The organism is Bradyrhizobium sp. PUT101 (assembly GCF_052043945.1).
In the GTDB taxonomy this organism is placed as follows: Bacteria; Pseudomonadota; Alphaproteobacteria; order Rhizobiales; family Xanthobacteraceae; genus Bradyrhizobium.
In genome coordinates this window covers 113,710-225,754 of the sequence record NZ_CP197207.1, presented here as the reverse complement: position 1 = coordinate 225,754, position 112,045 = coordinate 113,710, and the positions used below count along the sequence as shown (strand labels likewise).

The following is a 112,045-nucleotide window of genomic DNA, read 5'->3' as shown; positions in this document are numbered from 1 at the left end:
TCGTCCGCGATCGGCTCGAACATGCGATCGTTCAGGATGATCGCCGACAGCGGGAAATAGCTCGAGGTAATCTGCTTGGAGACCACGATCGCGTCGGGCTTGATGCCATAGGTCTCGCAGCCGAACATCTTGCCGGTGCGCCCGAAGCCGCAGATCACCTCGTCGGCGACCAGCAGGATGTCGTACTTCTTCAGGACCTTCTGGATCTTGTCCCAATAGGTCGCCGGCGGCACAATGACACCGCCTGCTCCCATCACCGGCTCACCGAAAAAGGCGGCGATCGTATCAGGCCCCTCCTTCTGGATCAGCGCATCGAGCTCCTCGGCGCGGCGCGTCGCGAAGGCTTCCTCGCTCTCGCCGGGGGCGCCGTCCTTGTAGAAATGCGGCGAGCCCGTGTGCAGGATATTCGGCAGCGGCAGGTCGAATGAGCGGTGGTTGTTCGGAAGGCCTGTGAGGCTCGCGGAGGCGATGGTGACGCCGTGATAGGCGCGCAGGCGGCTGATCACCTTCTTGCGCTGGGGCTGGCCGAGCGCGTTGGAGCGATAGGCGATCAGCTTCAAGACCGTGTCGTTCGCCTCCGAGCCGGAATTGGTGAAGAACACCTTGCTCATCGGCACCGGCGCGAGCGCGACCAGCTTCTCGGCGAGGTCGATCGAGGGCCCATGCGATTTGGCGGAGAACGTGTGGTAGAACGGCAGCGCCTGCATCTGCTTGTGCGCCGCCTCGACCAGCCGCTTCTCGTTGAAGCCGAGCCCGACGCTCCATAGGCCGGCCATCGCTTCGAAATAGCGCTTGCCCGTCGCGTCAAAGACATAAGGCCCCTCGCCGCGCTCGATCACCAGGGGACCGGCCTGCTGATGCGTGCGCGCGTTGGTGTAGGGATGGAGCTGATAGGCCACATCCCGGGCCTCTTGCGAATTGGGCAGCATGGACATTTGCGAAGATCCTTGAAAGCGTCACGTCGCCGGCGCAGCCGGCATCATCACTCGATGGCAAGTCCCTTGGCTATTGCGACAGCGCAAAACATGCAACGCCAATTCGTCGGCAGCGAACGCTCAGCAGCGATGCACAAAGCCGCATATCAAAGCCGCATGTGACAGAACCGCACATGACAGAACCGCGCTGGGCAGCCCTCACGCCGCGCCGTCGTCGCCACCATCGTCGGCGGCGGCACCGGCTTCCCTCACCTCCACCAGCGCCATCGAGAGCAAGTAGAGCGTCGTGGGCAGACCAAGTCTGCGCGCCCTCTCGGCGGCACGCGACAGATCGCGCGCCAGCTCCTTGAGCTCGTCTCCCCGTGACAATCTCTCACCCCATCCGCCGGTTGCGGCCGCCTACACCGCAACGGCGCCGCTGGTTCTGATCAGTTCGGCGCTGGATTGAATTATAGCAAAACTTCCGATGACATTCACTACCGCATGTCTGTAGGCGGCGGCATCGTCCGTACCCGGCTGCCGGCAAGCCACGGCGTCAGCGACCACCTGGTAGCGATGGCTGCGATGAAACCCGTCGACGGCGGTGGCCAGGATGGTTTCGTCCAGGGAAAAGCCGGTCAGAATGCAGCGCGTGGTGCGGATACTGGACATGTAGTCTACGAACCGCGACGAGCTGTAGGCGGACGGCAGCGGGTGCTCGAACGTCATCTCCCCCGGCCGCGGCCTGGTTTCCGCGATCCAATCGGTCAGCCCGGATGCCGGATTGAACCAGGCCGCCTGCGCGATGCGCTTCAGATGCATGACCGGCCACAGATTGCTGCGCCACAGCGTAAGGAGTTCCAGGCAACGCGCCGTCGCCGCATCGCCGTCGAGGACGACGTGGCGGCGGCCGGGGGTCAGGTATTCGACCTGAAGATCCGCACAGACCAGGATCGGCGGATCATCGTGCATGGAAGCCAGCATTTCCTTGCGCGCAGCTGCAACAGTTTCAGCGGTCGGCGAGTGCGAGATCCCGCAGCGGTGAGGTCACTGCCCGCCCCGCCGAGGAATCGAGCACCCCCGGCCGGTCCCAATCGCCCTCGGGACGGATGATCACATAGGGATCGCTGTCCAGCGTGATGGCGTCCGGGCCCGGCTCGATCTCCAGCAGCATTTCTGTGTAGGAGAAATCCGAGAACGTGATCTTGCGGTTGTGACCGAGCGGCTTGGCGCCGAAATGGGCCCAGAAATCGACCAACCGGTCCTGCGCCTGGCCGTAGATCTTGCGAAAACCCTTGCGCTTCACATAATCGACGCTGGCCTGGACCAGCTTGAACGAGACACGCGAGCGCCGATATTGGTGACGCACCGCAAGCCGCTCCACCTTGGCGAAATCGCCGAAGAAGCGCACCCGCAGGCAGCCCGCAGGCTCATTGCCGACGAAGCCGATGAAATGCGCGGCGACCATGTCGTTGCCGTCGAACTCCTCCTCGAACGGACAATCCTGCTCGGCGAGATAGACCGCCGAGCGGATGGCTGTTACCAGCATGAGATCGTTCGGATCGCGCGCGAGGCGGATGGTGATGGCGCGGGAACAGGGCTTGGCGAGAGGAATCCTAGTACCGTGCATCTGCAAAGCTCCTTGATTGGATGATCGCGCCTGGCATGCCCACCGGCTGCCGATGCCAGGGACGCTCGTAGCACCAAAGGTCGGGTTGGAAGCTCGGGACAGGCACAAAGCCCGTCGACTTCATGATGTCGCGTCCGGCCACCGTTGACGGCTGCGCATAGCAATCCGCGCCGCGAAACCTTATCTGCCGGAGATGAGCCGCGGCCTTGCCGAGACCGGCGATGCCGCGGCCCGTCGCCGCGATCGCCCAGATGTAGATGGCTGCGACGTCTTCGTCCGCCGGCGCGAGATAGCGCGTCTCGGGCGCGGTGAGACAGATCTCGTCGAGCAGCAGCGCATCGTGTCCGCGATCATTGAGAAACAGGAAGGCCATGCCGCCGACGAGGTTGCCTTTGCGGCTGAACGTCAGGATACTCTGAGGGTCGAACGTGAAGTACCTCGCAAGCTCCGCTGCGCCGATCTGCACGCCCGGCACGAGCCGGTGCGCCATATCCGAAAGCGCCGCAATTTCGGAGAATTGCGCGCAACGGACGTCGACATCCGGGCTCAGCGGCAAGGCATCGAATTCATGCCTTGCGGCAAACGAGCCCCTTTCCATACTCATATCACGCCTCTATCGTTCGAGGCTTTCGTGCCCCGCTATGACGATGAGCTTAGCGGCTGGGGATCAGGAGTATGCAGCAGTTATTGCACCGGGGTGCTGCGATGATGCAGCACCGTGAAGAAGCCCTGGATGCGTCCTGGGACGATTTGAAGCTGTTTTTAGCGTGCGCAAAATATAAAAGTTTTCGCAATGCCGCCGAAGAGCTCGGGCTCACCTCCACGACCTTGATGCGTCGCGTCGACCGGCTCGAAGAGAGCATCGGATGCAAGCTGTTCCTGCGCGACCAGAGCGGGCTCACGCTCAGCGATGAAGGCACCGCAATGATCGCCGACGTTGCACATATGGAGCGTCATGCCTTCAACGTCTTCCGTCGCGCCTCGCGGTCGTCGAACGACACCTCGGGCACCGTGCGCGTCGCGGTGACGGAAGGCCCCGGCAATTTCTGGATCCTGCCGCGACTGATCGACTTCCAGAAGACCTACCGCAAGATCACCGTCGAGCTGCGTTGCGCGATGGAGCAGGCCGACGTCGCGCGGCTCGAATCCGATATCGCGATCCAGCTCGAGCCGCCGACCAATCCCGATCTGATCGTCACCAAGCTCGGTCGTCTGCACATCTATCCCTTCGTCTCCAAGGAGTACGAGAACCTCTACGGCGTACCGGCAACGCTCGCCGAATTGAAGAACCACCGCATCATCAAGCAGAGCGCGCCGCAGGTCGACGACGGCGCCTATGCCCGCGTGCTCGGACTGGACTCGCTCGAGGGCATCGTCGGCATCAAGACCAACTCGTCGGTCGGCGTGCTCTATGCCGTCGAACGCGGCGCCGGCATCGGCTTCCTGCCGACGGTGTCGATCGCGCTCGGTGCGCCGCTCGTTGCGGTCGATCTCGGCGTCAGCCACCACGCCGATCTCTGGCTCACCTATCACAGGGAGTTTCGCACCTCCGAGCGGCACAAGGTCGTGGTCGACTGGCTGAAGAAGATCTTCGATGCCAGGACCTATCCCTGCTTCCGCGACGAGTTCATCCATCCGAATGCGCTGGTGCCGATGATGACGGCCGCGCGCGAGGGGTTTGGATTGGCGGGCTATGTCGCGGCAACGCCGACGTGAACGCGGATGAGCTTCCGCTCACCATTTGTATTCGAAGCCGACCGTACCCTGGTGCAATGTGAGCTCGTTGCGGAACTTGCCGTCGTAATTGACGTAAAGCCGTGCCACGTTGGTCAGGCTGAGCGAAGCCGAGGCACCGGCATCCGCGCCGTAACGGCTCTCGCCGATGCCGGGCACCACGATGCTCTGGGTGCCCAGGCTGACCTGAATGGATCCCAGGTCCTGGTGGACATTGTCGACGAACTTGCCGTAGGCGGAGAGATCCAGAATCTTCTGATCGAAGATGAAGTAGCGGCCGATCTCGGCGCCGATCATCACGCGTGCGCGGGAGAGCGCCGTCGAGCCGACGTTGAGCGGGTCGAGCCCGCCGGCCTCCTGGAACGCGGCGCTGGAGGCGCGCACATATTCCAGCGCGCCCTTGGGCACGATGCGCATCTGGTCCTTGGTCCAGTAATAGCTGATCTCGGTCAGCGCACCGTCGACCGCGCCGCGATAGCCGGCGGTGGCAAGGCCAAGACCGGTGTCGCGGCTGGAATGGACCTTGCCGAAGCCGTGCACCACCGCAAAGGCCCAGGTCCAAGGGCCCTTGTCCACCGAGCCGTTGAAGCCGAGCTGAGTGAGATCGAGTGTTGCGGACTGCAGCGCGAGCGGCACGTCGATGTCGGTGTGGCTCTGGTCGATGGAGAAGCCGATATTGACACCGGGCGCGAGCCGCGCGCCGAAGCCGGCGACGCCGCCAAACGTCCTGCGCTTGTCGCCGACGAAGTCGCCCTGCGCGTCGGTCCGGACCGAGATGCCGTAGCCCTCGAACCAGGTACGGTAGCGCGGATCTTTCGTGCTCGCGGAGGCACCGCTGCCTCCGGGATTGGTCCGGAACGATCGGTTGAAACCATTGGCGGCCTGGTTGCCCAGCCGCTCCAGAAATCCCGAGCCGAAATTGAGCATGCTGTTGCCGGCCGACTGATCGTAATTGATCGCCGTCGGCAGCGGGATCGGCGTCGGCGACGGTGTGGGCGTCGGGGTCGGAGTGGGTGTCGGACTTTGCGCGAGGACGGACGTCGCGGCCGACATTGTTACGACCAGTGCAAGCGCCGTACCTGCCAAGGTCTTGGCTGCAAAGGTCTTGGCTGCAAAGGTCTTGGCTGCAAAGGCCATGGCTGCAAAGGGCCTGGCTGCAAAGGTATTGCCGACCGCTGCCGCGATCCGGCGGACGCGGTCCAGCCCGATCGTCTGCCGTGTCCCGGACGGCTGCGAGGTGCAGCGCATGACGACTAAATCCCGAAGCAAAGGGCGGCCCGCAAAAATGCAACACGAGCGGCTCGCGCCGTGTGACGATTTGTGCCGAACTGCAACGGAGGGTCAACCGGTTGGCCCGCAGCCGCCGAGGCTATTGCCCTCCATTGTGGTTCCGCGGCCACAGGTCGCAAATAGCAGACGATGGTACCCGCCCCGGCCTTGAAATTCGCGCTCTGCTTGCTAACGCGCGATTTTCATGTTGCAATATCGGACACAATCGGAATTGGCCGCTCTGCTGTGCGTTTCGCGACATTGAGACTCAAGACTCGAACAGACTTCCGGAAGCCCGTTTGTGGCGTGGCACGTGAAAAGCGGCCGCGTCTTTTTTTATCTAGTGGAGGAGACTAGCGATGCCGCAAAAGGGCACCGTCAAATGGTTCAACCCGACCAAGGGCTATGGGTTCATCAAGCCGAACGGCAGCGACAAGGACGTGTTCGTCCATATCTCCGCCGTCGAGCGTGCCGGACTCTCCACCCTCAACGAAAACCAGGTGGTTGAATTCGACCTCGTGGAGAACCGCGGCAAATCATCCGCGGAGAACCTCAAGGTCTCCTGATTTCTCTCGCGTCTGACAAGCGAGAGATCATGACGTTGCCCCCGGCTCCGGCCGGGGGATTTTGTTTGGGAACCCCCAATTTCTTGCGGATGGACTTTACCCGCATTCCCGGTTATATTTCCGGAAATATCTTCACAGGCGAGCCGTGGCAACGAAATCCCAGCGAAAGGCCACCCGCACCCATCGACGCCGCGCCGCGGCGCGCGGTCTGGTACGAGTTGAAGTCCAAGCCGCCAAGAAGGACGCGAGCCTCATCCGCGCCCTGGCGGAAACTCTGCGCGACAAACCGGACAGAGCCGCTGCACTTCGATCGACGCTCGCCAGCGCCCTCCTCGATCCCGACGTCAAGACAGCCTTTGACGTCTTTGGCTCCGAGCTTCCCGATGAAGCCTTCGACGGAGTGTTCGATCAGCCGCGGCGTGACGGCTGGCGAGAGGTCGACTTGTGAAATTTCTGGTCGATACCAACGTCATTTCCGAAATACGAAAGCGCGAGCGTGCCGACCCAAACGTCATTCGTTGGGTCAATCAGACTCCGGCCGCGGATATCGGAACCAGCGTTTTGGTCCTGGCCGAAATTCGCCGAGGCATTGAACTGAAAAGGCGAAGCGATCCGCTCCAGGCGAAATCTCTCGACCGATGGTTTTCACAGATGAGGACACGACTCGCCGAACGGGTTCTTCCCATCGATGAGACCGTTGCCGAGACTTGGGCCCTTCTTGGAATTCCCAATCCGCTGCCGCTCGTCGATAGTCTGCTCGCCGCCACAGCGAAGGTCCACGGCTTGACACTGGTGACGCGCAACATCGCCGATATTGAATCGACCGGAGTAGCTCTGCTCGATCCGTTTGCCACGCCGTGAGCGATAGACGGATGATTAAACGGTCGGAATATTTCTCTGTCGCCAATGACACCAAGTGGCGCGAACTGCGGGAGGCAGTGCTCGATCTTGCCCCGCGCTATCGACCTCGCACAATCTTGAAACGCATCCGACTTGCCGGAGAGGAAACGACCGCGGCATTCCGCGTCTACGGATATTTGCGCAATGGCGAGGTAGCAGGTTACGTCGAGCAAGCCTGAGGTGCCCGGCTCAGCTCACCACCGGCGACACCAGAAAATTCTCCGACGCCGCGCTTCCGTCCGTCCTGCAGACATCACCTTCGATCCGGACCTTGCCGGTCGCGAGCAGCCGCAGCGCCTCGGGATAGATACGATGCTCGACTTCGAGGATGCGCTCCGACAGCGTATCCCCCGTGTCGTGGTCGCTGACGGGCACCGCGCCCTGCATCACGATCGGGCCGGCGTCGGTCTCGGGGATGACGAAATGCACCGTGGCGCCCGACAGCTTGACGCCGGCGCGCAGGGCCTGGCCGTGCGGATCGAGGCCGGGGAAGGACGGCAGCAGCGAGGGATGGATGTTGAGCATCCGCCCGTACCAGGCCGTGGTGAATTCCGCCGTGAACAGGCGCATGAAGCCACCGAGACAGATCAGCTCGATGCCGTGCCGGTCGAGCGCTGCTTGCAGCACCTTCTCGAAACCGGCGCGGTCCTTGCCGAACGGCTTGCTCTCGATCACCTCGGTCTTCACGCCGCTCGCCCTGGCCCGTTCGAGTCCGGGCGCATCGGGCTTGTTCGAGATGACGAGCGATATCTCCGCCGGGAAATCCGGAGCGGCGGCGGCCCTGATCAGCGCGGCCATGTTGGAGCCGCGCCCGGAGATCAGGATGGCAACACGGCGCTTCATCACAGCGCCAGATCGAGGTGGCCGTTATAGACGACGCGGTGCTCGCCCTCGGCAGGGATGACGGTGCCGAGCTGCGCCACGGTCTCGCCGGCATCGGTGAAGACTTCGACGACCTTGTCGACCTTGTCGGGCTCGACGATCGCGATCATGCCGATGCCGCAATTGAAGGTGCGCAGCATTTCCAGCTCGGCGATGCCGGCCTGCGCGGCCAGCCATTTGAATACCGGCAGGACCGGCAGGCGTGCGAGGTCAATGCCGACGCCCAGATGCTTGGGAAGCACGCGCGGGATGTTGTCGGTGAAGCCGCCGCCGGTGATATGGGCAAGCCCCTTCACCGCGCCGGTCTCGCGGATCGCGCGCAGGCAGGATTTGACGTAGAGCCGCGTCGGCGTCAGCAGCGCGCCGCCGAGCGTCATCACGGGCGCGAACGGCGCCTGCGCCCCGAAGCCGAGGCCGGACTGTTCCACGATCTTGCGCACCAGCGAGAAGCCGTTGGAATGCACCCCCGACGAGGCGAGCCCGATCACGGCGTCGCCCGCCGCGATGTCCTTGCGCGGCAACAGCGTACCGCGCTCGGCGGCGCCGACGGCAAAGCCGCCCAGGTCATAATCGCCGTCCTTGTAGAGGCCGGGCATCTCGGCGGTCTCGCCGCCGATCAGGGCGCAGCCGGATTCGCGGCATCCCTCCGCAACGCCTGCGACGATCGCGGCGGCGGCCTCGGGATCGAGCTTGCCGCAGGCGAAATAGTCCAGGAAAAACAGCGGCTCGGCGCCCTGCACCACGAGGTCGTTGACGCTCATGGCAACGAGGTCGATGCCGATGCCGCCATGCAGCCCGGTCTCGATCGCGATCTTGACCTTGGTGCCGACACCGTCGGTCGCGGCCACGAGGACCGGGTCCTTGAAACCGGCCGCCTTGAGGTCGAACAGGCCGCCGAAGCCGCCGATCTCGGCGTCGGCGCCCGGCCGTGCGGTGGCGCGCACCATCGGCTTGATCAGGTCGACGAGGCGGTTGCCCGCGTCGATATCGACGCCTGAATCGGCGTAGGTGAGGCCGTTTTTGCGGTCGGTCATGCCCGATTTCCAGTGGGTTTGCGGCTGGTTACGTCGAATTCCGGGGACACGCAATGGCTCGCATGGCGCCCCGCCCTATACTATGTAGATATCAACCGGTTCAGCCTCCCGAGGGGGTCGGATTCGAGGTCAGGCCGGGTGCCGGGAAGCGCTTTCGTGAGTATTCCGAACATCATTACCCTGGGCCGCATCATGCTGGTCCCGATCATCGTCTGGGCCATCGTGTCGAGCCAAATGGAGGTGGCATTCGCCGTCTTCCTGATTGCCGGCATCAGCGATGCCGTGGACGGCTTCTTGGCCAAGCGCTTCAACATGACGAGCGAGCTCGGCGCCCTGCTCGATCCGCTCGCGGACAAGGCGCTGCTGGTCTCGATCTACATGGCACTCGGCATCTGGGGTGCGATCCCGCGCTGGATCGTGATCCTGGTGGTCTCGCGCGACATCATGATCGTCGCCGCGGTGATGGTATCCTGGCTGTTCGACCGGCCCGTCGAGATGAAGCCGTCGAAGGTGTCCAAGCTCAACACCGTGGCACAGGTGGCGTTCGCGGCGCTGGTGCTGGCGGCGCTTGCCTTCGGCTTCAAGCCGGCACCTTATGATATCATCCTGATGGGCCTCGTCACGGTCTTCACGCTCTCCTCCGTGTCGCTCTATCTCGTCGAGTGGCTGCGGCACATGAGCACGATCGAGGCCAAATGAGCCGGGGATGCGGCCCCGCAAAAGGCCAAGTCCCGCACGATCAAGTCGAACCTCTTCAAACGGGCCGGCGCGCCGGCATGGAGCAAAGCAAGCGTGGCAGGCCGCGTCCATCCCCGACAATTGGCGTTCTCGCTGCCGCATGCGGAGAGCCTCAGCAGGGACAACTTCCTCGAAGGCCCCGCCAATGCGGCCGGTCTCGGCCTGATCGACAGCTGGCCGGAATGGCCGAACCGGATCATGTGGCTGGCCGGCCCGGAAGGAAGCGGCAAGAGCCATCTCGCCGCGATCTGGGCCGAGGAAGCCGGCGCCCGCTCGACCACGGCCAATTCACTGACCGCGGCAGGCGTTCCGGGCGCGCTCGCCACCGGCGCGCTGGTGGTCGAAGATCTCAAGGCCGGCGATTTTGACGAGCGCGCCCTCTTTCACCTGATGAACCTCGCCCGCGAGGACGGCGCCTACGTCCTCCTCACCGGACGCGAGACGCCGGCCTCGCTGGAGATCGAGCTTCGCGACCTGCGCTCGCGCCTGCGGGCTGTTCCGGTGGTCGCGCTGCTGCCCCCCGACGACCAGCTCTTCCGCGGCCTGATCGTCAAATTCTGCGCCGACCGCCAGCTCACCGTGGACGAGAGCGTGGTCGGCTACCTCGCCACCCGCCTGGAGCGCTCCTCGGCCGCCGCCCGGCAGGCCGTGGAGCTGCTCGACAGCGAAGCCCTGCGGCTCGGCCGCCCCGTCACCCGGGCGCTTGCCGCCGAGCTGCTCCGGGACGCCTGATCGGCCCGGGGCTGCCAGAGCCACCTGAGGCCCGCTTGACGCGGCGAAACAGCGGAACATCAATGTCATCGAAACGTCATCGGTGTAACACATGCTCCCCGGGGTTTTGCGCATAAGTCGCAAAGTGAGGCGAGACAGGATGGACCGACTTCTGATGGACTCTGCGCAAGCCATTGAAACCAAAGAACAACCACCGGTGGCCGAGGGGCTACCGGCGATCGCGTCCAGCCCCGAACGGTTCATCAACCGCGAGCTGTCCTGGCTGCATTTCAACCGCCGCGTTCTGGAGGAAGCGGTCAATCCCAGCCACCCCGTGCTGGAGCGGGTGCGATTCCTGTCGATTTCGGCGAATAACCTCGACGAGTTCTTCATGGTCCGCGTCGCAGGCATCAAGGCCCAGGTGCGCGAGGGCATTGCCGAGCGCAGCCCCGATGGCCTGACGCCGTCGGAGCAGCTCGCACTGATCAACCGCACGGTCTCTCAACTTGCCTCCGACCAGCAGGCGATCTGGCGCGACCTGCGCGGCGCACTGGCCGAAGTCGGCATCGTGCTGATCGACGGCAAGGAAGTCACCAAGGCGGAACGGACCTGGATCGAGGACTACTTTCTCAACAACGTCTTTCCGCTGCTGACCCCGCTCGCGATCGATCCGGCCCACCCCTTCCCGTTCATTCCGAGCCTCGGCTTCACCATGGCGCTCCAGCTCACGCGCGCCGCCGACGGCAAGCAGATGAACGCGCTGATCCGCATGCCGGGCAAGATCGACCGTTTCATCCGCCTGCCGGCCGAAGGCACGGTGCGCCTGATCTCGCTGGAGCAGGCAACCGCCCTGTTCATCAACCGCCTGTTCCCCGGCTACAATCTGCACGGCCAGGGCGCTTTCCGGATCATCCGCGACTCCGAACTCGAAATCGAGGAAGAGGCGGAGGACCTCGTCCGCCTGTTCGAGACCGCGCTGAAGCGCCGCCGGCGCGGATCCGTGATCCGGCTCGAGATCGACGCCAAGATGCCGGAGGAGCTGCGCAGTTTCGTGCAGCATGCGCTGTCGGCGGCCGACGACGAGGTGTTCCTGGTCGACGGCGTGCTCGCCATGAATGAACTCTCGCAGCTCACGCGCCTCGACCGGCCTGACCTCGAATTCACCCCTTACGTGCCGCGCCACCCCGAGCGCGTGCGCGAGCATGCGGGCGACATCTTCGCCGCGATCCGGCAGAAAGACCTCATCGTCCATCACCCTTATGAATCCTTCGACGTGGTGGTGCAGTTCCTCCAGCAGGCCGCGCGCGACCCTGATGTCGTCGCGATCAAGCAGACGCTCTACCGCACCTCCAACAACTCGCCGATCGTGCGCGCGCTCGCGGAAGCGGCGGAAGCGGGCAAATCCGTCACGGCGTTGATCGAGCTGAAGGCGCGCTTCGACGAAGAAGCCAACATTCGCTGGGCGCGCGATCTCGAACGCGCCGGCGTGCAGGTGGTCTACGGCTTCCTCGAATTGAAGACGCACGCAAAACTCTCGATGGTCGTGCGCCGCGAGGGCGGCAGCCTCAGGACTTACATCCATACCGGCACCGGCAACTATCACCCGGTCACCGCGCGCATCTACACCGATCTCTCCTATTTCACCTCCGATCCGACCATCGGCCGCGATGCCGCGCGCGTGTTCAATTTCATCACCGGCTATGCCGCGCCCAGCGACCTCGAGAAGATGGCGGTGTCGCCGCTGACGCTGCGCAAGCGTATCATCGAGCACATTCAAGGCGAGACCGCGCATGCGCGGCACGGCCGGACCGGCGCGGTCTGGATGAAGATGAACGCGCTGGTCGACCCCGACATCATCGACGCGCTCTACGAGGCCTCCCAGGCCGGGGTCCAGGTCGAGCTCGTGGTGCGCGGCATCTGTTGCCTCAGGCCCGGCATCCCCGGCCTGTCGGAGAACATCCGGGTCAAGTCGATCATCGGGCGCTTCCTCGAACACGGCCGAATCTACTGCTTCGGCATGGGCCAGGGGCTGCCGAGCGCGAAAGCGGCTGTGTATATCTCGTCGGCCGACATGATGCCGCGCAACCTCGACCGCCGCGTCGAAGTGCTGTGCCCGCTGCAAAATCCCACGGTGCATCAGCAGGTTCTCGAACAGATCATGGTCGCGAACCTGAAGGACAATGAGCAGAGCTGGCAATTGTTGCCGGATGGGTCGTCAACGCGTATGAAGACCGCGAAGGGCGAGGAGCCTTTCAACGTCCACAACTACTTCATGACAAATCCGAGTCTGTCTGGCCGTGGAAAGTCGCTCAAGGAATCCTCGCCGCGTCGTCTCACGCGCCGGAACGAACGCCATCAATCCTGATCGGGGATTTGCGACGTGAAGCGGCCGCGCAAGCGCGGCTCTAGCGTCGCGGTTATCGACATCGGCTCCAACTCGGTCCGTCTCGTCGTCTACGAGGGATTGACGCGGAGCCTCATCCCGATCTTCAACGAGAAGACGCTGTGCGGCCTCGGGCGCGAGGTGCAGAGCACGGGTCTGCTCGCGCCCGACGCCGTCGACAAGGCGCTGACCTCGCTCAAGCGCTTCCGCGCATTGTGCCGCGTGATGCAGGTCGGACGCGTGTTCGCGATTGCGACCGCGGCCTGCCGCGACGCCTCCAACGGCCCCGACTTCATCGCCAAGGCCGAGCGCATCTGCGCGGTGAAGATCGAGATCCTGTCGGGTCCGCGCGAGGCACGGCTGTCGGCGCTCGGCGTGATCTCCGGCATCCATCTGCCCGACGGCATCGTCGGTGACCTCGGCGGCGGCTCGCTCGAGCTGATCGATGTGCGCAAGAACACCGTGCGCAGCGGCGTGACGCTGCCGCTCGGCGGCCTCGCGCTCCAGGACCTCGCCCACAAATCGCTCAAGCGCGCCGATCGCATCGTGCGCGAAGAACTCGACGAGGTGCCGCAGCTCACCGCGGGCCGCGGCCGCACCTTTTATGCCGTCGGCGGCACCTGGCGCGCGCTCGCGCGCATCCACATCATCCAGAGCGGCTATCCGCTCCAGGTGATGCACGGCTATTCGATTTCGGCCGCCGAGGCGCTCGACTTCTCCCGCCGTCTCCGGCGCCTCGCTGCCGCCGACATGCTCGCCGACATCGAGATCGTCGCCGATGCGCGGCGCCCGCTCCTCACCTATGCGGCGCTGGTGCTCGAGCACGTCATCCGCGTTGCAAAGCCGAAGAACATCGTGTTCTCGACCTTCGGTGTGCGCGAGGGCCTCCTGCACGAGAAGCTGCCGGAGGCCGCACGCAACGAGGACGGGCTGATCTGCGCGGCCGAGGAGCTGAATCAGTTGCTGTCACGCTCGGCGAAACACGCCCGCGAGCTGATCGCCTGGACCGACCGCCTCGTGCGCGTCGTGAAGCTGCGCGAGACCGAAGAGGACCGCCGCCTGCGCCATACCGCGTGCCTGCTGTCCGACATCGGCTGGCGCGTGCATCCCGACCATCGCGGCGAGCAGACGCTCAGCCTCGTCGTCAACGGCAATTTCGGCGCGATCACCCACACCGAGCGCGCCTTCGTCGGCCTGTCCGTGTTCTATCGCTATGCCGGCCTGAGCGAGGAAAACCAGCCGCCGACCAACATGCAGGAGCTGCTGACGCCGGCCCAGCTCGAACGCGCGCGCCTGCTGGGCGCTGCATTCCGCGTCGCGCATCTGATCTCGGCGGCGCGTCCGGGCGTCCTGCCCGCCACGCATTTCCGCAGCGTGGGCCGCAAATTGATGCTGGTGTTCGAGCACCGGCTCGGCGACCTCGTCGCCGACCGAGTCGGCAGCCGCTTCCGTCAGCTCGCCCGCCTGATTGGCCGCGCCGGCTCGATCGTAAGGCGCTGACAAACAGAAGCAGTGCAACGCTGCCTGGCCCGTCGGGGCGTGCAACGAGCAGGCCGGTCACGCCACGAGGTGGCGGCTGTCCTCCGGCGCGACGATGGCTTTCAGTCCGCCGAGTTCGGAATCGGTGAGAACAAGCTGCCATCCATAGGCGCTGAGCACATCCTGAACGATCGCGAGGCCGAGACCGGCACCTTCGCCGCGCTCATCCAGCCTTACACCGCGTTCGAGCACGCGGGCACGTTCAGCGGAAGCGATTCCCGGGCCGTCGTCCTCGACCGAGATCGCCGGATTCGCGCAGGCCTCGGCGCCAATACGCACCTTGCTCGTGGCGTGACGGGCGGCATTTTCCAGGAGATTGCCGAGCACTTCGGCCAGATCAGTGCGATCGAGCGGCACGCTCGGCTCGCCGGTTATGAAGGTCTCGAATGCGAGCCGCTGGGCAGCCGGCGTGCGCGCCAGCGTGAGCACCAGGGATTCGACAAGCGGTCTGAGGGGCGTGGAAATACCGCCGCGCTGTCGTGCCGTCCCCCGCGCCCGGGCGCGCGCCAGCTCGCGGTCGACGTGTCGGCTCATCGTATCGCCGACGGCTTCGATTGCCTGGGCGACGTCCCGCTCGCCTCGCTGACGCAAACGCGCGACATCGGCCGCGAGTGCGGCGAGCGGCGTCTTCAGCCCATGCGCCAGGTCAGCGGCGCGGCTGCGCGAACGCTCGATCTCGCGCTCCTGGGCGTCGATCAGGCTGTTCACCTCCTCCACCAGAGGCTTCACCTCGGCAGGGACATCGACGGGGAGATGCTTGCGTTGCCCGGAGCGGACGTCAGCGACACCGCGGCGAAGTGCGTCGAGCGGACGCAATCCCAGTCCGACCTGGATCGAGGTGGCCGCCGCCAGCACCAGCCCGAGCAGGCCGAGCGCCAGCGCCAGCTCCCTGGCGAATTGCGAGCCGGCGGCCGACACGCGGGCGAGATCGGCCGCCACAGCGACGCGCACCGGCGCGCGGCGGTCGCCGACCGTGAGCAACACGCGGCGCTCACTGACCAGGAGCCGCGTGTTCGCGGGCCCCAGGATAACATGATGGTGCAATTCCCGCGGCGACAGCTCATCCTGCGGTAGGTCCAACGCCGCGTCCCACAGCGAACGCGAACGCAGCACCTGACCGGCGTCGTCCGATACTTGCCAGTACAAGCCCGAAAGAGGATCGGCAAAACGCGGGTCGGCCGGCGGCCGGCCCACCACCAGCTTGCCCTGTGCATCGGCGTCGATACCCGCGACGAGTTGCTTCAGATAGATGTCGAGGTCGTCGCCGATGGTGCGCGTGACGTGGCGTTCGAACAGCAGCGTCAGCCCGGCGCCGGCAATGGTGAGCGCGATCAGGATAGCCACGAGTCCGCCAGCGACCAGTCGCAGCCGCAGCGAGCCCCAGCTCATGGCGGCGTCTCCGGTACCAGATAACCGAAGCCGCGTCTGGTCTCGATCAGATCGGCACCGAGCTTCTTGCGCACTCGGCCGACCAGCACCTCAAGCGCGTTCGACTCGTGGTCCTCGCCGTGGCCATAGACGTTTTCGTCGAGCTCCTGCTGCGACACCACGCGGCCGCGGTGGTGCAAGAGAAAAGCGATGAGGCGGTATTCCAACGGCGACAACGCGACGGGTGCGCCGCGCAGCGTCACCTTCATCTGACGCTCGTCGAGCTCGACGTCGCCGGCGACAATCCGTGGGGATGCATGCCCCGCCGAGCGGCGCACGATCGAGCGCAGCCGCGCCAGCAATTCCTCCATGCGAAACGGCTTGGGCAGGTAGTCGTCGGCGCCCGCGTCGATACCATCGACGCGCTCGGCCCAGCTGCCGCGCGCCGTCAGGATCAGCACCGGCATCGACCGTCCGTTGGCGCGCCAGCGCTTGAGTACCGCCAGACCATCCATGCCGGGCAAGCCGAGATCGAGGACGACGGCGCCGTAGTCCTCGGTGTCACCGCGGAACCAGGCTTCTTCGCCGTTGCGAACGGTCTCGACCACATAGCCGGTCGCGCCTAGCGCCTTTTCCACATCGGCCGCGATCCGTCGGTCATCCTCCACTAGCAGCAGGCGCATCACTTCTCCTTGATGCGTTCGATCTCGCCGCTGCGCGCGTCCACGTACGCTTCGTAGAGGCGGCCCTTGTCGTCGACGAGGCGAAATTCATAGATCCAGCGACCGCGCTCACGCTCTATTTCGACGCCGGCAACCTCGCCCGGCAGCTTACCACGGACGGATGCGAGGATGTCGGCGAGCGACTTGATTTCGCCCGCCTCGACCGCGCGGCGCACCGCGTCGGGCGCGCCTTTATCGTGGTCGCTTGCTGCCGCAGGCACCGACGCGAGCAGAACTACCGCCAGCAATGGCACCGCCAGGAATTCCAAGAAGCGAGATGGTTGCATTGGTAAAGTATGGCCTAAACGACCTTACAGATCGCTGACGTGGATCAACAGGGGCCCGTCGGGCGGCGGCCCGCCCGCCAACGGCTCTTTTTGGACCGGGCGCACGGTCCCCCATTGGTCGCTTGGCTGACAATTCACTGACATGACCCAACAGGCGGCAGTCAGGGCTCTTCTGCCAATGTCCGCGCATTGCCTCGCCGCATGATGTGGCCGGGCCACCCACACCGGAGAGAACCGTGCGCAAGATCACCATCTTCACTGCTGCCGCCGCCGCCCTGCTCGCAGCGGCCGCGACCGCTCATGCCGGCAGCCTCGGGCGTCCCTGCACTGCAGCCCCGGCGACCCGATGGCTGCCGCTCGAAGAACTGCAGGCCAAGATCGAAGCCCAAGGCTACAAGGTTCAGAAGGCCAAGCTCAAGAATGCCTGTGGCGAACTCTATACAATCGACAAGTCTGGCACCCGGGTCGAACTGTTCGTCGATCCGACCAGCGGCCAGATCATCGGTCAGCTGTAAAGGGCGTCACCATGAGCGCCATCAACGACGCGATCGAGGCCGACGGCGGGAAGCCGCCGGCCTCGATCAAGGTCTGGGACCCTTTCGTGCGCGTGTTCCATTGGTCGCTGGCCGGGCTGTTTCTGCTCGCCTATGCGACGGGTGACGAGATCGAAAATGTCCATATCGCCGCCGGCTACACGATTACCGGCTTGCTCGGGCTACGGATCCTGTGGGGCTTCGTGGGGCCGCGCAATGCGCGCTTCAGCGACTTCGTGCGCTCGCCGCGCGTGGTGCTCGCCTACATGCGCGACGTGGCGCTGCTCAGGGCGCCACGCTATCTCGGCCACAATCCAGCCGGCGGCACAATGGTCGTGGCGCTGATCGTCACGCTGATCGTCACCTGTACCACCGGTTACATGATGACGACGGGCACCTTCTGGGGAGCAAAATGGGTCGAGGAGATACACGAGGCTTTCGCCAACCTCACGGTCGGCCTCGTCGTCGGCCATGTGCTTGGCGTTCTGGTGGCGAGCTTCGAACACAGCGAAAATCTGGTGAAGGCGATGATCACGGGAAGGAAGCGTCCATCGTAACCGGGTACGAGAAGTTCTCGCTATCTCTCGACGAATCGGCTCCCGTTCCATCGCAGCGTTCGGCTCTTGCCGCTCCCGCCCAGAACTTCAAGGAAGGCCTGATCTCGGGAAGAAGAGAGCCGAACGTCGTAGGTGTGGACGACCAGCACACGCCTATAGCGTCCGCTTTTCAAGACATACGCCTCGTGCAGGCAACCTGCAGACCTGCAATGAACCGCCCTGGTACCGCAATGGAAATCGTCGAAATGAAGAGCCAGGAATTGAGCTCCCGGCACGGTCAGATAGAGGGCAAAGCGTTGGGCGGGAGCGATTGGGCCACCGCACACCGTATCAATTGGCTGTCTCGCTTGAGCCGATTGAGGCAAATCAACTCACCAACGCGGTGGTGGAGTAAGCGAAACTTGCAGTCGAACAGCGCTTCGCTCCCCGGTGAGCGTGGGACATTCATCATGCGAGTCCGTCACGGAACTCCCCTTCTCACCTCTTCTCGAGGGGTGCTCGCTCGTACGCTCGTCGCGATTGCATTGAGCTTGTTACCTTCCGTGGCGATGGCGCAGGACGAGCTGAAGCTGAGCGATGCTCAAGCGCGCAATCTCGGAGTGCGCGTGACCCACCCGATCGCGATCCGGACCGATCTGACGCTGCCCTATCCCGTCCAGATCGTGATCCCCACGCAGCAAATGTGGGTCGTCAGCGCGCCGGTGGCCGGCATGGTCGCCACTCTCCTCGTCGGGCGCGGTGACCGCGTCTCGGCCGGCCAGCCGCTTGTCACCCTGGAAAGTCCAAGTTTCGTCTCCCAGCAGCGCGACTACCTGCACGCGATCGCACAGGAGCATCTCGCCAGCCAGCAACTGAAGCGGAACGTCGATCTGTTCGAGGGCAAGGCCGTGCCGCAGCGCGTGCTGGAGGCCAGCCAGGCTGAAGCACGCCAGGCCGCTCTCGTGGTCGCCGAGCGGCGCCAGATGCTGCATCTGAGCGGGATGTCCGACGAGGCAATTCTTCGGCTCGGCCAGGAAGCGGCGATAAGCGGCACGCTCACGGTCAATGCGCCACAAACCGCATCCGTGGTCGAGGTCACGGTGTCTCCGGGGCAGCGACTCGAACAATCCGCTCCGCTCGTCAAGCTGGCGCGGCTCTCACCGCTATGGGCGAAGATCGCGATCCCGGCAGCCAATATTCGAGCAATCCGTACCGGCGCGAAAGTCGAGATCGAGGGCTATTCCATCCCCGGCAAGGTCGTGCTGGTCTCCGAGACCATCGACCCTGCCACCCAGACCATTTTGGTTCGCGCGGAAATCCCCAACGACGGAGACCTGCATCCCGGTCAGACCGCCGCTGCCCGCATCGGCTTTCTCTCCGCCGGCGAAAGCGCGTGGGAGATTCCCTACAGTGGGCTGGTGCGGCGGGGCGAGCAGACCTCGGTGTTCGTTGCCATAGCCGGCGGCTTCCGGCTGGTGCCGGTCAAGCTGGTTGCGGAGGATCAGGACCATGTCGTGGTGTCCGGTCGCATCACAGACCAGGACGAGATCGCGATCGGCGGCATCTCGGCACTTCGCGGCATTCTCTCCGGACTGGGGCAATAGATGCTCCGGCGCCTGGTTGCGTTCGCGCTTGCACAACGACTGTTCATCCTGCTGAGCGTGTTGCTGGTGGTCGGCGCCGGCGCCGTCCTCCTGCCCGGCTTGCCGATCGACGCGTTTCCCGACGTCTCCCCGATTCAGGTCAAGATCATCATGAAGGCACCGGGCCTGACCCCCGAAGAGGTCGAGCAGCGCATCACGGTGCCCGTCGAACTCGAACTGCTTGGATTGCCGAACAAGAAAGTCCTTCGTTCGACCACGAAATATGCCCTGGCCGACATCACCGTCGATTTCGAGGACGGCACCGACATCTACTGGGCGCGCAACCAGGTATCGGAGCGGCTGTCGAACATCGCGCGTGATCTCCCCGAGGGGGTGAGCGGAGGTCTTGCGCCAATCACAAGCCCCCTGGGCGAGATGTTCATGTTCACCATCGACAGTCCCGAGCTTTCGCTCGCCGAGCGCCGAACTTTGCTCGATTGGGTGATCCGCCCCGCGCTGCGGACGGTCCCCGGCGTTGCGGACGTCAATGCGCTCGGCGGTTATGTCCGCGCCTTCGAAATCGTGCCGCGTAACGATGCGCTTGCGGCGCGCGGCATTTCCTACGACGTGTTTCGCCGCGCCATCGAAGCCAACAGTCGCAACGACGGCGCCGGACGGGTGAACCAGGGCGAGGACAGCGCCCTGGTTCGCATCGAAGGCAGCATCCGATCGATCGAAGACATCAAGGCCATCGTCGTCGACACCCGCGAAGGCGTGCCGATCGTGGTCAACGACGTCGCGAACGTCAAGATCGGGACGCTGACCCGCTATGGCGCGGTCACGTCGGACGGCCGCGGCGAAACCGTCGAGGGACTCGTCCTTGGCTTGCGCGGCGCCAACGCGGGTCAGCTCGTCCGCGACGTGCGTGCCCGGCTCGCCGAGCTGCAACCCTCGCTACCGAAAAGCGTCTCCATCAACGTGTTCTATGACCGCAGCCACCTCGTCAACCGCGCGGTCGGCACCGTGGTGCGAGCGCTCGGCGAGGCCACCGCCATCGTCATCGTTCTCCTGCTGCTCTTCCTCGGCAACTGGCGGGCCTCGCTGGTGATCGCTCTCAGCCTGCCGCTGGCCATCGTCATCGCATTGATCGCCATGCGCGTGGTCGGGATGTCGGCCAACCTGATGAGCCTCGGCGGACTCGCGATCGCGATCGGCATGTTGATCGACGCTCTGGTCGTCGTGGTCGAGAACATCGTCGGCAATCTCGGCAAGCACGAAGCGGGCAAAGCTGCTCCGCTGATCCACCTGGTGTACCGTTCGGTATGCGAAGTCCTGGAACCGGTGGCCTCGGGCGTTCTCATCATCATCATCGTGTTCATACCCTTGCTGACGCTGCAGGGGTTGGAGGGGAAGCTGTTCATCCCGGTCGCCCTGGCCATCATCTTCGCGCTTACCGGCTCGCTGCTGCTGGCGCTCACCGTGGTCCCGGTCATGACCTCCTATGTGCTCAAGTCTGGGTCGCATCGCGATCCCATGCTGGTCCGTGCGGCGCAACGGATCTACGCGCCTGCATTGGACTGGGCCCTGAACAACGAGCGCAAGGTGATGGCTGCGGCGCTGATCGGCCTGATCGCTGCGGGATTTGCCTATACCAGGCTCGGCAAGACCTTCATGCCGACGATGGACGAGGGCGATGTCATCGTCAGCGTGGAGACGTTGCCTTCCGTCAATCTCGACGAGTCGCTCGCCATCAATGCGAGGCTCCAGAAGGCACTTCTGGCCGTGCCGGACATCGCCGGCATCGTCGCGCGAACCGGGTCGGACGAGCTCGGCCTCGATCCCATGGGCCCCAACCAGACGGACACGTTCCTCGTGCTCAAGCCCGCTGCCGAGAGGCAGACCGACAATCGCGAGGCCCTGCTGCAGAAACTCCGCGAGGTTCTGGCCGGCTTTCCCGGCATCTCGCTCGGCTTCACCCAACCCATCGACATGCGGGTGCAGGAGATGATCAGCGGCGTGCGCGGCGACGTCGCAGTCAAGATCTTCGGTCCCGATATCGCCAAGCTGAACGAAACTGCGGCGAAGCTGTCGGCCATCCTGTCCAGCATCGATGGTGCTGAGGACGTCTACACGACGTTGAACGAAGGCGCTCAATACTACACGGTTGCGGTCAATCGCATGGAAGCCGGCCGCCTCGGCCTGACGGTGGATTCCATCGTAAATTCGCTCCGTGCCCAGATCGAGGGCCGAACGATCGGGACCGCGCTCGAGGTGGGCCGCCGCACGCCGATTCTCGTCCGCGGCAGCGAGACGACCAGGGAGGCGCCGACGCTGCTGGCGAGCCTGCCGCTGACGCTGGCGTCCGGACAGCATGTCGCGCTGTCGCAGGTCGCGCGAATCCAGCGCGTGGACGGGCCGGTGAAGATCGACCGCGAAGATGGCGCGCGCATGAGCGTCGTTCGCGCCAACGTCCGCGGCCGCGACATGGTCGGCTTCGTCGAAGCGGCCCGCCAGAAGGTTGCGACCGAACTTCCGCTCCCGAACGGCTACCGGCTGACATGGGGCGGGCAGTTCGAGAACCAGCAACGCGCCGCCGCACGCCTGTCCATCGTGGTCCCCGTCGCGATCGGTCTCATCTTCCTGCTGCTCTTCACCACGTTCGGGGCCATCCGGCAGGCCTTGCTGGTGCTGGTCAACATTCCTTTTGCCCTGATCGGGGGCGTCTTCGCACTGGTCCTGACGGGCGAGTATCTGTCGGTGCCGGCCTCGGTCGGATTCATCGCGCTGCTCGGCATCGCCGTCCTCAACGGAGTCGTTCTGGTGTCCTACTTCAACCAACTCCGGGCCCATGGCCTGAGCGAGGACCGCATCGTCGTCGAAGGTGCCATGCGCAGGCTTCGGCCGGTGCTGATGACCGCGAGCATCACGGCGCTGGGCTTGATCCCGCTGCTGTTCGCGTCCGGGCCAGGGTCCGAAGTGCAGCGACCGCTCGCCATCGTCGTGATCGGAGGGCTGATGTCCTCCACCCTGCTCACCCTGATTCTCCTGCCGATCCTGTATCGCCGCTACGGCGGAACATCGAAGGTGGCGAAATGACCGACCAGCCGGTCTGTCTCACGCTGATCGTGCCGCGTCAGCTCCGTGACGAGGTGTTCGACTATCTCGCCGAACAGACCGACCTCGTTTCGGGATTCACGGCATCGCACGGAGCCGGTCACGGTGCCGAAGTCCGATTGCAGACGGCCGCCGAACGCGTGAAGGGCCACGCCGATCAGACCGCCGTGCAGATGATCCTGGCGGAAAGAGATGCCAGCAGCCTGCTCGACCGGCTGCGGGTCTCGTTTGCCGGAACCAAGCTCGCCTATTGGACGATGCCCGTGACGGAATTCGGCACGATCGAGTGAAACCAGCTCAGAAATCCGTCGACATCGACAAGAGCAGGGTTCGCGGCGCGCCTTGCGCGAGTGCCGAGTAGCTTGCGACGCCGGCCCAGTAATTGGTGTCGAACACGTTCTGGACCAGGGCCCGCAGCGTGACGGGCCGATTGTTGATGCGCGTGCTGTAGCGCGCGCCGAGATCGAGCCTGGTCCAGGCCGGAACGACCTGCGTGTTTGCTCCATCCAGATATTGATGCCCGGTATAGACAGCGTTTGCGACCAGCGTCAGTCCTGGTGCGAACGGTGTGTCCCATTCTGTGGACAGATTGGCCTGCACCTGGGGCACGCCGATCGGCGTCTTGCCCAGATTGGCTGCCGTGCTCGTCTTTGTCAGCTCCGCATCGATCAACGTCACGCCGCCGAGCACGCGAATTCCCGGCTGCAATTCTCCGAACACGGTGAATTCCACGCCGCGATTGCGCTGTTCGGCATCAGCCCGGTAAACCTTGTCGAGGCCCAGCTGTCCCGAGGGTTTGGTGATCTCGAACAGGCTGATCGTGGTGGCGAGCATGCCGAGATCGACCTTGACGCCTGCTTCCTTCTGCTTGCTGAGATAGGGCGCCAGGACCTCTCCTTGATTGCTCGCCGTCGTCGGAGCGACGTCGCCTTTGCTGAGCCCTTCGATGTAATTGGCGTACAGCGAAACGTTGCTCCAGGGCTTGACGACGACGCCGACCATCGGTGTGAACGCCGTCTGGTCATAGGCGGAGGTCACGGCTCCCGTGGTTGTGTTGTAGTTGTTCGACTTGACGCCCTGTTGCCTGACGCCGACGGTCAGTTGAAGGCGCTCCTGGAAGACCGACAACGTGTCGGCCAGCGCAAGGCCGGTCAGCTCGGTGTCCGACAGCTTGGGAACGCTCGCGGGAGCCGGAACGAGCTGCTCCGGACGGGCGACCGGCGCATAGATGTTGGACAACACCGGCGTGCCGGACACGCCGCCTCGCGAGATCTCGTCCGTGTAATAGCTGCCCTGGAAGCTTACGGCATGGCTGATCGCGGCGGTTTCGAACCGGGCGCGCACGCCGGCGTCGGCCACGTTCCTGTCGATGTCGAACTTGAAGCGCCCTGGTGTCGACGTGGTATCACCGGCCGCGTTCAGGATCGTCGGCGTGCCGAACAGACGATCGACCTGGGTCCTGCCGCCGCCGCCGTCGGCGAACACCGTCACGGACTCCGTCACGTCGTATTCGGCGCGCGCCAGCAGCGAGTTGTCGTGAACCTTGGCCCATTCCCAGGACTGCGTGACATTGCGCCGCCCGACCGGAGCGGTCGGGACGGCGACGCCCGTTGCGACCAGAAACGGCCTCGTGGGCGCGTCGAATTTTTCTTCCTGATCGATGAAGTCGAGCGAAGCTCTGAATTTCTCACCGCGATAGTCGAACGCCGCGGAGCCGACATGCGCCTCCCGGGTCTGGTTGTCCAGCGGCGTATCGCCATTGTGATAGCTGCCGTTGACGCGAATGCCGAATTCGCGGTTCTCGCCGAACCGTCGGCTCACGTCGATATGGGTGCCGAGTTGGGTGCTCGTCGCGTAGTCGGTCGTGACCCGCGTGAGGTCGACGTCCCCTGCACGCTTCGGAACGATGTTGATGGTGCCGCCGACGCTGCTGTTTGGCGCCATTCCGTAAAGCAGCGCAGTCGGGCCCTTGATAATTTCGATGCGCTCGACGTAGTCGGTGAACACACGGTAGTTCGGCGCAACGCCATAGACGCCGTTGAAGGCAATTTCTCCGACATTCCCCTCGCCGATCGGAAAGCCGCGGATGAAGAAGGAGTTGAGGATACCGCCGGTCTGTCCGGTGAAACGGACCGAAGGATCGTTGCTGACGACGTCGGCGACCGTGACGGCCTGTTGATCTTCGATCTTCTTCGCCGTGTAGCTCGTGACGTTGAACGGCGTATCCATGAAATCCTTGTTGCCGAGCAAGCCGATCTGTCCGCCGCGGGCCACCTGCCCGCCCGGGTAGGACGGCGGGAGCGCTCCGGGCCTCGCAGTATTGGGAGCAGCTTCCGCCTGCATCCTGGCCCTCTCGTTCGCGGGCGCAGTCTGACGGCCCGCCCTTCGGCCGGGATTGGATCGTGGACGTGCCCGCGGCTTTGGCGCATCTGCGGTGACGGTCACCGGCGGCAACGTAGCTGCCTGCTCCGTCCCCGTCGCAGCGCTTTGCGCATTGGCGACGCTTACGAGGCCGTCGCTGAACAGGGCGATGGAGACCACGGAGACCGCGAATGTCGTCGGGCTGGAGAACCTCGGAAGCGCTTTGACGGTGGACGCCAGAATAGCAATGGAACGGCAAATGACTCTCGACGGCATCTCGCAACAGCTTCCGGTTCGATAAGATGAATACCGGAGCGACGTGATGCGGGAACCGTCACCAAGTCAACGAAAGTGCGTTTGTTTTCAGTAGTTTAGAATAAGATAAGATCTAAACATGGGGAGAAGCGCTACACAGCGCCGCTGACCACTGCCGCGCTGCATCCGTCGATCGCAGCAGGTTCGGCGCAGGCACCGGCGGCCGTCGAAGTCACTCCGCCGAGGCCTTGGCGTGGCGCTCGGAGGATTCGAGCGCTGCCTGGGTCAGGCTGCGTCGGCGCCAGATGTAGCCGACCACCAGCACGACCACGACGCCGAGCACGGCACAGAGATATTCGCCGCCTGCCCCGCCATGTCCGAACTGCGGCGGGATGCGCAGCGCGCCGAGCATGCTGTCCAGCGAGTTACCGAGCGGGCCGTCGAACAGCGTGTGCAGCCTCGGCGCGACGCCGGGGTCGGTCGCCATCACCTCGCCCGCCACCCAGCCGAGCAGCGCCGCGCCGGCCCAGACCAGGACCGGCAGTTTTGCGAGCAGCGCCATGATCAGCGCGGCGCCGGCGACGATCAGCGGCACGCTGATGGCGAGGCCGAGGACCAACAGCGGCACGCTGCCATTGGCCGCGGCGGCGACCGCAATGACGTTGTCGAGACTCATGACGATGTCGGCGACCACGACGATCTGCACGGCATGCCACAGATGCGAGGCCGACTCGACGTCATCCTCGTCCTCGTTTTCCGGCACCACGAGCTTGGCCGCGATCACGATCAGCGCGAGACCGCCGACGAGCTTGAGGTACGGCAGCACCATCAGGCTCGCGACGATGCCGGTGAAGATGATCCGCAGCATCACCGCTGCGCCTGCACCGAAGATCATGCCCCAGAGCCGATGCCGCGGCTTGAGGCCGCGGCAGGCAAGCGCAATCACCAGCGCGTTGTCACCGGAGAGCAGGATGTTGATCCAGATGATCTTGCCGACCGCAATCCAGAAGGTCGGTGCGGCCATCTCGTTGTGAAACTGGGTGAAGAATGCCCCGATCGTGGCGGGATCGAAGATCTGCCAGAGCCAGCTCACAATACGTCCTTTCGTCCCGTCGATTTAAAGCATGATCCGGAGCCGGAGGGCCGCGTTAACGTAAAGTGTGACGCGGTCTGCCGAAGAGATCATGCTCAAACATGAACCAAAGCGCGACGATGTTCAGCGCGCCTTGGTTCGGATGGATCAGCCGACGATCTCGTTGCCCGAGAAGAACTGCGCGATCTCGATCGCGGCGGTCTCCGGCGCGTCCGAACCGTGCACCGAGTTCTCGCCGATCGACTTTGCGTAGAGCTTGCGGACGGTGCCCTCGGCGGCCTTGGCCGGATCGGTCGCGCCCATCACCTCGCGGTACTTGGCGATCGCGCCCTCGCCTTCCAGAACCTGAACCACGACCGGGCCGGAGGTCATGAACGCGACGAGCTCGCCGAAGAACGGGCGCGCCTTGTGGACGGCGTAGAAGGTCTCGGCCTGCTCCTTGGTCATGCGGATGCGCTTCTGCGCGACGATGCGCAGGCCCGCCTTCTCGATCACGGCGTTGACCGCGCCGGTCAGGTTACGCTCGGTCGCGTCGGGCTTGATGATCGAGAAAGTGCGTTCGATGGCCATAATCTTGTCCCTTGGGAAGAAAGCAGTGGTTCGGAGTTGCGGGGCTTATATCGGCGCCTTTGCCGGACGGCAAGCGACCGGCGGAACGGCCCGCACAGGCACTTCGATGCGGAGGTGGGCTCCAATTCAGCATGGATGACAACAATTTCACCCAGATGAACCCATTCTGAAACCGCCGTCAGGGTTCGGTTCAGCTTCGCCCGCGTAAGGTCGGGCCCATCGAAACCGAAGCCTGATCATCAGGCGGACCGTTTCGGCGGCCTTTCCATCGGCGCGATCGCCCCGCGCCGGCAGTCTTTAGGAGATCACCATGTGGAGGAAACTTTCGCTTGCCGCCGTCGCCGCGCTCGCGCTGGGTGCCGCGCTGGCACCGACCTCGGCCTCTGCTCACTGGCACGGCGGCCGGGGCTGGCACGGCGGCGGCTGGCACCATGGCCACGGCTGGGGCGGACCGCGCTTCTACGCCGGTCGCCCCGTCTCCTACGGTTATGGCGGCTGCTATGTGCGCCGGCTGGTCCCGACCCCCTGGGGACCCCGCTGGCGGCTGATCAACCGCTGCTACTGAGCCCGTCAGCACCTTTCCGAGGGTACCTAAGCCCCCCAGGTGCCTTCCATGAGAAGCCCCGGCGCTCCCCTCGCCGGGGCTTTGCCTTGAGCGGAAAAGGCGCAGTTCATACAATTTTTACGAGAATGCCCGGCAGTGCCCGCTGGCGGCGAAACTATTTGGGCGGCAATGACTTGGTACCGTGTCCTTACTATGAAAGCACGGAACCCCGCGATGGCTGGCCTCCTTGCCAATGACAGCGAAGAGATCGACCGGCGCACCAGCCGCTCGATTTGCGATGCCGTGGGCGAGCGGCTGCAGCAGAGCCTCCGGCCCGAACCTCGCCTCCCGACACATCTCGAGCAACTCCTCAACGAATTGAGGCAGCGCGAGCGCGAGCCGCACTGACTGGCGCATGATCCGGAAAAGTGTGAGGCGGTTTTCCAACGCGACAAACGCGGAACGCGTTTGCGCGGAGATCATGCGAAAGCGATAACCAAGGAAAAACGGGTTGCGTTTGATGCCGGCTGCGGTGACAAGGCCGCATGCTTGCTATCACCGACCTCTCCATCCGCCTGGCCGGACGCCTTTTGATCGACCAGAGTTCCGTGCAGATCACGCCCGGATCACGTGTCGGCCTGGTCGGGCGCAACGGCACCGGCAAGTCGACACTGTTCAAGGTGATTCGCGGCGAGCTCGCGGCCGAGCACGGCTCGGTAACCCTTCCGCCGCGCTGGCGCATCGGCAGCCTCGCGCAGGAAGCGCCCAACGGCCCCGAAAGCCTGATCACGGTCGTGCTCAAGGCCGATCTCGAACGCGATGCGCTGCTCACCGAAGCCGAGAGCGCGACCGACCCGCACCGGATCGCCGAGATCCAGACCCGGCTCGTGGATATCGACGCGCATTCGGCGCCGAGCCGTGCGGCTGCGATCCTCTCCGGCCTCGGCTTCTCCGCCGCGGATCAGCTGCGCCCCTGCGCCGAATTCTCCGGCGGCTGGCGCATGCGCGTCGCGCTCGCCGCCACGCTGTTCGCGGCGCCTGACCTTCTGCTGCTCGACGAGCCCACCAACTATCTCGACCTCGAAGGCACGCTGTGGCTGGAGGATCACCTCGCGCATTATCCGCGCACGGTGATCGTGATCAGCCATGACCGCGACCTCCTGGAAAGCTCGGTCGACCAGATCCTGCATCTGGAGCGCGGCAAGCTCACACTCTACAAGGGCACCTATTCCTCGTTTGAGGAGCAGCGCGCCGCGCGCGAGCTGCTCGACGCGAAGGCGGTCAAGCGCCAGGAGGCCGAGCGTGCGCGCCTGCAGGCCTTCGTCGATCGCTTCAAGGCCAAGGCTTCCAAGGCGCGCCAGGCGCAATCACGCGTGAAGATGCTGGAGCGGCTGAAGCCGATCACGGCGCTGATCACCGAGGACGTGCGCGAGATCAGCTTTCCGGCGCCGGAGAAAATCCTGTCGCCGCCGATCATCGCCGTCGACAACGCCTCGGTCGGCTACGATCCGGCGAGCCCGGTGCTGAACCGCGTCACCCTGCGCATCGACAATGACGACCGTATCGCGTTGCTCGGCGCCAACGGCAACGGCAAATCGACGCTGGTCAAACTGCTCGCCGGACGGCTCGCGCCGTTCTCGGGCAAGGTGACGCGCGCGGACAAGCTGTCGATCGCTTATTTCGCGCAGCACCAGCTCGACGAGCTCAACGAGGACGCCTCCGCCTACGACCATGTCCGCAAGCTGATGGGCGATGCGCCCGAAGCAAAGGTGCGCGCGCGTGCCGGCGCGATCGGCTTCTCCGGCAAGGCCGCCGACACCAAGGCCGGCAAGCTCTCGGGCGGCGAGAAGGCGCGGCTGCTGCTCGGCCTTGCCACCTTCTTCGGCCCCAACATGATCATCCTGGACGAACCGACCAACCATCTCGATATCGACAGCCGCGCCGCGCTCGCCGAAGCGATCAACGAGTTTCCCGGCGCAGTGATCATGGTCTCGCACGACCGCTATCTGATCGAGGCCTGCGCCGAGCGGCTTTGGATCGTCGCCGACCGCACCGTGACCAATTACGACGGCGACCTCGACGAATATCGCCGCCTGGTGCTGTCTGCGCGCAACGCGGAAGCTCCGCGCGAGCGCAGCGCCGCGAGCGCGAAGCCGCAGCGCGCGAGGTCGGACAATCGCGGCTCGCTGAAGAAGCGCATCGCGGAAGCCGAGGCCGAGATCGCCCGCGTCAGCGAGATCATCACGAAGATCGACACGGCGCTCGCCCTGCCCGACATTTTTACGCGCGACCCCAAGCAGGCCGCGCAATTGTCGAAGGCCCGCGCCAATGCCGCCGACGCGCTGGCGCGCGCGGAGGAGCAGTGGCTGGAGGCGAGCACGCAGTTTGACGAGGCGGCGGGGTAGCCTGGAGAATGATCCGGAAAATTGTGCAGCGGTTTTCCGAAAAGATCATGCTCAAACATGAACCTAAAGCGCGATGACGATTCATCTCAATCTCATCGCGGTTTCGGTCCGTGTCCCGGACGCGGCGCGGCATGAAATGATGCGACGCTGAGCCGGGACCCACGCTTCAGCGCGCACGCGGCTCCTGAGCCCGGCTCAGCTGCGCATCCGCCCACGCGCTGCGCAGCGTCCCGGGCACGTGTTCTTCGATAGGGGGCCGATACGCCTTACGCGTGCTTCTTCTTCGGCTTCACCGCCCTCGGCGCCGGCTGCGGTTCGGGGTTGCCCTCGATCGAGGACAGACGTCCGGCCGTGAACGTGTAGATGCCGGCGCGCGGACCCGTCGCCCAGGTGACGACGGCGACGCGTCGGCCGCTGGCGTCGGTGGACAGGTTGACGCTCGAAGGTGCGCCGATGCCGCGCACCACGTCGCATTCGGTATGGCCGAGCGCGACCGTGCCGCCCATCGGAGCGGGGGCGGTCGTCGACGCATTGGCGTCGGCCGGGCCGGGAGGCGGCGCCATGCCCGGACAGGCGCCGTCGGCGCTGACGAAGTCCTCGGCTCCCACCGGCTTGTCAGGCGTGAGCGGCGGCGATTCGATCGAGATGTTCTTGATAAAGAGACGGCCCGGCTTCTGGAACCATGCTGCGTCCTTTGACAGCAGATCACCTGCGCCGGAGCAGCCCGCGACCAGCGGTGCCACAGCGGCCAACGCAATCATGAGTGAGCCGGGAAGCTTTTGATGTCGCACGATAAACTAATTCCCCGCGTGAAGGACCAGCCCTAAACGATTGTCCCAACATCCCTTTGCGGCACGAAGGTGGCCAAACCCAGCATCGTTCACAAACTGCAAATTATCATTAATTGCTGACGGCCGCTAATTCCGCTTCTGCCACCGGCCCCGTTCGTCGGCCTGCCAATAGGTGACATCAAATCCCCGCGCCTTGCAATCGGTCCAGGCCGTGCGGGCGAGCGCAAGTGCATCCGGATCATCGCCGTCGAACAGTAGCACCATGCGCTCGTAGCCGTGTGAGTCCTCCGGCAGCGCGGCATAGTCGATCAGGAAGCGGACATTGGCACCGTTGGGATTGCCCCCCTCGATCGCCAGCACGATCGGCTGATCGGCGATATCGTTCACCCGCCATGTCGTGTGCGGCAGGAAGGAATCGTCGCGATAGGTCCACAAATGCGCGTCGAGCGCATCGGCGCGTTCCTCCGAGGTCGACTGCACCACGACGCGCCAGCCGCGCTCGAGCGATTTCTCGAGAAGCGGCGGCAACACATTCTCCACCGTCATGTTTTGCAGATGGTAGAACAATACTTCAGTCATCTCAGGTCATTTGCGTTCGTAATGGTCGGAGACCAGTCGATCGAGCAGGCGGACGCCGTAGCCGCTTCCCCAGCTCTGGTTGATGTCGGTCTTCGGCGCGCCCATGGCGGTGCCTGCGATGTCGAGATGCGCCCAGGGCGTGCCCTCGACGAAGCGCTGGAGGAACTGCGCTGCGGTGATCGAGCCGCCATGGCGACCGCCGGTGTTCTTCATGTCGGCAAACTGGGAATCGATCAGCTTGTCGTATTCGGGGCCGAGCGGCATTCGCCAGACCTTCTCCCCACTCTCCACGCCGGCCACTAGCAGCCGGTCGGCGAGTTCGTCATTGTTGGAGAACATGCCGGCATGCTCGGTGCCGAGCGCCACCATGATCGCGCCGGTCAGCGTCGCCAGATCCACCATGAATTTCGGCTTCACTTTCTTGGCGACGTACCAGAGCACGTCGGCCAGCACGAGACGGCCTTCCGCGTCGGTATTGATGATCTCGATGGTCTGACCGGACATCGAGGTGACGATGTCGCCCGGCCGCTGTGCGTTGCCATCGGGCATGTTCTCGACGAGGCCGATGGCGCCGACCACGTTGACCTTGGCTTTACGCGCAGCGAGCGCATGCATCAGACCGACGACGCAGGCCGCGCCTCCCATGTCGCCCTTCATGTCCTCCATGCTGCCGGCCGGCTTGATCGAGATGCCGCCGGTGTCGAAACAGACGCCCTTGCCGACGAAAGCGACCGGTGCCTCGCCCTTCCTGGCCCCGTCCCAGCGCATGATCACGGTGCGGCTCGGCCGCGCCGAGCCCTGACCGACACCGAGCAGCGCACCCATGCCGAGCTTCTGCATCGCCTTGACGTCGAGCACCTCGACCTTGACGCCAAGCTTGCGGAGCTGACCGGCGCGGCGCGCGAATTCCTCGGGAAATAGCACGTTCGGCGGCTCGTTGACGAGGTCACGCGCGATGATCACGCCGTCGATGACGTGGCCGGCCGAGGCGAACGCCTTCTTCGCAGCACCGGCATCGCCAACTGCAAGCGAGACGTCGGCGCGCGAGCCGCCCTCCTCGCCCTCCTTCTTCTTCGTCTTGTAGCGGTCGAACTTGTAGGTGCGCAGCCGCAGGCCTGAGGCGATCCCCACCGCCTGCTCGCTCGTCATGGCGCCGCCGGGCAGCTCCGCCATGATGGTCATGGCGCTGGTGCCAGAGGGCAGCTTGCTCGCTGCCACCCCGCCGAACTTGAGGAAATCGTTCGCCTTCAGGCCGGTCGCCTTGCCGGCGCCGATCACGATGAGCCGGGTCGCCTTGACGCCCTCCGGCGCCAGAATGTCCAGCGCGGCCCCGGTTTTACCCTTGAAGGCAGTTGCGGCTGCCGCGCGCTTCACGAGGTCGACGGCGCCACCCAGCGCCTTGGCCGTTGCCGGGCCGACCTTCAGGTCGTCATCGCAGAACACGACCAAGATGCCACGGGGGGCGGCAGACAGCGGGACAAAGCCGACCTTGATGGCATCGGACATGGATAACTCCTCCAAAATATTGGCTTATCGCTGTCAGGCAGGCTCGGCCACGGGCCGGAGCTGAACCGCGATTCACTGGACTTTCGCCACTATGGGCCACCCGCCCGGCAGATGCCAAGCACCGCCGTGGCCGCCAAGCCACAACATGGGAAATATTAACCATATATTGATGGCGCCATGGGGCAGCCATTTTGTTGACGGATCAAAGGGATGGTAGTGAGAGAATAACGTGGCGGAAGAGCTGTTGGCCGACCTTGGGGATCCCCTGATCGGGATTGGTTGGGCAGCCGGAATTCCGGACGGATGTGGGGCTTGGTGGGAATCGTGCGGTAGCGCATGGGGTCGATCGATAGGTATATTTTCCGCACGACGCTGGCGTCGTTTGCGCTGGTCCTGGTTAGCCTCACCGGCGTGATCTGGATTACGCAGGCGTTGCGCGGCATCGATCTGATGACGAGTCAGGGTCAGACCATCCTCACCTTCCTCGGCATCACCAGCCTAGTCATCCCGGCCCTGGTCCTGATCATCTCGCCGATCGCGCTGATGATCGCGATCTCGCACACGCTGAACAAGCTCGCGACCGATTCCGAGATCATCGTGATGAATGCCGCCGGCTTCTCGCCGTTCCGGCTGTTCTATCCGTTCTTCTATGCCACCTGCGTGGTGGCGCTGCTGGTTGCCTTCATCGCGGCCTATCTCGCCCCCGACGGCATGCGGCGGATCAAGCAGTGGGACGCCGAGATCACCGCGGACGTGCTCACCAACATCCTCCAGCCCGGCCGCTTCGCCCAGCTCGACAAGAACCTCACGATCCGGATCCGCGAGCGCCTGCCCGGCGGCATCCTCGCCGGCATCTTCATCGACGACCGCCGCGATCCGAACGAGCGCGTCTCGATCGTGGCCGAGCATGGCGAGGTCGTGAGGAACGACACCGGCTCGTTCCTGGTGCTGGAGACAGGCAATCTCCAGCGATTCGAGGCGGGCAAGCGCGATCCTGCGCTGGTGGCCTTCGGTCGCTACGGCTTCGACATGTCGAAGTTCTCGGGCCAGGGCCGCGACGTCACCCTCGGCATCCGCGAACGCTATCTCTGGGAGCTGTTCTCGCCGTCCGAGGACGATCCCGTCTACAAGCAGATTCCCGGCCAGTTCCGTTCGGCCCTGCATGACAGCATCTTGGCGCCGATCTATCCCTTCGCCTTTGCGGTACTGACCTTCGCCTTCCTGGGGGCGCCTCGCACCACCCGCCAGAGCCGCAATTTCTCGATCAGCTCCTCGATCCTCGCCGTGTTCGGCCTGCGCATGGCCGGATTCGCTTGCTCGGTGATGGCGGTGAAATCTCCGGGCGCGGTGCTGGTCCAATATGCGATGGTCATGAGCGCGATCGGCGTTGGGCTGTGGATGATTGTCGGCGGCCTCGTGGTCGAGCCGCCCCCCGGCCTGATGGAGGCCATCAACAGGTCGAACGCACGGATCGCGCGGCTGTTCGGACGCCCGGCCGCCGCATGAGCATGCTCACCAACACACTCGGGCGCTATTTCGCCGGCCGCTTCGTGGTGGCGGCGCTCGGCGTGTTCGCCAGCATCTTCCTGCTGCTGGTGCTGGTCGACTACATCGAGATGGTGCGCAAGACCTCGGGCCTCGCATCCGCCTCCGCGATCATGGTGGCCGAGACCTCGCTGTTCCGGGTGCCGCAGCTGCTGGAGAAGCTGACGCCGTTCTGCATGCTGATCGGCGCCATGACCTGCTATCTCGCCCTCTCCCGCCGGCTCGAGCTCGTGGTGGCGCGCGCCGCCGGCATCTCAGCATGGCAGTTCATCTCGCCGGCGCTCGGCAGCGCGCTCTTGATCGGGGTGATCGCCACCGTCGCCTACAATCCGATGTCGGCCAATCTGCGCGAGGCGTCCAAGCGCATGGAAGCCGAGCTGTTCGGCTCGGCGCCCGGCGGCGGCATCCAGGACGCCTCCGGCTTCTGGCTCAATCAGGTGACCAGCGACGGCCAGACGATCATCAATGCGGCGCGGAGCGAGCAGCAGGGCATCCGGCTCACGGGGCTCACGCTGTTCCGGTTTGACCCGGACCAGCACTTCAAGGAACGGGTCGAGGCGCGCGAGGCAACGCTCGAGGCCGGCCGTTGGCTGTTCAAGGGCGTCCGCCGCTTCTCGCTGGACGCGCCGCCGATCGAGCAGGCCAGCCTGGAGATTCCGACCACGCTGACCGAGGCGCAGGTCCGCAACAGTTTTTCCACACCCGAGACTGTGTCTTTTTGGCAACTACCGAGCTACATCCGCTCATCCGAAAGCTCGGGCTTCGCGACAGCCGGTTACCGACTCCAGTATCAGAAGCTTCTGGCACAGCCGTTTTTGCTTGCGGCCATGGTGATGCTCGCGGCCTCCGTGTCGTTGCGCTTCTTCCGGATGGGCGGCGTGCAGAAGATGGTTTTGAGTGGCGTGGGCGCAGGCTTTCTGCTCTACGTTCTGTCGAAAGTAACTGAGGATTTGAGCAAGGCTGAGTTGATGCATCCGATCGCTGCGGCGTGGTTGCCCGTTGTGGTGGGCGGCCTCACCGGCTTTTTGGCCTTGCTCTATCAGGAGGACGGATAGTGACTGCCGTCCACCGAGGGCTCGTGTCTCGTTTGACGCGACGCACGTTGGTGCGCGCGAACGGGTGCGGCCGGTCCATTCGCAGGCTCCTGATTGCTGTCGTCGCGGCGTCCTCGCTCGGCGGGTTGATCGGCGTTGCCGCCGTGGCACCGGCCCATGCCCAGAGCTTCACCTACAATCCGCTGCCGCCGCGTCCGAAGCCGCCGAAGGTCGCCAACGACAACCAGATGCTGGTTCAGGCGACCGAGGTCGACTACGACTACAACAATTCGCGCGTCTCCGCGGTCGGTAACGTCCAGCTGTTCTACAACGGCACCAGCGTCGAGGCCGACAGGGTCATCTACGACCAGAAGACCAAGCGGCTGCATGCCGAAGGCAACATCCGTATGACGGATGCCGACGGCAAGATCACCTATGCCGAGATCCTGGATCTCTCCGACGATTACCGCGACGGGTTCGTCGATTCGCTGCGCGTGGACACGGCCGACGAGACCCGCATGGCCGCGAGCCGCGCCGACCGATCCAGCGGCAACTACACGGTGTTCGAGAACGGCGTCTACACGGCCTGCGCGCCGTGCAAGGACGATCCGAAGAAGCCGCCACTGTGGCAGGTCAAGGGTGCGCGCATCATCCACGACCAGCAGGAGAAGATGCTGTATTTCGAGACCGCACAGCTCGAATTCTTCGGCGTGCCGCTCGCCTACATGCCCTATTTCTCGACGCCCGACCCGACCGTGAAGCGGAAGAGCGGCTTCCTGATGCCGGGTTATATTTCCGGCACGGACAACACAGGCTATGGGGTCGAGGTTCCCTATTATTGGGCGATCGCGCCCGACATGGACGCAACCTTCACCCCGCGCTTCCTGTCGCGGCAAGGCGTGCTGCTGCAGGGCGAATTCCGCCAGCGCCTGATCGACGGCGCCTACCAGATCCGCGCGTACGGCATCAACCAGCTCGATCCCGGAGCGTATGCCGGGCAGCCCGGCGACCGCGAGTTCCGCGGCGCCATCGACACCAAGGGTCAGTTCGCATTGAACGACAAATGGGTCTGGGGCTGGGACGGCGTCCTGATGTCCGACTATTATTTCTTCTCGGACTACCGGCTCTATCAATACCGCGATCCGCTCGGCTCGTTCCTGCTTCTGCCGACGGAAGCGCTGTCGCAGCTCTATTTGACCGGCGTCGGCAACCGCAGCTTCTTCGATGCGCGAACGATGTACTGGCTGAGCTATTCAGGTAACCAGAGCCAGGTGCCGATCGTCTATCCGGTGATCGACTACTCCAACGTGCTCAACTATCCCGTGTTCGGCGGCGAGTTCAGCTACAAGACCAATTTCGTGAACCTGTCGCGTGACACGGCGGTGTTCGATCCGATCACGACGGTCGCCAACACCAGCAGCCTGTGTACCACGGCGTCGGCCGATCCGCTGGCCCGTACGCCCTCGCAGTGCCTGCTGCGCGGCTTCCCCGGCACTTACACCCGCCTCACGGCGGAGGCGCAGTGGCGCAAGTCCTTCACCGATCCGCTCGGCCAGATATGGACTCCGTTCGCCAGCCTGCGCGCCGACGCGATCAACTCCTCGGTCTCCAACCAGCCCGGCGTGTCGAATTACCTGCCCGTCGGCGACACCCAGGCGTTCCGCCTGATGCCGACCGTGGGCCTGGAGTACCGCTATCCCTTCATCAACATTCAGCCCTGGGGCTCGACCACCATCGAGCCGATCGCGCAGATCATCATCCGCCCGAACGAGACCTACGCCGGCAAGCTGCCGAACGAGGACGCCCAGAGCATGGTGTTCGACACCTCGAATCTGTTCAGCGTGGACAAGTTCTCCGGCTACGACCGCGTCGAGGGCGGCGGCCGCGCCAATGTCGGCGTGCAATCCACCACGCAGTTCGACCAGGGCGGCGCCGTCAAGGTGCTGTTCGGCCAGTCCTATCAGCTGTTCGGCCTGAACTCCTACGCGGTCCAGGACAGCATCAATACCGGCCTGGATTCCGGCCTCGACAAGCCACGGTCCGATTACGTCGCGAGCGCCAGCTATTCGCCCAACAGCACCTACACGTTCAGCGTCCGCTCCCGCATGGACGAGCAGACCTGGAACGTGCAGCGCTTCGAGGCGGAAGGTCGCGCCAACTTCAATCGCTGGTCGGTCAGCATGATGTACGGCAATTACGCGGCGCAGCCGGAACTCGGCTATCTGACCCGCCGCGAGGGCATCCTGACCACAGGCTCGCTGAAGATCGCGACCAACTGGGTGGTGTCGGGCTCGGCGCGCTGGGACCTCGAGGCCAACAAGATCAACCAGTATGTGGTCGGGGCCGGCTATGTCGACGATTGCTTCGTGCTGGCGGCGAACTATGTAACTTCGTATAGCTATTCCGCGGGCACCGCACCGCCCGTGCTGAGCCACGCGTTCATGTTGCAAATCGGCCTGCGCACGCTGGCGAATTCGTCGACGACCAGCGGTTCCTCCGGCCTCCAGTGAACGGTTTGAAGTGCCGGCCGCGTTTGCCACATCACGACGCGGTTGACCTGCGAGCGACATCATGACGACTCCATTACCTGTCTTCCGCCTCCTTCTCGCCATCGGTGCCGGCCTGATGCTGACCGCTCTGCCCTCGCCGTCGCGCGCGCAGAACATCGTCGTCATGGTCAATGGCGACCCGATCACCGATTTCGACATCGAGCAGCGCTCCAAGCTCGACCATCTGACAACGCAGAAGACCCCGAGCCGCCAGGAGGTCATCAACGAGTTGATCGACGACAGGGTGAAGCTCAAGGAAGGCAAGAAGTACGGGGTCGACCCCGGCGTCTCCGACATCAACCAGTCCTATGAAGGCATGGCGCAGCGCATGCGCATCACGCCGGATCAGCTCACCAAGTCTCTCGAATCCAAGGGCGTCCGACCCGAGACGCTGAAGGGCCGCATGAAGGCCGAGATGGTCTGGACCAGCCTGGTGCGCGGCCGTTACAAGGAGCGTCTCCAGGTCGGCGAGCGCGACGTCGCGCAGGCCGTGCAGGCCCAGACCGGCGAGAAGCTCCAGGTCGAGGGCACCGAATACAAGATGCAGCCGATCGTGCTGATCGTGCCGCGCGGCTCGTCCCCAGCGTTCCTGGAAACGCGGAAGAAGGAAGCCGAGACCTATCGCGCGCGCGTCGGGAGCTGCGAGGAGGCCAATTCGCTGTTCCGCTCGACGCCGAACGCCACCATCCGCGACACCATCACCAAGACCACCGCGGAGCTGCCCGAGCCGCTGCGAAAGGTGCTCGACGACACCCCGATCGGCCACCTGACCGCACCCGAGGTAACCAAGGCGGGTATCGAGATGGTGGTGCTGTGCTCGCGCAAGCCGACCATGATCGACACGCCGAAGAAGCGCGAGGTTCGCGAGAAGATGTATCAGGAGAAGTACGAGAAGACCCAGAAGGCCTATCTCGACGAACTCCGCAAGGCGGCGATGATCGAATACCGCAACCGCTGATGGCCAAGCCCCTCCTAGAGCCTTCCGCCAAGTCCGCAGCCGAGTCCGCAGCCAAGCCCCTTGCCCTGACCCTGGGAGAGCCCGCCGGCATCGGCCCCGACATCACGATCGCGGCCTGGCTGAGGCGTCGTGAGCTGAACCTGCCAGCCTTCTACCTGCTTGGCGACGAGGCGCTGATCGCGCGGCGCGCCAAAGCGCTCGGCGCCGACATCAGGATCGCCGCGGTGAGCGCCGGTGAGGCCGTTTCCGCCTTCACCGATGCCCTGCCCGTGGTGGCGACCGGCGAGCGCGCGACCGCCGAGCCCGGCAAGCCCGACGCATCCAGCGCGCCGGCTGCGCTCGCCTCGATCCGTCAGGCGGTCATTGACGTGCGCGCGGGCCGCGCCGGCGCCGTCGTCACCAACCCGATCGCCAAGAGCGTGCTCTACCGCGCCGGCTTCCGTCATCCCGGCCACACCGAATTCCTCGCCGAGCTTGCCGCAGAGAACGGCCGCGTGCCGCAGCCGGTGATGATGCTGTGGTCGCCACAGCTCGCCGTGGTGCCCGTGACCATCCACGTCTCGATGCGCGATGCGCTGGCCCAGCTCACCAGCGCCCTGATCGTTTCGACCGTACGCATCGTCGCCACCGAACTGAAGTCCCGCTTCGGCATCGCAAAGCCGCGCATCGCGATCTCCGGCCTCAATCCGCATGCCGGCGAAGACGGATCGCTCGGCCACGAGGAACAGACCGTCATCGCACCGGCGCTGAAAGTGCTGCGCGACGACGGCATCGAAGCCAGAGGCCCGCTGCCCGCCGACACCATGTTCCACGAGGCAGCGCGACAGACCTACGACTGCGCGGTCTGCATGTATCACGACCAGGCGCTGATCCCGATCAAGACGGTCGCCTTCGACGATGCCGTCAACGTCACCCTCGGGCTGCCCTTCATCCGCACCTCGCCCGATCACGGCACCGCCTTCGACATCGCCGGGACGGCCAGGGCCAATCCGGCGAGCCTGATCGCGGCGCTCAAGCTTGCGAGCCGCATGGCCGCTTCCCAAAGCTGATGGGCGCGATCGACGACCTCCCGCCGCTGCGCGAGGTCATTCGCCAGCATGCGCTGTCGGCCAGGAAATCGCTCGGCCAGAACTTCTTGCTCGACCTCAATCTGACCGCACGCATCGCGCGTGCGGCCGCGCCGCTGGACGAGGCGACGATCGTCGAGATCGGCCCCGGCCCGGGCGGGCTGACGCGGGCGCTGCTCGCGCTCGGCGCCCGCCGCGTCATCGCCATCGAGCATGATGAGCGCGCGATCCCCGCCTTGCAGGATATTTCGGCGCGCTATCCCGGCCGGCTCGAGATAGTGCATGGCGACGCCATGACCTTCGATCCGCGCCCGCTGCTCTCGGGCGAACGCGCAAAGATCGTCGCCAACCTGCCCTACAACATCGCGACCCAGCTTCTCATCAACTGGCTCACCATCGAGCCCTGGCCGCCCTGGTACGAGATGATGGTCCTGATGTTCCAGCGCGAGGTCGGCGAGCGCATCGTGGCGCGCGAGGACGAGGAGGCCTATGGCCGGCTCGGCGTGCTCGCCAACTGGCGCTGCGAGACCAGGATCCTGTTCGACATTGCGCCGTCCGCCTTCGTGCCGCCGCCGAAGGTCACCTCCTCCGTCGTGCGCCTCGTGCCGCGCTCGGAGCCGTTGCCCTGCGATCGCAGGCTGCTCGAGCAGGTCGCCGCCGCCGCGTTCGGCCAGCGCCGCAAGATGCTGCGGCAAAGCCTGAAGTCGCTGGGCGTCGATCCCGCACGGCTGGCGAGCGCCGCCGGCGTCGACGCGACGCGGCGCGCCGAGACCATTCCGATTCCGGGCTTTGTTGCCATGGCGCGCGAATTGGCCGATATACGCAGCGAAGCAGCATGATCCGGACCCGAAGGGCCGCGTTGGCACAAAGTGCGAAGCGGTTTTTCGAAACAGATCATGCTCAAACAATGAACTAATTTCGGAGGAAGGAATATGGCGTTGATGCGTCGGCAATCCCTGGTCAAGTTCGATGCGCCGCTGTGCGAGACCATCGTGGACACGCCCAAACCGCAAGGCCGCGAGGTGCTGGTGCGCATCGAGCGCTGCGGCCTCTGCCATTCCGACCTGCACATCCAGGACGGTTATGCCGATCTCGGCGGCGGCAAGAAGCTCGACACCACGCGCGGCATGACGCTGCCCTTCACGCTCGGCCACGAGATCGCCGGCGTCGTCGAGGAAGTCGGCCCGGACGTCGCGGCCAGCCTCGTCGGCGCCAAGAAGGCCGTCTTCCCGTGGATCGGCTGCGGCCAGTGCCGCGATTGCCAGAACGGCGACGAGAACCTCTGCGTCAAGCAGCGCTTCCTCGGCGTCTCCATCGACGGCGGCTTCGCCACCCACGTGCTTGTGCCCGACGCGAAATATCTGCTCGACTACGATCCCCTTCCCGTCAACCAGGCCGCGACCCTGATGTGCTCCGGCGTCACCGCCTACGGCGCGCTCAAGCGCCTGGTCGACCGTCCGCGCCAGCGCAACCTCTTGCTGATCGGCCTCGGCGGCGTCGGCATGATGGGCCTGTCGTTCGCGCAGGCGATGTTCAAGCAGCCGATCACGGTCGCCGACCTCTCACCGGCCGCGCGCGACACCGCGCTGAAGAACGGCGCGGCCGTCGCCTACGACCCGGCCGAGCCTGACGTCATCAAGCGCATCCTCAAGGAGACCGAGGGCGGCTTCGACGAGATCGTGGATTTCGCCGGCAACGAGAAGTCGATGGCGTTCGCGGTTGCGGTCGCCGCGCGCGGCGGCAAGATCGTGGTCTCCGGCCTGATGGGCGGCCAGTTCACGCTGCCGATGGTGCAATGGGTCTACAAGCGCATGACCATCGAAGGTTTCATGGTCGGCACGCTCAGCGAGGCTCACGAGCTGATGGCGCTGGCACGCGCCGGCAAGATCAAGCCGACTCCGATGCGCGAAGAGCCGATGGGCGACGTGCAGAAATGGATCGACGAATTGCGTGCCGGCAAGGTCGTCGGCCGCATCGTGCTGAAGAACTGACTCACTCCGCGGCGGGCCTGACGGAAGTCTCGCCCGCCGCACGGAACGCCTTCGGCCCGGCCGCGTTGGCAGCCATGTCCATTCGCTGCACCGTCGAGAGCGCGTTCTTCATTGCCTGGAGTTGCCTGGAGACGAGCGGCGAGCTCGGTCCGCCGGACGAGAGTGCAAACTTCCTGCTCGACGCCATCGAAGCGCAGCTCAGGACCGGTGAACGCCGGCAGTTGATGCTGGCGAACAAGGCGATCGATGCCTACCGCGCGCACGCCGCGCTGAGCCGATCTTCGCGTGACTGCGAAGCGCACTTCGGATGAATGATCATCGCCATCCCTCGGACACGCCCGGCTCGGGCAACCGTAGAGGGCTAATGCCCTCCGTCTCATGCGCGCGGCGGCGACTGCCGCTTCAGGTGCAGATAGACAGGACTAAAATCCCCGAGCCGCTGCAATTCACGCCATTTCAGCACGATCAGCTCGCCCTCGCGCAGGTCCATGGCTCCACTCCGCCTGAGGTCGGCGAGCGTCCGGTTCACCGTCGCGATCGCCATGCCCAGCGTCTCGCCGAGCTGGGCCAGGCTGATCGGCACGCGGCAGCGATTGCCGCGCACCAGCTGCGCGGCGCGGGAGCGGTAGAACAGCTCGCAGAACAGGTGCGCCATGCGCGCCTGCATCGGCCGCGCGCTGTTGTTGGTGATGGCCTCGCGAAAGATCGCGGCATCGAGCAGCGTCTCGCGCCAGACCGCCAGCCCGAATGTCGGCCGCCGCCGGAACGCGATGAACAATTCGCGATGCGGGATGAAAGCGACTGAAGCCGGACCCAGCGCGCAGAGCCCATGATCCATCTGGTCGATGAACAGGCCCTGGGAGTCCGGCAGATCGCCGGAGAGATGGAACGCGAGATACTGCCGGCCCCCGCTCCCAAGCAGATGGTAGCGTGCGACCATGCCGGAAACGACCAGCGCCGAATGTTCGGGCTCATCGCCCTGACGGATGAAATCCTCGTTGGGCGCGAAATCACGCTGCGTGAAGGTGAGCGCCCGGATTTCGGCAATATCCTCCCTGCCAGAGCGGTATGCTCGGAGAGGTTCCGGATCAGCACGTCGTGAGCTTCTTCCATGGGGCCGCCAAAAATCCCGCCGGTTCTATCAAATGATACGTCTGGCCTGGGTTCAGCGGACTAGAACGCTGGTCGGCAGCATGGGTTGCTAACCGGCTTGCGACGCATCGGATCGCAGCCACACATTTCATGATTTCGGACCGAGCCGACCTTCTCATGCCCTACGACCATCCTGGAGCGCATCCGCGGCCTGTTCGCATCTGACACGGGCGGGCACCTCGACAGCATCAGCGACGCCCTCCTCGAGGGAACGTTGCAGGAGCCGTCCCGCCCGATGTCGGATCAGGAGCTGGCCCGTGCCATTCGCGAGTTCCGCTCCGTGTCGGGCTCGGACCGGACCATCGCAAGACTCTCGCGGCGCCTGCTCGAAGCGTCCAAACGGGACGTCTGAAGCGCGCCACTCGTCTCATGCCGCATCCGAAATTCATCGCACGTCTCCAGGCGATCGAAGGTCTGTCCGAGGACGAACGCCGGCAGATCGCAGGCTTGCCGTCCACGCTGCGCCAGGTCGCGGATGGCGAGGTCGTGCTGCACCAGGTGAGGCCGCTTCACGCTGTGTCTTCGTCGTCAGCGGCTTCCTCTACCAGGCCCGCATCGTCGGCGATCGCAGCCAGATCCTCGCCTTCCACGTTCCCGGCGACATGCCGTGCCTGCACACCCTGCTGGTCTCGCCGATGGAAGCGGACCTCGTCGGGCTCGGCCCGACCATCGTCGGCACCGTCGCGCACAGCCAGCTCCGCCAGCTCCTCGACGGCTCGATCCACCTGACCCGCGCCTTCTGACGCGAGACGCTGATCGACGCGGCGATCTCGCGGCAATGGATCGCGCACCTCGGCGCACAGGCTGCGCTGCCCAAGCTCGCGCATCTCCTCTGCGAGCTCTCAGCAAGGCTGGAGATCGTCGGCCTCGTCAAGGACGGCAGTTTCCAGATGCCGATGACGCAGCGGCACGTTGCGGACGCCTGCGAGCTCTCGATCGTCCACGTCAATCGCACCATCCAGGAGCTGAGGCATCGTGGATTGATCGCATGCGAGGGCAGCGAGATCGAGCTGCTGCAGCCTGAGGAGCTGCGCAGGCTGGCGGATTTCAGGCCCGACTATCTGAGCTGAGCGCGGCGGCATACGATGCGGCTAGCTCGTGCGTCGAATTTCCTCCCGCTGGGTCTCGACCTCCTCGGCGTCCTCGTCATCCACCTTCATCAGCTGGTCGCGGCCAGCGGCCTTGAGCAGTTCGTCGAGCTTGGCGTGAATCGCCTGCGTATCGCGGTGCTCGGCACGCTGGATCACAAGCGTCATGCCCCATGTCGCCAGCGTCGCGAACGAGTGCCATTCGAGCCCGTTGCCCAGCGTGATCCAGGCGATGCCATAGGCCAGGAAAACGGCAAACGCGGCCGGGCGCGAGGTGGCGACGCCGATCTCGGTGAGCCAGCCTTTTGACTTCGGAAGAGACATGTGCGGCAACTCGCTTGGAGCGCCGGCGTTCCCGGGGATGCGTCGAGCACGCGCGCATCCAATCCTTCACGATCGCGGCGGCCGCGTCCGCCAGTGTTGGACCAGCGCGCCGCCGGATCCGAGGACAGGGTCTGTCTTCGGCTTGCGGACCCTGGCGATGCGCCTGGCGGCGTCAGGACGCTCCCGGGTGTCGGTGCACTCGTCGTACGTGCCGTCCCGCGGGTACGCTCCGACGACAAGAAAGTCCTGGCTGGACTCGATCAGCCGGTGTCCCGTGCCCGCGGCAGGATCAGAACGTCACCGGCTTTCACATTCAGGATGCGGCCCCTGATGCCGCCGCATTCGATCCAGGCCGTGCCGCGCGCCACGCCCATCACTTCATGGATCTGCGAATGATAGTGGACAAAGTCGTACACGGTGTCGCGCCACGACCGGCCCCAGCCGTTCGTGTCGAACAGCGTGTCAATGACGACTTCCGGCGGAAAACGCCGGCCCTTCAGCTTCACTGCCCCGCGATAGAGCAGCACCGGAACTCTCGGATTGTTCGGCACGATGCCATCGTCACGAAAATGGATGGCTGTCGGTTTCCGGGCCCGAACCAGCGCCCGCAGCGTCGCCCCATCGGGACGCTCCTCCACGAGCTTCCTGGCAAAATTCTTGATCTGATCCTTGACCGGCATGCTTTCTGCCTTTGCGCAGGACTATCTCGATTACGTCCGCACTCCCGCCAATGGTTATTTCTCCCGGTCGCTCGACATCGACAAAGGCAAGTTTTCGTTCAAACCTCCCGGGCCTGATTAGGCCTAAGTTCAACGGTGTTCGGCGCTGACTTTGGGGAGGGCGCATTTTCCCGACTCGCCCAGAGCGCCTAAGGAGCGCGGCACGATCAGGCGGCGCCAGCCGCCTCGTGAATTAGTGCCTGCCGCCGCGCAGATAGGTGCTAGGTGCCAGTCGTGATGTCATCACGCGTAGCCACAGCGTTCGACGGCGCGCTCAAAAAAACACTCCGAGCGCGGGCAAATGTGAATTATATCACTATTACCTTTCTCCTTTTGGCCTACGGTTCAACGTGTGATTGAGCAATTGGAGTAGTATCTTAGGCCGCGTTGGAGGCTGCAATGGGCATTGTACTGTCTTCCAGTTATTGGGTCGTTCCTGCTCTGCTGCTCCTGGTCGTCGCCTGGAATAAGTTCAACAGCCCGCCGACGAATCGCTCGGGAACAACTTTCGCGCTGTTCTCCTTCGGAGCCACATTCTATTACGCATTGATACTAGCACTTTGGCTCTTGGTCTCAGTGAGTGGCATTGGTTTCGGCAGGCTTGTATCGCTCGCAAATTCAGCGTCGCAAGCGCAACTTGTCGAGTACGCTCCCATTTTCGCAGCGCTCATCATTGTTGTTGCGTCGCAATTTCCCCGAGTGGACCGAATTGATACCACGGCGCGAACGTTCTGCTTTAGCCTCGCAGCTATTCCGCGCGAAGCCGATCGGCTATCAGTCGAACTAGCAAATACCGACTTTGAGCCACCGACGGAGCAGCTTCGCCGACAAGTCACAAAGTTTATTTCTGAGAACATCAATTCTAAGGCCGTGAATTTTAACAGAGACGGCACGCTTTCCGCCCGCTTCACGAGGGCTGTAGTTTTGCATCGACTTTTTATTCGGCCAAAGGACGATCTTACCCCACTGGCATTTTCCACGAGCGCCCACGGCAAATCCGCCTATTCTGCAATCATGAACGTCCACGAGACGATAGCGCATCGCGCAAATGCTCGGTACGAAGAGATGATACGTGAGGGCCTCGCCTATTTCACTTCTCCCCATCCAGCGAAGGAACTCGAAGAGGCTCTCAGCAAGACCACTACGGAATTATCGAACCTCGTTTGCAGCCTAATCGCGCGCTATGTCCTCTATTGCGACGTGACTCGGGGGGCTCGACGGCAGCGACTCTCGAGCATGGGTTTTGACGCCACGCACCCTACACCGACCTTTGGTCCGGACCAATGGGCTGCAACAATAGTCGCTGTGGTAATACTGAGCATCGTTACGATGGTTTTGATGCCCGGATCCAAGCATCTTGGAGCCCCTAAGATTCTGACAATTGCGATCACCTATGCGGTCTCGATCGGATTTGCCGTCATGGCCGCTGTCGTTGTTGCGCAACGCTTCATAGAACATCACGAAGGAGAAAAACCAGCATATCCACCATTCGGCGAGTTGTTGGTCGCAGCCCTCATCGTCATTGGACTGTCGATCGCTGTAAGAATCACAATTCCACTCGTCCCCGCTTTTATCGAAGGTAACAGTACTGGAGCAGCACTGCAGGACGTCGTTAGTCAGTTTCGGGAAAGGCTACCAGGGATCATTACCCCATTCATGTGTACGATCTCCCTCGGCCTCCTTTGCTCCTATGTTGACCTTTGGGGCGGAACCTCAGTTCGAGTTGCGATGGTTGGTGCAATTGGAAATGGGCTCGCATTTTCGGTGGCAGGCTTTCTTGTAGGAACGATGCTTGACCCCAGCGTGCTGGCTCAGTTCTTCGACCTGCATCCAGATCAAGCAAGGCTCATTATCATCGCCAACACCGGAATAACCGGGGCGGTGATCGGCGTCATGGTGCTCACGGCGTTCAGAAAGTCGGAGTATGCGCGCAAAAAGGATGACGCAGCGCATGCCCTTTTGGAAACGTCATTACCAGTGGGGGGACTTGAACCTCCTGTCCCATCGTCATCCCATAGCGCTGCCAAACATCTCGGCGCATACTCACGCGTGAATGTGGAGGAGTTGGAGGGAAGTTATGTCTGCTTCCGTCCAGGCTTCACTGTGGCCAACCTCATTACCGCGTACCTTGTCATCATTCGCTGGGACGAAGCCGAGTCTTGCCTTATGTTCGAGGAGCAAGGCCGTGCTGACGCTTCGCACACGCAAAAGGGGCGTATCTATATCCCTGATGGCTCTCCGTTCATCAACCTCATGACAATTGAAAAAGGCGCGGTACGCCTGATAACGGTATCCCGTCCAAACGAACAAGAACCTGCTCGTGGCCTCGTTATGACGTTATCGAATCCGCGTGGGATGCATTTCACGCCGGCGAATGCTCCAATTGTGCTAAGACGTGTCGCGGGCGAGATACCTCGACTTGGCTTTCTCCGGCCGGACTCACCTGACTATGAATCCTACCGTCGAGAACTCGAAACGGTGATCCCCGCCTTCGGTTTGTTGAGCATGGTTCCACGACCAGTCGCCGAGCCCGAGCTGGGTTCTTCTAGATCGGCGGAAGACGTTCACCTGTCCATCGTGAGGTGATCGGGCGTGGCGGCGACGTCATCACGTTCACGCAGACTGAGATCAAAGCGTCCAGCCTCGTCAGCAACGAGCTAAGATCACGCCTGAGCTTTGGCGAAAGGCCAGCATTGTTTGAGTTCCTCGACGCGACGCGCAAGGGGGCCTTTCCCGCGGCCGACGCAAATCGGCCGCGTGTCGATCCGGCTTTTGAAGGCACGAGGTTTGCTAGCCGAAATTCACTAGACTAGGCCGCTGCGCCAGTCCCCCAGGCGTTCTATATGTTCGCTCCTGAGCGCACCTCGCGGAGATAAAGAGCTTTGGAGCGGCGATACCGGCAATCTCCGGAAATCCCGGAGGCTGAAGACCAAGTTTTCAACGCCCGAACATCCGTTGTGTGCACTTTGGAACCGTCGGTTCCGCCGCGGAAACGTAGTTTCCCGCGGGCGCCGATTCCCGGCCCGCCCAAGCAACAGCCATGACGAAGAGGACGGCAACGCCACGTTCGTGCGGGATCTCAAAATGACGCACTTATGAAGCTTGCGATGATGACAGCGCTTACAGAACGCTTCCCATCGTGGACCAGAAGATCGCACGATCAAGCGCGGCGAGGCGCCTTGAGATGGCATCTCGCCTGGTCCTGATCAGAGATCCGGTTCAGATAGAATCTCAGATGCTATGGATCTTGCCGGTCGTCCATTCGCTCCGACCAACAGACCGCCGGCATGGGTTCATATTCTCAAGCCCCGAGTTTCCTAGCGGCAGGGACCTTCCATGTGCCGTTGATGATGGAAGGATTCGTTTCCCTTGGCCAATACATGCGCAGCATGAGTATGAAATCCCCCTCGGGCGCCGGCAGCCAATTTGATTCCTTGTCTTTACCCGGAGAGTCCTTCTGGATGTAGAGCTCAGTCGAGCCATCCGCGTTCTTCTTCAGGTCTTCGCGAGCGCTGATCGAGTATCGGTTAATCGGATTCTTCACGAAGAAATAGCCGCTGTCGTACATTGTCAGCGACCAGAATCCCTCGGTGGGAGGCAGCTGCCCCTTGGGAAACCGCATGATGTACTTGTTGGCGCCATTGTATTTGCGGCCGTCTGCATCCTTTTGCGAAGTCGGGTAGACCGCATCCTGCGGACGGTTCGCGCCAAGCCCAATCGCAGTCACTAGCGCGCGCATCAGATAGTCGGTGCCGTAGATCCCGGTTTTCGTCGTGAACGCGAAGCCGTTTTCGTCCGTGATCGCCTTGTTCACCTTGAACTGAAGCATGATCCTGTCGAACGACACCTCCGGGACGCGCCTCAGGAAATCCGCCTTCAGCTTGCCCGCGTCGAAATCCTGTCCGGGGACGATGCCGATGCGGGCAAATTTGGCAAGCTGGGGTGCGTCCGCGGCGCTCGGCGGGTTGGTCTTCATTAACTCGCACAGCAGCTTGAAGTACGACGCCGCGTCCATACGGTTGACTTGATCGCGCACCGCCGTCTTCATGTCGATCGACGCATCGACCTTTCCCGGCGGCGGCGTGTACGGCTTGCCATAGGCGCTGAGCGGGACGAGTTTGCACTCATCCTGTAGCTTGTGCACGGCGGCGTAGTCCTCCGCCGTGCCGGTGCAGTAGATGCGACCGAGCAGCCACACAATGCTCGTAGGCGATTTGTATTCCTTCACGCCGGCCGGCAGCGTGCCTTTCCATCCTGGGCCGGTGATCGCGTAGGTCTGCGCACCAGTGCCGGTGGTGCGCTTGCCGGGGACCTGAAATACCGTCGTCCAGCCGTCGAGCATCGGCATCAGGAAGTAGCGCCCCTTCATGTCGGGAATGCTGAGAACCCAGGGCTCTTTCCCAACATCGAAGAAGGAAGTCGTATACAACGTGTCGGCGTTCGGCGCAGTGACATCCCGAAACGAAGCGTCAGGATATTGGCGCAGCTTGATGATGTGGCCCATCGGCCCCCGCGTGCCCACAGGCTCGGCGACGTTGGTGATGATACGGCGCGTCATCTCCATCGTTACCAGAGGATAGCCAAAGATGTAGGCATCGCTCGCGAGCCAGAAATCCTCCATGCCTTCCCCGACGCCAAGAAACGAGTCCTGGGCGAGTGCCGATCGTGCGGAGGCCACTCCTGCGAACAGGCCCATTCCGCCAAATGCCAGGGATCGACGGGTGATGGTCATCGTTGTCTCCTTCCTGTTGTGAGACGAATGACGGATAATTTTGCGGCTCTCTTCTCTAGGAGAAGCCGTTCAGAGCGTTTGTGGCAATTCGGCTGCGGCGCCGACAATCGTCATCAATAGCAAGGCGGATAAGGGTAGTATCCGCACCGGGGGGCGTAATAAGGATACGCCGCAGCGCCGGCCACAGCGGCCGCTCCTGCGAAGGCACCGCCGCGGTAGAACGCTCCGCGCCAGGCCGTACGGCGGGCGACGCCGGCAAAGGACAGCGGCGTGAATGGCCGGCCAATAATGTCGATAAAGACGGAAGCGGGTCCATCCGCTCCAGCGAGATCGCCTTCGAGTACGTCGACATCGAAAGTCAGCTTGTCGCCCTCAAGCTTTGGAGATTTCAGTACGACAACGGCATCGACCACCGATGATCCATCCTTCTTGAATCCAGATACGGTGGCATTCGGGGGATCCTTCGCGAAATTGTCGCTGCCGTTACCCCAATCTTCGACAATTCGTGACGTAAGATCGTGCCCGGCAGCGCGAACAGGCCGATCGGAAAACACGATCGCATTCGGTGAAACTCCCGTCAGCACCAATTCACCCTCCTTCAAACTCGCGCCGCGCGAGTTGAGAACAAAGAGCGACGGGACCACTTCTGGCTTCGCCTGACCTATGGATTTCTCGAGCGGAATGTGCGGCTTGTTCTTAGCCGGAGATTGAGCAAGAAGTTTCTGCGGGAGAGCCACGAAACCAGCGGCACAGACCGCGATCAGGGCAAAGCGAACCATCATGATGGTCTTCTCCTTTGCAGGCTGGCCGCTCTTCTGCGATTAGCCACTGAGCAATTCAGGTATCCGCTCGAGCGATGCTTGCGTAGATGGAAGGGACTTTCCTGGCGAAATTCCAGTTACACTTTTCAACTCCGGCAGCGCCGCCTTGCAAATTAATGGGTGGGGCGCCTCTCCCGCGTCCACGACGCTTTCGGCGCCGCAGGGCTCTCCGCATTTCGCGCCAACTCAGATCGCGCGTCTTGCCATTTCGCGCCAATCGTCAGGGCTGTTCAAAGGCTAATTGGGTGAGAACGGTCGGCGAGGATGCAACCGGTAGTGCTTGCGGCCAAGTTGCTGCCGCCGATAGACGACAGGTTGAATTTCATCAAACGCGAAAAGGAGCGGCTAAAGCTGCTCGCGTTGGTACAACCGAGGAATTTCGCGATATCTGACAAGCTCTTACTCGAATCGGCGAGCAAGCGGCACGCGATCTTCAAGCGGACCTCGGCTAGCATTTTACTGTGGCTAGTGCCTATGCGTTCGAGATGACGCTGCAATGTGCGCCCACTGATTTTAAGCGCATGGGCTGTACTATCGAGGCTTGCGTCACCGTGTCGCAGTGACGCAACAATGGCAGCGCGGACTGCCCTGGACGAAGGCAAGCGGACGGCTCTCATCGGTTGGCGTGAGGCGCGAAGCCCATGCTCCCTCAATGGAAACTCGCATGCGGAGACTACGGGCAATTGCAAGGCGCATCTGGCCATCAGACGCCAAAATTCTTTCGTCAATGGAAGTGGTCGACACCCGAAGTCTCTTTGGAAGGATCCGCGGCAAACAAAAAACCAAGAAAGAACCGCGTCCGACTGATAATTTGAGCGCGACAACAGCCGGACGACCATGTTGTTGCCGCTGCCACTTAGCGAACTCGTTTTAGGACTCTCAAGTCTGGTCGAGGTGCAGCAATGCCGACGATCCATTTGACACGCTGTCAGCACCTTAGTCCTTTCGCGGACATTCTGAATGGTCTTGGCGCGCCAACCGTTTCGCTGCTGGAAAGGTTTCGGCTACCCGCTTCATTGGAGGAAAAATCAGATTACTACATCCCGATTCTTCCTGCGATAGAATTTGCCCAGTTTGCCAGTAGCTCGCAGGGCATCGAGGATTTCGGATTCCACGCCGCCAGGACACTACATTTCGGCCACCTTAGCAAAAGGACCCGGCATCTGATCGGTCATTCTCCGACATTGCTTGTCGCGCTACAACAAGCCTGCAAATGGGCATCGCTCGAAGACTCGAATTTGAGCAATTGGCTCGAGCATCACGACGATCATGTGCGCTATTGCAGCAGGCTTGACGGAACCAAGGGACTTCAGCATCTCGAACATTCACAGTGGCTTCAAATCGCTTTTCCGATTTTCATCATCCGCCAATTCGCCGGATCGGACTGGGCTCCCGCAACTATCGCGTTTGAAGCCCGATACACGCCAAGTCGAGCTTGTCAGTCTTTCTGGACAAAATCGCATTTCCTGTCCGGTCAAGAAGCATCGTGGATCGACGTGCCTGTTTCGCTCTTGGGGCTACCCAACAGGACGAACGAAACTCCTCCTGATCTGAAGAGCGCCCCCGTCGAACATCCGAGCTTTGGCTTCATCCAAACACTGAAGCTGATGCTTCCGTCCTACCTGGACGAGCGACCTCCGGTGCTCGCTGAAATCGCGGAAATGGCAGGAGTCAGCGCGCGTAGCCTTCAACGCGAGTTCTCCCGCGCCGGCATCACGTATTCGGGGCTGCTGGACGCGGTCAGGTTTGACAACGCCAGGAAGCTCTTACGAGATACGGATTCCAAGATCATTGAGGTTGCGTTCGCTTCTGGCTACGCAGATCCTGCCCACTTTACCCGCGCCTTCCGCAGGGTTGCCGGCGTCACGCCTGGGCAATTTCGCGAACAGTGGAGACCTCGGTAACCTTCCCAGGAAGCCGTCCTGCCCAAGTTCAAGGTGTGCTTCGGTCACAAGCGGCGGTCGAGGCGAGCACGGCCCCACGTCCGGGTTACCGCCGATAGCCGACGTCGCACGCCGGTGTCGTTCAGGTCCCGCACAAATGAACTATCGACACCTCAGATCAAAAGCAGAAGCGCGCACTGAGCCGGCGGGCGCCGAGGTCCGCCTTGGACACTTGCTGGCAGCGCAGCAGCAGGACGACGCCCGCGACCCGTCGGGCAAAACACCCCCGTCAACCCCTCGTCGCACAAATATTTTACTTTTCCGAATTTCGGATTTGTGACATACACCCGTCATCCCGGCCCTCGCCAGAGGGGCGCTTCGCGATCGTCACGAGATGCGGGCCGGGTGGCGGTGGACGCGGCAGCGCCGGCGCGGATTGCGTAGTGACAGGGCGGGCAACCGTGAGTCCTCACGCGACGCGGTACGACACGGCGCTGTAACAGCGGTCTCGTTGACGTCTGGGGCGAGCACACGCGAGTCCCGGACGACCCGGCGAGACAGTCCGCGGACGGAGAAGTCGTGTGGTCCTGACGCCCGGGGTCTGTGCGTCAAGTCCTGCGGTGATGTGGCGGCCCGACCGGGTGCGCGCATCAGCCATTCTCGCAAGACGACGGGGGCAATAGTGCATCGCTCCCCGGGGAGAGCACGAAGGACACCGTTAAAACCATCCGCGCAGGGAAGGCCGGGCGTTCGGCCAACCCGTGGTCCACCCCGTGTGCATTTTCGTAGCGCACGGACATGCGGGCGCCGCCGGCGCCCGGCCTTCCCTGCGCCCTTTGGCCTCCATCGGGCGATGTGACGAAGCAAGCCTCGGGCAACATGTGCCGCGGGAATGCAAGGCCATGGCCGCTGTCGGTCAGCCGATTGGCGCCACGGCATAGGGAACTTCAATGCGCAGGACGAGGCCAGACGGCGCCAACTCTCGTTGATCCGGAACCTCGATCTGCACAGAGCGTCACATGGGCGAAACCGTATGCCGCCGCGGAACGAACGCGCCGCAAGCCCGATTCAAGCCACATCCTCTCCGGATTTGCGGCTCATTGCCACCCAACTCTTTGACGAGAAGGGCTTGTTGAGAGTTGCGTCATGCGTAACCGGGAGACCAGGATGGGCAACCGAACCGCAAAATTCGTATCTGCGCTCGTTGGCGGCATCATTGCCGGCGCGCCACTGGCTGCCGTGTCGCAGAACGCGCCGGCCCCACCGAGCGCGGCCAGCGCGGCTTCCGATTGCCTCGCTGCGCCAAAGGGCGCCGCGCCGCAGGGACAGCACTGGTACTACCGCCTCGAACGCACGACCAAGCGGCAATGCTGGTACCTCCGTGCCGCCGGCGACAAGGACAGCGCGAAAACCGCACAGACCGCGCAGGCCACGAGCGATACTCCGACGACGGATGCGCCGGCGCCGCAGCAGCACGCGGCGCAGGACGCGCGCGCCGAATATCTGACGCCGCGGAGCGGCGCCGCCCCGAAGACGCCGAACGCGCCCGCGCAAGCCGCCGCCGCGACACTGGTACAACAAGCCGCGGAGCAGACCGCTGACGGCAACGCGCAGCAACCCGCCGGCGCTACGCCCTGGCCCGATGTCTCCGCAGCGTCCGCTCCGCCTGCGCCGCCGGCACCAACCGTCGTCGCCGCGCCCGCGCAGCCGGGCGCAAAGCCGTCAAAATCCACATCCCCGGTGGCGCTTGCTGCCGCAGACGGCAGCACGGCCGACAAGCCGACCGGCTCGCTCCAGACGCTGCTGCTCGTGATCGGCGGCGCGCTGGCGCTCGCCGGAATCCTCGGCAGCGTCATTTACCGCTTCGCCGGCGCGCGCGTCCGCCTCCAGTCCGCCGACCGTCACGGACATTGGGGCGATTGGGAGATGCAGACCCAGGACGGAAGCCGTGCGCCCTGGCACGATTCGGCGCCGGCCGACGCCCGGCCGCCGCACCCCATCGACTTCGATGCGGTACGTCCGCAGCCGAAAAAACAAGTGACGAAACTCGCCGCGATCGGCCGCGAGATGGAGCTGATCGACGCGCGCAGGCAACGTGCCGCTGCCCCGGCCGAACCCGTCGGGGTCAGAAGAGACAAGGTCGAGACGAAGGCGGTCGACAGGAAAATCGAGACCGTGGCCGCAGCTCCCCGGCTCGCCGCAAACGAGATCGGCGAGAATCGCGATGACGCGCCGGCAGGTCGTGACGCCGATGCCGTCGACATCGACGTCATCACGACGATGCTCGAACAGCTGGCGAAGGAAGGGCCGCGCCTGTCGCGGCCTAACCTTGAAGCTGACCTTGCAAACTTCGCACGAAGCCTACGAGGCCAATCCGCCGCTCGCGCTTGAGGCGTTCGGCCTTCAGGATCGACTGCACCTCGGAGAAGGCCTCGTCGACGTCGTGGTTGATCACGATGTAGTCGTACTCGGCCCAGTGGCTCATCTCGTGGCTGGCACGGCTCATGCGCATTCGGATCACCTCGTCGGAATCCTGTGCGCGCGAATGCAGCCGCTTCTCGAGATCGGCCGCCGAGGGCGGCAGGATGAAGACGCTGACGACGTCCTCGCGGGCCTTGTGCTTCAATTGCTGCGTGCCCTGCCAGTCGATGTCGAACAGCACATCCTGCCCGGCCGACAGCGCCGCCTCGACGGGACCACGCGGCGTGCCGTAGCTGTTGTCGAACACCGTCGCCCATTCCAGGAGCTCGTCGGCCTTCACCATGGCATCGAACGTGGCCTTGTCGACGAACGTATAGTCCTTGCCGTTGACCTCACCCGGGCGCATCGGCCGCGTGGTCGCCGAGACCGACATTTTCAAGCCCGGCATCCGCTCGATCAGCAGACGCGACAGTGTGGTCTTGCCCGCGCCCGAGGGCGAGGACAGCACGAACATCAGTCCGCGCCGCTCGACACCGTCAGTTCCGTGACCGCCCGTCGTCATCGATCACTCCAGGTTCTGGACCTGCTCGCGGAACTGCTCGACCACGTTCTTCATGGCCAGCCCCGTATTGGTCAGCTCGATGTCGTTCGACTTCGAGCAGCAGGTGTTGACCTCGCGGTGAAACTCCTGCGCCAGGAAGTCGAGCTTGCGCCCCATCGAGCCGCCCTTGCCGATCAGCTCGCGCGCCTGCGCGATGTGAGAGGCGATGCGGTCGAGCTCCTCGCGGATATCGGCCTTGGTCGCGATCAGGATCGCCTCCTGCATCAGGCGGTCCGAATCGAAACGGTCGGAGGTGTCGAGCAAGGCTGCAATCTGCTCGGCGAGCTTCGCCTTGATCGCCTCGGGCTTGCGGCCCGGCGCAGCTTCCGCCTTGCTCGCAAGCTGCTCGATCTCGTCGACACGCTGGGTCAGGATCTGCCCAAGCGAAATCCCCTCGCGCCTGCGCATCTCGACGAGGTCGGCGAGCGCCTTGTCGAAGGCTTCGGCCGCAGCGGCACGCGCGGCCTTGTCCTCCTCCTCGTCGCCCTCGGGCTCGGCGATCTCGACCACGCCCTTGATGGCGAGCAGGCCGTCGATGCTCGGCGCCACCGCGTCGACTTTGCCGGAGATCACCGCGGCGGCCTTGAGGACTGCATTGAGCACGTCCTCGTTGATGCGGACCGTGGCGGCCGCATTGGTGCGCTTGACGTTGAGATTGGCGTAGACCGTTCCGCGCGACAGAAGCTCGCCGGCGCGCTTCTTGGCGTGGGCCTCCAGCTCCTCGAACCCCTGAGGCAGCCGCACCCTGAGGTCAAAGCCCTTGGCGTTGACCGACTTCAATTCCCATTCGAACGTGTACGGCCCGCTCGCGCCGTGGCTTCGGGCAAAGCCGGTCATGGACGACAGCGCCATCGGTTCAGATTCTCCAGGAACACGGGATTCGCGAGGCTATCAAGCCACGCGAATCTTAAGACTATTTTGCCGGAAAGTGGAATCCGCAATGTCCGCAGGCAAGCTCCGCAAGCCTAGACTAGCGCTGGACCACCGGCGGCGAGGACTGCACCGCGCCCTGCCGGGCCGGCGCCGGATTGGCGGGGCGAGTGGCCGGCGGTTTTCTCTGCTGGCTCGGCCGCGCCGGCGTGGTCGCGGTCGGCGTATCGGTGGCAGCCGGTGCGCTGGCCGCCGGCGGCTGCGCCTCCTCGGCCGGCTCGACCGTGTCGTTCTGGATCTGCTTCTCCATCGCGCGCAGTTTCGCGACGTTCTTCTGGTGCGCGTCGTAGGTCTCGGTGAAGGCATGCCCGCCGGTGCCGTCCGCGACGAAATAGAGGTCGCGGGTGCGGGCCGGGTTGGCGGCAGCCTCGAGCGAGGCGCGGCCCGGATTGGAGATCGGACCCGGCGGCAGGCCCTCGATCACATAGGTGTTGTAGGGCGAGGGCTGCGTGATCTCGCTGCGCTTGATCGGGCGGCCCAGCGTGCCCTTGCCGCCGACGAGGCCATAGATGATCGTCGGGTCGGATTGCAGCTTGATCCTCTGCTTCAATCGATTGACGAACACCGCGGCGACGCGGCTGCGCTCGTCGGGCTTGCCGGTTTCCTTCTCGATGATGGACGCCAGCGTGACCAGCTGCTCCGGCGTCTTGACCGGAATGTCCGGATTGCGGCGCTCCCAGATCTCGGCCAGCACGCGCTTGTGCGCCTGCTGCATGCGCTGGACCACCTGCTCGCGCGGGGTGCCGCGCGGGAATTTGTAGGTCTCCGGCAACAGCGTGCCTTCGCGCGGCAGCTCGCGCACGCTGCCGGTGAAGATGTCGTTGTCGGACAGCCGCGCCACGATCTGCTCGGAGGTCAGGCCTTCCGGAATCGTGACGGCATGCTGCACCACCTTGCCCTCGACGATGGTCGCGATGACGTCGCGCAGCGACGCGTTCTTCTGGAACGAATACTCGCCCGGCTTGAGGTCAGAGCTCGCCTTCAACGCGGCGACGCTGGCGATGAACACCCAGGGATTGACGTCGGTCACGCCTTCCCGGTTCAGCGTCTCGGCGATGTCACGCTTGCCCGCGCGCTGCGGGATGTTGACGATCTTGTCGTCCTTCAGCGGTCCCGGCGCCTCGAGCATCTGCCGGCCGTAATAATAGACGCCGCCGGCGCCGAGCATGGTGATCAGCAGAAGAGTGATGATGGCGTTGCCGACGATCACGAGCGGATTGCGCGCGCGGTCCGATCGCTTGGGTGGCGGCGGGAGCTGCTCGGGCTCGAGCGCTGCCCGCGGACTCCGGGGTGAAATGGGCGGCCTTTCACTCATCGAAACAACCTGAATCCTGCCGGTTCAATCGCGGCCCGACAATCGCTTGCCCTGCCAAAATGCACGCGCCCACGTCCATGACTATCGCCGAATGCGGCAAAACGGTGGTTTCGTCTCAAACGCAACTAACTGACCAAGCGCCGGACGATCACCGACGCATTGGTACCGCCAAAACCAAAAGAGTTCGACAATGCGACGTTGACCTCACGCTCCTTCGCCTTGTGCGGCACGAGATCAATCGCAGTCTCGACCGACGGATTGTCGAGGTTAATCGTTGGCGGCACGACATTATCGCGAATCGCGAGAATCGCGAAGATCGCTTCGATCGCACCGGCCGCGCCGAGGAGATGGCCGGTCGACGACTTGGTCGAGGACATCGCAACCTTGGAGGCGGCATTGCCGAGCAGACGCTCGACCGCGCCGAGCTCAATCTCGTCGCCGAGCGGCGTCGAGGTGCCGTGCGCGTTGATGTAGTCGAGATCGGACGGCGTGAGGCCGGCGCGCTTCAGCGCCGCCGACATGCTGCGGAAGCCGCCATCGCCGTCGGGCGACGGCGAGGTGATGTGATAGGCGTCACCCGACAGGCCATAGCCGATCACCTCGGCATAGATCCTGGCGCCGCGGCGCCGGGCGTGATCGAGCTCTTCCAGCACGAGGACGCCGGCCCCCTCGCCCATCACGAAACCATCGCGGTCCTTGTCGTAGGGACGCGAGGCCTTCTCGGGTGTCTCGTTGAAACCAGTCGATAGCGCGCGCGCGGCGTTGAAGCCGGCAATGCCGATGCGGCCGATCGGCGACTCGGCACCTCCTGCGACCATCACATCGGCATCGCCGAGTGCGATCAGGCGGGCAGCATCGCCGACCGCATGAGCGCCGGTCGAGCAGGCGGTGACCACCGCATGGTTCGGCCCCTTCAGCCCGTGCGCGATCGAGACGTAGCCGGAGGCGAGATTGATCAGGCGGCCCGGAATGAAGAACGGCGACACCCGGCGCGGTCCGCGCTCCTTCAGGAGGATGGCGGTTTCGGCGATGCCGTTGAGGCCGCCGATGCCGGACCCGATCATGGTGCCGGTCGCGCACTTGTCCTCTTCAGTCTCGGGATGCCAGTTGGCGTCGTCGAGCGCCTGGCCGGCCGCGGCCATGCCGAAGATGATGAAGTCGTCGACCTTGCGCTGGTCCTTCGGCTCCATCCACTTGTCGGGGTTGAAGCTGTCGTTGGTCCCGTCGCCGCGCACGACCGTGCAGGCGATCTTGGTCTGAAGATCGGAGACATCGAAGCTCTCGATCCTGCGCGCACCGCTTTCGCCGTTGAGAATGCGCTTCCAGGTCGGTTCGACGCCACAGCCGAGTGGCGAGACCATGCCGAGGCCCGTGACGACAACCCGCCTCATATCCGAAAACTCCGCATCGAAAGATTCACGGCCAATAACAAGAAACCGGCTGACCGCTGCGAAGCGGCCCGTCCGGTTTCAATGTTGTCCCCGCGAAAATAGAAGAGCTTAGCTCTTCGCGTTCTTCTCGAGAAACTTCGTGGCATCGCCGACGGTGAGAATCGTTTCCGCAGCGTCGTCCGGAATCTCGCAACCGAATTCCTCCTCGAACGCCATCACCAGCTCGACGGTATCCAGACTGTCGGCGCCGAGGTCGTCGATGAAGCTCGCGTTGTCGACAACCTTCTCGGGCTCAACACCAAGGTGTTCGACCACGATCTTCTTAACCCGCTCGCCAATGTCACTCATTGCTTAACCTCGTGTTGTTCCCTGTAGACCCGACCCCCCGGGACGATACGAGCCGTCGTGGTCGTTTGACTGCCTTCGCTTACGAACTTGATTTGGCCCATCCTAACCGATGCAGGCCCCGGCGAAAGACGGCCAAAGGCTCCGCATCGCCAATATACAGGGTTTCAAAAACCTGCAATGGCGTTCTTTGCCCATCCGTTGAAGGTCCGGTTATCATACTTCAATTGCGTTGACTACAAGCCTCATTTCGCTCCGGAAACGGCCGTTTGCCGCATCGGGCACCGCCTTGACGGCGGTGCGGCACGAGGCGTCAGATCATGGCCATGCCGCCGTTGACGTGGATGGTCTGCCCGGTGACATAGGATGCCTCGTTCGAACTCAGGTAGACCGCGGCCGCTGCGATGTCCTCGGGCGTCCCCAGTCGGGCGGCCGGAACCTTGCTGAGAATCGTTTCACGCTGCTTGTCGTTGAGCGCATCCGTCATCGGCGTCTTGATGAAGCCGGGCGCGATGCAGTTCGCGGTGACGCCACGCTTGGCGTATTCGGCGCCCAACGTCTTGATCATGCCGATCAGGCCCGCCTTCGACGCGGTATAATTGCCCTGTCCCGGATTGCCGGTGACACCGACCACCGAGGTGATGGCGATGATGCGGCCGAAGCGCTTGCGCATCATCAGCTTGGTCGCGGCGCGCGCCAGGCGGAAGGTCGCGGTCAGATTGACATTGATGACCTCGTCCCAGTCCTCGTCACGGAGTTGCACGAAGAGATTGTCGCGCGTGATGCCCGCATTGGCGATGAGAATGTCGACCTGGCCCATCGCCGCTTCCGCAGCCGGCACCAGCGCCTCGACCTCGTCAGCCTTGGAAAGATTGCAGGGCAGCACATGGGCGCGCTCGCCGAGCTTGCCCGCAAGCTCGTCCAGCACTTCCTTCCGCGTCCCCGATATCGCGACGGTGGCGCCCTGCGCGTGCAGCGCCTGCGCGATCGCGCCGCCGATGCCGCCGGTCGCCCCGGTGACAAGCGCCTTTCGGCCAGTCAGATCGAACATCGATAACTCCTCCAAAGCACGACCCGGAAAAATGCGCAGCGGTTTACCGGAAAGATCGTGCGTCAACTCGAGAACTCAAGCGCGACGACCATTCATCGTGCTTCAAGCCTGCTTCGCAGCGGCCAATGCATCCTTGGCGGCGGCAATATCGTTCGGACCGCCGACAGCAATGCCGACGGCACCGTCCGCGATGCGCTTCACAAGACCTGTCAGCACCTTGCCGGCGCCGATCTCGAAGAAGCGGGTGACGCCCTGCCCGGCCATATAAGCGACCGACTCGCGCCAGCGCACCGTGCCGGTGACCTGCTCGACCAGGCGGCGGCGGATCTCGTCGGGATCAGTGATGGCGCTCGCCAGCACGTTCGACACCAGCGGCGCGGCCGGTGTCTTGATCGTGACCTTGGCCAGCGCGTCCGCCATGGCGTCCGCAGCCGGCTGCATCAGCTTGCAATGGAACGGCGCGGACACCGGCAGCAGCATCGCCCGCTTGGCGCCCTTGGCCTTGGCGATCTCGACGGCGCGATCGACCGCGGCCTTGTCGCCCGAGACCACTACCTGTCCGCCGCCATTGTCGTTGGCGGCCTGGCAGACCTGCCCCTGCGCCGCCTCGTTGGCGACCTCCATGGCGGCTTCGTAGTCGAGGCCGAGCAGCGCGGCCATCGCACCGGCGCCGACCGGGACAGCCTTTTGCATTGCGAGACCGCGCGTGCGAAGCAGACGGGCGGTATCCGAAACGGTCAGGCTGCCGGCCGCGGCCAGCGCCGAATATTCACCAAGCGAATGACCGGCGACGAAGGCCGCATCTCGTCCCACGGAAAAACCAGCCTCAGCCTCGAGCACGCGCAGCGTGGCGACAGACACCGCCATCAGCGCCGGCTGGGCGTTCTCAGTGAGCTGGAGGGTTTCGGCCGGACCTTCCCAGATGACGGCCGTCAGCTTCTCCCCAAGCGCGGCATCGACCTCGTCGAACACGGCGCGCGCCACCGGAAAGGCGTCGGCCAGGGCCTTGCCCATGCCGACTGCCTGGGAACCCTGCCCAGGAAATGTGAATGCAGCCGTCATCGGCGCTCCCTGCTTGTCGGGCATGGTCCCTGCGAGAACCGGCAGCCGATGTGGCACGGCCTTGTACGCACGGTCTTGGGCCATGGTTCCGGATCATGCTCCAAAGGGGGCCGTAGACACCGTCCGGGGCTGCACTGTCAAGCCGAGATGGGAGCTTCGACCAGCATTCAACCGGGAATGCGCCCCCTCAGAACCCGCCGGCGGTCTGGTTGGCATCGACGTCCGCCCCGGCCTGCGCGCGGCGCGCACTGTTGACGAGTTGCCCCGGCCGATCCTCGCGATCCGGCCTGGCCGTCGCCAGCCGCAACACCGCCGCGTAGTTCGGCTGCACTTCCATGCGACCGGCGTGCCGGCTCGCACTCAGGAGGCGATGCACCTTCGGCAGATTGTAGCAGGGTACGTAGAACAAGAGATGATGCTCGAGGTGATAGTTCACGTAGTACGGCGCGACGAACAGGCGCTCGAGAAAATTGGCATGTGTGGTGCGGGTGTTGCGCAGGGGATCGCTGCTATCGGGGACGACGGCGTGCTCTGCAATGTTGCGAATGCGGGTGATGACCATCATCCAGGTCAGGAGCGGCACCAGCCATAGCAGCGGATAGGCCCACCACACGCCGGCCGCAGCGAGCGCCGCAAACATGATCGCGTTGACGACACATTGCGGGCCAAGCTTCTCCCAGAAATGCGCCGCACGCTGCCGCCACGGCCACTCCTTTGGCCCAAGCGCGTTGAGCAATTGCGCTTTGCGCTGCTGGTAGCCGGTCTGGCCGGTGATGTCGCGAAAGAACTTGCGGCGATAACTCAGCCTGGTGATCGGAAACGGCGCCGACAGCACGAGATCAGGATCGTCCTCCTGCTGGGTGCGCGCATGATGCTGCAGGTGATAGCGCCGGTAGCTGCGCGTCTCCGCAAACAGCGGATAAGCGCAGAACCACTGGCTCAGCGCCAGATTGGTCTTCTCGTCGGCGGACAGGCAGCCATGCGCACCGTCATGCATCAGGATCGCAAGGCCGAGCTGGCGCGAGCCGATGATGGCGACGGCGAGGACGTAGGTGATCGGATTGGGCCACCACGCGACCAGGGCGATCGCTCCTGATATCAGCGCCCAGGCGTGCGCGATCAGTGCAGCGCCTTTCCATGTCACGCGCTGGCGCACATCCGCCAATTGATCGTCGGTCAGGAAATCGCGGGCACGCATGCGAAGCGCGGTCATGGCCTAACCCTCTCCATTCGAATTGCTGGATGCGCCGGCCTCCTCGACGAGACGCAGACGCCCCGTGTCGCCGGTGGATTTCGCCTGCTCGCCCAGCACGCGCAGCATCTCGGCGCAGAGCTCCTCGGGCGAACGGCCCATGGCGTAGCCTTCGAGGATGACGCCGATGGCGACGGCCCAGAACCGCCGCGAGCTTTCGTCGGGCGCGCGCAGGGAGCGCCAGCCGTGCCGCGTCACCTGGCTCGCATAGGCGCGCGCGCCTTCGCCGTGCAGGCGTTCGATGGTGCGCTCGACCAGCGGTGCCAGATCCTGGCGACGACGTGTCAATGTCAGCGCTTCCGCGAAGAAAGCGACCGAATCGCTCGCCGTGACCGTCTCGGCCAGCGCGTGGGTATATTCCCGGGGCGTGCGCGCCCTTAGCGCCGCCTGCTCGGTGGTCCGCGCCAGATACAGCAGATCGCGGCAGGCGCATTCGACGAACAGCGCCTCCTTGGTGCGGAAGTAATAGGTGATCTGGCTCGGGAACGCGTCCGCGGCGGCCGCGATGTCGGTGATTGCCGTGCCAGACAGCCCGCGCTCCCGAAATAGCGGGCTCGCAGCATCCAGGAGCAGCGACCGCATTTTGCGGCCGGCCGAACGCGTCGCACGCGCGGCGTGCTTGGGGTCGCCTGCCGCCTCGAGCGGCTCATGGGCCGGGGTTTCCGCCATGGAGGTCCTCTTCGCTGATTTATTTGTATGACATACAAACAAATAGATCAAGCCCGGATGCGGTATGGAAGGATGGTGTGATCTCGCCGCGCCCGGGTATCCGGGCCGAAACCTGGCCCCCAAACTTGCAAAGCCGGCCAAAATCCGTATAAGGCGCGCATCCGCAGACCCCGGCCGGGAGCTGAACGGACGGTCTCAGCAAATCATTCGTGATTTTGGTGTGGCAGGGCCAGTCGGCCCGTCGTCCCGTGTTTCCGCCTTCTGAGCTTCATCCCAGAGTCCTTTCCGAAGGTCTCTTAAGGGCTTGACGCCGGGCGATGCGCCAACATGAGGAAAGGACTTCCATGCCTCTTTACGAGCATGTTTTTCTCGCGCGTCAGGACGCGAGCCCGCAGCAGGTCGAAGAGCTGACTGCGCAGATGACCGGCATCGTCGAAGGTCTCGGCGGCAAGGTCACCAAGACCGAGAATTGGGGCGTGCGCTCCCTCACCTACCGCATGAACAAGAACCGCAAGGCGCACTTCGTGCTGCTCAACATCGACGCGCCGTCAGCGGCGATCGCCGAGATCGAGCGCCAGGAGCGCATCAGCGAAGACGTGATCCGCTATCTCAGCGTCCGCGTCGAGGAACTCGAGGAAGGCCCGTCCGCGATGATGCGCAAGGCCGACCGCGATCGCGAGCGTGACGACCGTGGTGGCGGCTTCCGCGGTGAGCGTGAAGGCGGCTTCCGTGGCGACCGCGAGGGCGGTTTCCGTGGTGGCGATCGCGACGGTGGCGGCTTCCGCGGTGACCGCGGCCCGCGCCGTCCGCGCGAGGAAGCTGAAACCACGACGGAAGGGGAGTAAGAACAATGGCTGAAGCTGGTGCACGTCGCCCGTTTTTCCGTCGTCGCAAGAGCTGCCCGTTCACGGGCGCCAATGCGCCGAAGATCGACTACAAGGACTCCAAGCTGCTGATGCGTTACGTCTCCGAGCGCGGCAAGATCGTGCCGAGCCGCATCACCGCGGTGTCCGCGAAGAAGCAGCGTGAGCTCGCCCGCGCCATCAAGCGCGCGCGCTTCCTGGGCCTCTTGCCCTACGTCATTCGCTGATACGACCAGTTCGACCGGCGGCCGCTGGGCCGCCGGTCGTGACTTTCTGAACTCATAAGGCTTCCGGGTCGTCCGGTCGCCGATGGTTGGGGCAAACGACGCCTCTAACCGCTCGAAGGGAGCGGGACAGCTGATGATGGCCTTTGGACTGATAGCCCTGATCGCCGGCGCCGCGTCGGCCCTGATGTTCGCCTCGATCATCTCGGGCGCGCTGATCTCGCTCGTCCTGTTTTACCTCGCACCTCTGCCGCTGATGGTCGCCGCGATCGGCTGGGGACCGCTTTGCGCGAGCCTCGGCGGCATTGCCGCCGCGATCGGCCTCGGCGCCCTGTTCGGCCTGCCCTACTGCATCGCCTTCGCCGTCACCGTCGCATTGCCGGCCTGGTGGCTTGGTCATCTCGTCCTGCTCGGCCGGCAGGTGGGAAGCCTCACGCCCGACGCCGCCGCCGAACCGCCGGCAAAGCCCGAGATCGAGTGGTATCCGGTCGGCCGCATCCTGCTCTGGATTGCAGGCTTTGCCACGCTGACCACGATGGCCGCCCTGCTCACGCTCGGCACCGACGCCGAGACCATCACCGGCACGCTGCGGCGCGGCCTGATGCGCCTCCTTCGCACCACCGACCCGCAAACCTCGGGCGAAGCCAGCCAATTCGTCGACGCGCTGGTGCGCATCGTACCGGCCGGCGCCACCATCATCGCGATGATGACACTGACTCTCAACCTCTGGCTCAGCGCCAAGGTGACGGCGACGTCGGGCCGGCTGCGCCGTCCCTGGCCGGATCTGATGACGGCCGAGCTGCCGCCAATGACCCTGGTGGCGCTCTGCATCGCGCTCGCCTTGTGCTTCACCGGCGGGCTGCCTGCCATCGTCGCGCAGATCGCCACGGCCGCGCTGATGATGGCCTATGCGCTGACCGGTTTCGCCGTGCTGCATACGCTGACGCTCGCGCTGAAGAGTCGCACGTTCTGGCTCGGCTCGACCTACGCCGTCGTCGTCGTGTTCGGATGGCCCGTGATCGCGATGGTGATCCTGGGTCTTGCGGATGCCGTGTTCGGCTTTCGCGAGCGCTTCCTGCGCAGCCGGCAGCCGCCCCCACTGCCGACCCCTTAAGTCACCCCGAAACTGAAACCTACAGAGCACTTCAAGAGGAGAACGAATATGGAAGTCATTTTGCTGGAACGCGTCAACAAGCTCGGCCAGATGGGCGAAGTCGTGAAGGTTCGCGACGGCTACGCTCGCAATTTCCTGCTCAAGCGCGGCAAGGCGCTGCGCGCCACCGCCGACAACCGTGCCAGATATGACGGCATGAAGGCCGACCTCGAAGCCCGCAATCTCCAGGCCAAGGGCGAAGCGTCCAAGGTCGCCGAGAAGATCCAGGGCAAGAACATCATCGTGATCCGCCAGGCCTCCGAAGCCGGCCAGCTGTTCGGCTCGGTCACCGTGCGCGACATCGTCATGGCGTTCGAGGCCGACGGCGTCCACCTCGACCGCCCGCAGGTGCAGCTCGACGCGCCGATCAAGACCATCGGCAAGCACACGGTCACGGTTGCGATTCATCCCGAAGTCGAGGTCGAGATCACCGTCACGGTCGCGCGCAGCCAGGACGAAGCCGAGCGCATCAACCGCGGCGAGGACATCTCGACCCGCAACGAAGACCGCGACGCGGCCGCCGAGGCGATCGCCGCCGCCGGCGAGTTCTTCGATCCGGAAGCCGAGCACGACGAGGTCGAGCCGGCCCCGGCTGCGGAAGAGAAGTAAGGCCACAAGCCGTCATTCCGGGATGGTCCGAAGGACCAGACCTCAGGTGCGCAATTGCGCACCGGGGAATCTCGCGATTCTCAGGCGCGCAATTGCGCACCAGAGTTCTCGCTTCGCGAGCCCCGGAATGACGGCAGTAGAGATCAGCCCGGTCGTCTCAGGCGGCCGGGCTTTTCGTTTTGCCGGCGACCTCCTCGCTCAACATCGCGATCGAGGCCAACGCGGTTGCCGTGTGCTTCTCGACACCGTCGCTGACGCAGAACACATCGGCGGCAACCACCGCGACCTGTCGGCCCGGCTTGATCACCTTTGCCCGGCAGATCAGCTTTTCGCCGACCGCTGGCGACAACAAATTGAGCTTGTATTCGGCCGTCAGCGCCGACTGGCCGCGCGAGGTGGCGGCAGCGATCGTCGTGGCGTTGTCGACCAGGAAGGCGGTAACGCCGCCATGGAAGAAGCCGTGCTGCTGAAGCAACTCCGGCCGGCGCTCCACCGCGATGGTGCAGGTGCCGCGCGACAATTCGGACAGCTCGGCGCCCACCAGGTTCATGAAACCCTGCCGGCCGACATTGGCGTGGATGCGCTCGGCAATTGGCGCGAATTCCGGATCAGCTTCGGCCCGCATGCAGTCTCTCCCTATTTCTTGTTGATGCGATCGAACGGCCTCAGCGCACGAATGGCGCAAGCGATCAGCGTGTCGGCCTCAATGCGCGGATCGGTGCGGTCGCGCCCCGACAGAAAGGCACGGCAGAAGATCTGCGCCGGACCGATCAGCTGGCTGACGAACATCACCGGCGTCATCGGCAGAAGCTCGCGGCTTGCAACCAGCGGCGCGCGCCAGCGCTCGATGCCTTCGGCAAGCCGCGCGTTCTGGGCGCGCTGGGCATCGCGCACGTCCTCGCCCCATTCGCTGCGCGAAATCTCGAAGAGGTAGCGCGCCTCGCGCCGGCTGGTGACGACCCAGTCGAGATGGGCCCGGATCAAGCGATCGATGCCCTGCTCCGCATCGGGCGCAGGATCGAGCGCGGCCAGCACCGCGGCATGGTAGTGCCGCAAGACCTCCAGAAACAGCGCACCGGCGAGCTCCTTCTTCGAGCCGAAGACGTGAAAGAAGCTGCCGTTGGAGGCGCGGGCCCGGGTGCGGATCGCGGCCACCGTCGCCGCTTCGAAACCGACGCGGTCGAACACCTGCAGCCCGGCTGCCAACAGGTCGTCCCGCACGCTCGTCACCATCGCCAACTCCTAGAGCATCACTCTAGAGCGGCACTCTAGCGCAGGTCAATATGATACGGAGGCCGCGATGAAAGCGGCCTCCGTGTATCAAGCCAAAGAACGTCGCGGATTTAGCGCGAGATCGGCGGTGCGGGCGGACCGGATGACTCGGCCGGTACCGCGGGCGGAGCTGCAGCGGTCGCGGGCCGTGCCGGCTCCTGCTGCGGCTTGGCCGCCGGCTCAGGGCTGGCCGCAGGCGCGGCCGGCCTGGAAGCAGCCTCTTCCGCCGGCTTGGGCAAGGCCGGCTCGGCGGGCTTTGCCGCGGCAGGTGCCGCCGGCGTCACCTGCGGGACCGGGTCGGGTTGCAATGCCGGAGCCTCGCTGCCGCGCGGCTCGACCTTTGAGCTATCCGGCTTGGCCTCAACGGGATTCTCGGATGCCTTGCTGCTGTCGGGCTCGGCCTTGGCGCTGTCGGGCTTGACGGTCTGCGGCCTTGGCTCGCTCTTCTTGTCCTCGGCAGCTGGCGCGGCGGCATCGACCTTCGGGGCTTCCTCAGTGCCCGGCTTGGCGCGCCGCTTGCCTTTGCGCGCCTCGGGCGCTGCCTGTCCCTCCGGCGTCGCGCTTTCCTCGGCGGGCCGCGCAGCGCGCTTCTGGCGCGCGCCCTCGGGCACCGGAGTAGCACCCTCGCCTTCCGGCTTGGCGGCCTCTTGCGAACGGTGGCGGCGGCCCCGATGCTCAGGTGACTGGCCCGGAGCGGTATTGGATTCCTTCTCCTTGGCTCCGTCCTTCTTGCCGTCCTTGGCCTGGTAGCGGGTGTCGGTGGCACCGTTGGAGATCAGGTAGGAGGCAAGGACGCCCGCCATGTCCGAGCTCGTGGTGTAGTGCTGGCGCAGGAATCCCGGCAGCGAACCCGGCGCCACGGACTTCAAAAGTCCGCGCGGGCTCTTGTGGCAGGCATTGCAGGTCTGCGCGAAAAGCTGGGACGGGGTCTTGCCGGCCTCGAGGTTCGTCGCCTGCGCAAAAACGGTATCGGCCGCGCCGAAGCCGGTCAGAAGCAATACCGTCGCGAGGCTGAGCGCTCGGCTCGACATTCCCATCATCTCCATTGAATTCCGCGAATGCAGCCGGCCTCCGGCGCGGCGGCGGTCATCTTTTAACCGATTGAGCTGCGAATGGAAGCAGGCTGCACGCGCAAGGATGTGATTAAGCTATTTTCGAATATCGGCTTTGAATACAGCGCAATAGCGCTGCCGGAACCGCCTCGCTAGATTTGGATGCAAACGCATAGGAACTGCTGCGGCGCCTGGGCGTCAGATGTGAAGGCCGGGTTAGTCGCATCTTTCGGGTTCGCTCGAGAGGAAATGCCGATGGACCGTTTGTTACACAGATTCCTGTCTCAGTTCATCCGGCGCGGGTCGATGACGGTGACCAGCGCAAACGGATCGAAGTTCACCGTCGGCGACGGCTCCGGCGAGCCGGTCGCGGTGCGCTTCGTCACCGCGGACGCGGAGCGGAAGAGCCTCATCAATCCCGAGCTCGGGCTCGGCGAGGCCTATATGGACGGCGAGTTCGTGGTCGAGCGCGGCACCATAGCGGATGCCCTCGCGATCCTGCTCGATCAACCCGACCTATTGCCGCACTGGGCAAAGCCGTGGTGGCACCTGCGCTACCTGACGCGGCACCTGAAGCAATTCAATCCCCGCACCCGCTCCCGCCACAACGTCGCCCATCACTATGATCTCGACGGCCGGCTCTATTCGCTCTTTCTCGATGCCGACAAGCAATATAGCTGCGCCTATTTCGAAACGCCCGAGATGCCGCTCGACGACGCGCAGCTCGCCAAGAAACGGCACATTGCAGCGAAGCTTCTCGTCAACGACGGGCAGCGCGTGCTCGACATCGGCTCCGGCTGGGGCGGCCTCGGGCTCTACCTCGCCGAGATCGCGGGCGCCGATGTCACCGGCATCACGCTGTCGACCGAGCAGTTGCAGGTCGCCAATACGCGCGCTGCCGAAAAGGGCCTGACGGGCTCCGCCAGATTCCTGCTCCAGGATTATCGCGACATTGACGGTACGTTCGACCGCATCGTCTCGGTCGGCATGTTGGAACATGTCGGGGCAAGGTTCTACGAGGCCTACTTCCAACGCTGCGCCGAATTGCTGCGCGAGGACGGCGTCATGCTGCTGCACGCGATCGGCCGTTCGCAGGGCCCGGACTCGACCAATCCCTGGATCGCCAAATACATCTTCCCCGGCGGCTATATCCCCGCCCTCTCCGAGGTGCTGCAGGCGATCGAGCGAGCGGGCCTCCTGGTCTGCGACATCGAGATTCTGCGCCTGCACTATGCCGAGACGCTGAAGGCCTGGCGGGAGCGCTTCATGGCGCGGCGCGAGGAGGCGGTGCAGCTCTACGACGAGCGCTTCGCCCTGATGTGGGAGTTCTATCTGGCGGCCTGCGAGATGACGTTCCGCAAGCAAGCGATGATGAATTTCCAGATCCAGATTACCCGTCGCCAGGGCGTGGTGCCGATGACCCGCGACTACATCGAGCGGGAGGAAGCCCGGCTGCGGGCGCGTGAAGGCTCGGCCGTGCCCAGGCTGAAGCTGGCTGGTGAATAGATCCAGGTCCTAGTGACGCAAGGTCGACATCCGGGAGGTCCGGAAAGAGGCCGTGAGTGCCAGTCGTGCACGCAGTTGCTGCAGGATCTCGGGTGCGACCGGCTGGCGACGGACGTCAGGCCGTTCCGCGTGCTCCATGGCCGCGATCAACCCGGAGAGCCAGAGCCGGCTGCCAGCCTCGCTTCGCCAGTTCTGGTGCTGCCGTTCTGGCTGCATCGCTCGCCTCATGTCTCTGTTGGCGCGGAAATGGACAATCCCCGGGCCCGCCTGCCTGTTCCGCATTATCCCCGAAAGAATCCGGGGAGATGTGATCTGCTTCACATAAGTCTGGTCGGGCCTGTCTTAGACCGTCGCCATGAGCAAAGAGACCCGAACCTCATTCGACGTGCCGGACGACCTGCGTACCGATTATGCCCTGATCGTCACCGGCGTCGGGGCCGCCCTCGTTGCGCTGGTCTACCTCCTGCTGGTCTGAACCGAGCCGAACGCGGCCAGCGTGCGTCATTTCGCGCGCTCTCAATAGGTCTGCGCGCCAATCGATAGGGTTCATGGGTTTCGGGATTTTTCCATGGCACGCTCGCGGCCTCTGGGACGAGTGAGTTCCGCGGAAATCCGTCAAGCGCGGCGCATGCTGCGACTGCTAATCATCCACCATTTTAACTGAGCGGTTGATAGCGGTCAGCTTTTGCTTCCGCTTTCGCGTGGGGCGGCGCTTTATCCCGGCCCCGCATCCGCCCAAGAAAATTGCTAAGCACGTCCGACCATGGCCCTGACTGATTCGAACGTTCTCAAACTCGCGCCCGATGCCGGAACTCCCGCCTATCGGAGCGCGCCGCACAATATCGAGGCGGAACAGAGCCTTCTGGGCGCGGTCCTCGTCAACAACGACGCCTTCTACCGCGTCTCCGACTTCCTGGAGGCGAAGCATTTCTTCGAGCCACTGCACCAGACGATCTTCGAGACCGCCGGCAGCCTGATCCGGATGGGCAAGATCGCGACGCCCGTCACGCTGAAGACGTTCCTGCCCGCCGATACCGATGTCGGTGGCATGACCATCGGGCAATATCTTGCGCGGCTGGCAGCTGAAGCGACCACCATCATCAACGCCCAAGACTACGGCCGCACCGTCTACGACCTGTCGTTGCGGCGCGACCTGATCGGCATCGGCGAGGACATGGTCAACGTCGCCTATGACGCCCCGGTCGATTTCCAGCCACGCGCCCAGATCGAGGACGCCGAGCGAAAGCTGTACGAACTCGCCGAGTCCGGCCGCTATGACGGCGGCTTCCAGAAATTCTCCCAGGCGCTGACGGTCGCGGTCGATCTCGCGGCAAAGGCGTTCCAGCGCGACGGAAAGCTGTCCGGCATCTCGACCGGCCTGCGCGACCTCGACACCAAGATGGGCGGCCTGCAGCACTCCGACCTCATCATCGTCGCGGGACGTCCCGGCATGGGCAAGACCTCGCTGGCGACCAACATCGCCTACAACGTCGCGCAAGCCTACGTGCCGGAACTTCAGGCCGACGGCACCATGAAAGCCGCCAATGGCGGCGTGATCGGCTTCTTCTCCTGCGAAATGTCGGCCGACCAGCTCGCCACGCGTATCGTGGCCGAGCGCACCGGCATTCCCTCCTCCCACATCCGGCGCGGCGGCATCTCGGAAGCCGATTTCGAGAAGATCCGGCAGGTCTCGATCGAGCTGCAGTCGCTGCCCTTCTACGTCGATGCCACCGGCGGCCTCTCGATCGCGCAGCTGATGGCGCGCGCGCGCCGGCTCAAGCGCCAGAAGGGCCTCGACCTCCTCGTGATCGACTACATCCAGCTTCTGTCCGGCTCCAGCAAGCGCGCCAACGACAGCCGTGTGCAGGAAATCACGGAGATCACGACCAGCCTCAAGGCGCTGGCCAAGGAGCTCAACGTTCCCGTGATCGCGCTGTCGCAGCTTTCGCGTCAGGTGGAATCGCGCGACGACAAGCGGCCGCAGCTCTCGGACCTGCGCGAATCCGGTTCGATCGAGCAGGACGCCGACGTCGTGCTGTTCGTGTTCCGCGAGGAATATTACCTCGCCATGAAGGAGCCGCGTCCCGGCACCGAGGAACACGCCAAATGGCAGGCCGACATGGAGCGCACGGTGGGCCGGGCCGAAGTCATCATCGGCAAGCAGCGCCACGGGCCGACCGGCACGGTCGAGCTGCACTTCGATGCCTCGGTCACGCGCTTCGGCGACCTCGCGCATGACGGCCAGCTGCCGGATCGCAGCGACTACTAGATTGTTCCCCGGGTTGAACCAAACCTGCCTCTTGCGTAAAACGGCGCCATGACAATGGCGTCCGACCCGAAAACGATTCCGCAATCCGGCCCTCTCTCCGCAGGGGCCGATCAGGCTGCCGCGCTCGCGGCCTATGGCGGCGTGCTGACCGTCGATCTCGACGCGATCATCGCCAATTGGCGCAAGCTCGAGAAGACGGCGGTGCCGGCCGAATGCTCGGCGGTGATCAAGGCCGACGCCTATGGCTGCGGCGCCGAGCAGGTGTCGCGAGCCCTGAGCAAGGCGGGCTGCAGGACCTTCTTCGTCGCCACCATCGAGGAAGCGCGCAAGGTGCGCGCGGCCGTTCCGGAGCCCACGATCTACGTGCTCGGGGGCTATTTCCAGAACACCGGCGAGCACTACGCCAAGATCAATTGCCGTCCGGTGATCGGCGATCTCAACGAGCTCGCCGAATGGGACGTATTCTGCCGCCGCAGCGGCTGGACCGGCGGCGCGGCTGTTCACATCGACACCGGCATGAACCGGCTCGGCCTGACGCTTGCGGACGCGCAGGCCATCATCCCCCGCATCAATGCCGGCGATCACGGCATCACGCTGGTGATGAGCCATCTGGTCTCGGCCGAGCAGCTCAACAGCCCGCTGAATGCCAAACAGCTCGCGACCTTCCGCAGCATTGCCAGTGAATTCTCAGGCGTCCCGGCGGCCCTCGCCAATTCCTCCGGCATCTTCCTCGGCGCACCATTCCAGTTCGACCTGGTGCGACCGGGGGCTGCGCTCTACGGCGTCAACCCGACGCCGGAGGCCGACAATCCGATGCAGCCGGTGGTCGAGCTCAAGGCGCGCATCGTGCAAATCCGCAATATCGAGCGCGGCGAGAGCGTCGGCTATGGCGGCACCTGGACCGCGCGGCGGCCGACGAAACTTGCGATCATCGCGGTCGGCTATGCCGACGGCTATTTCCGCGCCGCCAGCTCCAATGACGGCACCCGCGGCGCCGAGGTCATCGTGGCCGGCAAGCGCTGCCCGATCGCGGGCCGCATCTCGATGGACCTGATCGCCATCGACATCACCGACCTGCCGCCGAACGCGGCACGGCGCGGTCACATGGTCACGCTGCTCGGCGACGGCATCACCGTCGACGAACTCGCACACCATTTCGGCACGATCGGCTACGAGGTGCTGACCAGCCTCGGCCCCCGTTATGCCCGCATCTACAAGGGCGGCGATGCGGTGGAGCCGCTGGAACGGCCGGCGCCGCCGACGGGAGCCGAGCAGCCGCTCTCGCCGCCGCCGAGCTGAGCCTCGGCGGGCGCCCCGGACGCAGCGCAGTGCGCCGCGCTTCGCGGCGTAGTGCGCGGCAGGAGCCGGGGCCCATCTCTTCGCATTGGACTGTGCCGCCTTCTGGGTCCCGGCTCGCGCTACGCACGTCCGGGACACGGAAGGGATTGCTTACTTCTTCTTCCTGCTGTCCAACGCCGTCTTGCAGGTGTCGCTGAGCTGATCGCGCTTGCCGTTGAGGCAGGCGACGACGCGGCCGCCACCGGGCGCGATGCCGGCGCAGAATTTGTCGTAGTCTGCCTTGCACGCACCACGCGGGTCGGACGACTGTGCCGACGCGAGCCCGGAGAACGCGACGGCGACGACGATAGCGGCAAAGCTCAACTTGGACATGGTATCTCCGGTGAGGAAGGCAGGAGCCGGTAGCTCTACATGAAGATCGCGACATTCAACATCAACAACATCAACCGCCGCCTGCCCAATCTGTTGGCATGGATGCGCGTCGCAAGGCCCGATGTCGTCGCGCTTCAAGAGTTGAAGGCAAGTGATGGCGAATTTCCGGCGGCTGCGATCGAAAAGGCCGGCTACGGCGCGGTCTGGTGTGGACAAAAGACGTGGAACGGCGTCGCCATCCTGGCCCGCAATGCCGAGCCCATTCTCACCCGCGACCGCTTGCCGGGAAGGCCTGACGATCTCGAAGCCCGCTACATCGAAGCCGCCGTGCGCGGCATCATCGTCACCAGCATCTACCTGCCGAACGGCAATCCGCAGCCGGGACCGAAATTCGACTACAAGCTCGACTGGTTCGCGCGGCTCAGGCGCCACGCCAGAACGTTCATCAAGCAGGACCTGCCCGTTGTGCTCGCCGGCGACTACAACGTCGCGCCAACCGAGATCGACATCTACCCGACGCGCTCGTGGAACAAGGATGCGCTGATCCAGCCGAAGAGCCGCGCGGCGTTTGCCTCGCTGGTCGAACAAGGCTGGTGCGACGCGATCCGCGAGTTCCATCCGGACGAGCGCATCTACACGTTCTGGGACTACAAGCGAAACCGCTGGCCGCGCGACGCAGGCCTGCGGCTCGATCATCTCCTGCTCAGCCCTGCCCTCGCCCCGCGCCTGGCAAAAGCCGGCGTCGACAGGAAGATCCGCGGCGAGGATGGTGCGAGCGATCACGCGCCGGCATGGGTGGTGTTGCGGTGACCCTCACCACAAATTCCTGCCGTCGATGACGTTCACAGGCACCGCATCCAGATCGAAATCGTCGTAGCCGGCCCCTGCTGCCGACATGCTTTCAGCAGCGGGACGGTCAAAACAAAAAAATGAAAAACAACCCCATGCACAGTAGCCGACCCCTGTCCGGTCAATGGCTTACGGCTATTCCGAAATATACGTTGATCCGTCGGGCAAAACACTGGCATGATGTCACCATCGAAAGACGTCCACCCGCATCGCCGGCAGCGAGAGCCCTTCAGACTGCCCCGTCATCCGGAATGTTGAGAAGAGTTCCACAAGCCTTGCAATGCACCGCATCGGCGTCATGCCTCTGGAGCCCGCAAGCCGGACACGGAAATCGCACCTTGTTGGGACTGAGGAGCGCGCGGGCGAGATTGAAGAACAGCGTTACGCCGAAGATCATGATCACGACGGTTATCAAGCGACCGACCGTGCCCGACAGGGTAATGTCGCCAAAGCCGGTCGTCGTCAGTGCCGTGACGGTGAAATACAGGGCATCGGCATAGTTCCGGATCTCGTCGTTGCGAAACTTCTGAGTCTCGTAAACGATCCCGGTCATGACGAATATGAAGACTGCCAGGTTCGTGACGGCGAAGATGACGTCTTCGTTGCGACGAAAGAACGGAGAATCGATGCGCAACCTCACCAGCATCTGGTAGTCACGAAGCAGCCCCAAGGTTCGCAGGATCCGGAGAAAACCGCCAGCCTCGCCGGCAAGCGGTGCCAGGAAGGATACGATCGCAACCATGTCGGCCCACGTTGCGATCTCAGTGAATTTTCGAAACGGATGCCGATCGACGAGGAGCCGAGCCGAGAAGTCGGCAAGCAGCATGACGCCGAACAGGACATCGAGCGTTTCAATGATCTCACTGGGCTGCAGGAATGAGGTTGCGATGATGAACAGCACCGTCACGATGTCGAAGGCGAGCAGCGCATAGCGGAAGCGCACGCCGCTCGGCGTTGCGCCCTCGTAAAGGCGGCGGACGCTGCTTCTGAGAGACGTGAAGGTCATCGAATCATGATTGCGACTTGCACCGATGATTGCAACTCTGAACGCGCGCTGCAAACTCCAGCCCGATCGCTGCCATCTCTGGCTGGAACAGGAGATCATTTGCCGACCTGAGGGGTGGCCCGGACGATTCAGGAACGAGAAAGCCGACGCGGCTTTCAGCTCCGTTTCGGGGGCTGAATGCTCAAATCCGAGGTATACTGGAAGTTCGCCGAGCAATATCTAGCGCGCGCCAACGATGGAAGATCGGCTCGTCAATGTCCTTCTGAGCGTTTCCAAAGCCTATCTCGCAGTGGCGCGCCGGCTGGACCTCCTTGCGTCCAATGAATACCAGGAGAGCGGGAGGATGGCCGGTCGGGACATCTCGGACTGAGTCGTGTGGTGAAGCGAGTGGCGGGACAAGGGCGGTCCCGAAGGAACCGCTTGGTGTCTCGTCGCGACCTGCGGTCTCACTGGAGCGCGGCCGGCATTCGCCCTCCCCGCCACCTCCGGTTACACTGCTCCGACTCCCGGAGCGCCCGCCCTTGGCCTTCCTCTTCGTCCTCACCGTCGGCCTCGCCGCCGGCACCATCTCCGGCATCGTCGGCACCGGCTCGTCGATCATGCTGATGCCGGTGCTCGTCTATGCCTATGGGCCGAAGGAGGCCGTGCCGATCATGGCGGTCGCCTCCGTGATGGCGAACTTTTCACGGATCCTGGCCTGGTGGCGTGAGGTCGATTGGCGAGCCTGCGCGGCCTATTCGGTCACGGGCATTCCGGCCGCAGCGCTCGGCGCGCGGACGTTGCTGGCGCTCCCCTCGCACGTCGTCGATCTCGCCATCGGCATCTTCCTGATCGCGATGGTGCCGGTGCGGCACTGGCTGGCGCGGCATGACCTCAAGGCCAATCTCTGGCATCTGGCCGTCGGCGGCGCATTCATCGGCTATCTCACAGGCATCGTGGTCTCGACCGGCCCGCTCAGCGTGCCGCTGTTCCTGTTCTACGGGCTCAGCAAGGGCGCCTTCCTCGCCACCGAAGCGGCCTCTTCGCTCGGCCTCTACTTCGCGAAATCAGTGACCTTCGAGCGTTTCGGCGCGCTGACGGGCGATGTGTTCTTGAAGGGCCTGATCGCGGGCTCCTCGCTGATGTCAGGTGCCTTCATCGCAAAACGCTTCGTGCTGCATCTGAAGGCAGACGTGTTCCGCCTGGTGATGGACGCGATCATGATCGCAGCCGGCCTCTCGATGCTCTGGAGCGCGGCTCAGCCGTAAGACGGCGGCGCTCAGGCGGCGAATTCCGGCGCGATCGATGGGCTCTCGGTGATGCCGCTTCTCGGCGCCGCCGGCTGCCTGTTGAGCCATTGCAACAGGGCCTCAAGCGGCTGCGGCCGCTGATAGAAGAAGCCCTGCCCGAACCTCACGCCCATATCGCGCATGGCCTCGGCCTGCTCGGCGTGCTCGATGCCTTCTGCGACCAGGGTCAGCCCCAACGTGTCGGCGAGCGATGCGATCACGCCGACGATGGCCTTGTCCTCCGCGCTCTCGGGAATCTCCCGGATGAATGCCTTGTCGATCTTGACCTTGTCGAGCGGGAAGCGCCTGAGATGAGCGAGCGAGCTGTAGCCGGTGCCGAAATCGTCGAGCGCGATCGTGGCGCCGACGCGCCGCAGGCGATGCAACGTTTCGGAGGCGCTGGCGATGTTGTTGATCAGCGATCCCTCGGTGATCTCGAGTTCGAGAGATGAGGCCGCAACATCGAAGCGCGAACAGGTCGCGCGCAGCTCGGCGGCGAGCGAATGGTCGGCAAGTTCGGACGGCGGCAGGTTGATCGCGATCCGTATCTGCGGCCTGCCGGCGGCGGCCAACCGTTGCAACGCCCGGCAGGCATCGGTCAGCACGTAGCGGGTCAATCGCGCATTGTTGCCGCTGCGCTCGATCAGCGGCAAAAATTCGCCGGGGCCGATCACGCCATGCTCAGGATGCCGCCAGCGGATCAGTGCTTCCAGACCGACGACCTCGTGAGTCTCGAGATCGACCTGGCTCTGGTACCAAACCTCGAACTGCCCCTCGGCGAATCCGGTGGGAATGGCGAGCTCGAGGTCCCTGCGGCGGCGGTAGTCGCGCTGAAGCGCCTCGTCCAGCACGGCGACCGTGCCGGGCGCCTTGCTCTTGGCATGATAGAGCGCGATGTCGGCGAGCGTCGGTAGATGCGACAGCTCCGGATCGTCGGCGCGGCGCACGGCAAGACCGATGCTCGCGCGCGGCACCACTAGCTTGTCGTGGAGGCGGATGGGCTCGGAGATGGCGTCCAGCACCTGCTGAGCGAATGCATGCGCTGCCTGTTCGTGGCTCACCTCGGGACGAATGACGACGAACTCGTCGCCACCGAGCCGTGCAACCCAGTCCTCCGCTTCGACCGCGCTACGAAGACGCTCCGAAATCTGAACCAGGAACTTGTCGCCGGCGTCGTGACCGAAGGTGTCGTTGATGCCCTTGAAGTCGTCCAGATCGATGAAGCAGAACGCGACCAGCGTATCCGGCGAGCCTCCGTCCCGGCTTGCCACGGCCAGGCGCTCGGTCAGGGAGCGCCGGTTCGGCAGCCCCGTGAGCGGATCGTGCGTCGCCATGTGCCCGAGCCGGTCCAGCGCGCCTGACGTCGTGTGCTGCATGGCGTTGAAGGCGCGCGCGAGCTGGCCGAATTCGTTCGAGGACGTGACGTCCGCCGGATAGGCTCGGCCATCCTGCTTGCTGCGCTGGATCGCCGACATCATGGCCGCCAGCGGCCGGCCGATGAAGATGTTGGCGGAGATCCGCATGGCGATCAGGGTCGCAACGGTTGCGAGCAGGCCGACCACCAGCAGCAGCACCAGGCGGCTGCCCGCATCCGCGTACAGCGTCGCGCGCGAATAAGCGATGGCGATGCGACCGGCCTGAACGGCCATGTTGCCATTGCTGTAGTGGATCGGGCGCGAGACTTCCGCGACCTCCTGGTCGTCGGGCCGGGCGACCACGCGGGCAATCGCGGCGCCGGTATCGTCATAGACGGCCGCCGCCGCGATGGTCTCGTCGTGCATGATCTCGTTGAGCACGCCCGTGACCTGGTCGTAACGCATCTTCCACAGCGGTTCGGCGATCAGCTCGGCCCGGCTCTCAGCGACCCGGACCATGCGGGCGTCGAGCTGCCTGACCTGCGACCAGAAGCTCGATGCCTCGACGCCGGCAGAGGCCAGCAGTTGCACCAGCAGCAGAACGGGCACGGTAGCCCAGATCATCGCGTGGACGACCGAGCGCAGGCGCGACGGCGCCGCCTGCTCGTTGCGATCCGGATCGGTCATCGCCTCATCCTTGCGCATCAGTCCGCAACGCCTTCGGGAAGCGACAGTGACGAGATGAGCGCCTCGAGGGAGAAGTCATATTGGCCGCAGCGTCCGGCCTTCGCCCGGAACCGCGTAAAGTCGATCCGGTCGAACGCACGCATCCTGATGAGGTCGCCAACCGAGGCGAGGTTGTCGCGCGTGATCGCCGACGTCTTGACCTCGACGCGGGGGGAAACGGCTGCGAAATCGCAGCCATCGGCATAGTCACGCAGGAGAACGATCGACCAGCCACCGAGCAGGAAATGCCCGCCGTCGGTCAGGAGCAGACGACCCGCCTTGATCTCGCGCAGCGCGTCCTCCGACCAGTTGAGACCCACCACCTGGATGTTTCGACCGGGCACAAGGCCGGCAGCGATGGCCGCGCGGAGCGCGCCGAGCGCCATCGGATCGTTTCCGGCCCATATGCCGGCGGGCCGGATTCCCTTGCGAGAAGCCCAGCCCAGGTAATTCGCAGTGACCCGCTCGGCCTCCGACTGCGTCCAGTTGGCGAACAGCAGCCGGTCCACCACGACGTCAGGCGCGGCATCCACGGCCAGCTTGAGACCGGCGTTACGGGCAATCGAGGCCGGTGTGATCTCGTCGCCGCCGATTCCGAGAATGTGGATCTTGCCGTCGGGGCTCTGGGATTTCTCGGCACGCGCCACCCCGATCAGCGCGTTGGCCATCCGTGCACCCGCGGTCTGGAGATCGGTCGTGATGTCGCCGAGCCAGGTCTTGAGCTTTTCGCGCGGCGGTCCAAGGCGCGCCGCATCCTCGCCGATCAGCGTGTTCGAGAGCAGCAGCGTCTTGACGCCCGCGGCCTCGGCCGCCTCCAGGATCGGGACGGCGGCGGACTCCTCGTTCGACAGGATGAGGAAATCGGGCTTGTCGGGACGTGCCACCACGCCGAAGCCGAGCTCCTGCATGGTGCGGTAATTCCGCTCGCTGGTCAGCACCTCGACATGCGCGTCGAGCCTGCGGCCGGCCGCCTGCATGGTCTGTGCGACCATGTCCCAATAGACCTCGCCGGTCTTGCCGGGATTGACGAAGACGATGTCGAGGGGCTTGGCAAGGCTCCCGCCGGCATACGCGAAAATGCTGCAGGCCGTGCCCGCAGCGAGCAATATTCGTCGGAATCCCGGCATTTCCATTCCCACCCCGATCGGTTCCGAGGTTGGACCCGCGTCCGCTAATACTTCGCAAAATCAACCCGGCCAGAGCGGCACAGAGCTAATGAACGGTATATCCATCGTGTTGGATTGAGATAATCGAAGCGCCGGCCATCAGGGCCGCCGTTCCGTGCTATCCAGCAAATTGAAACCTCGACTCATCTGTCCCCCCATGGCCAAGAGCACCCTCTCCTTCGTCTGCCAGAACTGCGGCGCGGCCTATAACCGCTGGCAGGGCAAGTGCGAGTCCTGCGGCGAGTGGAATACACTCGCGGAAGAAGACACCAGCGGCAGCGTGCCGGTGTCAATCCGCTCCAAACGCAAGGGCCGGACGTTTGCCTTGGAGAGCCTTGCCGGAAAAAGCCCGGATGCGCCGCGCCTCTCCTCGGGGATGACCGAGCTCGACCGCGTCACCGGCGGCGGCTTCGTCCGCGGCTCGGTGCTGCTGGTCGGCGGCGATCCCGGGATCGGCAAGTCGACGCTGCTGACGCAGGCGACCAGCCTGCTGGCGCGCGCCGGCCACCGCGTGGTCTACATCTCCGGCGAAGAGGCGGTCGCCCAGGTGCGCCTGCGCGCCGAGCGGCTCGGGCTGTCGGACGCACCAGTCCAGCTCGCCGCCGAGACCTCGGTCGAGGACATCGTCTCGACGCTGTCGGAGGGCGCGGTGCCCAGGCTGATCGTGATCGACTCGATCCAGACCATGTGGACCGACACGGTGGAATCGGCACCCGGCACGGTGACGCAGGTGCGCGCCTCGGCGCAGGCGCTGATCCGGTTTGCGAAGAAAACGGGGGCGGCCATCATCCTGGTCGGCCATGTCACCAAGGACGGCCAGATCGCAGGTCCCCGCGTGGTCGAGCACATGGTCGACGCGGTGATGTCGTTCGAGGGCGAAGGCTCGCAGCAATTCCGCATCCTGCGCGCCGTGAAGAACCGCTTCGGCCCGACCGACGAGATCGGCGTGTTCGAGATGACGGGCCTCGGCCTGCGCGAGGTCACCAACCCCTCGGAGCTGTTCCTGTCCGAGCGCGATCTCGGCACGCCCGGCACCGCAGTCTTTGCGGGCATCGAGGGCACAAGGCCCGTCCTGGTCGAATTGCAGGCGCTGGTGGCCCCGACCTCGCTGGGCACCCCGCGCCGCGCCGTGGTCGGCTGGGACCCGAGCCGGCTGTCGATGGTGCTGGCGGTGCTGGAGGCGCATTGCGGGGTCAAGCTGTCCGGCCACGACGTCTATCTGAACGTCGCCGGCGGCCTGCGCATCCACGAGCCTGCGGCCGACCTCGCCGCCGCTGCGGCGCTGGTGTCGTCGCTGGTTAATGCGCAGTTACCCACCGATGCCGTTTATTTCGGCGAGATCTCGCTCTCAGGCGTGGTCCGCCCGGTGGCACAGACCCCGGCCCGGCTGAAGGAAGCGGCAAAACTCGGCTTCCAGCGCGCCGTGCTGCCCGAATCGGCACGCGGCGAGACCGGCGGCGATGCCGGACTGTCGCTGAATGCGGTGAACAGCCTGACGACATTGGTGGCCGAGATCGCGGCCCGCGGCTCCCGCCGAGGCGAATCGAACGCCCCGGCAGAGAAAAATGCCACACCGGCAAGATTCCGCCGCGGAGAGGGTTAGGTGGAGGTGACGTCCCCGGCCCCCGCCGCTATACAGCCGTCACAAAAGCAGCATGGGATTGCGTGGTTGCGGCCTTGCCGGGAACGCCGTCTGCCCCTCTTTTAAGGCAGCGGCCAAGCACCGATTCGGCTAGAGCACCTTTGAGAGTACGAGCGGACCAGACCAGCCGATGCCAGTAACACTCCTCGACCTGATCCTGCTCGGTGTGATGCTGATCTCGGGCCTGCTCGCGATGGTCCGCGGCTTCATGCGCGAAATCCTGTCGATCGCGGCCTGGGGCGCGGCGGCGATCGTGACTTTGTACTCGTTCTCGAAACTGCTGCCGACCGCCAAGACCTATTTCAACAACGACACGGTCGCGAGCGTGGTCGTCGTCGCCGGCGTGTTCGTGGGCACCCTGGTCGTGGTCTCCGTGATCACGGTCCGCATCTCCGACATGATCCTGGATTCGCGGATCGGCGCGCTGGACCGCACCCTCGGCTTCCTGTTTGGCCTGGCTCGCGGGCTTTTGATCGTCGTGGTCGCTTTCCTGTTCTTCACCTGGCTGGTTCCGGACAAGCAGCGTCCGGACTGGGTCACGGGGGCCAAGTCCCGCGTGGTGCTCCAGGGAACCGGGGACTGGCTGATGGCCCTCTTGCCTGACGACCCCGAGAACACCATCTTGAAGAGATTCAAGAAAAACAAACCAGATGATGATCAAGCTGAATCCGAGCAGCAGCCTTCGGGCAGTGGCGACGGATACAGTAAACCTGCTCGTGACAGCCTGAAAAAGCTGATCGAGAAACCTGCGGCGCGTTGATTGAGCCCTAGAGAGAGGCGCGGACGAGATGCGACACCCTGACCAGGACGCCCAACTTGATCTCGATCCCAACGCCGGTCCGGGCCCGGCCGCGCTGGAGCTTCAGGACGATCTGGAGGGGGATACGCTGCGCGAGGAGTGCGGCGTGTTCGGCATCTACGGTCACCCCGATGCGGCCGCCATCACCGCGCTCGGCCTTCACGCCCTCCAGCACCGCGGCCAGGAAGCCGCCGGCATCGTCTCCTACGACGGCAGCCGCTTTCACTCGGAACGCCGCCTCGGCCTCGTCGGCGACACCTTCTCCCGCCGCGAGGTGATCGACCGCCTGCCCGGCAATGTCGCGGTCGGCCATGTCCGCTATTCCACCACCGGCGCCACCATCCTGCGCAACGTGCAGCCGCTGTTCGCCGAGCTCAATGCCGGCGGTCTCGCCGTCGCGCACAACGGCAACCTCACCAACGGCCTCACGCTGCGCCGCGAGCTGGTACGGCACGGCGCGATGATGCAGTCGACCACCGACACCGAGGTGATCCTGCACCTGGTCGCGCGCTCCAGGCGGAGCCGCTTCATCGAGCGCTATATCGACGCGCTGCGCGAGATCGAGGGCGCCTATGCGCTGGTCTCGCTGACCAACAAGAAGCTGGTCGGCGCGCGCGATCCGCGCGGTATCCGCCCGCTCGTGCTCGGCGATCTCGACGGCTGTCCGATCCTGACCTCGGAGACCTGCGCGCTCGACATCATCGGCGCGCGCTTCGTGCGCGACATCGAGCCCGGCGAAGTCATCGTGTTCGACGAGAGCGGCCAGGACATCCACAAGCCGTTCCCGCCGATGGCGCCGCGTCCCTGCATCTTCGAATACATCTACTTCTCGCGTCCGGATTCCATCGTCCACGGCCGTTCGGTCTACGAGGTGCGCAAGGCCTTCGGTGCGCAGCTCGCGCGCGAGAGCCACGTGCCGATCGACGTCGTCGTGCCGGTGCCGGATTCCGGCGTGCCCGCCGCGGTCGGCTACAGCCAGCATTCCGGCGTGCCGTTCGAGCTCGGCATCATCCGCAACCATTATGTCGGCCGCACCTTCATCCAGCCGACCCAGGCGATCCGCGAATCCGGCGTGCGCATGAAGCATTCGGCCAACCGCGCCGCGATCGAAGGCAAGCGCATCATCCTGATCGACGACTCCCTGGTGCGCGGCACCACCTCGAAGAAGATCGTGCGCATGATGCGCGATGCAGGCGCCAAGGAAGTGCACTTCCGCCTCGCCTCGCCCCCGATCCTCTATCCCGACTATTACGGCATCGACCTACCCGACCGCGGCGGCCTACTCGCAGCGACGCATTCGCTCGAGGAGATGCGCGAGATCATCGGCGCGGACTCGCTCGCCTTCCTGTCGATCGACGGCATGTACCGCGCCATGGGCGAGCCCGGCCGCGACCCCGCCAATCCGAAATTCTCGGACCACTGCTTCACCGGCGCGTATCCGACCCACCTCACCGACCAGACCCAGACCGAGCAGCAGCCGCGGCAATTGTCGTTGCTGGCCGAGGCGAGCTGAGACCAATGGCGTCATCCCGGGGCGATGCGAAGCATCGAGCCCGGGATCTCGAGATTCCGGGTTCGGTCCTGCGGACCGCCCCGGAATGACGGGATCATGGGGGCTTGTCCCGGCCATCCACGGCTGTAAAACCCCGCCATGACAAAACCCCTCGCTGATCGCATCGCTCTCGTCACCGGCGCCTCGCGCGGCATCGGCTTCGCCACGGCCAGGGCGCTGGCCAAGGCCGGTGCGCATGTCGTTGCGGTGGCGCGCACGCAGGGCGGGCTGGAAGAGCTCGACGACGAGATCCGCAAGGACGGCGGCAGCGCCACCCTGGTGCCGCTCAACCTCACCGATTCCGACGGCATAGCGCGGCTGGGGGCCAGCCTGCACGAACGCTACGGCAAGCTCGATATCCTCGTCGGCAATGCCGGTGTGCTCGGCCCGTCCTCGCCGATCGGCCATATCGAGCTGAAGACCTTCAATGACGTGATGGCCGTCAACGTCTCCGCGAACTTCCAGCTGATCCGCTGCATGGAGCCGCTGCTCAAGCGGTCCGACGCCGGCCGCGCCGTGTTCATCACCTCGGGCGCCGCCAACAAGGCGACCGCCTATGTCGGCCCCTACGCCGCCTCCAAGGCCGCGCTGGAAACGCTGGCCCGCGCCTGGGCGCAGGAGACGGCGAATACGAAGCTGCGCGTCAATTTGTTCAATCCCGGCCCGGTCCGCACGCGCATGCGCGCAACGCTGATGCCGGGCGAGGATCCGGCGACGCTGGACACCCCCGAGCAGGTCGCCGAATTCATCGTGCCGATGTGTGGGCCTGACTGGACCGAGACCGGCAAGTTCTACGACTACAAGACCCGTAGCCTGATGAGCTTCCGCGCGCCGGCCTGATTGACCCGATTGCCTCCCGCGATTGATGGCCGCACCTAGGCGGCAGCAACGTCGGCAGTTTCGGTCACATCGGGCACGGCGATCGATGCCAAGGGTAACGTCTATACCGCCGAGGCCGATACCGGAGAGCGCATCCGGAAATTCAAGCTGACATCGGCCGCGCTCAAATAGCGTCTCAACGCATTTTGCCCAAAAGTTAACCGACGGATGACGCTACGACGCAGCGCCATCCGGCTTTAGGCGCATTGCCGCCGGACGTGGGACAGGCTAGAGCCATCAGCCGGAACAAGGCTCCGCAAGAGGGCCGTCCGCATATTTGACAGTGGAGGAAATCTTTCATGACGACGACGTTCGTACGCCGCTCCGCGGCCCTTCTGGCCTGCGCCGCTTTCGGTTTTGCCACATCCGCCTACGCCCAGGACAAGACCGTCAAGATCGGCGTGCTCAATGACATGTCGAGCCTCTATGCCGACATCGGCGGCCCGAATTCCGTGGTCGCCATCAAGATGGCGGTCGAGGATTCCGGCCTGCTCAAGAAGGGCTGGAAGATCGACGTCATCAGCGGCGACCATCAGAACAAGCCCGACGTTGGCGTCAACATCGCCCGGCAGTGGATCGACAACGAGAAGGTCGACGCGATCGCGGATACGCCGAACTCCGGCGTCGCGCTGGCGGTCAGCAATCTCGTCAAGGAAAAGAATGCGGTGCTGCTGAACTCCGGCGCCGCCTCTGCCGACCTGACCGGCAAGGCCTGCACGCCGAACACGGTCTCCTACACCTACGACACCTACATGCTGGCCAACGGCACCGGCAAGGCGCTGACCAAGGCCGGCGGCGATACCTGGTTCTTCCTGACCGCCGATTATGCCTTCGGCCATGCGCTCGAACGCGACACCACGGCGGTCGTGACGGCGAACGGCGGCAAGGTGCTCGGCAGCGTCAAGCATCCGATCAATACCGCGGACTTCTCCTCCTTCCTGCTGCAAGCGCAGTCGTCCAAGGCCAAGGTGGTCGGCCTTGCCAACGCCGGTGGCGACACCACCAACTCGATCAAGCAGGCGGCTGAATTTGGCATCGTCTCCGCCGGCCAGAAGCTCGCCGCGCTGCTGCTGTTCATCAACGACGTGCATTCGCTGGGCCTGAAGACCGCCCAGGGCCTGACCTTCACCGAGTCGTTCTACTGGGACATGAACGATCAGACCCGTGCCTGGTCGAAGCGCTTCTCGGCGCTGGCCAGCAAGAACGCGATGCCATCGATGACCCAGGCCGGCAATTACGCGATGGTGCTGCATTATCTCAAGGCGATGGAAGCGCTCGGCGGCAATCCGCACGATGGCGCCAAGGTCGTCGCCAAGATGAAGGAATTGCCGACGGACGATCCCCTGTTCGGCAAGGGTCCGCTACGCGCCGACGGCCGCCGCCTCATCCCGGCCTATCTGTTCGAGGTGAAGAAGCCCGAGGAGTCGAAGGGACCGTGGGACTATTACAAGCAGATCGCCACGATCTCGGCGGAAGACGCGGCCAAGCCGCTCAAGGACAGCGACTGCCCGCTGGTGAAGAAGTGACCGCGTAGCGGTCGTGCAAGGTCTTAACGGCGTCATGCCCGGGCTTGTCCCGGGCATTGGCGTTTCAGGCTGTCTTCGTCGCCGCCAGCGACCGCACCGCGATCGCCACGCACACCACCATCAGCACCGCCGCGAGCAGGAACGGCGCGCCGGGCAGATGCAGCGGCGCGCTGGCGCCGATGAAATAGGAAAACGTCAGGGTGAACAGGAACGGTCCGACGAGTTGCGAGACGCTCTGCACGCTCGCGGTCGCACCCTGCAACTGGCCCTGCAGATCGGGTGCGACCAGCCGCGTCATCAAGGATTGCGAGGCGGCGCCGGAGATTCCCCAGAGCGACAGCACGGGAATGCCGAGCCAGGAGATCGGCCCGGTCGGCGCAAGGCCCAGGATCACGAAGCCCAACGCGCCACAGCACAGGCCCATCAACAGCGCGTTCCACTCGCCGAGCACGCGCACGATCGGGCCGATCGCGAGCCCCTGCACCACCATGGCGCAGATGCCGACCATCGCGAGCGTCAGTCCCACGGTCTTGGAATCCCAGCCATAGCGATAGGTTGCATAGAGCACGAAGGTCGAGGGCAGCACGACATGGGCGACCTGTGCGACGAAGTTGACGACCGACAACGCGGCCAGCACCGCGTTGGACCGCAACAGATGCAGCGCCCCGATCGGACTGGCACTCCGCCAGCGGAACGGCGCGCGCTTGTCGGGCGCCAGCGATTCCGGCAGGACGAAGAGCCCATAGAGCGCATTGGCGAAGCTTAGGGCCGCCGAGGCCCAGAACGGCAGGCGCGGATCGATGTCGCCGAGCAGGCCGCCGAGCGCCGGGCCCAGGATGAAGCCGGCGCCGAAGGCAGCGCCAATCCTGCCGAAGACCGCCGCACGCCGCTCCGGGGGCGTAATGTCGGCGATATAGGCAAAGGCGGTCGAGATGCTCGCCGAGGTGATGCCGGAGATCACGCGGCCGATGAACAGCCAGACCAGCGACGGGGCCAGCGCCATCAACACGTAGTCGGCCGCGAGCCCGAAATTCGACAACAGCACCACCGGCCGGCGCCCGAAGCGATCCGACAGCGCGCCGAGCAGCGGCGAGAACACGAACTGCATCAAGGCCCAGGCGGTGCCGAACAGGCCGAAGATGCGGGCCGCGTGCGCGGTGTCGTTGTCGACGAAGCTCTCGATCAGCTTCGGCAGGATCGGCATGATCACGCCGAGTGCGAGCATGTCGAGCAGGATGGTGACGAAGATGAAGGCGACCGCCCCGCGCCGGACCGGCGCAGCGCCCTGCGCTGTCGCCTCGCCGGAGCCGTCGCTCACGACGGCCGCTTGCGCTTGTGCGCGAAAGGATTGGCCTTCTCGCGAAGAGTGATACGCACCGGCGTGCCCGGCAGCTCGAAAGTCTCTCGCATGGAGTTGGTGAGATAGCGCAAGTAAGATTGCGGCACCGCGTCCGCACGCGAGCAGAACAGCACGAAGCTCGGCGGGCGCGCCTTGTTCTGGGTGATGTAGTTCAGCTTCAGCCTGCGGCCGGACACCGCCGGCGGTGGATTGGCCTGGGTCGCCTGCTCGAACCAGCGATTGAGCGCGGCCGTCGGCACGCGCCTGTTCCAGACCGCGTAGGCGTCCTGGATCGCCTGCATCAGGCGGTCGATGCCCTCGCCCATCAGGCCTGAGACGGCGACGATAGGCACGCCCTTGAGCTGCGGAAGCCAATGGTCGGCATCGCGGCGCAGGCCCGAGATCGCGCCTCCGCCCTTGGTCTCCATCAAATCCCATTTGTTGACGGCGAGCACGACCGCCCTGCCCTCGCGCTCGATCAGATCGGCGATGCGCAGGTCCTGCTCCTCGAAGCGGTTCTGCGTGTCCATCATCAGCACGACGACCTCGGCAAAGCGCACCGCGCGCAACGCGTCCGCGACCGAGAGCTTCTCCAGCTTCTCCTCGATCCGCGAGCGCCGGCGCAGGCCTGCCGTGTCGAAGACGCGAAAATCGCGGCCCTTCCAGTTGATCTCGACCGCGATGGAATCGCGCGTGGTGCCGGCCTCCGGGCTGGTCAGCAGACGCTCCTCGCCGAGCAGATGATTGATCAGCGTCGACTTGCCGGCATTGGGCCGGCCGACGATGGCAACCCGGATCGGACGCGTCGCGGCCTCCTCCTCCGAGAGCGGCGCATCGTCCTCACCCTCGTCCTCGTCGACGGGCTCCGGCATCAGCTTGGCCAGCGCGTCATAGAGCTCGCCCATGCCCTCGCCATGCTCGGCCGATATCTGGATGGGATCGCCGAGGCCGAGTGCAAAGGCCTCCATCGCGCCGGCATCGCCATGCTTGCCCTCGCTCTTGTTGGCGATCAGCAGCACCGGCTTGTTGGCCTTGCGGGCGAAATCGGCGAAGGCGCGATCGGTGGGCGTGAGGCCGATGCGGGCATCGATGACGAAGAACAGCGCGTCGGCTTGCGCGATCGCGGCCTCGGTCTGCGCCTGCATGCGCGCGGTCAGCGAGCCCTTGGCGCCCTCGTCGAGGCCGGCGGTATCGATGATCGTGAACTGGAGGTCGCCGAGCCTGGCCTCGCCTTCGCGGCGGTCGCGGGTGACGCCCGGCAGGTCATCGACGAGCGCGAGCTTCTGCCCGACCAGGCGGTTGAACAGCGTCGATTTGCCGACATTGGGCCGGCCGATGATGGCGATCGTGAAGGACATCGGTCATTCGTGCGCTGCCGGGGCTGCGCCTGTCAATGCAATGAAATTATTAAAGCACCATGAGGCTGGAATGAATCCTCATCGCGCTTCAGGTTGTCGTTTGAGCATGATCTTTCCGGAAAACCGCTTCGCGCTTTGCGCTCACGCGGCCCTCCGGGTCCGGATCATGGTCTATCGCGAGAAGCTGCCACTCGGCAGCGGCGCCGGGAAAGTGCTCTGCGATTGCTGCTGGGTGGTCTGGGCCGGTTGCGCCTGCTGGACGGGCTGATCCGGCGGCGGTGCGGTGGTGCGCCTGCGGACGATCTTGTGCTTGGGCGGCGGAGCGGCCGTGGGTGGCGCGGCCTCCGGCTGGGCCTCGCCGTCGATCTCGCCGGCGGTCGCTTCAGCCGGCGCGACTGCGGCCGGCTGCCTCGTGTGCTTCGCCGTGGCACCCTTCGCCGGCTTGGCCGGTTCCGGCGCGGGCTCCGCGGGCAGAGCCGCGACGGCAGGCGCGTTCGGATCGGGCTGCTGCTGCGCGCCCTTGTACAGCTCCTTCGGCACGCCCTGCTCGAGGCCCGGCACGCCCTCCGGGAAGACCGGCTTGCGGTCGCCCGGCAGCTTCTTCTTGGTGTCGAGGAAGTCGAGCATGTCGCTTGGATCGAAGCTGGAGCAGCCGCCCAACGCGCCCGTGAAGGCGATGAGGACGGCGGCTGCGATCAAGCGTGGCGTGCGGCGCATCTTGTGTCTCGTCTCAAGTCAGAGGGCCGTCGTCAGCTCTTGGCGACGGGCGGCAGCAGGGCCTGGAGAGCCTCGGCGCGCGAGCGCAGGCCGGGCGGCGTTTCGCCGTCTCCGTCAATCGCGTCGAGCCATTTGCGGGCTGCGGTCATGTCGTTGTTGCGCCAGGCCGACAATGCCAGCATCTCACGGGCGCTGTGGCGGAAGGTCGATTTCGGCGCGGCGGAGGGCTCCAGCCGCTGCTGCATGTCGGCGTAGCTGGCGCTGTCGAGCAGCAGGCCGGCGGCGCGGATCTTCGCCAGATCCTGCCACTCGCCACCAACGCTGCGGTCGGCGGCAATGTCGTCATACATCTTCGCGGCGGCCTTGGGATCGCGGCTGGCTGCCTCGGCGGCAGCACGCAGCCGCGCCAGGGTGCGATAGCCGGACGGAGCCTTGGCGGCGAGGTCGGTGAAGGCCTTCTCGGCGTCGGCGTGCTTGTCCTGCTCGGACAGTTCGACGGCCTTCTCGAAGGCGGCGCCGGCCTCAGCGGCCTTCTTGGCCTCCAGATATTGGTAGCCGCGCCAGCCACCGACGGCGGCCACGACCAGCACCATCAGGGCGATGAAGTAGATCGAATATTTCTCCCACAGCTTCTTGAGCTGTTCGCGACGTACTTCCTCGTCGACTTCGTTAAATAATTCAGACACTTATGCTAATCCCATGCCCATCCGGGTGCGCGCGCGGAAGCGTTCGCGTCAGGAATCCCGTTCCCCATATGGCGGCGAGGTACCCTAACGATATGGCGGTGGCAAGGCAAAGCGAGCCCGATCAAGGCGTTAACCACCCGGCAGAAGCTCTGGAGAAAGCCGGCCCGGCTCAGGTTCCCAGGCGCTCCCGGAGCTGCCGCTTCAGCACCTTGCCGTTGGCATTCCGCGGCAACGGTTCGGGCGTGATCGCCATGGTTTCGGGCACCTTGTAGTCCGACAGTCGCTCGGCGCACCATGCGCGCAGATCGTCGCTGCCGATCGGGATACGTGTCACCACCACGGCGTGGACGCGCTCGCCCAGCACGGGGCACGCCCTGGCAATGATCGCGCTCTCGACCACGGCGGGATGCCCCGACAGCACGGATTCGACCTCGGCCGAATAGATCTTCAGGCCGCCACGGTTGATCATGTCCTTCTGCCGGTCGAACACGCGGACAAACCCCTCCGCGTCGACCGAGCCGAGATCGCCCGAATGCCAGAACCCGCTGGTGAAGCTTTCGGCCGTGGCTTTGGGGTTATTCCAATAGCCCTTGATGACGGAGGCGCTCTGGATCCAGAGTTCGCCGATCTCGCCACGAGGAAGCTCCCGCCCGTCCGGTCCCATCGCAATGATGCGCGCGCCCGGACACGGCAGGCCGACGCTGTCGATGTGGCTCGCCGTCAATTCGCCCGGCATGATCGTCGACGGCGACGTCGTCTCGGTCGCGCCGTAGCAGTTCATCAGCTTCAGGCCGGGAATCTTCGTCTTGAGCTTCTCGATGGTCGCGACCGGCATCGGCGCGCCGCCAAAGCCGCCGATGCGCCAGCTCGACAGATCATAGCTGTCGAAATCGGGCTGCAGCAGGCAGAGATTGTACATCGCCGGTACCATCACCGTGTAGGTGACGCGCTCGCGCGCGGCGAGCTTGAGGTAATCGGCCGCCTTGAATTCGGGCATGATGATCAGCGCGCCGCCGCAGCGGATCATCGTCGTGATATTGGCGACGACGCCGGTGACATGGCCGAGCGGCACCGCCGCGATCGAACGGTCGGCGTCCGTCAATTGCAGGCAGGAGACGAAGACCATCGAGGAATGAACGATGTTGCAATGGGCCAGCATCGCGCCCTTCGGCTTGCCTGTCGTCCCCGAGGTGTAGAGGATCATCGCGGTGTCCTCTTCGCCCACCTCGACCGACGCAGGTGCCGGCGGGTTGTCGGCGAGCACTGCGAAACGCGACCGAGCCGGATCCTCGTCGACGGCGATGCGATGGATGACTTCGGGCACATCCAGCGCATCCGGCAGCCGCTCGGCGAGCGAGGCCTCGTGGATCAGGATCTTTGCGCCGCAATCGGCCAGCACATAGGCGATCTCCGGCTTCTGCTGGCGCGTGCTGAGCAGCACCGTCACCAGGCCCTCATGCGCGGCGGCGAACAGCAGCAGGGGAAATTCGATGCGGTTGCCGAGCAGGATCGCGACACGATCGCCGCGCTGCAATCCGAGCTTGCGAAATCCCGCTGCAATCCGCGCGGCCTGCTCCACGGCCTGCTGCCAACTCAGGCGGACATTGCCCGCGATCAGCGCTTCACCGTCGGTGTTGCGGGCGCAGGCTTCCGCGATCATCGCCCACAGGCTCGCCGGCCGATCCCGGAAGGCCGGCACGACCCGATCGCCAAAGCGCGCCTCGAGCCGCATCGGCGGGATCTGAGATTGCGACCAATCCATCGAAGGGCCCTCGGCTTGTTGCTCTTGATAGCTTCCGCGCATGGACATCCGGGTCTCGTCTTGTGCTGACCGGCTAGACACCGATGACGGGAACACCGATCACGACCGGATGGAACGCGAACGCCAGCGCCAAATATGCGACGATGCCGACCGCAACTGCGATCAGATCGTTGGTGATGCCGCCGACCGGAATCGGCGGGCCGCCGGCGTCGGTGCGATGCTTGAGCGAAATACGGTCATACACCGCCCAGCCCAGGAACGAGCCGAACAGGATGATCGAGCCGAGATCTCCGTTGGCGAGCAGATGCGCCGCCGCCCACAGCTTGATGCCGGCCAGCATCGGATGCTTCAGCGTCGCATAGATGCGGCCGCGCAGATATGACGCCACCACCAGGACGACTGCCGGCAGCATCAATGCGAGCGTGATGTGCTTCATCGCCTTCGGCGGATACCAGACGTCGATCCAGCCGGTGGCGCGATAGTGGGCATAGCCCCAGATGATCAATGCGAGCCCGGCCAGCGAGACCAGCGAATAGAGGATCTTGTAGGACCCCCCGCCCAGCCTTGCGATCGCCTCGGCGCGCATCTCGCGTTTGGTGGTGAACACATGCGCCGCAAAAAACAGCGCAAGCCCCAGGATCATGACCAGCAGACCCACGACATCCTCCCCTTTTGACCAGCGCCACAGCCTCTGAGGTATCATCGATTGGCCGCCGCTCGCAACTCGCGTCCCTCATGGTGGGAGGCGCGAAAGCGCAATCTCGATGAGGGACGGAGGTATCCTCGCAGTTACTTGCCTAGATCGCGATTGTCGACGTAGCGGATCGCGATCGGCTTGCCCGCCAGCGCGCCGCCAAAGCCGCTGGTGAATTTCAGCGGCAGGCATGCCTTCAGCGATGCGTTGATGGCATTGAGATAGGTCGCGCGGGTGTCGGCGGGGACGCCCGCGGTCGCAAATGTCATGCGCGGCGGGCCGATCAAACCGCCCGATCGGTTGAGGCTGAACCGCACCGACATCTGCATGCCTGCCCGCGCATGGTCAGCGGGGGGAGGTGACCAGCACGAACGCAACTCGGCGAAGAGATCGCCGATCGTATCAAGGTCATGATCGGGCCGCCGGTATTTCGCGATGTCGGCTTGCGATGGAACGCTCTCGACCGTGAGCTGGAGAGTCTCGCCGAATGGAAATGGAATGTCGGTGATGCAAGGTCCCTGAAAAGGCCCGCCGCACGGCTCATACGAGAACGGCACCTCTTCGAGGGGGCGGCGCCACGCATCGGCCGATGCCGGCAGGATTGTCACAAGGAGGAGTACAAGGATGAAGCGCCACATGACCACGAAACCACAGTACCCATCCCGATGGAAAGTGGCACCGGCCGCCCGCGTATCAAGCCTGCGCTCGTTCACATACGCGTTCAAATCCGATTCTGCCGGCGGGCTTGCCCCTCTTCGCTAAAGAGGCGCCGGCCCAACACGACACGCGGAGCAAGGACCGAGGGACGTGGCTGCCCTACCCCTTCTTCTTGACGTCCTTGACGTTGGTGAACTCGATGCCCTCGGCGCGCTCCCTGGTGTAGCCGAGATAGAATTCGTTCCGGGCGAGATAGACGGGATCGCCGTCGACGTCATCGGCGATGCTGGAGGTGTTGGCGGCGATGAATGCGTCGAGCTTCTTGCGGTCCTCCGAGGAGACCCAGCGCGCCAGCTGAAATTCGCTGACCTCGAACTCGACCGGCAGCGAATATTCCGCCTCGAGCCGCGCCTTTAGCACATCGAGCTGGAGCGCACCGACCACACCGACCAGCGCCGGCGCGCCGTCGCGCGGGCGGAATACCTGCACCACGCCCTCTTCCGACATCTGCTGCAGCGCTTCCTTCAGCTTCTTCGCCTTCATCGCATCAGTGAGACGGACGCGGCGGACGATTTCCGGAGCGAAACTCGGCACGCCGACGAAGTTGAAATCCTCCCCTTCCGTCAGCGTATCGCCGATGCGCAGCGTGCCGTGGTTTGGAATGCCGACGACGTCGCCGGCGAAGGCTTCGTCCGCCACGGAGCGATCCTGCGCGAAGAAGAATTGCGGGCTCGACAGCGGCATGCTCTTGCCGGTGCGCACGAGCTTCGCCTTCATGCCGCGGCTGAGCTTGCCGGAGCAGAGCCGCGCGAAGGCGATGCGGTCGCGGTGGTTCGGATCCATGTTGGCCTGGATCTTGAACACGAAGGCGCTCATGCGTGGATCGGTGGCCTCGACCTTGCGCTGGTCGCTGTCCTGCGCACGCGGCTCGGGGGCGAACTTGCCGAGGCCTTCCAGGAGGTCGCCGACGCCGAAATTGCGCAGCGCGCTGCCGAAATAGACCGGCGTCAGATGGCCTTCGCGGAACGCTTCGAGCTCGAACGGCTTTGACGCCTCCGTGACGAGCTCGAGCTCGTCCTTCACGGCGGAGACGTCGAGATTGGCGTTGAGCTTGGCGAGTTCTTCGATCTCGATCTGCTGCGCCGCACCGGTCTTGGCGCCGCCGCCTTCGAGCAGGCGCACGCCGCCATTGACGACGTCATAGGTGCCGAGGAAGTCGCGGCCGCGACCGACCGGCCAGGTCATCGGCGTGGTGTCGAGCGCCAGCGTCTTCTCGATCTCGTCGAGCAGCTCGAAAACGTCGCGACTCTCGCGGTCCATCTTGTTGATGAAGGTGATGATCGGAATGTCGCGCAGGCGGCACACCTCGAACAGCTTCCGGGTGCGCGCCTCGATGCCCTTGGCGGCGTCGATCACCATCACGGCGGAATCGACTGCGGTCAGCGTGCGATAGGTATCTTCCGAGAAGTCCTCGTGGCCCGGCGTATCCAGCAGGTTGAACACCAGCCCTTCGAACTCGAAGGTCATCACCGAGGTCACGACCGAGATGCCGCGCTCGCGCTCGATCTTCATCCAGTCGGAACGCGTATTGCGCCGCTCACCCTTGGCCTTGACCTGGCCGGCGAGATTGATGGCGCCGCCGAACAGCAGCAGCTTCTCGGTCAGCGTGGTCTTGCCGGCGTCAGGGTGGGAAATGATCGCAAAGGTCCGCCGCCGCGCCACTTCAGCGGCAAGCGGGGAACGGGCCGGCGATTCGGCTGTGGTGATGGCGATGTCGGACATGGCGGGAGCGTGTGGCAGGGAAAACGGGCCTGATCAAGCCTCATTTGGTGATTGCGGAGCCATTCGGCCAGCCCCATATCGGCTTTCAGGAAGGACGGCCTTCCGTTTCTCAGCACCTCAGCCGCGGGGACGACCCTGCCTTGAATGGAGGGCCGTCATGGCCTGGAGCATCCTGTTCGTCGCCGGTCTTCTCGAGATCACCTGGGCGATTGGCCTGAAATACACTGAGGGTTTTACCAGGCTTGTGCCGTCGGTGATCACCCTGGCGGCCATGGCCGGCAGCGTCATCCTGCTTGGACTTGCGCTCAAATCGCTCCCGGTCGGAACCGCCTATGCGGTCTGGACCGGCATCGGCGCGGTGGGCACCGCGACGCTCGGCATCGTCCTGTTCGGCGAGCCGGCAACGGCCTTACGCCTTGCCAGCATCGCCCTGATCGTCGCCGGGATTGCCGGACTGAAGCTCGTCACTTGACGAAGATCTCGACCAGCCACCAGGTCAGCGCCGAGACGATGGCCGAGGCCGGGATCGTGATCACCCAGGCATAGACGATCGAGCTTGCGACGTTCCAGCGCACCGCCGAGACGCGGCGGGCGGCGCCGACGCCGACGATGGCACCGGTGATGGTGTGGGTGGTCGAGACGGGAACTCCGAGATAGGTCGCCATGAACAGGGTCGCGGCGCCCCCCGTTTCGGCGCAAAAGCCCTGCATAGGCGTCAATTTCGTGATGCGCAGGCCCATGGTGCGGACGATGCGCCAGCCGCCCATCAGCGTGCCAAGCGCCATCGCCGCCTGGCAGGACAGCACCACCCAGAACGGCACCGAGAACTCGCTGCCGAGATGACCCTGCGAATACAGCAGCACCGCGATGATGCCCATGGTCTTCTGCGCGTCGTTGCCGCCGTGGCCGAGCGAATAGAGCGAGGCCGAGGCGAATTGCAGGATGCGGAAGGCGCGATCGACCGCGAACGGCGTCGAGCGCACCGAGGCCCAGGACACGATGGCCACCAGCATCGTTGCGAGCAGGAAACCGACCAGCGGCGACAGCACGATTGCCAGCACCGTCTTGGACAGGCCGCTCCATACCGCGGCCGAAATCCCCGCCTTGGCCATGCCGCCGCCGACGAGGCCGCCGATCAACGCGTGCGACGACGAGGACGGGATGCCGAGCGCCCAGGTCACGAGGTTCCAGACGATCGCGCCGACCAGCGCCGCGAAGATCACCTGGGCATCGACGACCGCGGGATCGATGATGCCGGTGCCGATGGTCTGGGCGACGTGCAGTCCGAACACCATGAAGGCGATGAAATTGAAGAAGGCGGCCCAGAACACCGCGAACTGCGGCCGCAGCACGCGGGTCGAGACGATGGTCGCGATCGAATTGGCGGCGTCGTGCAGGCCGTTCAGGAAGTCGAACAGCAGCGCGACGGCGATCAAGCCGACCAGGATGGGAAGACCCAACGCGGCATCCACGGCGGCCCTGCCCTACACTTGCTCGATGACGATGCTGTTGATCTCGTTCGCGACGTCGTCGAAGCGATCGGCCACCTTCTCGAGGTGGTCGTAGATCTCGACGCCGACGATGAAGTCCATGGCATTGCCCTCGCGATGCTTGAGGAACAGCTCCTTCATGCCGATGTCGTGGAGATCGTCGACCCGGCCCTCCAGCTTGCCGAGTTCTTCGGTGATGGCGGTCAGCATGGCGACGTTCGGGCCGATCGATTGCATCAGCGGCAGCGCACGCCCGACCAGATTGGCGCATTCGATCAGGAGCCCGCCGATCTCGCGCATGGGAGGCTCGAAGGTGCGGACCTCGAACAGCATGACCGCCTTGGCCGTCTGCTGCATCTGGTCGATGGCATCGTCCAGCGACGTGATGAGGTTCTTGATGTCGCCGCGGTCGAACGGGGTGATGAAGGTGCGGCGCACCGCCGTCAGCACCTCACGGGTGATGTTGTCGGCATCGTTCTCGAACTGGTTGACGCGCTGGCAATAGACCGGCGTCTCCTCGCCCCCATTGAGCATGCCCTGAAGCGCGATCGCGCCCTGGATCACCGTCTGGGCATGCCGGTCGAACAGGTCGAAGAACCGTTCTTCCTTGGGCAGGAAAACACGAAACCATCGCATCATGGGGATAGGCTACCGGCTGGAAATGGTCACGCCCTGAGGGCTGTCATGAAACTGTCATAGACCATTTTCAATCCGCGCGCGTGTCATCTCACGCCCACGGAGCCGGGTCATCCACCGCTTTCACGCACCCATGAAATTGGTGCAATTTCAGTTGCTTAGAGCGACCGGCGGAAGTAATGCGCGATTTCGCCGATGACGCCGCGGCGGAAGGTGAGCACGCAGATCACGAAGATCGAGCCCTGGATCACCGTCACCCACTGGCCGAAACCCGCCAGATATTGCTGCATGGCGATGATGACGAAAGCGCCGACCACGGGGCCAAAGATGGTGCCGAGGCCACCGACCAGCGTCATCAGCACGACCTCGCCCGACATCGACCAGTGCACGTCGGTGAGCGAGGCGTTCTGCGCCACGAACACTTTCAGCGCACCGGCAAAGCCGGCCAGCGTGCCCGACAGGACGAAGGCCAGGAACTTGTACTGGTCGGTGCGGTAGCCGAGCGAGATCGCCCGCGGCTCGTTCTCGCGGATCGCCTTCAGGACTTCGCCGAACGGCGAGTTGATGATGCGGAAGATCAGGAGGAAGCCGGCGAGGAAGCCCGCCAGCACGACGTAATAGAGCACCGTCGGCTTGGAGAGATCGAAGACGCCGAACATGTGCCCCTGCGGGATGCCCTGGATGCCGTCTTCGCCGTGGGTGAACGGCGCCTGGAGATAGATGAAGTACAGGAGCTGCGACAGCGCCAGCGTGATCATCGAGAAGTAGATGCCCTGGCGGCGGATCGAGATGTAGCCGGTGATGATCGAGAGCACGAAGGCCGCCGCGATGCCGACGAGGATGCCGAGCTCCGGCGGCAGCGCCCACACCTTCAGTGCATGCGCGCTGCAATAGCCCGCCGTGCCCAGGAACATCGCGTGGCCGAACGACAGCAGGCCGCCGTAACCGATCAGCAGGTTGAAGGCGCAGGCGAGCAGCGCAAAGCACAGCGCCTGCATCACGAAGAACGGGTAGACTCCCGTGAATGGCACAGCCGCCAGCAGCAGCGCCATCAGCACGAACACGATCATCTCGTCGCGCACCGCGCGAGGGGTCACCGGCAGCGTGTCGTCCGTCAGGGTTGTCATCTCAGGCCGCCCTTCCCGTCAATCCCGTTGGCTTCACCAAGAGCACCAGCACCATCAGCACGAACACGACGGTGTTGGAGGCCTCGGGGTAGAAATACTTGGTCAGGCCCTCGATCACGCCGAGCGCGAAGCCGGTGATGATGGAGCCCATGATCGATCCCATGCCGCCGATCACGACCACCGCGAACACCACGATGATGAGGTCGGCGCCCATCAGCGGCCGCACCTGGTTGATCGGCGCCGAGAGCACGCCGGCGAGCGCGGCAAGGCCGACGCCGAGACCGTAGGTCAGCGTGATCATGCGCGGCACGTTGATGCCGAACGCGCGCACCAGCGTCGGATTCTCAGTGGCTGCGCGCAGGTAGGCGCCCAGCTGCGTCTTCTCGATCAGGAACCAGGTCGCCAGGCACACGACCAGCGAGAACACGACGACCCAGCCGCGATAGACGGGTAAGAACATGAAGCCGAGATTCATGCCGCCCCTGAGCTGGTCCGGAATCGCGTAAGGCAGGCCGGAGGAGCCGAAATAGTTCTGGAACACGCCCTGGACGATCAGCGCGATGCCGAAGGTCAGCAGCAGGCCGTAGAGGTGATCGAGCCCCGTCAGCCATTGCAGCATGGTCCGTTCCAGGATCATGCCGAAGATACCGACGATGATGGGCGCCAGCAGCAACGCCCACCAGTAGCTGATCCCGCCGAGGTTCAACAGGAAGTAGGCGACGAAGGCGCCCATCATGTAGAGCGCGCCATGGGCGAAATTGATGATGTTGAGCATGCCGAAGATCACGGCAAGCCCGAGACTGAGCAGCGCGTAGAACGAGCCGTTGATCAGTCCCACCAGTAGCTGAGCGTATAGAGCCTGCATCGATCCCGCACCCGGTCCCTTCGGCGTTCCCTGAAAGTCGCCCGCAGGCCTCAAGGCCTGCGGGCCGTTATCTTACTTCTTCAACAGCGCGCACTTGCTCTCGGACAGCGGCGTGAAAGCCTGGTCGCCCGGCACCGTGCCCACAAGCTTGTAGAAGTCCCATGGCCCCTTCGACTCCGAGGGCTTCTTCACCTCGAACAGATAGGCGTTGTGGATGGTGCGGCCGTTGGGCTGGATCTCGCCCTTGCCGAACAGATCGTCCTCGGTGGGCATCGACTTCATCTTCTCGACGACCTTGACGCCGTCATGCGGATTGCCGCCGAGCGCTTCGAGGGCCTTGAGATAGTGGCGCACGCCGGCATAGACCCCGGCCTGCACCATCGTCGGTGGTGCATTGTTCTTCATCTTCTCGGCGAAGCGCTTGGAGAACGCCCGGGTCTTGTCGTTCATGTCCCAGTAGAACGTCTCGGTGAAATTGAGCCCCTGCGCCGTCTCGAGGCCGATCGCCTTGACGTCGGTGAGGAAGAGCAAGAGGGCTGCGAGCTTCTGGCCGCCCTTGACGATGCCGAACTCGGCCGCCTGCTTGATCGTGTTGGTGGTGTCGCCGCCGGCATTGGCGAGACCGATGATCTTGGCCTTGGAGGCCTGCGCCTGGAGCAGGAAGGACGAGAAGTCCGGCGTGTTGAGCGGATGCTTGACGCCGCCGATCACCTTGCCGCCGTTGGCGGTGATGACCGCCGTGGTGTCGCGCTCGAGCGCCGCACCAAAAGCGTAGTCCGCGGTCAGGAAGAACCAGGTGTCACCACCGGCCTTCACCAGCGCCTGGCCGGTGGTGTGGGCCAGCATGTAGGTGTCGTAGGTCCAGTGCACGGTGTTGGGCGAGCACTGCGCGTTGCTGAGGTCGGAGGTCGCCGCACCCGAATTGATGTAGACGCCGTTCTTTTCCTTGATCACGTTGTTGACGGCGAGCGCCACGCCCGAGTTCGGCACGTCGACGATGACGTCGACCTTGTCGACGTCGAACCACTGCCGCGCGATCGCGGTGCCGATATCGGGCTTGTTCTGGTGATCGCCGGAGATGACGTCGATCTTCCAGCCCTTCGCGGCGAGGCCGGAATCCTCGACGGCCATTTGCGCGGCGAGCGTCGAGCCGGGGCCGCCGAGGTCGGCGTAGAGCCCGGACTGATCGGACAGCGCGCCGATCTTGACCGTCTTGTCCTGCGCCAACGCGACGCCTGTTGCGGCGAAGGTAAGCGCGGTGGTCAGCAGCAATGACGCAATCGACCTGGTCTTCATGCAACTTTCCTTTTTGAATTTTCTCGTTGGCAGTTCTTCAACTCGAGCACGATCTCTTCGGACGACCGCTACACACTTTGCGCTGACGCGGCCCTCCGGGTCCCGATCATGCTCTAGACACCCAAATAGGTGTGCAGCTTGTCCATGTTGGCGGCGAGCTCCGAGTTGGAGAATCCGTCAATGATCTTGCCGTGCTCGACCACGTAGTAGCGGTCGGCGACGGTGGATGCGAAGCGGAAATTCTGCTCGACCAGGAGGATCGTAAAGCCCTCCTTCTTGAGTCGCGCAATGGTGTGACCGATCTGCTGGATGATGACGGGCGCGAGGCCCTCGGTCGGCTCGTCCAGCATCAGGAAGCTCGCGCCGGTTCGCAGGATGCGCGCGATCGCGAGCATCTGCTGCTCGCCGCCCGACAGCTTGGTGCCCTGGCTGTTCAGCCGCTCCTTGAGGTTCGGAAACAGATCGAAGATCTGCTCGAGCGGCAGTCCGCCCGCGCGGACGACCGGCGGCAACATCAAATTCTCCCGCACGTCGAGGCTGGCGAATATGCCCCGCTCTTCCGGGCAGAACGCGATGCCCATGCGCGCGATCCTGTCCGAGGTCGCGCGAATGATCTCCTGGTTGTTGAACTTCACCGAGCCGGAGCGCTTGCCGATGATGCCCATGATCGACTTCAGCGTGGTCGTCTTGCCGGCGCCGTTACGCCCGAGCAAGGTGACGACCTCGCCCGCGTTCACGTCGAAGTTGATCCCGTGCAGGATGTGGGACTCGCCGTACCAGGCTTCGAGGTTGCGGACTTGAAGGATGTTTCCGCCGCTCGCAGCCCTGGCCGGAGCCTCGGCGATCGCAGTGTCAGGCATGACCGGCTCCCAGATAGGCTTCCTTGACGCGCTCGTCCTTGGTGAGCTCGGAGTAATGGCCCTGCGCGAGCACCTGCCCGCGCGTCAGCACGGTGATGATGTCGGAGAGGTTGGCCACGACGCTCAAATTATGCTCGACCATGAGGATGGTGTATTTCGCCGAAATGCGCTTGATCAGCGCCGCGATCTTGTCGATGTCCTCGTGGCCCATGCCGGCCATCGGCTCGTCGAGCAGCATCATCTCTGGGTCGAGCGCGAGCGTGGTTGCGATCTCCAGTGCGCGCTTGCGCCCATAGGGCATCTCGACCGCGGGCGTGTTTGCAAACTCGCTGAGGCCGACATCGCTGAGCAGCTCGCGCGCGCGATCGTTGAAGCGATTGAGCACGGACTTGGAGCGCCAGAAATCGAACGAAGAGCCGTGCTGGCGCTGCAGCGCGACACGGACGTTCTCCTGCGCGGTGAGATGCGGAAATACCGCCGAAATCTGGAAGGAACGCACGAGGCCCATGCGGGCCACGTCGGCCGGCGCCATCGCCGTGATGTCCTGCCCCTTGTAGAGGATTTTTCCGGCTGACGGTTTGAGGAACTTGGTCAAAAGATTGAAGCAGGTCGTCTTGCCGGCCCCGTTCGGGCCGATCAACGCGTGAATGCTCCCACGGCGAACCTTGAGCGCAACGTCGCGGACGGCGAAGAAGCCCGCAAACTCCTTGGTCAAGCCTTCCGTTTCGAGAATGAACTCATCGGCCAAACAGATTTCCCCCTGCCCGCGCGAGGCGCGTGGCTGTCCTTGTTGCTTCGGCTGTCCGGAGGACTTGCAGCCCACCCGGGGCGCCGCCTCCGGGCGCGGAATATGCCGGAGGTGACGGGGGTTAGGCAAGGCGGAAAGCTGAGCAGATCAGGCCTCCGGCTGGGATACAAATGCTCCCTTAGTCGGAGATGTCTGGATGTCGTGCCTGCCCGGCCTCCCGGTTCGCAAGGCACCGGTCATCAAGCCGTCGTTAACGGTCTTTCGTTCCGCGCGCCAGCCTTCATCGAAAATTTTCCCACAAGCGGGATCATGCGCGCGTCTTCACGTGCGGAGAATATTGCTTTGGATTTTGCCAGCGCCGCTCCCTCCGTCGTCAAATCGATCCGGCAACGCGATCTCCTGAACACGTGGCTGCGACTTTATGCGCGCCAGCAGATCGCGCCGGCGATCTGGGAGTATCAGCCCGCGCGACTCGAGGAGGAGCTCTCGGATCTCATCTACTATACGGTGGAATTTTCGACGCCGAAGCCCCGCCTCATCATCCAGAGCGAGGGCACGCGCATCTCGCACGCCTATGGACATACCGGCAAGGGCGTTATGCTCGATGATTATGTCGGGCCGCGGCTCGCCCCGTTCGTGATGCCGATCTATCATGAATGCGTGGCACGCGGGCTGCCCGTCTACAGCGTTGCCAACGTCGAGGACATCTACGGGCGCATCGTCGCCTATGAACGGCTGCTGCTGCCCTTCCAGACCGACGGCAAGGTCTGTCACGTCATCGCCTCGATCAAGACGTTCTGCGAGGACGGCGGCTTCGAGATCAAGAATCTGATGCGCGGAAATGACGCGCTGCCGCGTCCAAAGATGCGCGCCGTGATCGATCGCGAGCTGTTTCATCGCGCCCCAGGCCGCATCGCGCCCGCCGAGACGGTCGAGTTATCCGACCAGCAGGGTCCCGGCATCACCGCCGAGATCATCGAGCTGAACTAGCGGTCAGCGCGCTTTGCCGCAGACCTCCTTGGCATAGACGTCCGGCTTGAAGCCGACCAGCAGCTTGCCACCCATTTCCAGCACAGGCCGCTTGATCATCGATGGTTGCGCTAGCATCAATGCCAACGCCTTCTTCTCGCTGAGGCCTTCCTTGTCGGAGTCGGGGAGCTTCTTGAAGGTCGTCCCGACGCGATTGAGCAGCGTCTCCCAGCCGACCTTGTCGCTCCACTGCTTGAGCTTATCCTTCTCCACGCCCGCCGCCTTGTAGTCGTGAAACTCGTAAGGCACGCCATGGGCATCGAGCCAGGCGCGGGCCTTCTTCATGGTGTCGCAGTTCTTGATGCCGTAGATGATGTTGGGCAAAACGTTCCTCGCGCATGGCGTATCGTGCTGTGCGTGGTGTTGTACGAAACTCCGGCTCGCGCGACAATATTGCGAACCATCCCAGCTCTCCGAACGGACATCCCATGCACGTTACCCACGATCCTGCAGCTGCCGCCTCGCCGACCATCGACTTCAACAGCTTCCTCGCGGTCGATGTCCGTGTCGGCACCATCGTCGACGTCAAGCCGTTTCCGGAAGCGCGCAAGCCCGCCTGGCGGCTGTGGATCGATTTCGGACCCGCCATCGGCGTGCGCAAGAGTTCGGCCCAGATCACCGAAAACCACCCACTCGAGACCCTCGTGGGGCAACAGGTTGCGGCTGTCGTCAATTTCCCGCCGCGCCAGATCGGCCCAGTCGTCTCCGAGGTGCTGACGCTCGGCTTCCCCGATGCAAACGGCAAGGTCGTGCTGGTGCAGCCGAGCAAGCCTGTGCCGAATGGCGGACGCCTGTTCTAGGGAAGATCACGGCCGCTTCGGAATGTTCAGCCCGCGTTGCACCGCCGGACGCGCCAGCCCGCGTGCGAGCCAGTTGCCGACCGTCTTGAACTGGCTGAACTCCACGAGATCGCCGGCGCCGTAGAAGCCGATCAGATTCCGCACCCAGCCGAGCATGGAGATGTCGGCGATGGTGTAGTCGTCATCCATGAACCACTGCCGGCCGAAAAGATGCGCCTCCATCACGCCGAGCAGGCGCTTGGACTCGTTGACGTAGCGCTCCAGCGGCCGCTTGTCCTCGAAATCCTTGCCAGCGAACTTATGAAAGAAGCCGACCTGCCCGAACATAGGCCCGACACCGCCCATCTGGAAGTGCACCCACTGGATGGCCTGATAGCGGCGAGCGGCATCCTGCGGCAGCAGCTTGCCGGTCTTCTCCGCGAGGTATTGCAGGATCGCCCCGGACTCGAACAGCGGCAGCGGCCTGCCCCCGGGACCGTTGGGATCGAGGATCGCCGGGATCTTGCCGTTCGGATTGAGCGAAAGAAACTCCGGCGTCTTCTGATCGTCCTTGCCGAAATCGACCAGGTGGACTTCGTAGGGAAGTCCGATCTCCTCCAGCATGATCGAGACCTTGACGCCGTTCGGCGTGGGCAAGGAATAAAGCTGGAGCAGTTCGGGATGTTTGGCCGGCCAACGTTTGGTGATAGGAAAGGCGGACAGATCGGACATCGGGACCTTTGGTGCATGGACTGAGGCGTGCTCAATCTAGGTGAGGCGCCGTGCGGCGCAAGCCACACTTCGTCCCGACGAACCTGCGCTTATGGCGGCAGCGTTGCCATCACCACGGTCGGGGTCGTTGCTTCATGTTGCAGTCGATACTCGATGAACCGTTCCCCCGTGATCAACAGCAGGGCCGTAAAGGCGATCGTCAGCATCGCGGTCGCCAATTGGCGCACGTCGTACATGGCATTTTGTCCCTCAACAGCCTTTGGCGTAAAACGTCGGCTCAAGCACCACGTTCCGAAGCGACATGAAAATATTGCTATTTTTTCCCGGATTGTGCTTCGAAGCCATCGCGCTGTTCCGGCATCCCGTGCAGGGACCAATGGCGTCCTCAAGCGTTGTCGCTGGATGAACATCGAGAAACGCGCCCTGCTCGATCACGCCGATCGCTGTCGCCGCGTCGCGAACGATCTCGCTCGCAGCGAAGCCGCGCAGCGGTTGCGAGCAATGGCCGACGAGTACCAAGCGAGAGCAACAAGACTGGACGACGAGGGCGTCTCCTCGAATCCGGGCCGCAATAGTCGCAGTCACTTCGAAGACAATGGCGATCGGGAGGGTTGATCGACCTCAAAAGTTGATCTCCATCCGCAATCCGCGCGGATCGATCTCCTCTCCGCCGACACGTTGCGCGCTGTCGCGTGCCGCGACCGCGCAGGCGCACGCATCGATGAGATCGTCGCGGCCGATGCCGGTGCCGTGGCGAAGCGTCAGCCATTTCGGCAGACGCGTGAAGCCGCGTTGCTCCAGCAGCGCGACACGCTGTTCGAGACCGCGCGCCGACGTCTTCTTTGCGAGACGGACTCGCCCTGCGAGATTCCAGAAAATCAACTCCGGATGGGCTTCGCCGATCGTCGCCTGCCGCGTTGGCGTCATGGCTTCGTCGACCTCCTTGAGCTTGTCTCTGATATTCCAGAGCTGCGCCGATACTCCCCTGCCCTTGCCTTCATGCGTCCAATAGAAGCGGTTGGCCGCCGCCATGTCGGGAAAGCTCCAAAGGTCTCTCCGCGCGCCAAGAAACACGGCAGGGCCGATCAGCTCGCGCGCACGCAGATCGCACGCGCGATAGCCGCTTGGATTCAAGCCGATCGGCATGTCGATCATCGCGCGCGCATGCGGCACCGCGAGCAGACGCGTCAGGCCCGGCGAGTAATCGAAGCCATGATCGCCACGCTCATCGATCCAGGCAGCAACCCAGCCGAAGCGAAATCCGTCGAGACCGAGATAGGTTGGCACATTGTTCGCTGATCCCATGCGATTTCACACGCGCCTTTGCTTGACATCCGCAGGTTGCGGGCGTATCTCCCGCGGCCTCGCGAGCACTTCCGTTCGTGACAGACAACATGAACCGAGCGATGCCCTACCGCTACGAAATCCTAGTCTGCACATCGAATGGCTTCCAGCCAATCGATCGCGCACGCGCGGCCCATGGGAGCGATCTTGCCTGACGGCAAGGTCGACAGTCCGCTTCTCACGGACCCTCCCGAGCCTGCCGCTCCGGAGGGTTTTTTGTTGCCCGCCGCGCGGCCCAACCGAACAACCCGGCATCGGCCGGAACGGGAGACCCGGATCCCCGGGGCTCTCGCTAGAGAGGCGCGTGCCCAAGCGAGCGGGGCCGTCGACGACTTCTCCGACGCTGTGGTCGCGTGGATCGCGGCGTCGGAGACGGCGTTGAACCGATGCGCAACGACAACGGCCCCGGACGCGGAGCACCGCGCCAGGGACCGGCGAAAACTCTGAAATGACTGCGCGCACCCTCAACGGTGCGCGAGGGACTTGAAGCAGGATACAGGACCATGCGACGACCCGATCCCTACATGGAACGCGCCCGCGAGCTCTGCCTCGCCGCCGGTGTCGATCCCGACTCGCGCGTCGGCGAAGGACGCGGCCAGCCGGCCTGGTGCCTGTATAAGGACGCCGCGCGCAAGGAGCATCTCACGCGCGAGACCGATGCCGTCGCGGGCGAGATCGCGAACCTGCGCCCGCAGGATGCCCGCTTCCAGAATGCGCCGCTGAAGGTGTTCGGCCCGCACGAGGATGCGACGATCGCGCAGATGCGCAACTGCATGGCGGTCGGCAATGTCGTGTCCGGCGTGATCTGCGCCGACGGTCATCTCGGCTACGCCCAGCCGGTCGGCGGCGTCATCGCCTATGAGAAGCAGATCAGCATCTCGGGCGTCGGCTTCGACATCGGCTGCGGCAACATGGCAGCGAAGCTCGACACGCGCTTCGACGACATCGCAGGCCTCGTGCCCACGATCATCCGCGATGTCGCCAAGACGATCTCGTTCGGCGTTGGCCGTGCCAATGCCGAGCGGGCCGAGCACGCGCTGTTCGACGACGGCGATGCCTGGCGCGAGAGCGATATGGAGACTTACCGTCCGAAGGCGGCGAACCAGCTCGGCACGGTCGGATCGGGCAACCACTATGTCGACCTCATGCGCGACGAGGAAGGCTTCGTCTGGATCGGCGTCCACTTCGGCAGCCGCGGGCTCGGCCACACCTCCGCGACGCGCTACCTCAAGGCCGCCGGCGGCAAGGACGGCATGAACGTCCCGCCTGCCGTGGTCGACGAGGAGTCCGAGCTCGGCCGCCGCTACATCGCGGCGATGCAGCTCGCCGGGCGTTATGCCTATGCGGGCCGCGAGTGGGTCGTCGAGCGCGTCCGCCAGATCATCGGCGGCAGCGTGACCGAGACCGTGCACAACCACCACAACTATGCCTGGCGTGAGACCCACGACGGCAAGGATTTGTGGGTGGTGCGCAAGGGCGCGACGCCGGCGTTTCCCGGCCAGAAGGGATTCGTCGGCGGCTCCATGGGCGACGACGCCGTCATCCTCGAAGGCGTCGACAATCCAGAGGCCAAGGCCTCGCTCTACTCGACCGTGCACGGCGCCGGCCGCCTGTTCGGACGACGGGAGGCGAAGCGGCGCTTCACGCGCGCGGAGATGGACCGCTGGCTCAACGAGCGCGGCGTCACCTTGATCGGTGCCGACCTCGACGAGAGCCCGATGGCCTATCGCCGCCTGCCGGACGTCCTGGCGCAGCACGCCGGCACCGTGAAGGTGCTGCACACGCTGCGGCCGTTCGCCGTCGCCATGGCCGGCGAAGGCGAGTTCGATCCGTGGAAGGACTGAGGACAGCATCGCGAGCGGGAGGCAACGCCTTCCGCTCGCTTTGCTTGTCGCGGCAAAGCTCGACGACCGGACCGCGTCTTCGCGTCAGCCCGCACCGACCGCCTGATAGGCCAGGCGCTTGAACTCGAAGAAGAACGGATTCCAGAAGCCCATGTAGCGCTGCGTCATCAGCACGCCGGCGGTATTGGCCTCAGGACAAATCCACCAATGGGTGCCGGCAAGGCCGCCCCACTGGAATTCGCCGGTCGAATTCGGGGGATCGAACGGCGTCGGCGCGAAGGTGACGGCGCCGCCGAGACCGAACCCCTTGCCGGGGATCGGACCGAGATTGGCGAAGCGGATGGTCTGGCCTCCGGGCAATTGGTTCGCCATCATCTGCCGCAGCGTCTCCGGCTTCAGCAGCGTATCCGAACCGGGCAGCAGCGCGCGGACCAGCGCCAGCATGTCGGGTAAGGTCGAGACCAGACCGCCACCGCCCGACAACCGCGGCAATTGCCGCCGATAGGCTTGCGGATAAGGCAGATGGTCCGCCCGGGTGAGGCCGGGCTTCATGGGATCGAGCACATCAGCGCCATTGTAGAGCGCAACCAGCCTGCCTTGCTGCGCCTCCGGAACGTGGAAGCCCGTATCGGTCATGCCGAGCGGATCGAAGATGCGCAACTTCAGAAAGACATCGAGCCTCTGACCGGAGGCAACCTCCACGACACGGCCGAGCACGTCGGTCGCCACCGAATATTCCCAGGCCGTACCAGGGTGATAGGACAGCGGCAGATCAGCCAGCCTGTCGATCAGGTCGGTGAGCGGCGTCAGCGGATTGAGCACGCGCGCCTCGTTGTAGCCTTTGAACAGCACCGTGCCAGGGTCGAAGATGCCGTAACTGAGACCGGAGGTATGGGTCAGGAGTTGGCGGATCGTGATCGGGCTCTTCGCCGGCTCGACATCCGAAAGACTTGCCGCGCCCTGTTTGAGCACCTTGCGATTGCCGAGCTGCGGCAGGAATTTCTCGATCGCATCATCGAGCCCGATGCGGCCTTCCTCCACCAGCAGCATGGTCGCGCAGGTGACGAAGATCTTGGTGTTGGAAAACGCGCGGAAGATATGGTCGGGCCGAAGCGTCGTGTTCGCCTCACGGTCGGCAAAGCCGACGCATTGCTGGTCGACCACCTCGCGCCCGCGCAGCGCCGCCCAGGATGCACCCGGAATGATCTCCTGATCGACATAGCGCTGCATCGCCGTCCGCGCGGCGGAAAAATCAGGTGTCCTGGCGTCCATATATTCCCCCAAGTGTGGTTGGCATCGATATAGCGCGAATTCGCGGGATATGAAGCTCGCCGCGCAGCTCATCCCTGTTTCATCAGCACTGTGACGTGCAGGCGACGCCGAATCCGCATGCCCTGCCGTTGGTACAGCGCAATCGCGGACGTATTGTGGGAAAACACATGCAGGAACGGAATTTCACCGCGCGCCTCGATCCGGCGCGCGATGGCGGCGAGCAACGCCTGCGCGTAACCGCGCCCGCGATGATCCGGATGCACGCAGACGGCCGTCATCTCGGTGAAATTGCCCGGCTTCATCCGCTCGCCGGCCATGGCGACGAGCTCGCCGCGGGCGCGGATGCCGAGGAAGGTGCCGAGCTCGTGCGTCCGCGCCGCGAACGGCCCGGGCTTGGTCAGCTCGGTCAGCGCCATCATGGCGGGAACATCGGCCGCGCCCAGGCGGACGATCTCGGCGTCGCGCAGCGAGGTGTCGGCGGGCGAGCCGATCATCTGCTCGCCGGGCTCGGCGAGCAGTACCTTGAAGCCGGCGGGAATTTCGACCGGCTCGGGCGTGAACAGGACCGCGACTTGCGAGCCCGACATGAGATCGCCGAGCGCCGCAAAACTTGCCGCGGACATGTCGACCATATCGGCAAACGGCGTCATGTCCACGGGATAGCGCAGAGCCCGCGGGCCGCCCTCGGCCAAATGCTTCTGGCTCGTCGTCAACGCGCTCCAGATCGGGCGATCCAGCAGCGCCTCATTGCTCGCCGACATCGGCCTAGTCCTTGTCGAAGCTGACGATGACGGCGGCATTGGCAATGAGGATGGGATCGTTGGCCACTTCCGTAGCCGAGGGAATCTCAAGCCCGCCCTTGACCGCGGTGACGGTCACGGTGCCGTAAGGCAGCTCCTTGGCGACAGCTTCCTTGTCCACCGCCTCGGGGTTGGGCACCCCGATCGTGACATCGACGAACATGTCGTTCGCGGTCTTGCCGATCATCCGGAAGAAGCCGAGGCTCGAATGCCTGATGGCATCTGACACGGCACGCTTGGCCGCCTTGGTGGCGTCCCTGCCGTGAACGTCGACGCCCATGCCCATCTCGGTGACACAACGAACGCGGGTCATTTTCTATTCCTGTGATTGGTTGAGTGACTGGAAGTGTCGGCGATCGGGACGCACGGCACAAGTACGGTTGCTCTCTCGCCCCGGCTCTGCAGCGCACCGCCAAAGAGGCGCTGCGCCGCGTCCGGGGCACGAGACCGTAGTTTTCACGCCTTCGATTTCTCATGCGCCCGCAGTTCGTCGCCGAGCACCCGCACGTTCTCCGAATAGTCGATCGGGATCGAGACGAGGTGCACGCCGCCCTCCTTGAATGCCGCCTCCAGAGTCGGGCCAAAGCCGTCGATGCTCTCGATCCGATGCCCTTTCGCCCCGTAAGCCCCCGCGTAGAGGACGAAGTCGGGATTGCCAAACGTCATGCCGTAATCGGCAAAGTGATCGACGGCCTGCTTCCAGCGGATCATGCCGTAGGCGTTGTCCTCCAGCACCAGCACGACCAGGTTGAGCTTGAGGCGGACCGCCGTCTCCATCTCCTGGCTGTTCATCATGAAGCCGCCGTCGCCGGCAACCGCAAGCACGCGGCGGTCGGGATAGAGCATCGCAGCCATCATCGCCGACGGCAGGCCGGCGCCCATGGTCGCCAGCGCATTGTCGAGCAGCAGCGTGTTGGCGACGCGGGTGCGGTAGTTGCGCGCAAACCAGATCTTGTACATGCCGTTGTCGAGCGCGACGATGCCGTTCTCGGGGATCACCTGGCGGATGTCGTGCACGATGCGCTGCGGCGTCGGCGGCCAACGTGCCTCGGTGGCCCGGTCGTCGATGTGATTCAGGATCTCTTCCCGCAATGGCAGCAGCGCCGCGGCCTGCGGTAGCTTGCTTTCGAGCCGATCCGCCAGCAGCTCCAGGCTCGGGCCGACGTCCCCGACGACCTCGGCATCGGGGAAATAGACCTGCTCGACGCTCGCCGGCGTGTAGCTGACGTGAATGACCTTCGGGCCCGAGGGGCCCATGATGAAGGGCGGTTTCTCGATCGGATCGTGGCCGATCGCGACGATCAAATCGGCGGCATCGATCGCGTCATGGACGTAGTCGCGTTCCGACAGCGCCGCGGTCCCCATATAGAGATTGGTGCCGCCGGGCACGGTCC

At 64.3% G+C, this 112,045-nt stretch carries 111 protein-coding genes and 1 pseudogene (2 of these 112 running past the window's edge); 47 read left to right on the top strand and 65 right to left on the bottom strand.

Annotated elements, in window-relative coordinates; genetic code table 11:
* From ACSHT2_RS01025 to ACSHT2_RS01005, 5 genes are all read right to left on the bottom strand, one after another.
* Positions 1–935, bottom strand: the 5' portion of a protein-coding gene (locus ACSHT2_RS01025) for an aspartate aminotransferase family protein (protein ID WP_440639993.1). Its footprint begins 448 nt before the window's first position; 935 of the gene's 1,383 nt are visible here — the first part of the coding sequence; it begins with the start codon at positions 933–935; the stop codon falls past the left edge of the window.
* Between the two features lie 198 nt (positions 936–1,133).
* Entirely contained in the window at positions 1,134–1,304 is a 171-nt protein-coding gene (locus ACSHT2_RS01020; protein ID WP_319329389.1) for a hypothetical protein, read from the bottom strand.
* A gap of 30 nt (positions 1,305–1,334) precedes the next feature.
* Positions 1,335–1,898 (bottom strand): isochorismatase family protein, encoded by a 564-nt coding sequence (locus ACSHT2_RS01015; RefSeq protein WP_440639992.1) that lies wholly within the window; start codon positions 1,896–1,898, stop codon positions 1,335–1,337.
* Positions 1,899–1,923: 25 nt separating this feature from the next.
* On the bottom strand, positions 1,924–2,544 hold the full coding sequence (locus tag ACSHT2_RS01010) for a GNAT family N-acetyltransferase (RefSeq protein WP_319329384.1): 621 nt from the start codon (positions 2,542–2,544) through the stop codon (positions 1,924–1,926).
* The gene (locus ACSHT2_RS01005) at positions 2,531–3,148 is read right to left on the bottom strand and encodes a hypothetical protein (RefSeq protein ID WP_440639991.1); all 618 of its coding nucleotides are present in this window, start codon (positions 3,146–3,148) and stop codon (positions 2,531–2,533) included. The genes ACSHT2_RS01010 and ACSHT2_RS01005 overlap by 14 nt, the downstream gene beginning before the upstream one ends.
* A gap of 71 nt (positions 3,149–3,219) precedes the next feature.
* On the opposite strand from ACSHT2_RS01005, the gene ACSHT2_RS01000 reads away from it, so the two are divergent.
* Positions 3,220–4,260, top strand: a complete 1,041-nt coding sequence (locus ACSHT2_RS01000; RefSeq protein ID WP_440639990.1) for a LysR family transcriptional regulator — start codon at positions 3,220–3,222, stop codon at positions 4,258–4,260.
* A gap of 18 nt (positions 4,261–4,278) precedes the next feature.
* On the opposite strand, the gene ACSHT2_RS00995 is transcribed toward ACSHT2_RS01000, so the two are convergent.
* Positions 4,279–5,526, bottom strand: coding sequence for an autotransporter outer membrane beta-barrel domain-containing protein (locus tag ACSHT2_RS00995; RefSeq protein ID WP_440639989.1), 1,248 nt, complete (start codon positions 5,524–5,526; stop codon positions 4,279–4,281).
* A gap of 380 nt (positions 5,527–5,906) precedes the next feature.
* Between ACSHT2_RS00995 and ACSHT2_RS00990 the strand changes: the two genes are divergently transcribed.
* From ACSHT2_RS00990 to ACSHT2_RS00975, 4 genes are all read left to right on the top strand, one after another.
* Positions 5,907–6,113: a cold-shock protein gene (locus ACSHT2_RS00990; RefSeq protein ID WP_027576280.1), complete on the top strand. Its 207-nt coding sequence runs from the start codon at positions 5,907–5,909 to the stop codon at positions 6,111–6,113.
* A gap of 145 nt (positions 6,114–6,258) precedes the next feature.
* On the top strand, positions 6,259–6,561 hold the full coding sequence (locus ACSHT2_RS00985; RefSeq protein WP_155251979.1) for a hypothetical protein: 303 nt from the start codon (positions 6,259–6,261) through the stop codon (positions 6,559–6,561).
* Positions 6,558–6,974 carry a type II toxin-antitoxin system VapC family toxin gene (locus tag ACSHT2_RS00980; RefSeq protein ID WP_440639988.1) on the top strand — a complete coding sequence of 139 codons (417 nt, stop codon included), beginning with the start codon at positions 6,558–6,560 and terminating at the stop codon, positions 6,972–6,974. The genes ACSHT2_RS00985 and ACSHT2_RS00980 overlap by 4 nt, the downstream gene beginning before the upstream one ends.
* An 11-nt stretch (positions 6,975–6,985) precedes the next feature.
* Positions 6,986–7,192 (top strand): DUF6678 family protein, encoded by a 207-nt coding sequence (locus tag ACSHT2_RS00975; protein ID WP_440639987.1) that lies wholly within the window; start codon positions 6,986–6,988, stop codon positions 7,190–7,192.
* A 10-nt stretch (positions 7,193–7,202) separates the two neighbouring features.
* On the opposite strand, the gene purN is transcribed toward ACSHT2_RS00975, so the two are convergent.
* Entirely contained in the window at positions 7,203–7,856 is a 654-nt protein-coding gene (gene purN / locus ACSHT2_RS00970; protein WP_440639986.1) for a phosphoribosylglycinamide formyltransferase, read from the bottom strand.
* A complete protein-coding gene (gene purM / locus ACSHT2_RS00965) occupies positions 7,856–8,929 on the bottom strand; it encodes a phosphoribosylformylglycinamidine cyclo-ligase (RefSeq protein WP_440639985.1) in 1,074 nt (357 codons plus the stop codon). Before purM ends, purN begins: the two co-directional genes overlap by 1 nt.
* Positions 8,930–9,085: 156 nt before the next feature.
* Between purM and ACSHT2_RS00960 the strand changes: the two genes are divergently transcribed.
* The 4 genes from ACSHT2_RS00960 to ppx all read left to right on the top strand — a co-directional run bounded on the left by ACSHT2_RS00960 (position 9,086) and on the right by ppx (position 14,261).
* Complete coding sequence (locus ACSHT2_RS00960) at positions 9,086–9,628, top strand: CDP-alcohol phosphatidyltransferase family protein (RefSeq protein WP_279666055.1); 543 nt, start codon at positions 9,086–9,088, stop codon at positions 9,626–9,628.
* Between the two features lie 93 nt (positions 9,629–9,721).
* Positions 9,722–10,399 (top strand): chromosomal replication initiator DnaA, encoded by a 678-nt coding sequence (locus ACSHT2_RS00955; RefSeq protein WP_440639984.1) that lies wholly within the window; start codon positions 9,722–9,724, stop codon positions 10,397–10,399.
* A gap of 154 nt (positions 10,400–10,553) precedes the next feature.
* Complete coding sequence (locus ACSHT2_RS00950; RefSeq protein WP_440643018.1) at positions 10,554–12,743, top strand: RNA degradosome polyphosphate kinase; 2,190 nt, start codon at positions 10,554–10,556, stop codon at positions 12,741–12,743.
* Between the two features lie 15 nt (positions 12,744–12,758).
* Complete coding sequence (gene ppx, locus ACSHT2_RS00945) at positions 12,759–14,261, top strand: exopolyphosphatase (protein ID WP_440639983.1); 1,503 nt, start codon at positions 12,759–12,761, stop codon at positions 14,259–14,261.
* A 57-nt stretch (positions 14,262–14,318) separates the two neighbouring features.
* Here the strand turns inward: ppx and ACSHT2_RS00940 are convergent, their stop codons facing one another.
* From ACSHT2_RS00940 to ACSHT2_RS00930, 3 genes are read right to left on the bottom strand one after another with little or no spacing between them, the layout of a single operon-like run.
* On the bottom strand, positions 14,319–15,689 hold the full coding sequence (locus ACSHT2_RS00940; RefSeq protein ID WP_440639982.1) for a sensor histidine kinase: 1,371 nt from the start codon (positions 15,687–15,689) through the stop codon (positions 14,319–14,321).
* Positions 15,686–16,351, bottom strand: coding sequence for a response regulator transcription factor (locus ACSHT2_RS00935; RefSeq protein ID WP_440639981.1), 666 nt, complete (start codon positions 16,349–16,351; stop codon positions 15,686–15,688). The genes ACSHT2_RS00940 and ACSHT2_RS00935 overlap by 4 nt, the downstream gene beginning before the upstream one ends.
* Entirely contained in the window at positions 16,351–16,677 is a 327-nt protein-coding gene (locus ACSHT2_RS00930; protein WP_440639980.1) for a PepSY domain-containing protein, read from the bottom strand. Before ACSHT2_RS00930 ends, ACSHT2_RS00935 begins: the two co-directional genes overlap by 1 nt.
* Before the next feature lie 236 nt (positions 16,678–16,913).
* On the opposite strand from ACSHT2_RS00930, the gene ACSHT2_RS00925 reads away from it, so the two are divergent.
* The 5 genes from ACSHT2_RS00925 to ACSHT2_RS00905 all read left to right on the top strand — a co-directional run bounded on the left by ACSHT2_RS00925 (position 16,914) and on the right by ACSHT2_RS00905 (position 22,733).
* Entirely contained in the window at positions 16,914–17,192 is a 279-nt protein-coding gene (locus tag ACSHT2_RS00925) for a PepSY domain-containing protein (protein WP_440639979.1), read from the top strand.
* An 11-nt stretch (positions 17,193–17,203) separates the two neighbouring features.
* A complete protein-coding gene (locus ACSHT2_RS00920; RefSeq protein ID WP_440639978.1) occupies positions 17,204–17,767 on the top strand; it encodes a cytochrome b/b6 domain-containing protein in 564 nt (187 codons plus the stop codon).
* Positions 17,768–18,216: 449 nt separating this feature from the next.
* The gene (locus ACSHT2_RS00915) at positions 18,217–19,350 is read left to right on the top strand and encodes an efflux RND transporter periplasmic adaptor subunit (protein WP_440643017.1); all 1,134 of its coding nucleotides are present in this window, start codon (positions 18,217–18,219) and stop codon (positions 19,348–19,350) included.
* Entirely contained in the window at positions 19,351–22,425 is a 3,075-nt protein-coding gene (locus ACSHT2_RS00910) for an efflux RND transporter permease subunit (RefSeq protein ID WP_440639977.1), read from the top strand.
* Entirely contained in the window at positions 22,422–22,733 is a 312-nt protein-coding gene (locus ACSHT2_RS00905; protein WP_271530416.1) for a DUF3240 family protein, read from the top strand. Before ACSHT2_RS00910 ends, ACSHT2_RS00905 begins: the two co-directional genes overlap by 4 nt.
* Positions 22,734–22,740: 7 nt before the next feature.
* On the opposite strand, the gene ACSHT2_RS00900 is transcribed toward ACSHT2_RS00905, so the two are convergent.
* The 3 genes from ACSHT2_RS00900 to ndk all read right to left on the bottom strand — a co-directional run bounded on the left by ACSHT2_RS00900 (position 22,741) and on the right by ndk (position 26,722).
* Positions 22,741–24,786, bottom strand: a complete 2,046-nt coding sequence (locus tag ACSHT2_RS00900; RefSeq protein WP_440639976.1) for a TonB-dependent receptor — start codon at positions 24,784–24,786, stop codon at positions 22,741–22,743.
* 505 nt (positions 24,787–25,291) lie between these two features.
* Positions 25,292–26,152, bottom strand: a complete 861-nt coding sequence (locus ACSHT2_RS00895; RefSeq protein ID WP_440639975.1) for a TerC family protein — start codon at positions 26,150–26,152, stop codon at positions 25,292–25,294.
* A gap of 147 nt (positions 26,153–26,299) precedes the next feature.
* Entirely contained in the window at positions 26,300–26,722 is a 423-nt protein-coding gene (ndk, locus tag ACSHT2_RS00890; RefSeq protein WP_035670008.1) for a nucleoside-diphosphate kinase, read from the bottom strand.
* Positions 26,723–27,032: 310 nt separating this feature from the next.
* Between ndk and ACSHT2_RS00885 the strand changes: the two genes are divergently transcribed.
* From ACSHT2_RS00885 to ACSHT2_RS00875, 3 genes are all read left to right on the top strand, one after another.
* Entirely contained in the window at positions 27,033–27,287 is a 255-nt protein-coding gene (locus ACSHT2_RS00885; protein WP_440639974.1) for a sulfur globule protein precursor, read from the top strand.
* A 213-nt stretch (positions 27,288–27,500) separates the two neighbouring features.
* The gene (locus ACSHT2_RS00880; RefSeq protein WP_440639973.1) at positions 27,501–27,674 is read left to right on the top strand and encodes a hypothetical protein; all 174 of its coding nucleotides are present in this window, start codon (positions 27,501–27,503) and stop codon (positions 27,672–27,674) included.
* A 137-nt stretch (positions 27,675–27,811) separates the two neighbouring features.
* On the top strand, positions 27,812–29,671 hold the full coding sequence (locus ACSHT2_RS00875; protein ID WP_440639972.1) for an ABC-F family ATP-binding cassette domain-containing protein: 1,860 nt from the start codon (positions 27,812–27,814) through the stop codon (positions 29,669–29,671).
* A 266-nt stretch (positions 29,672–29,937) separates the two neighbouring features.
* On the opposite strand, the gene ACSHT2_RS00870 is transcribed toward ACSHT2_RS00875, so the two are convergent.
* From ACSHT2_RS00870 to ACSHT2_RS00860, 3 genes are all read right to left on the bottom strand, one after another.
* Positions 29,938–30,423 (bottom strand): hypothetical protein, encoded by a 486-nt coding sequence (locus tag ACSHT2_RS00870; protein WP_319329601.1) that lies wholly within the window; start codon positions 30,421–30,423, stop codon positions 29,938–29,940.
* Positions 30,424–30,588: 165 nt separating this feature from the next.
* The gene (locus ACSHT2_RS00865; RefSeq protein WP_440639971.1) at positions 30,589–31,041 is read right to left on the bottom strand and encodes a DNA polymerase III subunit chi; all 453 of its coding nucleotides are present in this window, start codon (positions 31,039–31,041) and stop codon (positions 30,589–30,591) included.
* A gap of 6 nt (positions 31,042–31,047) precedes the next feature.
* Entirely contained in the window at positions 31,048–32,547 is a 1,500-nt protein-coding gene (locus ACSHT2_RS00860) for a leucyl aminopeptidase (RefSeq protein WP_440639970.1), read from the bottom strand.
* A 336-nt stretch (positions 32,548–32,883) separates the two neighbouring features.
* On the opposite strand from ACSHT2_RS00860, the gene lptF reads away from it, so the two are divergent.
* From lptF to ACSHT2_RS00820, 8 genes are all read left to right on the top strand, one after another.
* A complete protein-coding gene (lptF, locus tag ACSHT2_RS00855; RefSeq protein ID WP_440639969.1) occupies positions 32,884–34,053 on the top strand; it encodes an LPS export ABC transporter permease LptF in 1,170 nt (389 codons plus the stop codon).
* Positions 34,050–35,147 carry an LPS export ABC transporter permease LptG gene (gene lptG / locus ACSHT2_RS00850; protein WP_028178692.1) on the top strand — a complete coding sequence of 366 codons (1,098 nt, stop codon included), beginning with the start codon at positions 34,050–34,052 and terminating at the stop codon, positions 35,145–35,147. The genes lptF and lptG overlap by 4 nt, the downstream gene beginning before the upstream one ends.
* A 50-nt stretch (positions 35,148–35,197) precedes the next feature.
* Complete coding sequence (locus ACSHT2_RS00845) at positions 35,198–37,636, top strand: LPS-assembly protein LptD (protein ID WP_440643016.1); 2,439 nt, start codon at positions 35,198–35,200, stop codon at positions 37,634–37,636.
* A gap of 61 nt (positions 37,637–37,697) precedes the next feature.
* Complete coding sequence (locus tag ACSHT2_RS00840; protein WP_440639968.1) at positions 37,698–38,633, top strand: peptidylprolyl isomerase; 936 nt, start codon at positions 37,698–37,700, stop codon at positions 38,631–38,633.
* Entirely contained in the window at positions 38,633–39,682 is a 1,050-nt protein-coding gene (pdxA, locus tag ACSHT2_RS00835) for a 4-hydroxythreonine-4-phosphate dehydrogenase PdxA (RefSeq protein WP_440639967.1), read from the top strand. Before ACSHT2_RS00840 ends, pdxA begins: the two co-directional genes overlap by 1 nt.
* Positions 39,682–40,539, top strand: coding sequence for a 16S rRNA (adenine(1518)-N(6)/adenine(1519)-N(6))-dimethyltransferase RsmA (gene rsmA, locus ACSHT2_RS00830; RefSeq protein ID WP_319329333.1), 858 nt, complete (start codon positions 39,682–39,684; stop codon positions 40,537–40,539). The genes pdxA and rsmA overlap by 1 nt, the downstream gene beginning before the upstream one ends.
* A 93-nt stretch (positions 40,540–40,632) precedes the next feature.
* Positions 40,633–41,691 carry an alcohol dehydrogenase gene (locus tag ACSHT2_RS00825; RefSeq protein WP_440639966.1) on the top strand — a complete coding sequence of 353 codons (1,059 nt, stop codon included), beginning with the start codon at positions 40,633–40,635 and terminating at the stop codon, positions 41,689–41,691.
* A 74-nt stretch (positions 41,692–41,765) separates the two neighbouring features.
* Entirely contained in the window at positions 41,766–42,002 is a 237-nt protein-coding gene (locus ACSHT2_RS00820) for a hypothetical protein (RefSeq protein ID WP_440643015.1), read from the top strand.
* Between the two features lie 65 nt (positions 42,003–42,067).
* Here ACSHT2_RS00820 and ACSHT2_RS00815 read toward each other — a convergent pair.
* A pseudogene (locus tag ACSHT2_RS00815) lies at positions 42,068–42,804 on the bottom strand (Crp/Fnr family transcriptional regulator).
* A 548-nt stretch (positions 42,805–43,352) separates the two neighbouring features.
* Positions 43,353–43,670, bottom strand: a complete 318-nt coding sequence (locus ACSHT2_RS00810; protein WP_440639965.1) for a hypothetical protein — start codon at positions 43,668–43,670, stop codon at positions 43,353–43,355.
* Between ACSHT2_RS00810 and ACSHT2_RS00805 the strand changes: the two genes are divergently transcribed.
* Entirely contained in the window at positions 43,596–43,913 is a 318-nt protein-coding gene (locus tag ACSHT2_RS00805) for a Crp/Fnr family transcriptional regulator (protein WP_440643014.1), read from the top strand. The genes ACSHT2_RS00810 and ACSHT2_RS00805 overlap by 75 nt on opposite strands.
* Before the next feature lie 21 nt (positions 43,914–43,934).
* Here ACSHT2_RS00805 and ACSHT2_RS00800 read toward each other — a convergent pair whose 3' ends face one another.
* Positions 43,935–44,255 carry a low affinity iron permease family protein gene (locus ACSHT2_RS00800; RefSeq protein WP_440639964.1) on the bottom strand — a complete coding sequence of 107 codons (321 nt, stop codon included), beginning with the start codon at positions 44,253–44,255 and terminating at the stop codon, positions 43,935–43,937.
* Between the two features lie 260 nt (positions 44,256–44,515).
* Positions 44,516–44,935, bottom strand: a complete 420-nt coding sequence (locus ACSHT2_RS00795) for a hypothetical protein (RefSeq protein ID WP_440639963.1) — start codon at positions 44,933–44,935, stop codon at positions 44,516–44,518.
* 438 nt (positions 44,936–45,373) lie between these two features.
* Here ACSHT2_RS00795 and ACSHT2_RS00790 point away from each other — a divergent pair, with 438 nt between their 5' ends.
* Complete coding sequence (locus ACSHT2_RS00790) at positions 45,374–47,560, top strand: hypothetical protein (RefSeq protein ID WP_440639962.1); 2,187 nt, start codon at positions 45,374–45,376, stop codon at positions 47,558–47,560.
* Between the two features lie 715 nt (positions 47,561–48,275).
* Here the strand turns inward: ACSHT2_RS00790 and ACSHT2_RS00785 are convergent.
* The 3 genes from ACSHT2_RS00785 to ACSHT2_RS00775 all read right to left on the bottom strand — a co-directional run bounded on the left by ACSHT2_RS00785 (position 48,276) and on the right by ACSHT2_RS00775 (position 51,144).
* Entirely contained in the window at positions 48,276–49,706 is a 1,431-nt protein-coding gene (locus ACSHT2_RS00785) for a DUF1254 domain-containing protein (protein WP_440639961.1), read from the bottom strand.
* Between the two features lie 113 nt (positions 49,707–49,819).
* Positions 49,820–50,485 (bottom strand): hypothetical protein, encoded by a 666-nt coding sequence (locus tag ACSHT2_RS00780; protein WP_440643013.1) that lies wholly within the window; start codon positions 50,483–50,485, stop codon positions 49,820–49,822.
* A gap of 272 nt (positions 50,486–50,757) precedes the next feature.
* Positions 50,758–51,144 (bottom strand): helix-turn-helix domain-containing protein, encoded by a 387-nt coding sequence (locus ACSHT2_RS00775; protein WP_440639960.1) that lies wholly within the window; start codon positions 51,142–51,144, stop codon positions 50,758–50,760.
* A gap of 285 nt (positions 51,145–51,429) precedes the next feature.
* Between ACSHT2_RS00775 and ACSHT2_RS00770 the strand changes: the two genes are divergently transcribed.
* Positions 51,430–52,431: a helix-turn-helix domain-containing protein gene (locus ACSHT2_RS00770; RefSeq protein ID WP_440639959.1), complete on the top strand. Its 1,002-nt coding sequence runs from the start codon at positions 51,430–51,432 to the stop codon at positions 52,429–52,431.
* Between the two features lie 1,146 nt (positions 52,432–53,577).
* Positions 53,578–54,801, top strand: a complete 1,224-nt coding sequence (locus ACSHT2_RS00765) for a hypothetical protein (RefSeq protein ID WP_440639958.1) — start codon at positions 53,578–53,580, stop codon at positions 54,799–54,801.
* On the opposite strand, the gene gmk is transcribed toward ACSHT2_RS00765, so the two are convergent.
* The 9 genes from gmk to ACSHT2_RS00720 form a co-directional block, all read right to left on the bottom strand.
* On the bottom strand, positions 54,734–55,393 hold the full coding sequence (gene gmk, locus ACSHT2_RS00760; RefSeq protein WP_440639957.1) for a guanylate kinase: 660 nt from the start codon (positions 55,391–55,393) through the stop codon (positions 54,734–54,736). The genes ACSHT2_RS00765 and gmk overlap by 68 nt on opposite strands.
* Before the next feature lie 3 nt (positions 55,394–55,396).
* Positions 55,397–56,284 (bottom strand): YicC/YloC family endoribonuclease, encoded by an 888-nt coding sequence (locus tag ACSHT2_RS00755; protein ID WP_440639956.1) that lies wholly within the window; start codon positions 56,282–56,284, stop codon positions 55,397–55,399.
* 118 nt (positions 56,285–56,402) lie between these two features.
* Positions 56,403–57,677 carry an endolytic transglycosylase MltG gene (gene mltG / locus ACSHT2_RS00750; protein WP_440639955.1) on the bottom strand — a complete coding sequence of 425 codons (1,275 nt, stop codon included), beginning with the start codon at positions 57,675–57,677 and terminating at the stop codon, positions 56,403–56,405.
* Between the two features lie 125 nt (positions 57,678–57,802).
* Positions 57,803–59,068 carry a beta-ketoacyl-ACP synthase II gene (gene fabF / locus ACSHT2_RS00745; RefSeq protein ID WP_440639954.1) on the bottom strand — a complete coding sequence of 422 codons (1,266 nt, stop codon included), beginning with the start codon at positions 59,066–59,068 and terminating at the stop codon, positions 57,803–57,805.
* A 108-nt stretch (positions 59,069–59,176) separates the two neighbouring features.
* Positions 59,177–59,416: an acyl carrier protein gene (locus ACSHT2_RS00740; RefSeq protein WP_008551805.1), complete on the bottom strand. Its 240-nt coding sequence runs from the start codon at positions 59,414–59,416 to the stop codon at positions 59,177–59,179.
* 310 nt (positions 59,417–59,726) lie between these two features.
* The gene (fabG, locus tag ACSHT2_RS00735) at positions 59,727–60,464 is read right to left on the bottom strand and encodes a 3-oxoacyl-[acyl-carrier-protein] reductase (RefSeq protein WP_319329312.1); all 738 of its coding nucleotides are present in this window, start codon (positions 60,462–60,464) and stop codon (positions 59,727–59,729) included.
* Positions 60,465–60,566: 102 nt separating this feature from the next.
* Positions 60,567–61,526 (bottom strand): ACP S-malonyltransferase, encoded by a 960-nt coding sequence (gene fabD / locus ACSHT2_RS00730; RefSeq protein ID WP_440639953.1) that lies wholly within the window; start codon positions 61,524–61,526, stop codon positions 60,567–60,569.
* A 187-nt stretch (positions 61,527–61,713) separates the two neighbouring features.
* Positions 61,714–62,739 (bottom strand): fatty acid desaturase family protein, encoded by a 1,026-nt coding sequence (locus ACSHT2_RS00725; protein WP_440639952.1) that lies wholly within the window; start codon positions 62,737–62,739, stop codon positions 61,714–61,716.
* Between the two features lie 3 nt (positions 62,740–62,742).
* Positions 62,743–63,447 (bottom strand): TetR/AcrR family transcriptional regulator C-terminal domain-containing protein, encoded by a 705-nt coding sequence (locus tag ACSHT2_RS00720; protein ID WP_440639951.1) that lies wholly within the window; start codon positions 63,445–63,447, stop codon positions 62,743–62,745.
* A gap of 344 nt (positions 63,448–63,791) precedes the next feature.
* Between ACSHT2_RS00720 and rpsF the strand changes: the two genes are divergently transcribed.
* The 4 genes from rpsF to rplI all read left to right on the top strand — a co-directional run bounded on the left by rpsF (position 63,792) and on the right by rplI (position 66,296).
* Entirely contained in the window at positions 63,792–64,292 is a 501-nt protein-coding gene (rpsF, locus tag ACSHT2_RS00715) for a 30S ribosomal protein S6 (protein ID WP_319329305.1), read from the top strand.
* 5 nt (positions 64,293–64,297) lie between these two features.
* Positions 64,298–64,537, top strand: a complete 240-nt coding sequence (gene rpsR, locus ACSHT2_RS00710) for a 30S ribosomal protein S18 (protein WP_007592020.1) — start codon at positions 64,298–64,300, stop codon at positions 64,535–64,537.
* Between the two features lie 133 nt (positions 64,538–64,670).
* Entirely contained in the window at positions 64,671–65,648 is a 978-nt protein-coding gene (locus ACSHT2_RS00705) for a hypothetical protein (RefSeq protein WP_440639950.1), read from the top strand.
* Between the two features lie 48 nt (positions 65,649–65,696).
* The gene (gene rplI / locus ACSHT2_RS00700; protein WP_440639949.1) at positions 65,697–66,296 is read left to right on the top strand and encodes a 50S ribosomal protein L9; all 600 of its coding nucleotides are present in this window, start codon (positions 65,697–65,699) and stop codon (positions 66,294–66,296) included.
* 157 nt (positions 66,297–66,453) lie between these two features.
* On the opposite strand, the gene ACSHT2_RS00695 is transcribed toward rplI, so the two are convergent.
* The 3 genes from ACSHT2_RS00695 to ACSHT2_RS00685 all read right to left on the bottom strand — a co-directional run bounded on the left by ACSHT2_RS00695 (position 66,454) and on the right by ACSHT2_RS00685 (position 68,599).
* Positions 66,454–66,921 carry a PaaI family thioesterase gene (locus ACSHT2_RS00695; RefSeq protein WP_440639948.1) on the bottom strand — a complete coding sequence of 156 codons (468 nt, stop codon included), beginning with the start codon at positions 66,919–66,921 and terminating at the stop codon, positions 66,454–66,456.
* Between the two features lie 11 nt (positions 66,922–66,932).
* The gene (locus tag ACSHT2_RS00690) at positions 66,933–67,529 is read right to left on the bottom strand and encodes a TetR/AcrR family transcriptional regulator (RefSeq protein ID WP_440639947.1); all 597 of its coding nucleotides are present in this window, start codon (positions 67,527–67,529) and stop codon (positions 66,933–66,935) included.
* Positions 67,530–67,639: 110 nt separating this feature from the next.
* Positions 67,640–68,599 (bottom strand): hypothetical protein, encoded by a 960-nt coding sequence (locus tag ACSHT2_RS00685; RefSeq protein WP_440639946.1) that lies wholly within the window; start codon positions 68,597–68,599, stop codon positions 67,640–67,642.
* Positions 68,600–68,875: 276 nt separating this feature from the next.
* On the opposite strand from ACSHT2_RS00685, the gene ACSHT2_RS00680 reads away from it, so the two are divergent.
* Positions 68,876–70,126, top strand: a complete 1,251-nt coding sequence (locus ACSHT2_RS00680; RefSeq protein WP_440639945.1) for a class I SAM-dependent methyltransferase — start codon at positions 68,876–68,878, stop codon at positions 70,124–70,126.
* Positions 70,127–70,135: 9 nt separating this feature from the next.
* Here ACSHT2_RS00680 and ACSHT2_RS00675 read toward each other — a convergent pair whose 3' ends face one another.
* Positions 70,136–70,342, bottom strand: coding sequence for a transcriptional regulator (locus ACSHT2_RS00675; RefSeq protein ID WP_440639944.1), 207 nt, complete (start codon positions 70,340–70,342; stop codon positions 70,136–70,138).
* A gap of 547 nt (positions 70,343–70,889) precedes the next feature.
* Between ACSHT2_RS00675 and ACSHT2_RS00670 the strand changes: the two genes are divergently transcribed.
* Both ACSHT2_RS00670 and alr read left to right on the top strand, forming a co-directional pair.
* Positions 70,890–72,395 (top strand): replicative DNA helicase, encoded by a 1,506-nt coding sequence (locus tag ACSHT2_RS00670; RefSeq protein ID WP_440639943.1) that lies wholly within the window; start codon positions 70,890–70,892, stop codon positions 72,393–72,395.
* 54 nt (positions 72,396–72,449) lie between these two features.
* Positions 72,450–73,694, top strand: a complete 1,245-nt coding sequence (gene alr / locus ACSHT2_RS00665; RefSeq protein ID WP_440643012.1) for an alanine racemase — start codon at positions 72,450–72,452, stop codon at positions 73,692–73,694.
* A gap of 150 nt (positions 73,695–73,844) precedes the next feature.
* On the opposite strand, the gene ACSHT2_RS00660 is transcribed toward alr, so the two are convergent.
* Positions 73,845–74,066 carry a cysteine rich repeat-containing protein gene (locus tag ACSHT2_RS00660; RefSeq protein ID WP_440639942.1) on the bottom strand — a complete coding sequence of 74 codons (222 nt, stop codon included), beginning with the start codon at positions 74,064–74,066 and terminating at the stop codon, positions 73,845–73,847.
* 39 nt (positions 74,067–74,105) lie between these two features.
* Here ACSHT2_RS00660 and ACSHT2_RS00655 point away from each other — a divergent pair, with 39 nt between their 5' ends.
* Positions 74,106–74,876, top strand: a complete 771-nt coding sequence (locus ACSHT2_RS00655; protein ID WP_440639941.1) for an exodeoxyribonuclease III — start codon at positions 74,106–74,108, stop codon at positions 74,874–74,876.
* 268 nt (positions 74,877–75,144) lie between these two features.
* On the opposite strand, the gene ACSHT2_RS00650 is transcribed toward ACSHT2_RS00655, so the two are convergent.
* The gene (locus ACSHT2_RS00650) at positions 75,145–75,921 is read right to left on the bottom strand and encodes a potassium channel family protein (RefSeq protein ID WP_440643011.1); all 777 of its coding nucleotides are present in this window, start codon (positions 75,919–75,921) and stop codon (positions 75,145–75,147) included.
* Positions 75,922–76,442: 521 nt separating this feature from the next.
* On the opposite strand from ACSHT2_RS00650, the gene ACSHT2_RS00645 reads away from it, so the two are divergent.
* Entirely contained in the window at positions 76,443–77,168 is a 726-nt protein-coding gene (locus ACSHT2_RS00645) for a sulfite exporter TauE/SafE family protein (protein WP_440639940.1), read from the top strand.
* Between the two features lie 11 nt (positions 77,169–77,179).
* Here the strand turns inward: ACSHT2_RS00645 and ACSHT2_RS00640 are convergent, their stop codons facing one another.
* A complete protein-coding gene (locus ACSHT2_RS00640; protein ID WP_440639939.1) occupies positions 77,180–79,249 on the bottom strand; it encodes a putative bifunctional diguanylate cyclase/phosphodiesterase in 2,070 nt (689 codons plus the stop codon).
* A complete protein-coding gene (locus tag ACSHT2_RS00635) occupies positions 79,249–80,397 on the bottom strand; it encodes an ABC transporter substrate-binding protein (protein WP_440639938.1) in 1,149 nt (382 codons plus the stop codon). Before ACSHT2_RS00635 ends, ACSHT2_RS00640 begins: the two co-directional genes overlap by 1 nt.
* 196 nt (positions 80,398–80,593) lie before the next feature.
* On the opposite strand from ACSHT2_RS00635, the gene radA reads away from it, so the two are divergent.
* From radA to ACSHT2_RS00610, 5 genes are all read left to right on the top strand, one after another.
* Positions 80,594–82,039, top strand: a complete 1,446-nt coding sequence (gene radA, locus ACSHT2_RS00630) for a DNA repair protein RadA (RefSeq protein WP_028178043.1) — start codon at positions 80,594–80,596, stop codon at positions 82,037–82,039.
* A 169-nt stretch (positions 82,040–82,208) separates the two neighbouring features.
* The gene (locus tag ACSHT2_RS00625) at positions 82,209–82,838 is read left to right on the top strand and encodes a CvpA family protein (protein ID WP_018317599.1); all 630 of its coding nucleotides are present in this window, start codon (positions 82,209–82,211) and stop codon (positions 82,836–82,838) included.
* Between the two features lie 28 nt (positions 82,839–82,866).
* A complete protein-coding gene (purF, locus tag ACSHT2_RS00620; protein ID WP_440639937.1) occupies positions 82,867–84,390 on the top strand; it encodes an amidophosphoribosyltransferase in 1,524 nt (507 codons plus the stop codon).
* Between the two features lie 138 nt (positions 84,391–84,528).
* Positions 84,529–85,269: an SDR family NAD(P)-dependent oxidoreductase gene (locus ACSHT2_RS00615; protein WP_440639936.1), complete on the top strand. Its 741-nt coding sequence runs from the start codon at positions 84,529–84,531 to the stop codon at positions 85,267–85,269.
* A 338-nt stretch (positions 85,270–85,607) separates the two neighbouring features.
* Entirely contained in the window at positions 85,608–86,834 is a 1,227-nt protein-coding gene (locus ACSHT2_RS00610; RefSeq protein WP_440639935.1) for an ABC transporter substrate-binding protein, read from the top strand.
* Positions 86,835–86,898: 64 nt separating this feature from the next.
* Here the strand turns inward: ACSHT2_RS00610 and ACSHT2_RS00605 are convergent, their stop codons facing one another.
* The 8 genes from ACSHT2_RS00605 to ACSHT2_RS00570 all read right to left on the bottom strand — a co-directional run bounded on the left by ACSHT2_RS00605 (position 86,899) and on the right by ACSHT2_RS00570 (position 95,829).
* Positions 86,899–88,152, bottom strand: coding sequence for a TCR/Tet family MFS transporter (locus ACSHT2_RS00605; protein WP_440639934.1), 1,254 nt, complete (start codon positions 88,150–88,152; stop codon positions 86,899–86,901).
* The gene (gene der, locus ACSHT2_RS00600; protein ID WP_440639933.1) at positions 88,149–89,531 is read right to left on the bottom strand and encodes a ribosome biogenesis GTPase Der; all 1,383 of its coding nucleotides are present in this window, start codon (positions 89,529–89,531) and stop codon (positions 88,149–88,151) included. Before der ends, ACSHT2_RS00605 begins: the two co-directional genes overlap by 4 nt.
* A gap of 171 nt (positions 89,532–89,702) precedes the next feature.
* A complete protein-coding gene (locus ACSHT2_RS00595; RefSeq protein ID WP_440639932.1) occupies positions 89,703–90,248 on the bottom strand; it encodes a hypothetical protein in 546 nt (181 codons plus the stop codon).
* Between the two features lie 32 nt (positions 90,249–90,280).
* Positions 90,281–90,934 carry a tetratricopeptide repeat protein gene (locus tag ACSHT2_RS00590; RefSeq protein WP_440639931.1) on the bottom strand — a complete coding sequence of 218 codons (654 nt, stop codon included), beginning with the start codon at positions 90,932–90,934 and terminating at the stop codon, positions 90,281–90,283.
* Positions 90,935–91,103: 169 nt separating this feature from the next.
* The gene (locus ACSHT2_RS00585) at positions 91,104–92,696 is read right to left on the bottom strand and encodes a class I adenylate-forming enzyme family protein (protein WP_440643010.1); all 1,593 of its coding nucleotides are present in this window, start codon (positions 92,694–92,696) and stop codon (positions 91,104–91,106) included.
* A 73-nt stretch (positions 92,697–92,769) separates the two neighbouring features.
* A complete protein-coding gene (locus ACSHT2_RS00580) occupies positions 92,770–93,354 on the bottom strand; it encodes an NnrU family protein (protein WP_440639930.1) in 585 nt (194 codons plus the stop codon).
* 131 nt (positions 93,355–93,485) lie between these two features.
* Positions 93,486–94,028: a hypothetical protein gene (locus tag ACSHT2_RS00575; RefSeq protein ID WP_440643009.1), complete on the bottom strand. Its 543-nt coding sequence runs from the start codon at positions 94,026–94,028 to the stop codon at positions 93,486–93,488.
* A gap of 178 nt (positions 94,029–94,206) precedes the next feature.
* A complete protein-coding gene (locus ACSHT2_RS00570; protein ID WP_440639929.1) occupies positions 94,207–95,829 on the bottom strand; it encodes a peptide chain release factor 3 in 1,623 nt (540 codons plus the stop codon).
* Positions 95,830–95,986: 157 nt separating this feature from the next.
* Here ACSHT2_RS00570 and sugE point away from each other — a divergent pair, with 157 nt between their 5' ends.
* Positions 95,987–96,301, top strand: a complete 315-nt coding sequence (gene sugE, locus ACSHT2_RS00565; RefSeq protein ID WP_271530358.1) for a quaternary ammonium compound efflux SMR transporter SugE — start codon at positions 95,987–95,989, stop codon at positions 96,299–96,301.
* On the opposite strand, the gene ACSHT2_RS00560 is transcribed toward sugE, so the two are convergent.
* The 7 genes from ACSHT2_RS00560 to ACSHT2_RS00530 form a co-directional block, all read right to left on the bottom strand.
* Entirely contained in the window at positions 96,294–97,301 is a 1,008-nt protein-coding gene (locus ACSHT2_RS00560) for an anion permease (RefSeq protein ID WP_440639928.1), read from the bottom strand. The two genes, sugE and ACSHT2_RS00560, sit on opposite strands and share 8 nt — an antisense overlap.
* 12 nt (positions 97,302–97,313) lie before the next feature.
* Positions 97,314–97,958 (bottom strand): DUF47 domain-containing protein, encoded by a 645-nt coding sequence (locus tag ACSHT2_RS00555; protein WP_440639927.1) that lies wholly within the window; start codon positions 97,956–97,958, stop codon positions 97,314–97,316.
* 155 nt (positions 97,959–98,113) lie between these two features.
* Positions 98,114–99,082 carry a branched-chain amino acid ABC transporter permease gene (locus ACSHT2_RS00550; RefSeq protein WP_440639926.1) on the bottom strand — a complete coding sequence of 323 codons (969 nt, stop codon included), beginning with the start codon at positions 99,080–99,082 and terminating at the stop codon, positions 98,114–98,116.
* A 1-nt stretch (position 99,083) separates the two neighbouring features.
* Positions 99,084–99,947 (bottom strand): branched-chain amino acid ABC transporter permease, encoded by an 864-nt coding sequence (locus ACSHT2_RS00545; protein ID WP_440639925.1) that lies wholly within the window; start codon positions 99,945–99,947, stop codon positions 99,084–99,086.
* A 72-nt stretch (positions 99,948–100,019) separates the two neighbouring features.
* Positions 100,020–101,243, bottom strand: a complete 1,224-nt coding sequence (locus ACSHT2_RS00540) for an ABC transporter substrate-binding protein (protein WP_440639924.1) — start codon at positions 101,241–101,243, stop codon at positions 100,020–100,022.
* 113 nt (positions 101,244–101,356) lie between these two features.
* On the bottom strand, positions 101,357–102,103 hold the full coding sequence (locus ACSHT2_RS00535; RefSeq protein ID WP_440639923.1) for an ABC transporter ATP-binding protein: 747 nt from the start codon (positions 102,101–102,103) through the stop codon (positions 101,357–101,359).
* The gene (locus tag ACSHT2_RS00530; protein WP_131871509.1) at positions 102,096–102,851 is read right to left on the bottom strand and encodes an ABC transporter ATP-binding protein; all 756 of its coding nucleotides are present in this window, start codon (positions 102,849–102,851) and stop codon (positions 102,096–102,098) included. The genes ACSHT2_RS00535 and ACSHT2_RS00530 overlap by 8 nt, the downstream gene beginning before the upstream one ends.
* A gap of 309 nt (positions 102,852–103,160) precedes the next feature.
* Between ACSHT2_RS00530 and ACSHT2_RS00525 the strand changes: the two genes are divergently transcribed.
* The gene (locus ACSHT2_RS00525; RefSeq protein WP_440639922.1) at positions 103,161–103,841 is read left to right on the top strand and encodes a hypothetical protein; all 681 of its coding nucleotides are present in this window, start codon (positions 103,161–103,163) and stop codon (positions 103,839–103,841) included.
* A gap of 3 nt (positions 103,842–103,844) precedes the next feature.
* Here ACSHT2_RS00525 and ACSHT2_RS00520 read toward each other — a convergent pair whose 3' ends face one another.
* Positions 103,845–104,204: an ArsC family reductase gene (locus ACSHT2_RS00520; protein WP_440639921.1), complete on the bottom strand. Its 360-nt coding sequence runs from the start codon at positions 104,202–104,204 to the stop codon at positions 103,845–103,847.
* A 104-nt stretch (positions 104,205–104,308) separates the two neighbouring features.
* On the opposite strand from ACSHT2_RS00520, the gene ACSHT2_RS00515 reads away from it, so the two are divergent.
* Positions 104,309–104,680, top strand: a complete 372-nt coding sequence (locus ACSHT2_RS00515) for a tRNA-binding protein (protein ID WP_440639920.1) — start codon at positions 104,309–104,311, stop codon at positions 104,678–104,680.
* A gap of 6 nt (positions 104,681–104,686) precedes the next feature.
* On the opposite strand, the gene ACSHT2_RS00510 is transcribed toward ACSHT2_RS00515, so the two are convergent.
* The 4 genes from ACSHT2_RS00510 to ACSHT2_RS00495 all read right to left on the bottom strand — a co-directional run bounded on the left by ACSHT2_RS00510 (position 104,687) and on the right by ACSHT2_RS00495 (position 106,678).
* Positions 104,687–105,391, bottom strand: coding sequence for a glutathione S-transferase family protein (locus ACSHT2_RS00510; RefSeq protein WP_440639919.1), 705 nt, complete (start codon positions 105,389–105,391; stop codon positions 104,687–104,689).
* A gap of 89 nt (positions 105,392–105,480) precedes the next feature.
* On the bottom strand, positions 105,481–105,627 hold the full coding sequence (locus ACSHT2_RS00505) for a hypothetical protein (protein ID WP_440639918.1): 147 nt from the start codon (positions 105,625–105,627) through the stop codon (positions 105,481–105,483).
* Between the two features lie 13 nt (positions 105,628–105,640).
* Entirely contained in the window at positions 105,641–105,910 is a 270-nt protein-coding gene (locus tag ACSHT2_RS00500; protein ID WP_440639917.1) for a hypothetical protein, read from the bottom strand.
* A gap of 102 nt (positions 105,911–106,012) precedes the next feature.
* Entirely contained in the window at positions 106,013–106,678 is a 666-nt protein-coding gene (locus ACSHT2_RS00495) for a DUF429 domain-containing protein (protein ID WP_440643008.1), read from the bottom strand.
* Positions 106,679–107,238: 560 nt separating this feature from the next.
* On the opposite strand from ACSHT2_RS00495, the gene ACSHT2_RS00490 reads away from it, so the two are divergent.
* On the top strand, positions 107,239–108,579 hold the full coding sequence (locus ACSHT2_RS00490) for an RtcB family protein (protein WP_440639916.1): 1,341 nt from the start codon (positions 107,239–107,241) through the stop codon (positions 108,577–108,579).
* 84 nt (positions 108,580–108,663) lie between these two features.
* Here ACSHT2_RS00490 and ACSHT2_RS00485 read toward each other — a convergent pair whose 3' ends face one another.
* From ACSHT2_RS00485 to ACSHT2_RS00470, 4 genes are all read right to left on the bottom strand, one after another.
* A complete protein-coding gene (locus tag ACSHT2_RS00485; RefSeq protein ID WP_440639915.1) occupies positions 108,664–109,851 on the bottom strand; it encodes a serine hydrolase domain-containing protein in 1,188 nt (395 codons plus the stop codon).
* 68 nt (positions 109,852–109,919) lie between these two features.
* Positions 109,920–110,612, bottom strand: coding sequence for a GNAT family N-acetyltransferase (locus tag ACSHT2_RS00480; RefSeq protein WP_440639914.1), 693 nt, complete (start codon positions 110,610–110,612; stop codon positions 109,920–109,922).
* A 4-nt stretch (positions 110,613–110,616) separates the two neighbouring features.
* Positions 110,617–110,964 carry a Lin0512 family protein gene (locus ACSHT2_RS00475; RefSeq protein ID WP_018646107.1) on the bottom strand — a complete coding sequence of 116 codons (348 nt, stop codon included), beginning with the start codon at positions 110,962–110,964 and terminating at the stop codon, positions 110,617–110,619.
* A gap of 143 nt (positions 110,965–111,107) precedes the next feature.
* Positions 111,108–112,045 carry the 3' portion of an acetolactate synthase large subunit gene (locus ACSHT2_RS00470; protein ID WP_440639912.1) on the bottom strand. It continues 727 nt past the right edge of the window, so the window shows 938 of its 1,665 coding nt (coding positions 728–1,665); the start codon falls outside the window, past its right edge — the gene reads right to left on this strand; it ends in the stop codon at positions 111,108–111,110.

Excerpts from the sequence above, each read along its gene's own strand:
- mltG (WP_440639955.1), bottom strand. The coding sequence starts at position 57,677 with ATGAGTGAAAGGCCGCCCATTTCACCCCGGAGTCCGCGGGCAGCGCTC.
- rplI (WP_440639949.1), top strand. The coding sequence starts at position 65,697 with ATGGAAGTCATTTTGCTGGAACGCGTCAACAAGCTCGGCCAGATGGGC.
- ACSHT2_RS00820 (WP_440643015.1), top strand. The coding sequence starts at position 41,766 with ATGTCCATTCGCTGCACCGTCGAGAGCGCGTTCTTCATTGCCTGGAGT.
- ACSHT2_RS00800 (WP_440639964.1), bottom strand. The coding sequence starts at position 44,255 with ATGTCTCTTCCGAAGTCAAAAGGCTGGCTCACCGAGATCGGCGTCGCC.
- ACSHT2_RS00475 (WP_018646107.1), bottom strand. The coding sequence starts at position 110,964 with ATGACCCGCGTTCGTTGTGTCACCGAGATGGGCATGGGCGTCGACGTT.
- ACSHT2_RS00585 (WP_440643010.1), bottom strand. The coding sequence starts at position 92,696 with ATGGATTGGTCGCAATCTCAGATCCCGCCGATGCGGCTCGAGGCGCGC.
- fabD (WP_440639953.1), bottom strand. The coding sequence starts at position 61,526 with ATGACGGCTGCATTCACATTTCCTGGGCAGGGTTCCCAGGCAGTCGGC.
- ACSHT2_RS00795 (WP_440639963.1), bottom strand. The coding sequence starts at position 44,935 with ATGCCGGTCAAGGATCAGATCAAGAATTTTGCCAGGAAGCTCGTGGAG.
- ACSHT2_RS00675 (WP_440639944.1), bottom strand. The coding sequence starts at position 70,342 with ATGCAGCCAGAACGGCAGCACCAGAACTGGCGAAGCGAGGCTGGCAGC.
- lptF (WP_440639969.1), top strand. The coding sequence starts at position 32,884 with ATGGGGTCGATCGATAGGTATATTTTCCGCACGACGCTGGCGTCGTTT.
- ACSHT2_RS00480 (WP_440639914.1), bottom strand. The coding sequence starts at position 110,612 with ATGTCGGCGAGCAATGAGGCGCTGCTGGATCGCCCGATCTGGAGCGCG.
- ACSHT2_RS00875 (WP_440639972.1), top strand. The coding sequence starts at position 27,812 with ATGCTTGCTATCACCGACCTCTCCATCCGCCTGGCCGGACGCCTTTTG.
- ACSHT2_RS00930 (WP_440639980.1), bottom strand. The coding sequence starts at position 16,677 with ATGCAACCATCTCGCTTCTTGGAATTCCTGGCGGTGCCATTGCTGGCG.
- ndk (WP_035670008.1), bottom strand. The coding sequence starts at position 26,722 with ATGGCCATCGAACGCACTTTCTCGATCATCAAGCCCGACGCGACCGAG.
- ACSHT2_RS00575 (WP_440643009.1), bottom strand. The coding sequence starts at position 94,028 with ATGTGGCGCTTCATCCTTGTACTCCTCCTTGTGACAATCCTGCCGGCA.
- ACSHT2_RS00625 (WP_018317599.1), top strand. The coding sequence starts at position 82,209 with ATGCCAGTAACACTCCTCGACCTGATCCTGCTCGGTGTGATGCTGATC.
- ACSHT2_RS00785 (WP_440639961.1), bottom strand. The coding sequence starts at position 49,706 with ATGACCATCACCCGTCGATCCCTGGCATTTGGCGGAATGGGCCTGTTC.
- rsmA (WP_319329333.1), top strand. The coding sequence starts at position 39,682 with ATGGGCGCGATCGACGACCTCCCGCCGCTGCGCGAGGTCATTCGCCAG.
- ACSHT2_RS00740 (WP_008551805.1), bottom strand. The coding sequence starts at position 59,416 with ATGAGTGACATTGGCGAGCGGGTTAAGAAGATCGTGGTCGAACACCTT.
- sugE (WP_271530358.1), top strand. The coding sequence starts at position 95,987 with ATGGCCTGGAGCATCCTGTTCGTCGCCGGTCTTCTCGAGATCACCTGG.
- ACSHT2_RS01005 (WP_440639991.1), bottom strand. The coding sequence starts at position 3,148 with ATGAGTATGGAAAGGGGCTCGTTTGCCGCAAGGCATGAATTCGATGCC.
- ACSHT2_RS00695 (WP_440639948.1), bottom strand. The coding sequence starts at position 66,921 with ATGCGGGCCGAAGCTGATCCGGAATTCGCGCCAATTGCCGAGCGCATC.
- ACSHT2_RS00725 (WP_440639952.1), bottom strand. The coding sequence starts at position 62,739 with ATGACCGCGCTTCGCATGCGTGCCCGCGATTTCCTGACCGACGATCAA.
- ACSHT2_RS00790 (WP_440639962.1), top strand. The coding sequence starts at position 45,374 with ATGGGCATTGTACTGTCTTCCAGTTATTGGGTCGTTCCTGCTCTGCTG.
- ACSHT2_RS00915 (WP_440643017.1), top strand. The coding sequence starts at position 18,217 with ATGCGAGTCCGTCACGGAACTCCCCTTCTCACCTCTTCTCGAGGGGTG.
- ACSHT2_RS00640 (WP_440639939.1), bottom strand. The coding sequence starts at position 79,249 with ATGCGCAAGGATGAGGCGATGACCGATCCGGATCGCAACGAGCAGGCG.
- alr (WP_440643012.1), top strand. The coding sequence starts at position 72,450 with ATGGCGTCCGACCCGAAAACGATTCCGCAATCCGGCCCTCTCTCCGCA.
- ACSHT2_RS00690 (WP_440639947.1), bottom strand. The coding sequence starts at position 67,529 with ATGGTGACGAGCGTGCGGGACGACCTGTTGGCAGCCGGGCTGCAGGTG.
- ACSHT2_RS00885 (WP_440639974.1), top strand. The coding sequence starts at position 27,033 with ATGTGGAGGAAACTTTCGCTTGCCGCCGTCGCCGCGCTCGCGCTGGGT.
- ACSHT2_RS01015 (WP_440639992.1), bottom strand. The coding sequence starts at position 1,898 with ATGCTGGCTTCCATGCACGATGATCCGCCGATCCTGGTCTGTGCGGAT.
- ACSHT2_RS00635 (WP_440639938.1), bottom strand. The coding sequence starts at position 80,397 with ATGCCGGGATTCCGACGAATATTGCTCGCTGCGGGCACGGCCTGCAGC.
- ACSHT2_RS00950 (WP_440643018.1), top strand. The coding sequence starts at position 10,554 with ATGGACTCTGCGCAAGCCATTGAAACCAAAGAACAACCACCGGTGGCC.
- fabF (WP_440639954.1), bottom strand. The coding sequence starts at position 59,068 with ATGAGGCGGGTTGTCGTCACGGGCCTCGGCATGGTCTCGCCACTCGGC.
- ACSHT2_RS00610 (WP_440639935.1), top strand. The coding sequence starts at position 85,608 with ATGACGACGACGTTCGTACGCCGCTCCGCGGCCCTTCTGGCCTGCGCC.
- ACSHT2_RS00570 (WP_440639929.1), bottom strand. The coding sequence starts at position 95,829 with ATGTCCGACATCGCCATCACCACAGCCGAATCGCCGGCCCGTTCCCCG.
- ACSHT2_RS00900 (WP_440639976.1), bottom strand. The coding sequence starts at position 24,786 with ATGCAGGCGGAAGCTGCTCCCAATACTGCGAGGCCCGGAGCGCTCCCG.
- ACSHT2_RS00510 (WP_440639919.1), bottom strand. The coding sequence starts at position 105,391 with ATGTCCGATCTGTCCGCCTTTCCTATCACCAAACGTTGGCCGGCCAAA.
- ACSHT2_RS00650 (WP_440643011.1), bottom strand. The coding sequence starts at position 75,921 with ATGACCTTCACGTCTCTCAGAAGCAGCGTCCGCCGCCTTTACGAGGGC.
- ACSHT2_RS00860 (WP_440639970.1), bottom strand. The coding sequence starts at position 32,547 with ATGTCCGATGCCATCAAGGTCGGCTTTGTCCCGCTGTCTGCCGCCCCC.
- pdxA (WP_440639967.1), top strand. The coding sequence starts at position 38,633 with ATGGCCAAGCCCCTCCTAGAGCCTTCCGCCAAGTCCGCAGCCGAGTCC.
- ACSHT2_RS00595 (WP_440639932.1), bottom strand. The coding sequence starts at position 90,248 with ATGCGCCGCACGCCACGCTTGATCGCAGCCGCCGTCCTCATCGCCTTC.
- ACSHT2_RS00910 (WP_440639977.1), top strand. The coding sequence starts at position 19,351 with ATGCTCCGGCGCCTGGTTGCGTTCGCGCTTGCACAACGACTGTTCATC.
- purF (WP_440639937.1), top strand. The coding sequence starts at position 82,867 with ATGCGACACCCTGACCAGGACGCCCAACTTGATCTCGATCCCAACGCC.
- ACSHT2_RS00905 (WP_271530416.1), top strand. The coding sequence starts at position 22,422 with ATGACCGACCAGCCGGTCTGTCTCACGCTGATCGTGCCGCGTCAGCTC.
- ACSHT2_RS00655 (WP_440639941.1), top strand. The coding sequence starts at position 74,106 with ATGAAGATCGCGACATTCAACATCAACAACATCAACCGCCGCCTGCCC.
- gmk (WP_440639957.1), bottom strand. The coding sequence starts at position 55,393 with ATGACGACGGGCGGTCACGGAACTGACGGTGTCGAGCGGCGCGGACTG.
- ACSHT2_RS00720 (WP_440639951.1), bottom strand. The coding sequence starts at position 63,447 with ATGGCGGAAACCCCGGCCCATGAGCCGCTCGAGGCGGCAGGCGACCCC.
- purM (WP_440639985.1), bottom strand. The coding sequence starts at position 8,929 with ATGACCGACCGCAAAAACGGCCTCACCTACGCCGATTCAGGCGTCGAT.
- ACSHT2_RS00865 (WP_440639971.1), bottom strand. The coding sequence starts at position 31,041 with ATGACTGAAGTATTGTTCTACCATCTGCAAAACATGACGGTGGAGAAT.
- ACSHT2_RS00825 (WP_440639966.1), top strand. The coding sequence starts at position 40,633 with ATGGCGTTGATGCGTCGGCAATCCCTGGTCAAGTTCGATGCGCCGCTG.
- purN (WP_440639986.1), bottom strand. The coding sequence starts at position 7,856 with ATGAAGCGCCGTGTTGCCATCCTGATCTCCGGGCGCGGCTCCAACATG.
- ACSHT2_RS00525 (WP_440639922.1), top strand. The coding sequence starts at position 103,161 with ATGCGCGCGTCTTCACGTGCGGAGAATATTGCTTTGGATTTTGCCAGC.
- ACSHT2_RS01010 (WP_319329384.1), bottom strand. The coding sequence starts at position 2,544 with ATGCACGGTACTAGGATTCCTCTCGCCAAGCCCTGTTCCCGCGCCATC.
- ACSHT2_RS00515 (WP_440639920.1), top strand. The coding sequence starts at position 104,309 with ATGCACGTTACCCACGATCCTGCAGCTGCCGCCTCGCCGACCATCGAC.
- ACSHT2_RS00490 (WP_440639916.1), top strand. The coding sequence starts at position 107,239 with ATGCGACGACCCGATCCCTACATGGAACGCGCCCGCGAGCTCTGCCTC.
- ACSHT2_RS00485 (WP_440639915.1), bottom strand. The coding sequence starts at position 109,851 with ATGGACGCCAGGACACCTGATTTTTCCGCCGCGCGGACGGCGATGCAG.
- ACSHT2_RS00770 (WP_440639959.1), top strand. The coding sequence starts at position 51,430 with ATGCCGACGATCCATTTGACACGCTGTCAGCACCTTAGTCCTTTCGCG.
- ACSHT2_RS00780 (WP_440643013.1), bottom strand. The coding sequence starts at position 50,485 with ATGGTTCGCTTTGCCCTGATCGCGGTCTGTGCCGCTGGTTTCGTGGCT.
- ACSHT2_RS00765 (WP_440639958.1), top strand. The coding sequence starts at position 53,578 with ATGGGCAACCGAACCGCAAAATTCGTATCTGCGCTCGTTGGCGGCATC.
- ACSHT2_RS00975 (WP_440639987.1), top strand. The coding sequence starts at position 6,986 with ATGATTAAACGGTCGGAATATTTCTCTGTCGCCAATGACACCAAGTGG.
- ACSHT2_RS00555 (WP_440639927.1), bottom strand. The coding sequence starts at position 97,958 with ATGATGCGATGGTTTCGTGTTTTCCTGCCCAAGGAAGAACGGTTCTTC.
- ACSHT2_RS00535 (WP_440639923.1), bottom strand. The coding sequence starts at position 102,103 with ATGCCTGACACTGCGATCGCCGAGGCTCCGGCCAGGGCTGCGAGCGGC.
- ACSHT2_RS00505 (WP_440639918.1), bottom strand. The coding sequence starts at position 105,627 with ATGTACGACGTGCGCCAATTGGCGACCGCGATGCTGACGATCGCCTTT.
- rpsF (WP_319329305.1), top strand. The coding sequence starts at position 63,792 with ATGCCTCTTTACGAGCATGTTTTTCTCGCGCGTCAGGACGCGAGCCCG.
- ACSHT2_RS00995 (WP_440639989.1), bottom strand. The coding sequence starts at position 5,526 with ATGCGCTGCACCTCGCAGCCGTCCGGGACACGGCAGACGATCGGGCTG.
- ACSHT2_RS00990 (WP_027576280.1), top strand. The coding sequence starts at position 5,907 with ATGCCGCAAAAGGGCACCGTCAAATGGTTCAACCCGACCAAGGGCTAT.
- rpsR (WP_007592020.1), top strand. The coding sequence starts at position 64,298 with ATGGCTGAAGCTGGTGCACGTCGCCCGTTTTTCCGTCGTCGCAAGAGC.
- ACSHT2_RS00935 (WP_440639981.1), bottom strand. The coding sequence starts at position 16,351 with ATGCGCCTGCTGCTAGTGGAGGATGACCGACGGATCGCGGCCGATGTG.
- ACSHT2_RS00940 (WP_440639982.1), bottom strand. The coding sequence starts at position 15,689 with ATGAGCTGGGGCTCGCTGCGGCTGCGACTGGTCGCTGGCGGACTCGTG.
- ACSHT2_RS00615 (WP_440639936.1), top strand. The coding sequence starts at position 84,529 with ATGACAAAACCCCTCGCTGATCGCATCGCTCTCGTCACCGGCGCCTCG.
- ACSHT2_RS00685 (WP_440639946.1), bottom strand. The coding sequence starts at position 68,599 with ATGTCGAGCCGAGCGCTCAGCCTCGCGACGGTATTGCTTCTGACCGGC.
- ACSHT2_RS00755 (WP_440639956.1), bottom strand. The coding sequence starts at position 56,284 with ATGGCGCTGTCGTCCATGACCGGCTTTGCCCGAAGCCACGGCGCGAGC.
- ACSHT2_RS00840 (WP_440639968.1), top strand. The coding sequence starts at position 37,698 with ATGACGACTCCATTACCTGTCTTCCGCCTCCTTCTCGCCATCGGTGCC.
- ACSHT2_RS00775 (WP_440639960.1), bottom strand. The coding sequence starts at position 51,144 with ATGAGAGCCGTCCGCTTGCCTTCGTCCAGGGCAGTCCGCGCTGCCATT.
- ACSHT2_RS00670 (WP_440639943.1), top strand. The coding sequence starts at position 70,890 with ATGGCCCTGACTGATTCGAACGTTCTCAAACTCGCGCCCGATGCCGGA.
- ACSHT2_RS00705 (WP_440639950.1), top strand. The coding sequence starts at position 64,671 with ATGATGGCCTTTGGACTGATAGCCCTGATCGCCGGCGCCGCGTCGGCC.
- radA (WP_028178043.1), top strand. The coding sequence starts at position 80,594 with ATGGCCAAGAGCACCCTCTCCTTCGTCTGCCAGAACTGCGGCGCGGCC.
- ACSHT2_RS00550 (WP_440639926.1), bottom strand. The coding sequence starts at position 99,082 with ATGACAACCCTGACGGACGACACGCTGCCGGTGACCCCTCGCGCGGTG.
- ACSHT2_RS00880 (WP_440639973.1), top strand. The coding sequence starts at position 27,501 with ATGGCTGGCCTCCTTGCCAATGACAGCGAAGAGATCGACCGGCGCACC.
- lptG (WP_028178692.1), top strand. The coding sequence starts at position 34,050 with ATGAGCATGCTCACCAACACACTCGGGCGCTATTTCGCCGGCCGCTTC.
- ACSHT2_RS00920 (WP_440639978.1), top strand. The coding sequence starts at position 17,204 with ATGAGCGCCATCAACGACGCGATCGAGGCCGACGGCGGGAAGCCGCCG.
- ACSHT2_RS00540 (WP_440639924.1), bottom strand. The coding sequence starts at position 101,243 with ATGAAGACCAGGTCGATTGCGTCATTGCTGCTGACCACCGCGCTTACC.
- ACSHT2_RS00660 (WP_440639942.1), bottom strand. The coding sequence starts at position 74,066 with ATGTCCAAGTTGAGCTTTGCCGCTATCGTCGTCGCCGTCGCGTTCTCC.
- ACSHT2_RS01000 (WP_440639990.1), top strand. The coding sequence starts at position 3,220 with ATGCAGCAGTTATTGCACCGGGGTGCTGCGATGATGCAGCACCGTGAA.
- fabG (WP_319329312.1), bottom strand. The coding sequence starts at position 60,464 with ATGTTCGATCTGACTGGCCGAAAGGCGCTTGTCACCGGGGCGACCGGC.
- ACSHT2_RS00810 (WP_440639965.1), bottom strand. The coding sequence starts at position 43,670 with ATGCGCGAGCTTGGGCAGCGCAGCCTGTGCGCCGAGGTGCGCGATCCA.
- ACSHT2_RS00545 (WP_440639925.1), bottom strand. The coding sequence starts at position 99,947 with ATGCAGGCTCTATACGCTCAGCTACTGGTGGGACTGATCAACGGCTCG.
- ACSHT2_RS00680 (WP_440639945.1), top strand. The coding sequence starts at position 68,876 with ATGGACCGTTTGTTACACAGATTCCTGTCTCAGTTCATCCGGCGCGGG.
- der (WP_440639933.1), bottom strand. The coding sequence starts at position 89,531 with ATGTCCTTCACGATCGCCATCATCGGCCGGCCCAATGTCGGCAAATCG.